Consider the following 115,343-nt stretch of genomic DNA (forward strand, 5'->3'; position numbering starts at 1 on the left):
GGCGGGGGAGAAGGCCGATCGCGGAAGGCAAGATAAAGACACAGCCTCCCAGAGGCGGCGAAATGTTTGTCTGCACATCGTTTTCTCCGGAGGCTGTCTCCTGCGTAAGGAGAGATGATTGCCGCAAGTCACTGATTAAGCTTAAGATTAGCCGGAGGCTATATGCAAGATGATGAATTCCGGCCGAGGCTGGGCAAGATCGGCTCGCGCGGCTCGAAGGCTGGCAAACGCTTCGTCGGCCAGTTGCGCGCCGCAATCAATCGCGCCGGCGGCAGGACTGGCCGTGGCGGCCGCTTCACCGGCAGTCGCGTAGGACGCGGCGGGCCGGCTGCAGCGGTGCTGAGATCGCGCGATCGACATGCCGCGTTCCGCCAGCGTCGGGTGATGGTCAAGGCACGAGTCGTGAAGCTGGCCGGGAAGGGTGCTGACGGCGCGCGCGCCCACCTGCGCTATCTGCAGCGCGATGGTGTTACCCGGGAAGGCGAGCCTGGTGAGCTCTATGGCGCCGACAGCGACCGCGTGAGTGGCAAAGACTTCCTCGATCGTGCCGATGGCGACCGGCATCAGTTCCGCTTTATCGTCGCCCCGGAAGATGGGATCGAGTATGACGAGCTCAAGCCACTGACGCGGCGGCTGATGGACCAGATGGAAGAGGATCTGGGGACGAAACTCGACTGGGTTGCCGTTGACCATTTCAACACCGGCCACCCGCACACGCATATCATCGTCCGCGGCAAGGACGATCGTGGCGAGAATCTCGTCATCGCGCGCGACTACATCTCGTCTGGCCTGCGCGAGCGCGCGGCCGAATTGGTCAACCTCGATCTTGGTCCCCGCACCGACCGCGAGATTGAAGAGCGCCTGCGCCAAGAGATGGAGCAGGAACGCTTCACCAGCATCGACCGGCAGCTGCTGCGCATGCGCGACGGCGATGGACATCTCTCGCCGTATAGTCGCGATGCCTTTCGCCAGACGCTGCATCAGGGCCGCCTGCGCAAGCTGGAGCGGATGGGCCTTGCCGAGGAGGTGAGCTCGGGCCTCTGGCGCCTCGATGCCGAGATTGAGGTGACGTTGCGCCGGGTCGGCGAGCGCGGCGACATCATCAAGACCATGCATCGCGAACTGACCAGCAAGGAATCCGCCCGCAGTGCGGCTGATTACGCTGTGCATGATCGAGCGGAAGCGCCGACCGCAACTATTGTCGGTCGCGTGGTCGCGCGCGGTCTTGCCGACGAAATCCGTGACCGGCATTACCTCGTCGTCGACGGCCTGGACGGGAAAAGTCATTACATCGATATCGGCAGGGGCGGGGCGACGGAGCCGACGCCCGACGGCTGCATCGTGCGTGTCACGCCCAGGAGCGCCGAGCCCAGGCAGATTGATCTTGCGATCGCCGACATCGCCGCTGGCCATGGGGGTCGCTATTCAATCGACATTCACCTCAAGCATGATCCCTCCGCCACCGAACGCTTCGCCGAAACCCATGTCCGGCGGCTCGAAGCGATCCGCCGCGTGACCGGGGGCGTGGAGCGCCAGCCGGACGGCACCTGGATAATCGCGCCGGATCATCTCGACAGTGTCACACAATACGAGCGTCGGCGTGCGAAGGTGGAGCCCGTGTTTGTCGACAAGCTCTCCGCAATCCCATTGGAGCGGCAGGTCGGTTTTGACGGAGCCTCCTGGCTCGACCACGAGCTGGTTTCCGACACGCCGGAGACCTTACGCAATTCCGGGTTCGGCCGAGATGTGCGGGAGGCGCAAGCCCGCCGTCGGCAGTGGCTGATCGCGCAAGGCCTCGCGCATGAAGAGCAGGACCGGATCGTCTATCGCGCCAACATGATTTCGATCTTGCGCCAGCGTGAGATGAACCGAGTTGCCAGCCAGCTGTCTGATGAGCTCGGGCTGGCTTATGCCGAGGCCAAGCCTGGAAGTCAGGTCCAAGGGACACTGCGCCGATCGGTCGAGCTCGCAAGCGGCAAATACGCGGTGATCGAGAAGTCGCGCGAGTTCACGCTCGTTCCATGGCGCCCGGTGCTCGAGCGGCACGTTCGCAAGGAGGTTTCCGGCGTCATGCGTGCGGAGGGGATTTCCTGGACGATTGGAAGGCGAAGAAGTGGGCCCAGTGTTTCGTGATTTGAAGCACAGAACCGCCCCCCGGCGTCGCCTCTAGTTAACCAGTTAACTTATCTGAGCAAAGGTAGGCCTTGAGCGACTAAATGGGCAACATTATCATTCGTTTAACCCCGACAGGCTGTGCGTTTTGGCGCGAAGATGGTGGCGAAAAGCGCACGAGCGCTTACCTGAAAATGATGATACGCCTCGATCCCGCGACCGCCAGTCCAGCCGCGCCGCCTGCCGTACCGGCCTGGGCGCTTGCCGTCGGCGGCGCGTTACATGAGGCCGACCGCCTTCGAGGCCGGCGCCGCTTGGGCGCGCTCGAGAGCCTCGCGCGGGCGCAACCTGCATGGGCCGGGGCCTGGCGGTAGCGGCTGGCGCTTCGCTCTGCCGCCGCGAGCATGCCGCTCGCCGAGCGCTCAGGTACTGCCGCCTTGCGCGATGCCTGGCAGCTTTGCCCGGCCGGCGCCGATCCCGCCGGCGCCATTCTTGCAGCGTTGCTTCATATGCTTTCCCGCGCCATCGTGCAAAATTCAAGTGGTGGCCGAAACCTTTCTCGCCCCAGCAAGACGTTAAACCTTATTGCTTTCCGAGCTGAAGGAGCGCATCCGCACAGCTCGCCTCCGGGCCGCCTCCGTGTCAACCAAGACCATGCTCTATGCATCGGCCGCGACAGATGATCGAGGCAAATGCCCCGTCAGTCGCAATTAGAACACGGGCATCGGCTCAAATGAGCCGCAGGGTTTCCCAAGAACATCTGCGCGATCCTATGGAGGCCTCGCGCCTTATAGCGGAGTTCAGCAATGGCAAGTATTATTCCTTAGGCCTCATCTGTGGACGAGCTGGCTCGGCGGCTTCACTCTCAGCCTCGAGGTATGAGATCAGGGTCTCGAGCTCAGAATGTGCTCGGCGAACTCATGGGGAAGGGGAACGATATACCGTGTCGGCCGCCGGGTTGTCATGGTTGTGGGCGTTCGCGCGCGTCATGCCCTCAGGGTATCGAATTGCCAGCGCGTATGGGGGTCGAACGTAGCGCAACAACTGGGTCTGGAGGACCTCCGTTCCCCGCCGGACTATGTCCCGGAAGACCACTTCCTCGACAACGCGCTCGTGGGTGTTGCTCAATCGGGGCCATACCCGGCCACACCTCATCTCGAATGGAATCGTGAGCATTGGTGGCGGCCTTACGTGCGTCGGCTCATTAGTTGCCGGCAGCCTTCGTTCCGGAAGCCACGCCCTTGAAGACAGAGAGCGAGGACACCTGGTCCAGCATCGAGCACATGTTATTTGGGCTATCGAAATTGAAGCCCATGCATTTCTGGTCCACTGCGCACGCGGTCACGCAACTGGCATAGTTGCTGGGCTCGTTCGAATAGGAATCGCCCACGACAACCGTATTCTTGTAGAAGACGAGGCTGGAATACTGCACCTTGCTCGCGACTGCGGGCTTTGCCGCCATGGCGGCGTCCGGAGCTCTGACTAGGATCGAGGCATCGCCTTTCAGGAAGCACGCGGAATGCTTCTTGTCATAGGTGATGGCTTGGCATTGTTCGTCACCTTCGCATTTGGTTTGGCATTGATCGAATGAGAGACTCATGAGCGGCATCCCCGGCAGATCGAAGCCCATGGCGTCCCAACCATCCTGCGCGATGAGTTTCTTGGCCGCTTCGGCTCGTCCAGATGGGAGCTCGAAGTCTGCCGCGTTGAAAGTTTTGCCATCCAGCCACGCACATTTTGATGCAAGCTCCCTGGCGGAATCATCGTTCAACCCAACTGATGCGAGTGTCGCTGGTGGCGCGATGGGAGCCTGGGGCGCCGCCGTTGGCGTCACCCGGTTTACGAGGTCTGTGTTGACGTCCACACCGTTCACAAGCCGACGGGTATAGCACCACGCCCGATCCCAGCTGGGATCGTTCTCTTCGGTGAAGTAGTGCCCCGATGTAAGCGTCCAGTGAGCACCCCCGAAGTCAACCTCCTTCGTCAGGAACTTGTTGAAATCCTCGGTCACCTTATCAGGCTTGCTGGGCAGCGGTGCTGGTGGAGGGTCGGCCGGCTTCGCTTCCTTAGGTGGATTGGTTCGGTCCGACTTGGGTTGTGTGGTCGTCTCGGACGGATCGATTCTGTCGGTGCGCTTCTCGATCGGCTTATCTGGCGCGACTGCCGGTTTAATCTCTCGCCCGAAGAACAGCGCTGCCCCATATCCAATGCCGACGGCTGCGACCGCCACGGCAGCGCCCGTCATCATCCTACGGAAGGCATTAGCGCGAGCCATCCTGTCATACGCTGCAGCTTCAGCCTCCAGAGTGGGAATGGCCGCTTGCTTGACGACCAAGTCGACCGCCTTTTCGAGGAGTGCAGTGTTATGCCGGACCAGCACGTTTGCGACCGCCCTTTGCTGCTACCTTGACGAGATCCACGACCTCGGCCGGCAAATCCTCGTTCAGTGCTTTGCGCAGCGCGTCTGGATCGTCGGTGAGGACTGGAATATAGAGAATCTCCTTCACCACTTTTTCGACCGGGATCTCGACGCGCTTTTCCACTTCCCTGTCCACCGGCACTTCGACCGGGACTTTGACAGTGCGCACTCGGCGCCAGCGCCATCTTAGAAGCAGCCGCCTGACCAGACGCGACAGCCGGTTCTCGGAACGAGATTCAGCCTGTGCAGCGATGCGCTGCAGGCCGAGAGCCACCATCGCGGTGATCGGTCCGGCAAGCCCGGCGATGACTGCAAGCGAGCCAAACCAGATGGCCGCTATCTTTCCTGCCTCGCCTTCGCTTACCTGTTCAGGCTTTTCGCTGTACCACCGCGCTGCAATTCGCCGGATCTGGTCAGTCCGTGCCAGCGGGATTCGCCTTTTCTCAAGCCCGTTGAGCTGCTTTGCAATCTCGTCACGTCTCGTCTGATTTGCCGCAAGCACCTTTCCTTCGGCCGCTTCGGCGGTCTGCGCCGCGGAGAGATCTTGTCGCGCTTGAGAAATCCGTCGTTCCCAATCGGCCGCAATCTCGTCCAGTGACTTTTCCAGATCCGCACGCCGATTTTGCAGCACCTGCTTCTGTTCATCGGTCATCTTGGGGCTTTGAAGCCTCAGCCGGTCGAACTCAACGCGTGTGGCCGCAATCTGCTGATCAAGGTCTTGGATCTGCGGGTCGTACTTTGCCTCCGTCTTCGTGCGCGGGTTGGCGAGCTTTCCGATCTCGTCTTCCCAGCGCTTTGCCGATGCCGCGTCGCCGCTTTCCCTAGCGTCTTTGATCCGTTCGACGTAACTGTCTCTTTGTCGCTCAAATTCCTCGACTGCTTGCTTGACCCTGGTGTCTCTTTCGGCGACCAGGTCCGTGCGCCTTTGCTCCTGATCCTTGAGCTGCTCTCTAGCCTTTGCCGCCTCGGATGTCAGTGCGGTTGTTGCCTGCAGTTCCGCGTCGACATCGCCGATGCGCCCTTGAATTTCCTTTCGCGCATTGTCGGCAAGCGTACCAACCTCCTCCAGATCGGCCTTTGCTTTACTAACCTGATCCGTCTGTTTTGCCGCTTCGTCCGAGGCGGTCAGCTTCGCGTTTTCCCGGGTGAGAGTGTCGATCTCGTCGGCCATCTCCTCGTATTGCAGTTCACGAAGGGTGCCGGCGCGCTCCAGGCCCAGCAGCACGGTTTCAAAAGTGATGCCGGCAAGCAGGAGCAGGAAGATCAAAAGCACGGGCTTCCAGAACCACGAGGCACTGTACAGAAGCGTTGCGATCGGGATTTTGGTCAGTTCGGCAATCGAGACAATGAAGAACGGAGCGCTCGCCAGAACCAAGTCCATTGCCGTGGCCGATTGGCTGGCTTCGAAGGCTTGGACACCCAAAGCCAAGCCGGTGGCCAATCCGATGATAGATGCTGTAATCTCAAGCGCCCAAGCGCCACGGTATGTCCACTGGCCATAGCTGGCCAGCTTTTGGCTCATGCTTGTATTCACCCGGCGCCCCCGCCTTTTTACTCTCCCATTCTACCCTGCCATTTAATTGCTGGGCTTGCATCAGGAAATTCTCTGAAACGGGACAAAGCGGTCCACAAGATGGAAATATCGTTACTACGATCCCGGCGGGTTGCCTTCCCTTCGAGTAAGCCGACAGACAGAGCCCTCAGACATGACTTCGCCCGCTCCCCTTTTCGTCTGATCGAGAACGCGAATGAACGAACCAAATTCAAGAACCCGGGTCAGCTGCTTTGTTTGCGCGCAGCGACCGAACAGGGTGTCCCAAAAAGTGGTCCCGTCCGAAGAAGTTAGCGCTTTGATCTTCGCCAACCCGCTGCGACAGCCTCGGCTTCCGAACAAAACCACCTTTCCCCCTTGGCTGGGCTGATCAGAGTGGCGCTGTAATATTTTTGTCCGGGCATATGATAAATGCGTTCGCCCCGGGCCGATATGTTGCCCTTGATGTTGCAGGCGGCATTTCCACCGCCGAAAACCGAACGCGGGGCCGTTGTTGGCACGTCTTCATTGTGTTGTGCTCGCCAGTCCACGGTGTTTGAAAAGACCCCCTCCACAAACCGGCCCTCGCAGCCTCGGCTTTCGATTGTTGCGGCGCATATTCCCCGTGGCTGTACTTGGGCCAATCGAGAGCTTGCCCATGCTCGACCATCCACGCCGCCACGTTGGCGCCGTCGGATCGCGCGCAATCTCCGACGAAACGCCCGTAGCGATCCCATGTAACGAATGAGCAATGAACCGTCGTGGAGGCAGCCAGGTACTCGTCCAAAGCTTGGGCGGAACGCCGGCCGCAGGGATATTCGAACCCCTTCGCGTCATCGCAGTACTGGCGGCTCTCCGGCGCGTCGATCCCGTTGAGACGAATTCGTTGACCATGCACCTCAATCGTATCGCCATCGATGACCGAGGCGACCCCCGCAATTGCGACTGGCTTCGGCTTGATCAGGTTTTGCAGATTGATCTCCGGCAGCGAACCGGTGTTGTGCATCACAAATTGCGTCACCAGGGCGGCGGCCGCCGCTACAGTTACCAGGACAAGGCGAAGCGGCACATTTAGCCAAGGGCTGGCGCGAGGGTGTTTGGCGTCGAACTGCTTCATCTGCTTCTAAACAGCCTTTTGAGCAGTCTCCAGAAGCTGACGGTGGTGGTGCGGTTATAAACCCGATTGTAAGCCGCTCGCTTAGGGTCGGTGACCCATCCCATTCCGCGTGGAGCTTTCAGGCCGAGTCTCTGTTTTACCATTCGCTTGACGGATGTCCGGGCCGCAATGCTGCGTTTAATGCCTGGTCTGCGGATTCCGAGTTTCATTTTGTTCCCCTATCTCTCGCAACCCACGCCATCATGATCACCGTCTAGGCGGTTGGGGTCGGACTGGCCGACCGCAACGGGCCCTTGGACAACCGGGTTGTTGCCCCTACCACCGGCGCAGTCCAGATCGGGGCCGTTACTTGGTACGGTAGATGCCAGCTGCGGCGCTCCGCGGTATCTTTGAACGACAGCCGTCATCCGTTGCCCGTCGCCCTCGATCTTCGTGTTGTTACTGCTGGGGTTGAACGGGTCGACCGTCTGCAGAAGTTGGTTCTGGCGTGTGGAGTCGCCTGCCGCCAAGGTCACGGTATCGTAGTTGTTGAGGTAGTCGGCCGTGCAGCCGCTAACACTCAAGGTGACGATCGCGACGCACGCAGAGGTTTGCCTTCGCATTGCGTCGCCCCTATACCGCGGAGGGATTGATGCCGGCTGATTTCAGCTTCGCTCCAAGTTCCGCTCGCGTGGCGCAAGCCGCCTTGTCACCAGCAACGCATTTGTTGTTCGCATCCTTCCAGTCCAACAGCGAGGTGTTGATCCAGCTGCCAGGCGCGCGTGCAATCCCATAGGGCGTAGTTGGTGCCCCGGGCGCGATCGACGCTGCTGCGGCCCCCGCTTGTCGATGCGGCGCACGCTTCCAGCCATTAATGATGAGACAATTCTTCATGAAATTATCCTCGGCAATTGCATTTCCCAGAGCGTTGCCAATCCCGGCGCCGGCGACAAATCCTGGCGACCCGATGGCAATATACCCTTGGTCGACCGACCTTTTTTGCAGTTCGCATTGTGCATGGGCGACGTCGAAGCTCGGCCCATACCCGATCTGAAAATAGTCTGCTTGATTGCTAGTTTGACAGCCGCACAGCGCAGCAGCGGCACAGAGTGCCAGCAATGCTTTTATTTTCATACCCCCAGCCCTCCCACGGCTGAGGCCAGCATCTCTCAAGGCAAATATTAGCGCAAGGCTAATTCTGTTCTGGTAGATGCTCGTGGGTTTCACAACTTTGCTGTAGCCTGGCATTGTCCAGGTTTTGTGGGCGCAGCCAAGCTGGGCAGCCTTTCGCCCTCCCGCCTAGCGGGTCGTTATGCGCCCAATGTTGGCAATCGCCGATTATGCGCGCAACGACCGTTTCGAGGCGCGCCGCCGCAGCGCGCCGACGATGGCCAGGCGATGGGCCTCGGCATGGGGGTCTACGGTCCCAGCAAAAGCTATCTTTCGTTCGGCTCGGGCGTCGTCAGCGGCAGTTGTTCCGGCACGGTCACGCCGATCCGTTCCGCACCCTGGTTTCGCTGACGGGCTCGGGCTTCTGCTGGAAAGGGTGCTGCGCTCGGGGACGCAACTGCGCTATGGGCCGGGTTCCGCATGGGAGCGCTTTCCCACGCTGCAATTCCCAATGGTAGGTTCCTCCGCTGCCCAATTCTGAACAGCGATGCCGGCGCAGCGCTTCTCGATCGTCCGAACGTTTGGTCAATCCAAGATCCCACAACCGGTGGTGGACAGCGACCTGGGGCCTGGCAGAGTGAGGTTGCTGACCAACAACTATGTGCCAATCACGCTTGTTGTTGCGACGCCGGGCGCCGCGGCGGGGCCAGAGGGCGGGGCTCGTCAGCTTCTTGAAAGCTTGCCCGAGTAGTTTTGCGCCTCGGTGATCTACAAACGTGAGGCTAGCGTGGACGTACCTAATTTCAGTCTATTGCATCCGGCATGGCGGGAGACGAACTACGCCATGCAACGGCAGCAGTTGGGACATGCCAAGTGGGAAGGCTTTGAGGAGCACTTGCTGTGCGGGGCGCGCCGCGCCGCGCCGATGCCGACCTTGTTGGAATGATCCATGCGCCTCGAGATCGCTATCGTCACTGCCGAAAGCAATCGGCATTGGCCCCAATAGCGTCGGTAAGCCTTCCCTTCTCAACGTTACTATATATGAGCCATCTATGAAATCTATGCTACTCGCCCTGTCCGGGATACTTTTGGCTACGACTGCAAATGCTGCCAATGGCAGTCATATACTAGCAAGCCTTCCCGAGATTGAGCTTGCGCTGACTACCGGCAAGCAAGTGGATGTTACTGTCGATTTAAGTTTGTGTACTCCAGCGACTGGCGATACGCCGCCCACCAAGACGCGAGGAGGCATTCGCATAGATGCGTATAGGATCACTTCTGACGGCACCCTTGCTTTTGCGGATCAGCACTTTACGATTGATCGTGACGGTAAGCCCATTATTCAATTTCTTCGCTACCGAATTCGGTCTGACGGTGACGCCGAATTCACCATGGTCGTATTCAACATGCCAAGCTATGAGAAAAAAGGTAACAGCTTGGCCTACAAGTGCGCGATCAGTCGCGGGTTGAGTTTCTTCGCTCCACAGTGATCGCCGCGGGCGATGTCGGATTGGCTGAGGAAACGCGTTGACCTGCGGCGGCACTGTAAAGGTAACAGCGGTCGATGCAGGGATAGCTAGCCGGGACGGCTGTAATGCGTGACGATGATGCCGCGGGCCGCCAGCTTGTTCTCAACTATGCCCACGGACGTCTGCCGTAACCGGCGGCAGTCTGCCATTCCAACCTTTGCCGGCCTGTCCACTAGAGGCTCCAAGCCGCCGGCAATTCGGCGAACCGTCTTCCGGTTGCTGCCCAAGGGCAATCGCTGACATCCACTGTCGAAAGGTCGACGAGTAGAGAAGTACGACGTCTCCAAGCTTGACCAGCGCTCCGCTTACTCTTTTCGGGGCAGAGCAGGATTGGGTGGCGATTCGCCGCCGGTTCCAGGGCGCACCCGGCGACCGCGATCCCGAGCAACTGGGGAATATTCAAACGGCACTTCTGAGGAGAATTACTCAGGCGTCAACACTCGTCAGCTTTTCGACAGGTAGGCCTGTTAGAAGCAGAGCGCTTCCATGTTGACGGGCCCGCAGACGGATCTGGTCAACGACATGGCAGGAAGCCTCGCAGAAGTATCGATCCATTTTGCCACAACAGATTCGTGCAAACCGTAGGGCTCGCTTTGGGGTCGGGAGCCGCAGCCACATGCATGCTCTCGAATGTCATGCGCTGCGGAACCACCTGCTTCGCGGCCTTGAGGAGCGGCGGGCGTACTACTTTGTTCCGACGACGGAGAAGGTATTGATGAACACAGGACAGGCACAGCGGAGCGCAAGTTCTTCCTCGGCGCCTTCTGAAGAAGGCGAGCAGGAAAGTTACAGCCGCGGCGTCACCCGAGCCGTGGCGGATTGGGTCGAATTCTTGACGGGATACCGGACGCCCACCTCCGCGCGCACGCAGATCCTGGACAACTGGGTTGTCGAAGAGGGGCAGGGCGATGCCGAGAACCGGCGACAGGCGCGCGCACGAATTAGGGCTTCCGACAACACGGCCTCGCATTCGCTAGATTTGTCCAGCCTCTCCCTGACCGCTTTGCCCGCCGAGCTGCCGCCAAGGTTGCTGGAACTGCGCGCCAGCCACAACGAGCTGATCAACCTGCCCGCTGGGCTTCCACTTGGTCTCCAGCGTCTTTTCATTAGCCACAACCGATTGACTAGTTTGCCGGACGCTCTTCCCGCGACGCTCTCTCAGCTCGAGGTGGCCGATAACAGCTTAACCAGTCTGCCGGCCAACCTTCCAGCTGGGCTCGAGATGCTGAACGCAAACGGCAACAGACTAAGTAGTCTGCCAGACGCTCTCCCCAGCAGGCTCACCTCGCTCGCGGTTAGTGGCAATCAGCTGACCAACCTGCCCGAGTCTCTCCCATCGGGGCTCATTGAACTCGATGTCAGCAGCAATCAACTGGCCAACCTCCATGACCGTCTTCCGAGCACGCTCCAATCGCTCAATCTTAGCGGCAATCGGCTGACCAGCCTGCCTGAGGATCTTCTTGAGGGTCTCGTGCCGCATCTTAGTCTCAGCTACCCGCATTTAGAGAACCTCGAATTCTCGGATAACCCGCTGCCGGACGACGTCCTCGCTAATCTGGTGGCGGCTGAAGCGCCGCTGCAGCCTGCGCAGCAATCGCTATATGAGGCTGCCGCGCATTGGCTCGCGGAGGACACGTCGGCGCTGGGCGAATGGCAGCACTTTGCGGATGAGCCAGGCGCCCAGGACTACGCACAGTTCCTGGATCGGTTACGAGGCACTGTGAACTACGGTAATGACGAGTTTCGGCAGGCAGTGGCTCACGATTTGCGGCAGGCGGCGGCCAATCCGAGATTGCGTGAGCAGTTTTTTGCACAAGCTTCCGAGGCCAACGCGACCTGCGAGGATCGTGTTACCTTGCACTGGAACGGCATGCAGACCGCGCGCCTCAATTCTGACGTCGAGGACGGGATGTATGATGATCGGCTTGGCGAACTGATCCAGCGCGGCCGTGTCGCGTTCCGCTTGGACGCGCTAGACGAGATCGCACGCGACAGGATCAACGTACTCGTCAGCGACGACCCGAACGTGGACGACATCGAAATCTACTTGGCCTATCAACATCGGCTGCGCGACCCGCTAGAGCTCAGTCACGTCGCCCCTGACATGCGTTTCCTGGCGGTCTCTCACGTAAGCGAGGATGATGCGGCGCGGGCGCTGGACCTGGTCCGTGAGAGGGAAGCGAACCAGTTCACCGACTACATGGCAACCCGCTGGCAACCCTGGGAGACGGTGCTGAGGCGCATCGCTCCGGAAGAACATGAAGCGATGCAAGATCGGCTGGTCGAAGCCATGGGCGAAGAGTTTCAAAGCCGCTTGGATCAGCGAATGGCCGAGCATAGTATGCTGGGCGACCCGGATGCCGAGCGGGTGCTCGGAGCCCAAGTTCGAAACGAAATCGCTGGCGAGATCAAACGCGAGGTCATGCACCGGGTGCTCGCAGACCGTGGTCTCGAACAATGAGAGTTCCCAGCCCCGCGGGGGAAAGCGTTGAGGCCATTGCTACATAGAAGACGGGTTGCAACGAGTGCTGGCGCCCGCATCGCCGAAAACATGCTCGGCCGCCGGAAAGCTGCGGTCGCGCACTTCCTGCGCGTGAGCCGCGATCGCCGCGATTTTCGGCCCAGATTCGTCAAGCGCTATGCCGATCTGGGTAAGACTGCCGAGGCGCCCATACAGCCTAAGACGGCTAATGCTTCGGCCACCGAATAGAAAATCGCAAGATGTGTGGCGCGACCATTTTCCATTGCGCTCGAGGCGGTAGGCGTCGCTATGCGCTTGCGGTTCGTCCACTCATGAATCGCTCCCCAAGGAAGCGCGCGTTAGCGGCCAATTCATGACAGTTCCGTGGGAATCGAGCAACGACGTCCGTCAAACTCGTGATCGCCGATCGCAAAGCCGGCGGCTGCGTTGGCAGCACTTGGAAAGAGCCATTCCTTGGCGTCCGCGATCGTTGCCTGTAACGGCAGTTCACAGTATGAACGCTTCGTGGCCGGGAGGACCCGCGCCACGGCCCCATGGGTGTTGCGCAACAACTGTTTCACCTCGATTTGACCTCTTCCAACCATTCGCAGACCACAGGCGGTCATGTCGCTTCGCTCTCGAAGCCTAATAGCCCCCACGTTCACAGCCGGAAGAAAAATCGCGCCGATTGATCCCGCTTGCGGGTTGCCCCGGTCGGTCGTTCAATCGAAAGCTTGGTGCGAGGCGCAATTCCCATGTTCAAATCAAGCAGATGTTGGTCCAATGCCTTGTCCGTGGTCGTCAGGCGATGATTCAGGCGCAGATAGTCCATCCAGGTCGGCGTGCGGAAGGTTTCTGTCCAAAGCGAAGGATCCTGGAGATCGCGCTGGAGGTTCCAGTGCCGAGCACCGACGCGCCTTTGCACTCGCCGCCGTTCCTGCATCCGGTCCAGGAAAGCTTCGACGTTCGTCTCCGGTATTGCGTACTCGATCTTGACGACGATCGGGCCGCTTCTCGGCTTCAGGTCGATGGCGAGCTGCGGCGTTTCGAAGCCAAAAGGATCCTGATCAGAATCTTGCCATTGACGGATAGGCATCAGGAAGCCGGTGGCCGCCACGATAACGAGCGCACCAGCGGAAGATTCCAGGGCTGTGGTAAGCGAATAGCTCTCAGCCACTGAGCCCCACAGCCAACTGCCGGCAGCGATACCGCCCGACAACAGGGCATAATGGATTGACAGCGTGCGACCAACAACCCACCTTGGGCTTGCCAATTGGATACTCACGTCAAGCCCCGTCCAGGTGACGACCCAGCCCGCGCCGCCGAGCGCCAGCGCAATAGCCGCCACCACCACTGAGGAAGTGAAAGCAAGGGATAGACAACACGCCGCACAGGCAATGCATGCCAGTGTTGTCAGGCGCTCCTGGGACAGAGACCGCCTCAAGACATTGTTGCAAATGCCGACGCATAACGCACCCGTCCCGAAGCCAGCCATCAGGACACCATAAACGATTGGTCCTCCCCCTAGTTGATCGCGGGCGACGAGAGGCAGGAGCGCGAGTATGGAGATGCTGGTCAGGCCAAAAAGCGCTCCTCGCGCGATGGCCGCCATGATCTCCGCAGACAGGGCCGTGAAGCGCGCTCCGTCATGAATGGCAGTGGTCAATGGCTCGCGCGGGAGAGGAGAAGCGCGAACACCCCATGTGCGTCGCCCTATGGTCCACAGCAGCGCTACATAGGTCAGTGTCGCCACAGCGAAAGCTGTCAGAGGTCCAAACGAGGCAACGACGATGCCACCAAGCGCCGGGCCGACGCTTCGAATGGCGTTGTATCCAACCGAGATGAGCGTGACCGCGGCTGGGACTTCGCGTTTTCGCAAAATATCGCCGACCGAGGCGTGCCAAGCAGGATCGGTGAAGGCGGCGCCTACTCCGGCTAAACAGCTGAATGCGAGAACCATCCATGGATTGAAAATCCCCATCGCCGCAAGAACAGTCAGCATCGCCGAGGACAACGCTATCGCGCACCAGCCGGCGAACATGAGATTGCGGCGGCTGTAATTGTCCGCAAGGGCCCCGGCGATGATCGACAGGACGAACACCGGCAGCGTGGTCGAAGCTTGAACCAGGGCAACCATCACGTCCGAGGTCGAGATGGTTGCCATCAGCCAACTGATGGCGACAGTTTGAATTAGCCAGCCGAGGCTGGCGACCTGGGTGGCAAGCCAGATCGAACGAAAGGTTGCATTCTCGAGCGGCGCAAATGTCGCTGACGAAGCCGAACTCGCATCTTCGTGCGCCACCCTGCTCATTGGGTTGAGGCCTCCCTCGGTCTACCGGGCGTGTTAGAGGGGCCCCCCTGCGCACGTGGCCATGGGGGAATGGCTCCATGAGCGCATTTTGTCGGCGCAGCGCAAGATATTTCTTTACCGCTGGCACTCTGGCGCAAACGATTGCTTCATCTGGAATTGCCACTAACGCGCTTTCATGATTGCTGGGTCCTTGTCACGTCCTCGCCTAGTGCCAGGAAAGAATTTCCCGGGAAAAGCCCACTTAGGCAAATATACACATCCGGTTCGCAATCCCCTTGGGTCACAGTTATCAAAGCGAGGCAGTGAACGTTGTTGCCGTCGAGGATCGCTCAACTCAGATTGTTCCGATGTGGAACCGACGTTTTCAACCACGGCTATTCTGGGAAGCTCATGAGGCTTGGGAGCCTCTATGGCGTGCTGCGAAATAAAGCACCCAGCATCGCCTGCTGTTCAAGGGATTGATGTGTTGGCAGCGGCCGGGGTGAAGATCCGCGAGGGAAAACAGGTTGCTACCGCGCGCCAGTGCGGCAAGAGCTGCAACGCTTTTTTCTTCGGTGGCGGAGATAACACCTGGTCGCGAACTTCCTCAATGGATGGCCGGAAGACCGCAGGGACCCGATTCACGAAGCTGTGCTAAGGGCCTGTTATAATGCACATGACGGGTGAAAACCCGTAAGCGCGGCACACATTCGGCGCGAAGCTGAGCGCGAGGCGAGAACGCGACGGCGAGTCCGGAGCCGACGGACATCGTGAAGCGACTATGGTTCACATCTTCGAAATCGCCTGCACAAGCCCATGCGAATTGTATGCAGATGCTTCAGATGCCGCCCATGCAGAGGTATTTCATTTCAAGGTAGTCTTCGAGCCCGTGGCGCGAACCCTCTCGCCCAATCCCGGATTGCTTCACCCCGCCGAAGGGCGCCGCTTCCGACGACATGCGTCCGGTGTTGATGCCCACCATGCCATATTCCAACGCCTCGGCCACACGCCACACACGCTGCAGGTTCGAGGCATAGAAATAGGCGGCCAGGCCATAGATCGTGTCATTTGCCTCGTGCACGACCTGATCCGCATCGTCGAAGCGAATGATCGGGGCCAGCGGCCCGAATGTCTCCTCTTGCGCAATCGTCATCTCGCTGGAGACTTCAGTGAGGACCGTCGGTTGGAAGAATGTACCCTCCTTGCCAATGCGTGCGCCCCCGCAGCGAATTGCACCGCCTTTTGCGACGGCATCGGCGATATGCGATTCTATCTTGGTCAGCGCATGCCTATCTATCAGCGGGCCGACGGCGACACCTGGATCGAAACCGTCACCAACCCGAAGCTGGCGAACCCGCTCCACGAATTTGTCGACAAATTTATCGTGAACGCCCGATTGGACGTAAAGGCGGTTCGCGGAAACGCAGGTCTGGCCGGCGTTGCGGAACTTGGCCTGGATCGCACCGTCGACCGCCGCATCGAGGTCGGCATCGTCGAAGACGATGAAAGGCGCGTTGCCACCGAGTTCGAGGCTGACCTTCTTGATCTGGTCCGAGCACTGGCGCATGAGCAGCCGTCCAACCTCGGTCGAGCCGGTGAAGCTGATCTTGCGCACCCTGGGGTTTGTGCACAGTTCGCGTCCTACGGCGTCGCCCTCAGACGCGTAGATCAGGTTGACCACGCCTTCGGGAAAGCCAGCCTGATGCGCTAGGGCGAACATTGCACCCGCCACGAGCGGGGTCTGTTCTGCGGGTTTCAGTACGATCGTGCAGCCTGCCGCCAAGGCGGGCGAGATCTTGCGCGCCACCATGGACGCCGGGAAATTCCATGGCGTGATCGTGCCGACCACGCCGATCGGCTGCTTGATCACCAGCAAGCGACGATCCGTCGATGGCGCCGAGATCGTCTCGCCATAGACTCGGTTGGCCTCTTCGGCGTACCACTGAAGGTAGGCCGCCGCATGCGCCACTTCTGATTTCGCCTCAGTTAGGGGCTTGCCCATCTCCGCCGTCAATATCGCGGCAAGGTCATCGGCGTGGTCGATAATCAATTGATGCCAGCGCCACAGAACGTCGCTCCGTTCACGGGCCGTCAATGCCGCCCATCCGGGTTGCGCGCTATAGGCTTTGGCGACAGCAACACTCGTCTCTTGGGCGCCCATATCGGGTAGCTCTGCCAGCAGTTTGCCCGTCGACGGGTTGAGGACCACAAATGTGCGCTCACTGACTGGTCTGGCCAGCGCCGGCAGGTGATCAAGGCGGGCAAACAGGTCAGGCGATTTGAGGTGGCGGATCAAAGTCGTTAACAGCGGCAATATCGATTCCCCAGAGGCTCTTGGCCTTTGCGGCCGAATGGACATCTACTGCGCACATATGGTTTTTGCATAGGACCACCTCTCGCGAAAAGTCGGGCATCCCTTGGGTCGGGTGGACCTGTCGCGGGAAAGGCGGACGGGCAGCTTCCGTCTGAACCGGCGAGGCCCCAACGGCCGATAACGTCGTCGTCCACAGTCCCAATTTGCCCCAAGCGATCACCTTCTCCTTGCGTGCCCGGTAGCTCTTGCCTTCTTGCTCCGCCTGTCTCGGGTATCGCATCGGGCCGTAAAGCGTGTCGTCACCTTAGCCCCTTACGAGCGGACCGTGGACGGCGCATGAGTCGTTGAAGCCGCCGGTCTGCGCCTTCCAGATTTCTCTTGTTTGCTAAGCCTAGCGCAGAAGTTTCGGCTATCAATCGGGACTAGCCTGACGACCTGCCCACATTGCAATGGTTACAAAGGAGACGCATATGGGAGCGGCGAAGTGGTTCTACAGCACCAAGGTATTTGGGTTTATCCAGCCCGGCAATGGCGGTCAGGATGTTTTTGTCCACATTTCCGCCGTTGAAAGAGCGGGGCTTTCCACCCTCGCTGATGGCCAGAACATCAACTATGAAATCGAACAGGACCGCGGCACCGGCAAGTCCTCAGCTGGCAGTCAGCAAAGCCGGCTGAATTTTCCCCTGGCTGGCAAGAGCCGATGAACGCGATAGAATGACGGTGGTCTGACGCCGCACGAGAAGAGCAGACGAGAACAGAGCTCGACCGGACGGCTTGATCAGCAGACTGCTGCAAGCCCGCGTGAAGCCAAGCGGTTGAAGGGAAGGCGTGATAATAAGCCCCGCCTCAGCTGCGCGCCGCAGAACAATGCTCGATTGCTGAATCAAGCCGCGACCTCCTTGCGGGTCCGCTTCGCCGTATCAGGCTTTTCCGGCACTGCCGGCTTTGCGGCCGAGACCCATCGTCTTGGCCAATGCCGAGCGGGCAGCGGCGTAGCTCGGCGCGACCATGGGATAATCCGCCGGCAGAGCCCATTTGGCGCGATATTCGTCCGGCGTCAGTCCATAGCGAGTCGACAGATGGCGCTTGAGCGATTTGAACTTCTTGCCGTCCTCAAGGCAGATGATGTACTCCGGCGTCACCGATTTCCTGATCGATACGGCAGGCTTGAGAACCTCCGGTTCTTCCGCCGAAACACCGCCGCCAGCCGTCCCTTTGAGTGCCGCGTGCACCTGACTGATTAAGGCAGGGAGCTCACCGACCGGGACCGGATTGTTGGAAACATAGGCTGAGACGACATCTGCGGTGAGTCCGATGAGGACGTCGAAGGTGTTGTCGGCTTCTTCTGTCATGAAACTCTCCGGGTGGTTTGAAAGACAGTCGCGGACGTGTCGTTGCATAGGGCTGGTTGTCGCTGAAAGCAATAAAGGCTCGGCAAGACTATTGCGATAGCGGTCCTGTCACTGCGGTCAATAGCGGCCAATTAGGCCGTCTTGCGCGTATTCATCCTGCCGCGGCTAGCGCATCCCAGGCTCGACATAGCATAGCAGCGATCCCGAAACGCCGCCAAGTCTGGTCTCGCTATTCTGGAGATCGGAATCGATCATTCGGAAAATTCCACAATGGCTGCCTCGGCCAGCAGAGCTGGCCGCCTGGGAAGCAGCAGAATCGAACGCAGGGCCGATCTGGTCGAGACCGGCAACCATTGCACCGATCACCCCGGGTGCCAGTATGAGCAGATTGCGGGCCACTCGGCCGGCCGCTCAACGAACGAAGTGGAGGATGGGCGGCTTCGTCACCGACAAGCCGATGGGCCGAAAGGTGCTAAAGAAGACGAAACGAAGCGGCTGTTCCAGCCCCGTTACAGCAGCCGCCCGCAGCGGCGAGCGCATTATCGCCTAAAGCCTCCACTTGATCGGTAATCAGAGGGGCAGTTGCGAAAACAGGCACCCCTGACTTAGACTGAATATCAGCATCAGCTCGCAGGGAACACGTCATTTCAACAACGACGTGCGGAAGTGCTCCATGTTCTCTTCAACGCTTTCGCGGCTGAGGTCACCCGTCTTCCTGTCGCGAATCATTTCGTACATGCGCTCATGAAGTCCGACCGCGCGCCACTTGCCGCTGACCTCAAGCGACTTCTGGACCCACGGCGCGACCATTTTCAGAACGAAGTCGGCGATCACCACGATCAGTGGGTTACCAGCTGCCTTGTAGATAGCGCGATGGAAATCGAGGTCGGCCTTGAGGAGTTCCTCGATTGGCGAGTTCGCGTCATCCGACAGTCTCTTCAAGCGGTCGATGCACTCTCTCATGACAGTAAGGTCCTCGTCCGTGCGCCTCATCGAAGCGAGTTCCGAGCAGTTGCGGTCGAAGATGTATCGCAGTTCCATCAGCATTTCGGGGGTCGAACTCTGGAGGTAGAGCTTGAACATGGCCAGTGGCATTGCCGGAAGGCCTTCGTCCTTGCGGATGTAATTGCCGAATCCGTGCCTGGTATCTACGATCCCCGATACTGCGAGCGTCTTGATCGCCTCCCTGATTGGTGTCCGGCTTATTCCCAGCTTCTGGGCCAGCTCCTTTTCGTTCGGAAGTTTGTCGCCGGGAGCGAGGTTTCCATTAGCGATCTCGCCTGTGATGTAGTCGAGTGCAATATCCAACCTGCTTGGGATTTTCTTTGCATCAACAGACAGCATTCCTAGTCACGCTCCGGTCATAAATGAGGAAGGTACGAGGTCATACCGCGTTTTGCCTTTTGCGACAAACACCCGACTACGGACGGCCAGCGGGTATCGGAATTTTTTCGCTGATTTGTCCCAGCCGCTTGGAGACCTTCGGATCGAACGGGAACATCAACCCCGCAGCAAGGAAGCCGCCGTCGACATTGAGCGTGTGCCCGGTGACGTAGGCTGCCTCATCGCTCGCCAAGAACACTGCCGCGTCCGCGATTTCTGACGGTTCGCCATAGCGGCGCTGCGGGACGAGCCGATGATACGCCTCCCGGGTTTCGACCGTGTGCATGACCTTGGATACCTCTGTGAGGATGGGGCCGGGCGCGATGTTGTTGACGGTGATCCCCGATTCGGCAAGCTCGACCGCCATTACCTTGGTGAGGAGCTCGACGCCGGCTTTCGACGCGCCATATGCGGAGCGCCCGACGCCTCCCTTCTGACCGGACAGAGAGGCGATATTGATGATTTTCCCATATCCCTTGGCCGCCATGATCCGTGCAAACGCCTGCGCTACGAGGAATGTCCCAGTCAAGTTGATCCGAACGACGCGTTCGAATTCTTCTCTCGTGCTCTCGAGGAACAACGTGGTTGCACCTACGCCCGCGTTGTTGACCAAGATGTCGACGGTGCCGAACCGTTCGATTGTTTTCTCCACCATAGCGGCGACGTCCTCGTCGACAGAAATGTCGGCGCGAACCGCCAACGCTTTTTCGCCTAGGCGCGCCGCGGCCTCATCTGCCACGTTCGAATCACGATCGACGATGACCACGTTCGCACCTTCGCGAACGTAAGCTTCCGCTACCGCGAGCCCGATCCCCCGTCCTGCGCCAGTCACCACGGCGGTGCGGTCCGACAGTCTCATTGCAATCCTCCTTGGCAGATGTGACGTATAAGGTATGAGGTATGACCTTGACAGCGTTATGGGCTCCTTCTATGAGTCTTGTCAAGAGTAGAGCTCCGGTTGGGGTGAGGAGGTAGGTTTCCTCGACCGGGAGTGTGGGAGATTAGCGTGCCTTCAACTGCGAAGTTAAAAGCCGTGTTTTACGGCGATGATTTCACAGGTTCGTCAGAGAACCTGGCGCAGTTCCATCGGAACGGCGTCAACGGTAAGTTGTACTTGGCGCGTCCCGCTACGGAGAAGGTTGCCGCCGATTCCCAACATTACGATGTACTCGGTTTCGCGGGCACCGCCCGGGCGCTGTCGGGAGCCGAGCTCGACGCCGAACTTGATAGCGCCTTCTCGATCATAGCCAGACTGAACAGCGCCTTCATTCAATACAAAATCTGTTCGACCTTCGACTCGTCGCCGACGGTCGGAAGTTATGGTGCCGTGCTCGACCGCGCCGCGAACCACTTTGGAAAACGTGACGTCCCCGTGCTCGCGGCCACCCCCGACTTCGGACGCTACACCTGCTTCGGAAATCATTTTGCGCGCTTCGCAGGCAGGATTGAGCGGCTAGACCGTCATCCAAGTATGTGCCGCCATCCTAAAACGCCGATGCGCGAGGCCGATCTTCGCATGCATCTGGCCGGGCAGACGGACAAGGAGTTCGTCAATGTCACACTTCCCATGATCCACAACCGCACCAAGATGGACGAATCTGTCTTCAAGTCTTTCCGGGACGGAGCGGGAGTCATTTTCGACGGCGTCGAAAATGACGACCTGGCCGCGGTCGCGGATTTGTTGTGGGCGAGGGCTTCGACGCAGCCGATTTTCGCGCTTGCTGCTCAAGGTCTGGCGCAGCAGCTTGGCGCGCTCTGGGCTCGGTTGGGACTCCTGTCCAGGTCCAGGCCCGTCAAGACCGAGATACCCGGAGTCGAGAAACTGCTCGTATTGTCCGGCAGCTGCGCCCTTCAGACTGGACGCCAGATCGCTGCTGTGGAAGCTGCTGATTGGAAGACCATTCATCTCGACGTCTCAAAGATCGCTTCAGGCGAGCAAGCTGCCGCGGCTGCGCGCGAAGCAGCTTTGAAAGCGGTTGAAGGTCTCGACCGAGGTCGCCCCACCGTGATCTACACCGCCCGTGGAGAGTCTGGCCGGGTGGTCGACGGCGAGGTTCCAGCGGAGCGCCTTGGAGCGATCTATTGCGACATTGCCCGTACGGTGAGGCGCGCCGTGTCCCTGCCGCGGATCGTCTTTTCCGGCGGGGACAGCTCCAGCTACGCCGTCAGAACGGTCGGTGCGGAAGCTCTTGAGATCGCGGTTTTCGACGAAGTGCAGAACTGCCACGTTTGCCGTCTTGACGCGCCAGGCGACGCCGAAATCGACGGCCTCGAAGTCATGCTCAAGGGAGGGCAGATCGGTGCCGACGACTTCTTCATGCGCGCCCTGAAGGGCACCGTCGGTTCGGTCGCGGCGTAGGAATCAGAAATGCATAAGAAGATCATATTCGAAGCGCGGGTCAACGAGTACGCGTCGCGTACATCCAACCCCAACATCCCGTACACCGCCGACGAGATCGCGGAAGCCGCGGTCGCGGCCCGCAAGGCAGGTGCGGCGATCCTACATTATCATGCGAGAACTCCGGATGGGGGGGCGACGAACACAGTCGAAGCCAACGCCGAAATCATCCGCAAAGTCAGATCGGCGACCGATCTGCTCATCCTCCCAACCCTTGGCTTCATCTCCAATGATTCGGACGCCAAGAAGCGTATTGATACGGTGGCCACTCTGGCGCTGGATCCGGCGACGAAGCCCGACATTGCTCCGATCGATACAGGATCGGCGAACCTCGAGCTTTGGGACCCTGAGCGGGCCGCGTTCGAAAACCCGGAGCGGCTCTATCTCAACACGACCGAAAGTCTGATGCATTATGCCCGGAGGTTGGCAGAAACCGGCGTCAAGCCAAAGCTAGTCACGTGGTCGGTCGGATTCACGCGGCGGGCGATCGCCTTGATGAATGCAGGTCTGGTCGCGGGGCCGGCCTACTTCCTGCTCCATCTGACGGGAGGGCGCTACATCACCGGGCATCCGCCGACGGAGGCCGGATTGATGGCGCACCTTGCGTTTCTGCCCGAGGACAGGCCTATCGAATGGACGGTGAACTGCCTGGGGGGAAACCTGCTGGACATAGCGCCAGCGATTTGCCGACTGGGTGGCCATATGGCCATCGGCATCGGCGACTACCCGTATCGCGAGCTTGGAACGCCCACGAACGCAGATGTCATATCCCATGCGGTCGAGATCGCCCAAAGAGTCGGACGCGAGCCCGCCACGCCCGCGGAGGCGCGGACGATCCTGGGATTGGACAGTAAGTAAAACGATCCGACATGGCGCCGCTCAGCCAGTGGCGTATTTGTAGTCTTTCAAAGGTATGACGTCATATCATGGTTGAGGCGAGCGCACAGCAGGAGCTCTTTGAAGGCGGGCAGATGCCAGCGGCTCGCATTCTTCTCCAGGCCGAAGGAGTCCAGAAGTCGTTCAACGGCGTCCCCGCGCTGGTCGACGGAAGGCTGACTCTCAAAGCTGGCACGGTACACGCCCTCTGCGGCGGCAACGGTGCGGGGAAGAGTACGTTTCTGAACATAACAATGGGTCTGCTGCGCCGCGACGGCGGTACGGTGCAAATCGACGGCGAACCGGTCGACTTCAAGAGCGCCGCGGACGCGCTACGCCATGGCATTGCGATCATCACGCAGGAGCTTTCTCCGGTTCCGGAGATGACGGTCGCCGAGAACCTTTATCTTGGTCGTGAACCTAAGCGACTTGGGGCCTTCGTGAACTTCGGTCAAATGCGTCGGGACGCCCAGGCATTTCTCGACGAGCTCGGTTTCGAAGTCAACGCGCGCGCAAAGATGGGGGAACTGAGCCTCGCGCAGATTCAGCTCGTCGAGATCGCGAAGGCCCTGAGCTACCGCGCTCACATCGTCATCATGGACGAGCCTACCTCGGCAATCGGCGAACATGAAGTCCATGTCCTGTTCAACGCGCTCCGCAAGATTACCGCGCGCGGTTCCGCAATCATCTACGTCTCCCACAAGCTCACCGAAATCTTCGAGATCGCGGACGAATACACCGTTTTCCGCGACGGCCGGTTCATCGAGACGGGAAACATCAAGGACATCGATCGTCGCCACCTCGTGACACAGATCGTTGGTCGCGAAGTGAAGCTGGTGGAGAAGGGTAAACCTCTAGAAGACGCTCCGATCCTCCTTTCTGTGTCGAACTTGGCACGCGGATCACACTTCCGCGACATCTCCCTGGAAGTCGCGTCGGGGGAGGTGGTGGGCATCTATGGGTTGCTTGGCTCCGGACGGACCGAGTTCTTAGAAACGATTTTCGGACTTCACTCTCCCACGAGCGGAGAGGTCATGTTCAACGGCGACAAGGTGAGACCCGGCCGCCCCAAGGAAGCGATCAGGCGCGGTATGGCCATGGTGACGGAGGACCGCAAAGACAGCGGCCTCGTCCTCTCGGCGTCGATCGCCCACAATATCACGCTCTCGTCGCTCGCCCTCATGGCAGTCAGCGGCTTCATCCGCGGCGACAAGGAACGAAGCGCCGTGCGCGACATGATCGACTCACAGCGCATCAAGTCGGCCTCGCCCGACGTCACCGTCGAGACCTTGTCTGGTGGAAATCAACAGAAAGTCGTTCTGGCGCGCTGCCTGCTAACCGACCCGCGGCTCTTGATCTGCGATGAGCCTACGCGCGGCATCGACGAAGGCTCGAAGCAGGAGATCTACGCGTTCCTGCGGGATTTCGCCGCAAAGGGCAATGGCGTTCTCGTGGTCTCCTCGGAGGCCCCCGAGATCATCCAGCTCAGCGACCGGATCGCAATCTTCAAACAGGGGCAGCTCGTCAACATCATCGACGGTGCCGACGCAACACAACGGACGCTCATGGACCTGGCGAGCTGATCGATGGCTGCTGGTTCCTCAAAGGGAGGATTTGAGCAATGAATACAATCGCTGCGGCAAAGCCCGGAAGCATGCGGGCAGGAGAACTGATCAGGCAGTTCAGCATCGTCCTGGTGTTCTTCCTGATCGTGGCGTTCTTCTCATTCGCCAGCCAATATTTCCTGACGTGGCCGAACTGGCTCAATCTTGTCCGGCAGTCGTCCATTAATGGCATTCTGGCTATTGGCGTCACCTTCGTGATCCTCACCAAGGGCATAGACCTGTCGGTGGGATCCGTCATGGCGCTGGCCGGAATGATCGCCGCCAGCCTGGTCACCGACACGAACGAGCACTTCGTGCTTTGGGGCATCCTGGCGGGGCTTGCCGTCGGCGCCGTCCTTGGGCTGGTCAACGGAGTGCTCGTCGCTGCGATCAAGGTTCCGCCGTTCGTTGTAACCCTCGGCATGCTTAGTGCCGCCCGCGGATTAACCCTGATCTTCTCGGATGGCCGACCGATTCCGAATCTATCGGACGCCTTCACATGGATCGGCGGCGGCCAAATCATGTACGTGCCGGTTCCGATCCTGGTCCTGCTGCTCGTCTTTCTGATTGGATGGACCGTCCTGAACTACACGACCTTCGGACGTTATGTCTATGCAGTCGGTGGCAACGAGAAGGCGGCACGCACGAGCGGCGTCTCGACGAAGATCGTGGTCGGCTCGACCTACGTCATCTCCGGGCTTCTGGCGGGCCTGGCTGGGATCGTTCTCTCAGCCAGGACAACCGCAGCCCTGCCGCAGGCCGGCATGGGCTACGAGCTCGACGCGATCGCCGCCGTCGTCATTGGAGGGACCAGCCTTGCCGGCGGTCGCGGTTCGCTGCTCGGCACGCTCATTGGAGCGCTGATTATTGGCACCATCAACAACGGCATGGACCTGATGGGAGTGTCTTCCTACTACCAGCAAGTGCTCAAGGGCACCATCATCGTGGTCGCGGTCATCGCCGATCAAATCCGCAAATGACGCAATTTCAGGAATTGCCGCCGACAGGTCGGCGACAATGCCCGATCGCACAAGCATGCGCTCGGGCGGCTTCAACCAGAGGAGAGTTTGAAATGCAGATGTCTCGGAGGAACCTGCTCAAGGCAGGCGTGGGAATAGCAATCGGCGTGGCCATGCTGGCCGGAACACGAATGGCATTGGCGGAGGACAAAATTCGGATCGCTGCGTTATCGTTCGGCGAGTCCGGGGAATACATGAAGGCCTGGTCGACGGAAATCCAGAACCATCCGGCCGTGAAGTCCGGCATGGTCGAGATCACGGTTTTCGACGGCAAATATGACCCGCTGAACCAGGCTAACCAGATCGATACCGCGATCACCCAGCAGTTCAACGCCATCATCATGGCACCGTTCGACCTCCAGGCGTCGGCTCCCCCGATCGACAAGGCGGCGCAGGCCAAAATCCCGCTGATTGTCTCGGCGCTCAAGACGAAGTCAACGAATTACACCGCGTCCATCATCGTCAACGACACCGAGGGCGGCCGCATCATCGCCGAGGAACTCGGCAAACGGCTGCCGAAGGGCGGCAACGTCGTTCTCATGGAAGGCCCGATCGGCCAGTCCGCTCAGATCGAGCGCCGCGCTGGCGTCGACGCCGGGCTCGCGAAGTTCCCGAATTTGAAGCTCATCGAGGCCAAGACGGGCAACTGGAGCCGTGCCGAAGGCCAGGCCCTTATGGAGAACTGGCTGCTGGCTCATCCCGGCCAGATCAACGGCGTGCTTGCCGAAAACGACGAGATGGCGCTGGGTGCGATCGTGGCGATGAAGAGCGCCGGCATCGATCTCAAGACCGTTCCCGTTTTGTCGATCGACGGCATCCCCGACGCCAAGCGCGCGGTGAAGAAGGGCGAACTGGCGGTCTCGCTCTACAAGTATGCGCGTGCGGAGGGCCAGGGTGCCGTCGATCTCGCTCTGCATGCGATCAAGGGCGACAGCTACAAGCCGCAGGCAGAAATCTGGGGCTCTCTGATGGATTGGAAGGACGGCAAAGAGAAGGATTACGTCGTTCCGTGGCTGATCCTCGATTCCAGCAATGTCGAGAAGTACATGTAATCACAATGCTTGACTGCGGACGGCCCCTGGGCCGTCCGCATGATCTACTCCGAAATAAGGATTGAGCACCATGCAACAAAGAAAACTCGGGAAGACCGAGGTGACGCTGACCTCCCTTGGGCTGGGGACTTCACCGCTCGGTGGCTGCAACGTCGACGTGACCTTTGAGACTTTCGAAGCAGTCGTCCTCAAGGCCTATGAACTCGGAGTCCGCTACTTCGACACAGCGCCGCTCTACGGTCTCGGTAAGTCCGAGCACTCGCTCGGACATGTGCTCCGGAACAACGATCTTGTCGGTAAGGTGGTGGTCAGCACCAAGGCGGGGCGTATCCTCAAGCCTCAGAGCCGAGCCAAGCGCGCCGAAAGTCTTTATGGCATCGATTGGGTGAAGTCGCTGCCGTTTGTCGACGAGTACGACTATTCGTACGACGGCATCATGCGCGCCTTTGAAGACAGCCAGCAACGCCTGGGCATGGACCACATCGACATCCTGTATCTCCATGACGTGAGCGGTGAATGGCATCGCGAGTCATATGACACGCATCTCTCTGCCTTGAGGGCCAGCGGCTACAAGGCTTGCGACGAGCTGCGCCGCACGGGGTCTGTCAAAGCCGTCGGCCTCGGCGTCAACGAAACGGCGTCGGTCCTGCAGGTAGCCGAGGAGTTCGATCTGGACTGCTCGATGGTCGCTGGACGGTACACCCTCCTGAACCATGGCGCCCTCGACCATTTCTACCCGGAAATGCAGCGCCGAGGTATCGGCATCATCGCCGCCGGCATTTACAATTCAGGCATCCTGGCCGAGGGCAGCAAGTCAAGGACGACGACCCGGACCTACGACTGCCAGCCCGCACCCGAGGCGATTGTTCGCAAGGTCGAGGCACTTGAGGCCGTGTGCGAACGCCACGGCGTATCCCTTCCGACCGCGGCGACGCAATTCGTCTACGCGCATCCCTCGGTGACCGCGGTCGTCCAGGGCGCTTTGACGCCGGAACATGTGGCGGCGAACGTCGCCGCGATTTCCACGCCGATCCCAACGGCATTTTGGGATGACCTCAAATCGTCGGGTCTCATTCCCGCGGCCGCCCCAGTGCCTGCGGCGTAAAGGCGATGACGGTGGAGTTGGCTCGGCCAAGACCCTCGGATGTCCTTGTCACCTACCGTGTCGAAACGGCTGGAAGTCCCGAGACGTTGGCGGCCAAGATCGCAAGCGATCAATCCACCGGAACGTTCGTGCACCTGCCGGGAGAGACGGCTGAACTCAAAGCCCGCGCGGCCGCGCGGATTGTCGCTTTCGAGCAGCTGGACACCACCGAAATCCCTTCTCTTCCCGCGAGGGGAGCGGCTTTCAATCGGGCGCAGGTGACGATTGCTTATCCGCTCGAAGCTGTCGGCACCGACCTGTCGGCCCTGGCGACGGTGGCGCTCGGCGGTGTCTGGTCGATCAAGGAGTTCACGGGCCTTAGGGTCATAGGCCTTCAGTTGCCGTCCGAGTTCGACGGGATTTATCCCGGACCCCAATTCGGGATCGAAGGCTCGCGGCGGCTTACAGGGGTTTACGACAGACCGATTATAGGAACCATCATCAAGCCTGCGCTGGGTCTTACCCCTGATGAAACGGCGAAAGTCGTCGGCGAGTTGATCACATCCGGCGTTGATTTCATCAAGGACGACGAGAAGCTGATGTCGCCGCCTTACTCCCCATTGGAAGCGCGAGTGAAGGCCATCATGCCGCTCATTCGGGACCACGAGCAACGAACCGGGAAGAAGGTCATGTACGCCTTCGGCATTTCCGACGTCGATCCCGACGAGATGGTGCGGAAGCACGATATGGTGGTTCGCGAAGGCGGTAACGCCGCGGTCATCAACATCAACTCAATCGGCATGGGCGCATTCCTGTTCCTGCGCCGGCGTTCATCGCTCGTGCTGCACGCCCACCGTAACGGTTGGGACCTCATCACCCGGCATCCGGGCCTCGGTTTCGACTTCTCGGTCTATCAGCAGCTTTGGCGCCTGTTGGGCGTCGACCAGTTCCAGATCAACGGCATCGCGGCGAAGTACTGGGAGCCGGACGACTCTTTCGTTCAGTCTTTCCACGACCTACAGAAGCCGATCTTCCATGACGCCGACCGCCCGTTGCCTGTCGTTTGCTCGGGCCAATGGGGCGGCCAGGCACCCGAGACCTATCGGCGGACAGGACAGACAGTCGACCACCTCTATCTGTGTGGTGGTGGTGTGGTTAGTCATCCTGGCGGACCTGCAGCCGGGGTGAAGGCTGTTCGCGCGGCATGGGACGCTGCCGTCGCTGGAATCGAGCTCCAGGAACACGCGAAGTCTCATCCGGAGCTGGCGCAGGCGCTCGCCAAGTTTGGCTCGAAATCACCGATATCAGAAGGGAAATGACGCCATGGAGTACCGTCAACTTGGTCGGTCTGGCCTGAAAATTTCGCAATTGGTCCTGGGCTGCATGAGCTTCGGCGTCGCGGAACGCGGCAACCATGCGTGGACGTTGTCTGAAGAGGATAGCAGGCCTTTCATCAGGCAAGCCCTCGAACTTGGCATCAACTGCTTCGATACCGCCAACGTCTATTCTGACGGTACCAGCGAGGAGATTGTCGGAAGACTTCTCAAAGAGATGGCGCCGCGCGACGAGGTCGTCATCGCTAGCAAGGTCTACGGCAAGATGCGGAATGGTGCCAATGCCGTCGGCCTGTCACGCAAAGCGATCATTGCCGAGGCAGAGGCTAGCCTGAGGCGACTTGGGACCGACTACATTGACCTCTACCAGATCCATTTCTGGGACAACTCGACTCCGATCGAGGAGACGTTGGAGGCGCTGACCGACCTCGTGCGAAGCGGCAAGGTACGATACATTGGCGCAAGCAACTGCTACGCTTGGCAGTTCGCGCGCGCGCTCTACAAATCGGACGCCTCCGGATGGTCGCGCTTCATTTCGATGCAGGCGCAAATGAACCTCCTTTACCGTGAGGAGGAACGCGAGATGCTGCCGCTCTGCAGGAGCGAAGGCGTCGGCATAATAGCCTTCAGCCCCTTGGCGCGCGGACGTCTTAGCCGACCGTGGGAAGAAAGCAGCTTGAGGTCTGAGACCGACAACGTGACAGCACGATTCTATGGACATGCCGACGAGGCGGATCGGCGCGTGGTGGATGTCGTCGCCAAGATCGCCGCCGCAAAGAGCGTCTCTCGGTCGCTTGTCGCTATGGCGTGGCTCAACTCGAAGGCGGGCGTCACTGCTCCGATTGTCGGCGCGACCAAACTATCGCACTTGAAGGATGCGGCCGCGTCCCTTGACGTGAAGCTGACTGCAGATGAAATAAAGGAACTCGAAGCCCCCTATGTGCCCCATCAGGTCGTGGGCCTGAATTAATGCGGATTACCCGCCGTTTCAGCAACGAAGACCACGACATAGAAACAGCGGCCGAAATGCTCCGCAACGGTGAAGTTGTGGCCTTTCCAACGGAGACAGTTTACGGGCTTGGAGCCGACGCCAGCAATTCCGCCGGAATTGAAAACATCTATGAGGCGAAGGGACGCCCACGGCACAATCCGCTGATTGTCCATGTTGCCGACATGGATATGGCCCGCAGGATCGCCCAGTTCAACCAGAATGCCGAGTTAGTCGCTGCCCGGTTTTGGCCAGGCCCCCTGACGATACTGCTGCCGAAGAAGGATGATTGCGGACTGGCCCCTGCGGTGACTGCGGGCCTGGAGAACGTAGCGATCCGGTTTCCGTCTTCACAGGTTGCCCAACGCCTTATCCGAGCAGTTGGATTCCCGGTGGCGGCGCCGTCGGCCAACCTTTCGGGGAAGATATCCACGACGCGTTTCGCGCAAGTGGTTCACCAACTCGACAGCCGCATAGCAGGAATTATTGAAGATGACACCTGCGACCACGGGCTAGAGTCCACAATCCTGTCCTTGGTCGGAGCGCCTACAATCCTTCGTCAGGGTTCGGTTCCGCAAGAGCTGCTCGAAGAGCTTCTTGGCTCGATGGGGGAGGACAGCGACCCGCGCGAAATATCAGCGCCGGGGCAATTGAGAAGCCACTACGCGCCTCACGCTGCGGTCTGGATGCAAGTCGACCAGCCGAGGGCGAACATGATTTGGGTCGGTTTCGGACCGACATGCGAGGGTTGCCACTTGACGCTGTCCGCTTGCGGCGACCTGCAAGAGGCTGCTCGAAACCTATACGCAGTCATGACCGAGGCTGACGCTCTTGCAAAAGCGGGCGAGGTGATCGGATTCGCGCCGCTACCGATGGTCGACCTTGGCCGCGCCATAAACGACCGATTGAGACGCGCCGCCGCGCCGCGCTTAACCTGACTAGACTCATGTGCAGTAGCTTTAAATGCCGGAGTCGGCCCAAAAATCACTTGCATATAAAGGTATGACCTTATACCTTATACGTCGCCGACTTGGAGGAGCCGTGCTGGGAGGTATCGTGGAAGCAATTCACGACATCAATCTTCACGGGTGGCGCCGTATGGCGGTGCTCGCTCGCCACGGCCTCCAGGCGGCCCACCGGTAGCGCGCCTTCCAACGACATACGCAATGGGATGACCAATGACCGACCTCGAACTCAGGCCACTCGGAAAGACCAAAGTGCAGGTGACTTCGCTGGGGCTCGGCACGGTGCCCCTCTCGGGCTTCAACGCCGACGTCTCATATGACGAGTTCGAAGCCACGATCCTTGCAGGGTATTCGTCCGGAATCCGCTACTTCGATTGCGCGCCGATGTACGGCTTTGGGAAGTCCGAACACTACCTTGGGCATGCGCTCCGGGCGAACAAGCTGCGCCAAGACGTCGTGGTCAGCACCAAGGTTGGGCGCGTCCTCAAGCCCGCCAGCAGGACGAAGAAACTCGAGACCGTGTACGGCATCGACTGGATCGATCCATTGCCGTTCCTCGACACTTACGACTACACGTATGACGGTGTCATGCGTGCGTTCGAGGACAGCCAGCAGCGACTCGGTCTCGACTACATCGATGTCCTTCTTGTCCATGACGTCGGTCGCGCCTGGCACGGTGACCAAAGCGAATTCTACTGGGACCAGCTGCGCGCTTCCGGTTACAAGGCGCTCGACGAGCTCCGGTCGAGCGGCGCCGTCTCGGCCATAGGTCTGGGCGTCAACGAAACGGACTCGGTCGTCGGTGTCGCGCGCGAGTTTCAGATAGACTGCTCCCTGATCGCAGGGCGCTATACGCTGTTGAACCACGGGCCCCTCGAAGCCGCCTTTGACGAGTTACTCGAGCGAAACGTATCGGTGATCGCCGGGGGCATCTTCAATTCCGGAATCCTTGCGACCGGCGTTGGCGCAGCCACAGCCACGTATGACTACGGCAAGGTCCCGGCCGCCGTCGTGGAGAAGGTGAAGGCCATCGAGAGCGTTTGCGTGGAATATTCAGTGAGTCTGCCGGCGGCGGCAACGCAATTCGTTTACGCGCATCCGGCTGTGGCGACCATGGTCATGGGAGCGAAGAGCGCCGCCGAAGTGGACCAGAACATCAAGGCGATCAACGAGAAGATACCATCGGCGTTCTGGGACGCCTTGAAGGCTGCGAACCTCCTTCCGTCGAAGGCTCCGCTGCCGAAGGCCGGACCATGAATTGCGCCACCATCGGCCGTACTTTCCAATGTGACGCGGTGGTCGAGCCGGTTGCGTCAGCGGAAGCGCGCAAGGGCGTCGAAGCGCTCGTCAGAACTTATGGAGAGCTTCTTGCGATTTACTCGTTCATGCATCTCGCATTGAAGGAGAAGGGTATGCGCTTTTTGGTCGGCGAACTCGCCGACCGTGCAGCCGAGATCAAAGGGTCGGTCGCGGCAGCACGCTCTGCCTTGCCGGGGGTCGCTGGCCAACAGCACGCGTTCGCCCATCTGGGAAAGGCAGACCGTCTGCTCGCTGACGCGGACACGCTGCTGCAGCGCGGCGTCCTCGTCCAAGACGCGCCGCTCTTGGGGTTGCTTTCAAACGCCGTAACCGAGCTCGAGCGTTCGGCCGCAATACTCGACACAACGACTTTCGACACAAGCAGCTGCTGTGCAGGGTCTCTATCTGGTCATGGGGAGGAATACCATGGGAGCACATTCAATCTGGGTGCTTGAATACTCGCGCAGCCCGGTGCACCCGGTCAGCGGGGTCTATTACGGCGAGCACAATCGGGGAACGATGAACCTGCCGTTCGCCTACATACTTATCAAGACCAGCAACGCCGTCGTCCTGGTCGACGTCGGACACGACGCCGGCGACTTCGGAGGGCAGATCGCCAACTCGATTGGCGTCACCGGATGGACAGGTCCCGACATCGTCCTTGGCGAGTGCGGCGTGGGGCCACAGGACGTCACCCATGTGATCCTGACGCATGCACATTTCGATCACATCGGAGGCCTAAAATTCTTCCCCAACGCCAAGATCTACATCCAGAAGAAAGAGCTGGACTCCTGGATGTGGATCCTCGCCAAGGGCCGCCGCTTCCGCTCTCTGCAGGCGGGATTGAACCCTGCCGACATCCTCTACCTGACCCAGGCAAACATTGAGGGCCGTCTCGAATTGGTGGAAGGCGAGAGGGAAAATCTGCTGCCGGGAATTCACCTCTATCCCGCATTCGACACGCACACTGCGGGCTCGCAATATGTGGTGGTGCAGAACGGCGAGGGAGACGACAAGATCGTCCTGTCCGGCGACGTGGTCTATACCTATAGAAACCTCAACGGGGGCGACGCGAATGATCCGTGTTTCGTTCCGCCGGGCCTCGCCAACGGCAGTCAAACGCGGCTGATCGAGACCGCCGACGAGATGCTTGGGATCGTCGGCAACGACGAGCGCCGCATCATTCCCATGCACGAGGAACGGCTGTCAAAGATCTATCCGTCGCGCGCGACAGATCGCGAGCTCATGCTCGTCGAGATATGTCTGGCTGACGGAGAACCTTCAAGAGTGTGATGAAAGTTGCGTAGTTCACAATCGTCCTCCCAAGACGATGCGCAGGGAAAGGCCGGGTGAGTGTCGACGACCCCGGCCTTTTCCATTTCGCTTCCTTCACATCTACCTGAGCAAGGGGATCAATTGGGTGACCGAGTTCTTCGCGTCGCCATAGAACATGCGGGTGTTCTCCCTGAAGAAGAGCGGATTCTCAATCCCGGAATAGCCCGTCCCTGACCACGCTTCGATACGAAGACCTGCCGGGACTTCCAGACTTCGAGGACTGGCATTCCGGCGATCGGTGAATTCGGGTCTTCCTGGGCCGCCGGATTCACGATGTCGTTCGAACCGATGACTATAACGACGTCGCGGGTCGACTGCCCGGCCACATGAACGTGCTCCTCGCCGAAGCCAGAACCCCTTACGACATCGTCTTGGAAATGGACGAGATCAACGAGGACTTTCCCGACACCGACGTTCGAGCAGCTCCTTGTTTGCGGCCGGGTAGAAAAAGAAATCAGCGTCTTTCCGGGCGAGAGCAAATTCAGCTCATCGTCGGACGGCGGACGAACCTTCACGACGACGTCGGCGGCCGCGACAAGCGCCCGCGCGCTCTCGACAACCGTGACGCCTGCCACGATAGGCGTCATCGGAGATGACGGCCGCCACCCCGGCTCCGGTTTCAACCACGGCATCGTGTCCAGGCTTCTTGAGCTGCGATGCGGAGTCCGGCGTCAATGCGACGCGCGATTCTCCGACAAGCCGCTCGCGCAGCGCTCCGATCTTCACTCAATCCCTCCCATTTTCTGTTTCGCGACGGAAAGGCTGCTCGTACCACCATGTGACAAATGTTACAAGGAAATTCACAAAATAACATCAAATAAACCGGTTTTGCGATTGCATTATGTGATATTGCCCATTCGGCATATCTCCGCCGATCATTGTAGGTTGGCCGGCGACGGCGGGGGTTGGGCCTGTCCGATGTGATAATGTTAGATTTATAACAACAAAGCATGTTGAATTGGGATAAAATATGTTATATTGGGAGATCTCTCGCATGTCGACAGAGGAGTGCCGAATGATCCCAGCCAAGGTATCGATTTCTGATCTCGCAAACGCGATCCGCGTTCTTTCCATCGATGCCGTGGAGGCAGCCAATTCGGGTCATCCGGGGATGCCGATGGGCATGGCTGACGCCGCGGCCGTGTTGTTTGCAAGGCATTTGAAATTCGACGCCAGCCAGCCTCGCTGGGCCGATCGCGATCGCTTCGTTCTGTCGAATGGGCATGGGTCCATGCTGCTCTACAGCGCGCTTTATCTCAGCGGTGTGGAGGACGTCTCGATCGAGGAGATCCGCAATTTCCGCCAATGGGGTTCCAAGACCCCCGGCCATCCTGAATACGGTCATACTGCTGGCGTGGAGATCACCACCGGGCCGCTCGGGCAGGGCATAGCGGGAGCGGTGGGCATGGCCATAGCCGAAAGACGCCTTTCGGATGATTTTGGTGCGGACCTGGTCGATCACCACACTTACGTGTTCTGTGGCGACGGCTGCCTCATGGAAGGCGTCGGACAGGAGGCGGCCTCGCTGGCCGGTCACCTGAAGCTCGGCAAGCTGATCGTGCTGTATGACGACAATGCAATTACGATTGACGGCTCCACCGCCGTTTCGTTCACCGAGGACGTTCCTGCCCGCTTCGCGGCCTATGGCTGGGATGTCGAAAGCATCGACGGCCATGATCCGGCCGCCATCGATGCAGCAATCACTCGCGCGAAGGCAGAAACCGGCAGGCCGTCGCTGATCGCGATGAAGACTGTCATCGGCTATGGTTCACCAACCAAGGCCGGCAAAAGCTCGGCTCATGGCGCGCCACTGGGGGCAGCCGAGGCGGCTGCGGCCAAGGTTGCCTATGCCTGGCAGGCCGCGCCATTTCAGATACCGACGGAGATCCTCGAAGGCTGGCGCGCCATTGGCGCAAAGGGGGCTGGCGCACGTGCCGATTGGCAAGGGCGGCTCGATTCCATTGACGCCGGCAAGAAAGCGGAATTCCTGCGCCGAGTCTCCGGCGTGCTTCCCGATCACTATGGTGCGCAGGTTGAGGCCGCCCGGACCAAGCTCCTCGACCATCCCCAGCCAGTCGCAACCCGAAAAGCAAGCCAGATCGCTCTGGAAACCCTCGCCGCCGCCCTGCCTGAGATGATCGGCGGCTCAGCTGACCTTACCCATTCCAATCTTACCCGCGTTGCTGCCGTCGACAGCGACTTCACGCCGACCAGCTCGGGGCGCTATGTCAGCTATGGGGTGCGTGAATTCGCCATGGCCGCGGCCATGAACGGCATCGCCGTGCACGGCGGACTTATTCCTTATGGTGGCACGTTCCTGGTCTTTTCAGACTATTGTCGCAACGCAATCCGGCTGTCGGCGCTGATGGGGGTGCGCTCGATATACGTATTGACGCATGACTCGATCGGGCTTGGCGAAGACGGTCCAACCCATCAGCCGGTCGAGCACGTGGCAAGCCTGCGGGCGGTTCCGAACCTGCACGTATTCCGACCCTGCGATGCCGTTGAGACGCTGGAGTGTTGGGACATCGCTCTGCGCGACCGCAACACTCCATCGGTTCTGGCGCTTTCGCGTCAAAATGTTCCTCAACTCCGCTTGGAGCGGGACGCCGTCAACCGGGCGCAAAAGGGTGCCTATGTCATAAAGGAGTCCGGTCCGGCGCGTGACCTGACCATTCTCGGCACCGGGACCGAGGTTTCGCTCGCCGTTGCCGCGGCAGACCAACTGAAGGACAGGGGCATTCATGCAGCGGTCGTCTCGATGCCCGCCTGGGATCTCTTCGATAAGCAACCGAAAGCCTACAAGGAGGCCGTGCTCGGCAACGCGCCGCGCATCGCGGTCGAGGCGTTGTCGAAATTCGGGTGGACCCGCTATGTGGACAGCGAGGACGACGTCATCGGCATGACCGGCTTCGGCGCCTCGGCGCCCGCCGATGTGCTTTACGAGAAATTCGGCATCACCAGCAAGGCGATCGTCGCGCTCGCTCTCGAGAAGCTCGGAGCAACGCCATGAACGTGCTCAGGCTTGCCAATGATCAACCGGCTCGCGCACTGCGAGCCGTGGAGGATTTTCTGGAGGATTGGGCGGGCAAGGACGCGCTCCGCCTTGCGATCACAAAGCAAATCGACGCCGTGATGATGGGCGCGCGGGCCTTGTCGGCCAGGATCGCCCTCGGTGAAATTCCTGGCGATCCCGCCGAGATCGTCGGCGTCAATTCCGACAGCGACAAACAGAAGGCGATCGACGTTGCCTCACATCGTTTGTTCCTGGCCCTGCTGCGGGATGCCGGCGCGGCGCAAGTGCTGTCCGAGGAGGCGGAGGTGCCGGCTGTCTTTGGTTCGTCAGGCCTCGCCGTCGCAATAGATCCGCTTGACGGATCGGGCAATGTCGGACTTGGGGCCTCTCTTGGCACGCTCTTTTCGATCGTTCCATTCGAGGTCGGCGAGGATCCGTTCCTCAAGCCGGGAAGGCAGTTGGTCGCTGCCGGCTACGTGTCGTATGGCAACACCGTCGATCTTGGCTTTTCGGTCGGGGAAGGGGTCGTCCTGGCTACGCTCAACCCCAACGATGGAAGTTTCTACGTCATCCGGGAGAGTGTCCGGATAAAGCCCGACACGGCGGATCTCGCCTACAATGCGTCCTTGCATCGCCATCTCGTGCCGTCGACCCGTTCCTATGTGGACGACTGCCTGAAGGGCAGTTCGGGTCCCCGGGGCCGCGACTTCAACATGCGCTGGCTGGGCGCCGCCGTCGGAGAGCTCCATCGCATTGTTTTGCGCGGTGGCGTCTTCCTCTACGGCGCCGATGGTCGTCCAGGCTACGAGCAGGGCCGCTTGCGCCACGTCTATGAGGCCAATCCGATCGCATTTTTGATGCGGGCCGCCGGAGGCCTCGCTACGGACGGCAGCATCGACATACTCGACAAGCCGCCGGCGTCCCACCATTGCCGCACGCCGCTGGTCTTCGGCTCTGTCAACGAAGTCGAACTGATCTCAGGTCTGGTCCGGAAAGTATAAGGGGGGAAAGCCATGGCGCGAATTACCTTACGTCAATTGCTGGATCACGCGGCCGAACATGGCTACGGCGTACCAGCATTCAACATCAACAATATGGAACAGGCGCTTGCGATCATGGAGGCGGCCAACCTGACAGACTCGCCCGTTATTATGCAGGCCAGCCGCGGTGCGCGCGCCTATGTCAATGACGTCATGCTCAGGCACATGATGGACGCCGTGACCGAGATCTACCCCAACATCCCGGTCTGTGTTCATCTCGATCACGGCAATGAGCCAACCAGCTGCATGACAGCGATCCAGGCCGGCTTCACCTCGGTCATGATCGACGGATCGCTGCGAGCGGACGGCAAGACGCCGGCCGACTGGGACTATAATGTTAGTATGACGAAGAGTGTCGTGGATTTCGCTCACTGGGGTGGTGTGTCGGTAGAGGGTGAGCTTGGCGTGCTCGGTTCGTTGGAAACCGGCATGGGCGAGGCCGAGGACGGGCATGGCGCGGAAGGCCAACTGTCGCACGACCAGCTCCTGACCGATCCGGATGAGGCTGCGGCCTTCGTGAAGGAGACCAAGGTCGACGCTTTGGCGATCGCAATGGGCACCAGCCATGGCGCCTACAAATTCACCCGCAAGCCCGATAGCGACGTGCTTGCAATGCACGTGATCGAGGCCATCCATGCCAGGCTGCCCCATACCCATCTTGTGATGCACGGTTCCTCGTCCGTGCCGGACGAACTGCAGGAGATCATCAACAGGTTCGGCGGGGAGCTCAAACCTACCTGGGGGGTGCCACTCGAGGAAATCCGGCGCGGCATCCGGCATGGGGTTCGCAAGATCAACATCGACACAGATTGCCGCATGGCGATGACCGGGCAGGTCCGACGCGTGCTGAGCGAGGATCCTTCCGAATTTGATCTGCGGAAATACATGAAGCCCGCCATGGCAGCACTTTCCAAGCTATGCCGCGAGCGCTTCGAGGCTTTCGGATCGGCGGGCCACGCTCATGGCATCGTCCCCTTGACGCTGTCCGAAATGGCTGAGCGCTATCGCCACGGGACTGTCCAATGAGAGCGACATGTTGGACATTGGCGCAAGCGCTTATACACGCCAGCGAAGCGCTTAACCCCACGTGTCGGAGCTCGTCCGCCAGCCGGCGACGCAGCGATGGAGATGACCTTGAAACGAGAAGAGCGCAGGCAGGAAATCATCGATCTTCTAGTTGCCAGCCGCGCGGTTGATCTTGATGATCTCGCCACTCGGTTCGCGGTCTCGAAGATGACCATACACCGCGACCTTGACGACCTCGAGCGAGCCGGTGTGCTGCGCAAAGTGCGCGGTGGCGCGACCATCGAACCAGGGACCCAGTTCGAGAGCGATTTCCGCTTCCGTGAGCTGCAGGAAGCCGATGTGAAGCGGTCGATTGCGACCGCAGCGGCCGAGCTCGTCGAGCCAGGCATGACCGTCATGATCAACGACGGGTCAATGGCGGCGATGCTCGGCGACGTGCTGGCAAGAAAAAGAGCAATTACGATCATCACCAACAATGCAGCGATCATTGACCGCAACAAGGGCGAGAGCGGCGCCACGCTGATCGCTGTAGGCGGGGTCTATTCCTCGAAGTTCAACGCCTATTTTGGGATTGTCACTGAGGAGGCGCTTTCGCGCCTCCGTGCCGACATTGCCTTTGTCTCGGCGCCTGCCGCGTCGGGCCGCCTCGCCTATCACATGGACGAGACCGTCGTGCGCAGCAAGCGCGCCATGATCGCCTCGAGCAGACAAAGCTGCCTCCTGGTCAATAGCCGACGCTTCGGCCACACGGCGTTGCATGTACTCGCCGATCTCAATGATTTCAGCACGATCATCTCCGACAAACCGTTGCCACACCAAACGGCTGTCGAGCTCGAAGGTGGACAAACGGTCGTCAGGATCGCTACCGCAGAGGCAACACAATGACCGGGAACAAGCAGTTTTGGGTCGGCACCAGCTGGAAAATGAACAAGACCCTTGAGGAAGCCCGCGAGTTCGCCGATGGCTTGTGCCGCGCCGAGTCCGGCCGGCATGACCGCCTCCAGCGTTTCGTCATCCCGCCATTCACCGCCGTCCGTGAAGTCAAGAGGATGCTCAAAGGAACTTCGGTCAAGGTCGGTGCACAGAACATGCATTGGGATGATGACGGCGCCTGGACCGGAGAAGTGTCGCCGGTGATGCTGAAGGACTGCGATCTCGATATCGTTGAGCTCGGCCATTCGGAGCGCCGCGAGCATTTTAGGGAAACCGATGAAACCGTTGGCCTCAAGACCGAGGCCGCCGTCCGCCACGGCCTCTTGCCACTGATCTGTATCGGCGAGACGCTTGCGGACCGCGAAAGCGGCAGGGCGAGCCAAGTCCTGGCAACGCAGGTGCGCGGCGCGCTCGGGAAGCTGGCCGCCGGCCAGCGAGGGGCTCCGATCCTGCTCGCCTACGAGCCTGTCTGGGCGATCGGTGAACGTGGCATCCCTGCGACGGCTGAGTATGCGAACGCCCGTCATGCCGAAATCGCGAGGTTCGCCCACGAGACCCTTGGGCGTCGCATCCCCTGCCTCTATGGCGGCTCGGTCAATCCCGGCAATTGCGAAGAACTGATCACCTGCCCTGACATCGACGGGCTTTTCATTGGCCGATCGGCCTGGAAGGTCGAGGGCTACCTCGACATCCTGGCGCGCTGCGCCGCCAAAATCTGAAAAGGAGACGAACATGAAAATCGCGGTTGCAGGAGACAGTGCGGGCGAGGGGCTCGCCAAGGTTCTCGCCGAGCACCTGAAGGATCGCCACGATGTGAAGGAGGTCTCTCGCACCGATGCCGGCCCCGACGCCTTTTATGCCAGTCTTTCGGACCGCGTCGGCTCAGCCGTGCTCAAGGGCGAATATGACCGTGCCATCCTTGTTTGTGGCACCGGCATCGGCGTGTGCATCGCGGCCAACAAGGTGCCAGGCATTCGCGCCGCCCTGGCGCACGACACCTATTCGGCAGAGCGCGCCGCGCTTTCGAACAACGCGCAAATCATCACCATGGGATCGCGTGTCATTGGCGCAGAGCTCGCTAAATCGATTGCCGACGCCTTCCTCGCGCACAGCTTCGACGAGAACGGCCGTTCGGCAGGTAACGTCAAGGCGATCAACGAGGTTGATGCCAAGTACAATACAGTGCCCCGCCAAGCCTGACGGCCTTCCTTGCGAGGGCAACACCAGGCAGAGATCGCAACAATTTTTGTCGGGCACGGCATCCTTTTTTAGGGCGCCTCAGTTGCCGCCCGACAACTCGTTTCGCTGCTCGGGAGTAAGCGGGCGTAAATCGCGCCCGTGGAGCATGAGGAACAGCTTGGCGGTCTCCTCAAGTTCTTCGGTAGCATATTGCGCCTCCTCGAGCGACTTTGCCGCGATTACGGGGCCGTGGTTCGCCATCAGGACCGCGTTGCTGTCCTTCGCGGCCTCTTGCACCGCCTCTGCCAGTTGCTGATCGCCCGGGCGAAAATAGGGGACAAGCGGCAGGCGGCCGACCCGCATGACATAGTAGGCGGTGAGCGGTGGCAACACGTCTCTCTCATCAACACCCTTAAGGATGCTGACGGCTACCGAGTAGGTCGAGTGAAGATGCACAACGGCGCGGCCGTGCGGCCGCGCGCAGTACATACATTGATGCAGGAAGGCTTCCTTGGTCGGCTTGTCGCCTCCAATATGCACACCCTCGGCCGAAAACAACGAAAGCCGCTCGGGGTCGAGATTTCCAAGCGACGCATTGGTCGGCGTCATCAGCATTCGCCCATCCGACAGTTTCACGCTCATGTTTCCGGTTGATCCGAATGTGAGGCCCCGGTCGAAAATTGACTTGCCGATCCGCGCGATTTGATCCCGTGTTTTCGTCTCTTCTGAAAGGGTCGCCGTCATCAGATTTTGCTCCAGGCATCGATGAAGAAATCTTTGCCGCCAAAATTCCCCGACTTCAGCGCCAGGGAAATCGGCCCCGCGCTGGACGGTGCGCTGACCCATGGAACGCCCGGCGTGATCTCGTTGCCGATGTCGAGCTGGTTGATGCCAAGCGACTTCACGACCGCACCGGAGGTTTCACCGCCTGCCACGATCATTTGCGAGACGCCTCTGTCAACGACCTCCTTTGCGATCCGCGCCAGCGCCGCCTCCACCATGCCGCCGGCTTGCATCGCGCCGTATTTCGCCTGGTTGGCTTTCACTTCCTCAGGAGCAGCGGTTGCATAGAAGAGCACTGGCTTGTGTCCCACGCGGTCCTTGGCCCAACTGAGCGCATCGGCCACCACGTCCTGGCCATTCGCCAGCCTGCCGATGTCTATCCGGTAGCCCTCATGGTCCTGAAGCATCCGTTCGACTTGGCCGTTGGTCGCCGTCGAGCAACTCCCCGAGATCACGGCGCGAGATCCTGTGCGAGCGCGGTTACCTACGCGAGGGTGAATTGACGTTGGCCTCTCCGTGGACATCGACCGCGCCAGCCCATAGGCAAGGCCTGAGGCGCCAGTCAGAAGCGGAGCCTCGGCGAATGCCCGGGCGATACCCTCCAGGTCGATATCGTCGATCGCATCGATGATGCCTATCCCGGCACCCTCCGCGCGTACCTGCGCGGACCAGGTCCGCATCGCGTCAACGCCACCTTTTACCGTCTCGTGGTAGCACGCGACTATCTTGCGCTTGGTCTGCGGAGCAAGGAGCCGGACGAGATTGGAATCCGTCATCGGCGTAAGCGGATGGTTGCGCATCCCCGTTTCGCTCAAGGGCAGATCACCGACGAAGAGGTTGCTCTTGTAAACGGTGCGAGCGTTCGCGGGAAAGGCGGGACAGGCGATGGTGAAATTACTGCCCACCTCCTCCAAGAAGGCGTCAAGCACCGGTCCGATATTGCCCACGTCAGTGGAATCGAAGGTCGAGCAGTACTTGAAAAAGAACTTCGACGCTCCGCGGCGCCGAAGCCAGCGAAGCGCCTGCAGCGACTGGGTTACGGCCTCCGCCGGTTCGATGGTCCTCGTCTTGAGCGCCACGACAATAGCGTCCGCGCCGACCTCCTGCCGGTCGGGCGGGGTGCCAATCATGACGGTGGTCTTCATGCCACTTTTGGCAAAGATGCCAGCGACGTCTGTTGCTCCGGTGAAATCGTCGGCGACGCAGCCGACGGCGAGTTTCGGCGCCGCGGCCATTACGTCACCTCATGATGAAGGGATTGGCGACACTGCTGGCCGTGGAGATCATGACGCTCTTGGTCTGCAGGTAGTTCTGGATCGAGGCCAGCCCATTCTCGCGGCCGATGCCGGAGTGCTTGTAGCCGCCCAGCGGCGACATGTAGCTGATCGTTCGATAGGTGTTGACCCAGACCGTACCCGCCTGGATGGCCGCCGAGACGCGCAGAATGCGTCGCATGTCCTGCGTCCAGAACCCGGCGGCGAGCCCGTAACGGCTGTCATTGGCGATCTGGATGGCTTCCTCGTCGGTGTCGAATGGAATGACCGCCAGCACGGGACCGAAGACCTCTTCCTGGGCAATGCGCATGTCGTTTCGCACCGACGAGAAAATGGTAGGCTCGACGAACCAGCCCTTGGAAAACTCTGGGTTGGTCGGCCGTGCGCCGCCCAGGACGCATTCCGCGCCTTCTTGTCTGGCGACGTCGATATAGCCGAGGATCTTCTCGAGTTGCGGCGGCGTCGTCACTGGACCAACCTGCGTGGAAGTCGAGAGGGGATCACCCATGCGCGCGGTTTTTGCCAGGGCGATCACCTTTTCAAGGAACTGGTCGTGGATCTTGCGCTCGATGAGCAGACGCGAACCTGCGATGCAGGTTTGGCCCGTGGCTGCAAATATACCGGAAATGACGCCGTTGACCGCGTTGTCGATCTCGGCGTCGGCAAAGACGATGTGCGGGCTCTTGCCGCCAAGTTCCAGGGTGACCTTCTTAAAACTGCGTGCGGCCGCCTCGCCAATCTTGCGGCCGGTGGCCTCGCTGCCGGTGAAGGCGATTTTGGCGACATGCTCGTGGGTTGTCAGTGTCTCGCCGACATCGGCACCGAAGCCTGTGACGACGTTGAAAACACCGGGTGGGAAGCCGGCTTGTTCGACGAGCTTGGCGAGTTCGAGGGTCGAGGCTGAGGTGAATTCCGAGGGCTTGGCGACGAATGTATTGCCTGTCGCCAGGGCGGGGGCCAGCTTGTAGGACAAAAGAAGAAGCGGGGAGTTCCAGGCCGTGATGCCGACGCAGACGCCCAGTGGCTCGTGCCTCGTGTAGTTGAAGGTCTCGGGCTTATCGATCGGGATCACCGCACCTTCGATCTTGTCCGCGAGGCCGCCGAAATAGTGATACCATTGCGGGATGTACTTTAGCTGGAACAGCATCTCGTTGATAAGTTTGCCGTTATCGATCACCTCGATCTTCGACAGCCTCTCGGCGTTTTCGGCGATCAGATCGCCGAGCCGCCGCAAAAGGTGCCCGCGCTCGCTCGCCGTCAGCTTTGGCCATGGGCCGCTTGTGAACGCCTTGTGGGCAGCATCGATCGCCCGCTCCGCATCCTGCTTTTTTCCCTTTGGAATGGCCGCCCAGGCTTCGGCTGTGAAAGGATTGTAGGAAGCGAAAGTCTCGCCGTCGGCCGCGTCCTCCCATTTGCCGTCAATGAACATCTTGTAGGTTTGCATCGTTATCACCTTTGCTAGCATCCCAGTTGATGCGCCAGATGCTCGAGATCGTTGGCGACGAAATCCCAGTCCTGCTCGGCTTCCAGATCAGTGACTTGGCCAGGCCCATGCTCGGTCGGCCGCAGGATGAACGCAGTCTTGAGGCCAACGTTGCGGGCGGCGGCGAGGTCGTAATTGTGAGCCGCGCACATCATCACGGCGGCGGGCTCAAGATAGAGCATTCTACACACACCCTCATACGTCTCGGGGTCGGGCTTGTAGTGCCGGAAAAGCTCGCAGGAGAAGATCGCGTCCCAAGGCAGATCGGCACCCTTGGCCATGTTGACCAAGATGGCGACATTGGCGTTCGACAGCGGGCCGATGATGAATTTCCGCTTCAGGCGATGAAGCCCGCCCGACGCGTCGGGCCAGCCCTTGAGCCTGTGCCAGACGTTGTTGATGTGCATCATCTTCGACTCGTCCAGGATGGGCAACGCCAACTCTTCAAATACCGAGTTCAGGGCCTCGAAGTGCAACTCGTCGAGGTTCGTCCACGGCAGTTCACCGCGCCGCACGCGCGCCTTTTGCGGGTCGTAGCGGCCTCTCCAGCGATCAACGACTTCGGCCCAGTCGACAGTCAAACCTTCTTTACGACTCCATGCAGACAGGTCGGCGATGATCGAGCCGCGCCAGTCGACCACGGTGCCGAAGGTGTCGAAGACAATAGCCTTGATGTCGTTGGCCATCGCTATTGTCCTTGCCATACCGGGAAAATACGGTTGAACGTCTCAACCCTCTTCTCCAGCACCCAGGGTGTGGTGGCCTCATTGAAGCGCGCAAAGTGCCCTGACCGGAGGTGGATGTCGAAGTCGGTCTGGCTGCGGTAGAATTCGTAAAGGTAGAAGCGACCTGGCCGTTTCGGATCCTGGCATACGTCGAAGACGATGCAGCCTGGCTCTTCGCCGAGCGATGCTGCCGCGTTTTCAATCATCGCCGCCTGGAAGTCATCGATGTGCTCCTCGCCGACCACCAACTCCACCGCAACCACCAACCCTCCCGCGCTCTCACCGCTCATGCCACCTCCTTGCGGACTGCCGTGAGTGAATCAATTACCGAGCGGGTCATGTCAGCGCAGTTGGCGCTTCCACCATATTCCATCGGAACCGCAAGATTGCTCGAAAGTGTATGCTCAACGGCTTCCTCGATCAGGCGTGCGGCGTTGGCGAGCCTTTGTTCGCCGTGCCGAACCGCGAGCCAATCCAGCATCATCGCCGCCGAGAGGAACATGGCGCTGGGATTGGCGAAACCCTTGCCCGCGATGTCGGGCGCGGTTCCATGCGCAGGCTGGAAAAGCCCGTGATTTTCGCCAATGTCAGCTGATGGCGCCATACCCATGCCGCCGATCAGGCCTGCGGCTAAATCCGAGAGGATATCTCCGAACATGTTCTCGGTTACCAGCACATCGAAGGTCCAAGGCTTTTTGACCATGTTGAGCGCAAGAGCATCGACATAGGCGTGGTCCCTCGTCATGTCCGGATGGCGCGTCGCAACTTCGTTGAAGACCTTGCGGAAGAAGGCCATCGATTGAAACACATTCGCTTTGTCGACGCAGGTCACGTTTCCTGGCTTGCCGCGACGCTTGCGTTGTGAGGCGATCTGGAAGGCAAACTCCACCACGCGCTCTGTACCAGCCCGGGTGATCTGCATGGTGTCATAGGCTTCCTCATCATCGCGGATTTCACCGCGGCCCCGGGCATAAAACAAACCTTCCGTCTGCTCGCGCACGAGGACAAAATCGATGTTTTCGGCGCGAGGGTCGGTCAGCACCCGCGGCAAGCCGGGGAACCACCGAATCGGCCGCACGCCGGCGAACAGGCCGAGCTCCATACGAAGATCGAGCTGCGGGATGATTTCGGTGCCGTCGGGAAAACGAATGTCGGGCCAGCCCATCGCTCCAAACAGGATTGCCTCGGCCTTGCGACACGCCTCGAGCGTGGCACTCGGCAACGCCTCGCCACTCTCCGCATAGTACTGCGCCCCCGCCGGATGCGTTTGGAACGTTAGCGCCGGGGCGCCGACGACGTCGAGGGCGGCCTCGACGAGTTCAAGGCAGGCGGGCATGACCTCCCGGCCGATTCCGTCGCCTGGAAGAACGGCGATAGTGAGCGTCTGGTTCTTCATCATTTTCGATCCAGTCAGAGATGGTTCAGTCCAAAGCGATCAAGCAGATCGAGGAGTTCCCGCCCCGCCCGCTGCCTGTGTTCCCGGTGGATGCGTCCGGCTTTCGCAACATCACCGGCCCGGATGGCCTTCACGAGCTCGGCGTGATCGCGGGTCGAGTTCACTGGCTTCGGCCGCATTTTCAGTGTCAGCATGCGCACGCGGTGAGCCCGGTCGATGAAATTCATGACCACCGACTTCAGCATTTGGTTGCCGCCGAGATCCAGCAGCAGTTCGTGGAACCGCGCGTCGGCCTGCGCCCAGCGGTCGAGGTCGTCGGCGGCGAGCGCCTTGTCCATGTCGGCGGTTGCCCGTTCCAGCCCCTTGAGTTGCTCGTCTGTTAACGCACGGCCAGCCGCGAGCTCGGCGGCGGTGCTTTCGAGCGACGTGAGGATTTCATAGATTTCCTTCATGTCCGACGTCGACACCGGCAAGACGCGCATGCCGTGACGTGGGACAACGGAGACCAGTCCCTCCTGCTGAAGACGCATCAGCGCTTCGCGAACAGGTGTCCTGCTCATCCCCAGACTTGTTGCGACCTCCTGCTCGGTGGCCTGGAAACCGGGCGACCATTTGTTCTCCAGAATCAACCGGCGGATTTTCAGATATGCCGTGGTCGTCATGGTCTTGGCGAACGTCTCATCCTTGATCAGGTGAGCGGCTTCCGGTTTCGTGGCAGTGGCCATTTCTTCCCCTATTCGTTCGCTTCACGATCCAGCGTAGCGGCGCCAGCTGTGTTCGGGGTTGTACCCGAGCACCGATTTTGCCTTTTCGATTGACAGCAATGTCTCGTTATCCCCGACCTGCCGCTTGAACGGTACGCCTGGGTAAAAGCGCTCGACCAGCTCATCATTGGGCGTCATCATGACACCGTCCTGGTTGGCGATAATGAAGACCTCGGCTCCCTTACCGCTCCATTCCAGAGATTTGCGGATTGCCTGTGCGCCATCGCGGGCGTCGATATAGGTCCACAGGTTGAACCGGCGCCCGCCCGGATTTTTTTCGAACGCCGGGAAGTCGGCGTATTCGCTTTCCTCCATCACGTTGGAAAAGCGCAGGCACACGATTTTCAGGTCCTTGTCCCAGCGGCAGAACTGTTTGGCCATCTCCTCGCCCAGATGCTTGGACAGCGAGTACGAGGTTTCGGGACGCGGAGCATAGTTCTCGTCGGCGGGGAAATAGTCCGGCTTGATCGTGTAGGGAATGCCCAGCAACGTTTCGCTGGACGCCCACACTACGTTCTTGATGCCAAGAAGGCGGCAGGCCTCGAAGACATTGAAGGTCGAGACCGTGTTGACCCTGAAGACCTCGGCCGGCGCGACCTTACCCGGCATCGGGATAGCGGCAAGGTGCACTACCGCTTCGGTTTTGCGGTTATGGTCCCAGTCAAAGCCGGTAATGGCTTCAAGGGTTGCCCGCATGTCCACAAAGTCGACCTTGATGAAGGGGCAGAGGTTTTCCCGCGGCTCGATCGTATCGGCATTGATGACGTCATGCCCATTATCAAGCAGATGCTTCAACGTCGCGCGTCCAAGCTTCCCGCTGCCGCCTGTTACCAAAACTCTCATTAGAAGACCCTCGTCTGATGTTGCGACACTCGCTTACCGGCCGCGCCCGATGGCGACCGCGAGGATGATCAGGACCCCGCGGGCGATGAGCTGTTGGCTGTATTCCAGTCCGGCAAGGATCAAGCCGTTGTTGATAACGCCGATCAGCAGCGCTCCAACGATCGATCCGATCACGGTCCCGCGTCCGCCGAAAAGGCTAGTGCCGCCAAGGACGACCGCGGCAATGACCGAGAGCTCGTCACCTTCTCCAAGCTGAAACCTGCCGGACTGCAGACGGCCGGCATAGAGCATGCCGGCGATCGCGGCGGCCAGGCCGGTCAGCAGCAGCACCTGGAACTTGACCTTCCTGACGTTGACGCCGCTATAGCGCGCCGCGATCGGATTGCCGCCAGCCGCCATGACCTGACGTCCGAACGGCGTCTTGCGAAGCGCTACGTGAGCGAGCGCGCCGAGGACGGCGACCCATACGACCAGCACAGGTAACGGGCCGATGTTGCCGGACCCGAAGGCGAAGATGAAGGCGTCGTCGACGACCGGCACCGGAGAGGTGCCGCTGACCCACATGCCGACGCCTCTGGCAATGCCCATCATGCCGAGCGTCACCAGAAACGAGGGAATGTTGAGATAGGCGGTCAGCCCGCCATTCACCGCGCCGACGAGAAGCCCGAGCGCCAAGCCGGAGGCAACGCCGGCTACGATGCCGTACTGCATGAGCGCCATACCGGCCACAACGGAAGTCAGGCCGGCGATCGCGCCAACGGAAAGATCGATTTCACCGGCGGAAAGCACGAATGACATCGCCATCGCCATAATTGCAACGATCGCCGTCTGGCGCAGGATGTTGAGCAGGTTGTTGGCCGACAGGAACCCTCGCTCCTGCAGCAACAAGGCGAACACCACAAAAATTGCAACGAACCCTATATAGACGACATAGTCGCGCCAATTGCCGTACCACGGCTGGGTTTGCGCCGCCGGGAGCTCCTTTTTGAGGGCTTTGGTGTCAATGGACATTTTGGCTCGCCTTCTGTATAGAGACCTGCAATCCCAGTTCTGTCCGGATCAGCGCCGACTGCGCTTCGTCACCGACGGCAGTGGCCCAGCCGTCGATCTCCTCACGATCGATTTCTCGCGCCAACCGGCCGTTGCTCAGCACCAGTATCCGGTCGCTTGTCGCCAGCAGTTCCGCCGGCTCCGATGAGATGACGATGACCGACTTACCCTCGGCTGCGATGCCACGGATCAATTCGACGATCTCAGCCTTCGACCCGATGTCCACACCCGCGGTCGGCTCATCGAGGATCACCACGGACGGGTCGGTGGCAAGCCATTTCGCGATGACGATCTTCTGTTGATTGCCACCCGACAGGTTCCGAACCCGGTTCTCAGCTGATGGCGTCTTGATCCTCAGTCTCGCAATGAGGTCCGAGGTCAGCACGCTTTCCTTCCTTCTGTCGATGAGCGGCCCCTTGACCAGGCTTTCGATTTGCGGAAGCCCCAGATTGTGACCGACGCTGTGTTCGACGACCAAGCCTTCGTCATGCCGGCTCTCCGGGATCAGCACGATCCCGGCATCGATTGCGTCAGAAGGAGACCTCAACTCAAGGGACTTACCGCCCAGCTCGATCGTGCCTGCCGTCTTGGCGTCCACGCCGAACAACACGCGCGCCATCTCGCTGCGGCCCGCGCCCATGAGCCCCGCGATTCCCAAGACCTCGCCCTTGTGGACGTCGAAGCTGATGCGATCAGGTTTTCCGTGCGGTCCCGAAAGGTTCCGGACTGCGAGCGCCGGTGGACCCGTCCTGTCGACGGGATGGGGGCGGTATTCGAAGCCGGTGACGCGCTTGCCGACCATATGCTGGACGATAAGGTCAAGCGTGAAGTCCGCCATCTTGCCGCTAGTGACGTTCTGCCCGTCCCTGAGGATCGTGATCTCGTCGGCAATCGTCATGATTTCAGTCATGCGGTGCGACACGTAGATGATTGCCGTGCCGACGGTCGTCAATTTGCGCAGCATGCCAAAGAGCGTGTCCACTTCCTGCGCGCTCAGCGATGATGTCGGCTCGTCGAGTATCAGGACGCGTGCTTTCTGGGAGATTGCCTTGGCGATTTCGGTGAGCTGGGCCTGGCCTGGGCTGAGGTCTGAAACAGGCGTATGCGGATCGACCGTCAGATTGAGCTCGCCGATGATCGCGGCTGCAAGTTCGTTCTCGCGGCGCTGGTCAACCAACATGCCGAATCGCCTTGGCTCTCGCTTCAGGAAGATGTTCTGCGCAATCGAAAGCGTGGGGATCAGGCTGAGCTCCTGGAAGATCATCTCGATTCCGAGGCGACGCGAATTTTCCGGCGAAATGGTCATCATCGGCTCGCCAAAGATTTTGATCGAGCCATCGGTGGGGGTGACGACGCCTTGCAGTATCTTGAGCAAGGTGCTCTTGCCGGCGCCGTTCTCGCCTACCAGCGCATGGATGGTGCCCGGCCGAATCGTCAGGCTCACACCTCGCAGCGCCCGCACACCACCGTAGGACTTGGTGATGTCGGTCATGGTGACGGCCGCGACATCTTCACGCGCCTTCTTCGGGTCGGTCATAGCGCTTTCCATCGCTGTACTAACTTTCCATCGCTGTACTAAAATGGGGAGCGGCGAACGCCGCTCCCCAGGTCCTCATTTCATCGCCTTCACGAGAATCTCGGGAGCCTGATCGCCATTGGAAAGAGGCCATGCCTTGAGCAGATTCTCACGCGAAACGGCGAGCGCTGGAAGCACGACGTAGGGGGGAGCTTCCTTGCCAAGCAGTGCGTAACCGGCCAGGACGCCTTCCGCGTATCCGGCGCCGAACGGACGTTGCGAGCCGGTTCCCTTGACGTAGCCCTTCTTGGCCATGTCGAGCGCTATGTTGACGCCAAGGTCGCACGTGGTGATCACAAGATTTGTGGAAGCCCCGACAGACCGCGCAGCGGACAAAACGCCTTCCGTCGGAACGTCCCATACCGCCCAGATTCCGTTCAGGTTGGGGTGCGCGGTCAGCATCGCGGAAGCTATGCGCTCGGACTCACCGGAGAAGTCGGGGCCACCGACGCCTTGTTCCTCGACTACCTTGATATCGGGGAATGCCTTAATCGCTTCCTTGAACCCGACTACGCGCTCGACCGTCGCGAAGAGATCGGAGGCGTGCGGAATAAGCGCAATTTCGCCCTTGCCGTCCAACGCCTTCGCCATCAGCAGGGCCGCGACCTTACCCATGCCGCGATTATCGGAGGACACCAGACTGACATAGTCCTTGCCGGGCTTCATGCCGGCGCCCGCCTGGTCGAGAAAGACGATCTTGATCCCGGCTGCGGCAGCCTTCATGTAGGCTGCGGCCGTTGCCGACTGCTCCGCAGGTACGGTTATCATAATATCAGGCTTGAGGGCCATGACGCTCTCGATGTCGGCTACCTGTTGCTCGGCACGGTAGCCGGCGTCGGTGACGGCGACGATCTTGACGCCGAGTTCATCGAGCGCCTTCTTCTGGCCAGCCATCTGAGCCTTGGCCCAATCCGAGGCCGTGTAGTGCATGACGATGGCAGCCGTGGCCTTCTTCGCCTTTATCTTATCGATCTCCTCAGCGGTCAGCTTCAGGTCGCTGGCGAGGGTGGCCTTTTCGCCGTTCGGTCCGGGGGCGGGATTGCTTTCGATTTCCTTGACTTGCTGCGTAATGTCGATGGCGTAAGCACTGGGCGTGTAGGCCGCGCTAAGCGCGAGCGCAACGATCATCGCCAAGCTGCGGATTGGTTTGCGAATCTCCTGGTTCATTCCGTTCCTCCCATGGACAAAGTTTTCAATGAGTACGACGTTGAATTCGGTAATGTATGCATTAAATGATCCCTGATGCAAGTCAATTCCGTCATGTCGCTTCTCGCGTGACGGGTGCAGGCAACGGCGGGCAACGCTGTTCGCACGCCTTCGTTGACAGGCAGAGCCGTTTAAAACTCGAAGGAAGAAAGAAATGACCGAGCGAACAGATCAGATCATCGCCCCCGGCAGAGTCGCGGTCGTCACCGGCTCAGCCAAGGGACTTGGAGCAGCGTTAGCGCGAAGGTTGGCCGCTGAGGGCATGCGGCTTGCCCTGTTCGACAAAGATGCTGGAGCCCTGGACGACTTTGCGTCTTCGCTCGAAGGGGAGCACATCACGATGGTGGGCGACGTGGCGGACCGGTCTGCCCTGAAGCAGCTATGCAATGATGTGTATCACCGCTTCGCAGACGTCGCGTTGCTCATTAACAACGCAGCTATCGCTGAGCGAGCTGGCCCGTGGGATGACGGCAAGCTTTGGCGGCGGCAGATGGACGTGAACTTCTTCGCCGTTGTCGAAGCCCAGCATCTTTTCGTTCCCAGGATGGTCGATGCCGATCTCCCTGCCGCGATTGTCAACCTTGGATCGAAGGAAGGGATCACGACGCCGCCAGGGAACGCTGCCTATTCCGTAGCCAAGGCAGGTATCAAGGTTCTGACTGAGCAACTATCTCACGAATTGCTGAAGGCGGCGGATGGGAGGGTGACCGCTCATCTGCTGGTGCCCGGATACACATGGACACCGATGAACTTCCCGGGTCTGAACGCGCTGTCCGACCAGAAGCCCGAGGAACCATGGACAGCCGAGCAGGTCGTGGAGTTGTTCCTCGAACGGTTCCACAACGAAGACTTCTACATCATCTGCCCAGACAATGCGGTGACGCCGGCGCTGGACGCCAAGCGCATTCGCTGGGCAGCCGAAGATATGATTCAGAACCGCCCGGCACTGTCGAGGTGGCATCCCAACTGGAAAGCCGAGTTCGCGCGCTGGCTCAAGCAGACATGAGGTGGTGCGCACACCAAGCAGCGGCAGCGGTCGGCCCCGCGACGACACCTAGCCGTTAGGTGAATTTTTCTCACCTATTTCGACAAATAATGCGTTTGAAATGTCGAACGAGACAGATGATGTTGCAGTTGCAAAGGCACCCTTAGCGGTTCGTCTGAGCTGAGACGGAGGAATTGCAGCCATCATAGCGTTGTCTGCCGCCGAACATACTTCGGCGAACGCAGAGATATTGCCTGATATTCACATTGGAGGATAAGCAGATGAACGTATCTGCTGGGATAGTCGAGCGCTCGAAAAACAATTCAGTTCTGTCGGGTTTGGAGCCAGCGATATTCTTCGGGTTCTTCGAGGAAATCAGCGCGATACCGCGCGGGTCCTTCAACGAAAAGCAGGTCAGCGATCATATCGCGGCCTTTGCCCGGGCAAGAGGTCTCGAGGTATATCAAGATGACGTCTGGAACCTCGTTATCAAAAAGCCGGGCACACCAGGCTATGAGAACGCTCCCACGCTCATTCTGCATGGCCACACCGACATCGTGTGTGAGAGCGATGAGGGGGTCGACCATGACTTCCAGAACGAAGGCATCAAGCTGAGGGTTGTCGGGGATTTTATCCATGGCACCGGGACGACACTGGGTGCGGACAATACGGTCGGTGTCGCATTTGCCATGTCGTTGCTTGCTTCGGACGATATCGCGCACCCACCTCTCGAAGTGGTCCTGACCGTTCAGGAGGAAGTCGGGAAAGGAGGCGCCCAGTATCTTGATGGCGCCAAGCTGTCTGGCAAGCGTCTGCTGGACATGAACTGGCATGATCCGAAGTCCTTGTTCGCCGGCTGCGCGGGCGACATCTCGGCTCGCTTTCAGATCCCGCTCAAACTAACGGAGCGCCTTGCCGGCCAGAAGGCGGCTGTGCTTCGTGTTTCTGGCCTCAGCAGCGGGCATTCCGAGTTCGACATTCATCTGGAGCGCGCGAACGCCATCGTCCTGCTTGGACGGCTGCTGCGGTTGGCTATGAAGCAATCCGGACTTGGCGTCATTCAGGTGAACGGCGGCGTCAATCGCTATGTCATTCCTGGCGAGGCAGAGGCCGTTATCTCCGCCGATCCGGCTCAGTTTGCGGCGCTGCAGGGCGCGATCGCGGCGGAGGGCAAGACACTGGCCGCAGAGTACTCCGTTAGCGACCCCACCCTCAAGGTGAGCCTGATCGAGACTGACAGTGACGCCATCTCGGTGTTTGCACCCGATGTGGCAAGGGCAATGGTCAGCGCAATGAACCTGCTGCCGAACGGCGTCCAGAGCCGCAGCCTGGTGGTGGATAATCTGGTGGAGAGCTCCAACACGGTGGCTCTGCTGTCCAGCGACAAGGAGCGGATCGAGATTGTGTCCACCATTCCGAGCGCGGTCAGCTCTCGTCGCTACAACATCGTCGACCGCATCCGTGAACTGTCCGAGGTCATCGGGCTCGGATCATCAGTCGAAACATTCGCTGATTGCCCGGAGTGGCCGTACAATCCGAACTCGCGCATGCTGGCCGCCGGCCGCGCTGCCTACGCCAGGGAATTCGGCGAACTGCCCCATATCGAGGTTTCGCATTCGAGCCTCGAACTCGGTCTTTTCAGGAAGAAGGTGCCGGACATCGACATGCTCTCGATCGGGCCGGAGGCCTTCGATGTTCATACAACGCGCGAACGTCTGAACCATACGACGGTGCCGGCCACCTGGCGCCTCCTCAAGGCGTTACTCTCCGAACTGCGAATCTGAGGCGACCAATGGCGAAACTGCCGAGCTATTTTGGGAATTTTCCCCACCCACCGAGCGAGAAGCGGCCGTTCCATCTGACGACGGATCGCTTCAAGACGTTTATTTATACGGGCAACAAGCCCTATTCGAGCGACCTCAACTATTTGCTCGCCAGCACCGACAAGATGACCACGGGGATCTATCAGCTGGCCCCGGGCAGCAACTTTGACCCTGCGGACATCCATGCAGGAGACGAAGTCTACTACGTCCTCGAGGGCGTGGTTCATCTTCTCAATCCGGAGACCGGGCAGACCGAACGCCTGGCGCCCGGGGATTCCATCCTGATCCCCAAGGGGGTTCCACACCGCGGCTACAATTTCGCCGACCAGGCGGCCGTGATCCTGTTCTGCATTGCCCCACGCATCTGGGACGAGAGCGGTCCGCCGACCGGTTATGCTGGAGCGACACGACTGTTCAAGTCCCAGAGGAGGGCTTCCTGATGAGCCTCGACAAGATCGGCAACTGGCCAGTCGATGGCGCCGAGGCCCGCCTCAAGGGCCATTTGGTCAAGGTTGCCAAGGAAAATCGCCTCAATCTCGTTTGGGGCCAGGATCATCCTGTACTGATGGAGCTATGCGTCAGCAACGATTACATGCACGCCGGTGAAATCGTCATCCCCGTGGGCGGAATAGGCCCCAGGGCAAGCGAACCGGTTAGCCACGAGGGCGATGCCGTATTCTACGTGCTGAACGGTCCTGCGACCTTCTATGTCGCCGCGACTGACGACACGTTCCACATCCGCGAGAGGGAGGGTTTTTTCCTGCCTGCCGGCGTCAGCTACCAATGCCTTAACTACGGCTCCAACCCGATCCGCATGGTCTTCACCATAGCGCCAGGTCTCTGAGCCTCAGACCACGTCGATTTTGGAATGTCATCCGCGGAGTGATCCCGCGGGCAAGGACTTGTCTTGTCACAACCAGGGAGGATCTCGTGACCATAGTGAAACGTACATTGTTCGGTGCCGTCGCCATCGCGGCAGCCATCGCACTACAGCCCGCCTTCGCCGGGCAAGTAGACTACAGCGCCGTGTTCCCCGGCATTCTGATGGACAAGGACATCAAGCCGACCGGCCAGGAAATGAAGCCCGTCAAGAAGGACAATCGACCGCTCAAGGTCGGCTTCCTGCCCACCGCGATGGATACCTATTACCAGCGGGTCCTGGCCGGCGTGAAGGAGGAGATCGACAAGCGCGGCGGACCCGATCAGATCGAGCTTCTCGTTCAGGCTCCGAGCAGCCAGTCCGCAACCGATGACCAGATCAGAGCCATGGAAGCCTGGATCAACGACGGCGTCGACGCGATCGCCGTGGCCCTCTACAATGAGGGGGCCTTGCTGCCGTCCATCCGTCGGGCGACCGAAGCTGGCATCCCGATCTTCCTGTTCAACTCCCCGGTAGCCGACAATCCCTATTATGTCAGCGATGTCGGCTACGATCAGAGCGATGGTGGCCGTGCTCAGGCGCAGTGGCTCGTCGACACCTACGGTGACAAGGAGGTCAAGATCGGCATCCTCGAAGGCCTGCCTGGCCCGCACACCAGCCAGCGCATGAAGGGGTTCAACGAGATCATCTCCAAGCACCCGAACTTCAAGATCGTCGCCGAGCAGCCCGCCGGCTGGGTCCGCGCCCAGGGCCTAAGCGTGACTGAGAATATGTTCACCGCACATCCCGAAATAGAGGTCCTCGTCGCGCTCTATGACGAGATGGCGCTCGGCGGCCTGCAGGCTCTCAAGGCCAAGGGTCTCAACGGCAAGGTCGCGATCGTCGGCTACGAAAACATGAAGGAAGCAAATGATGCCATCCTGACCGGCGACTTTGCGGCGACTGTCGATACGGGTGCGAAGGAAGAGGGGCGCAACATCATCCGCGCGGTCGACGAGTTCCTGATGAAGGGCAATCCACTGCCCAAGAAAATCTTCGTCGCGCCAAAGACCTATGACGCCAAGAACATCAAGACCTTCGACCAGAACGACTACGTCTACGTACAGCAGCCGAAAACGTGACGCCGTCACGGCCTCGCTCAGTCGCGGCCCTTTTCTAAAGGGCCGCGAACGCCAAGGAGATCGAAATGATCCAGAGTCCGCTGCTTGAAATGAAGGGGATCGGCAAGCGCTTCGGCAACACGGTCGCGCTTCGTGACATCGACCTTGTGCTCAACGCGGGCGAGGTGCTCGGTCTGGTTGGCGAAAACGGCGCGGGCAAATCCAGCCTCATGAAAATTCTGGCGGGCGCTTATTCGCGCGATTCAGGTGCCATCTCGGTTCGCGGCAGGGAGGTCGAACTCGACAATCCCAAGGCGGGAGCAGACGCGGGCATTGCCATCATCTACCAGGAACTCAGCCTGTTCCCAGACTTCGACGCCGCCCAGAACATCTTCGCCGGCCGTGAGCTGCGCAACCGGGACTTCGCGCTCGCCCCGCTGGATCATGGGCGTATGCGCAGCGAGGCGCGTCGTATTCTCCATGACGATCTCGGCGCAGACGTTCCCATCGATCGCCCAGTCCGCGAACTGACCCTTTCCGACCGACAGATGATCGAGATCGCGAAAGCCATCAGCAGCAATGCCGACATCATCATCATGGACGAGCCGACCGAGGCGCTCGAGGAAGTCGAGCGGAAAAAGCTCATCGCCACGATCAAGCGGCTGCAGGGCTCGGGCAAGGCGATCATCTATGTTTCCCACCGCATCAAGGAGCTTCTTGGGATCTGCAGTCGCGTCATGGTCCTGCGCGACGGCCGAACCGTCGCCGACCTTCCGGTCGCCGATCTCGACGTCGACAAAGTGGTCAACGCCATGATCGGCGGCGCTCTCTCAAAGCAGTTTCCTCCCCGCGTCCCTGCGAGGTCCGACCCCTCGCTGGAAGTGCGCGGCCTGTCGAAGAGAGGCGCCTTCGAGGACATCTCGTTCGCGCTCTCCAAGGGTGAGATTTTCGGTATCGCGGGACTGGAAGGATCGGGCAAGAGCGCGTTGCTGCGCGCCCTTTTTGGCCAGCGGCCATGCGATAGCGGCGCCATCAAAATCGACGGCAGGGACGTCCGGATAGCGGACACAACGGACGCAATCCGGGAACGTTTTGCCTTCCTGCCGGCTGAGAGGAAGGCCGAAGGGATCTTTACCCAACACTCGGTGGGCTGGAACCTCTCGATCGCCAACCTTGGCGCCCTGGGCAAGGTCACCTTGCTTCCGTCCAGGGAGAAGGATGTCGCTGGACACTACATCGCGAAGCTTGGCGTTAAATGCGACGGCGCGCATGCCGACATTGAGTCACTGAGCGGCGGAAACCAGCAGAAAGTTATGCTGGCCAGATGGCTCCTTACTGAGCCCAGGCTCCTGTTGCTCGAGGAGCCGACCAGGGGCGTTGATGTGAGGGCCAAATCCGAGGTCTACACGCTTATCCAGGCAGCCGCCAACGACGGATGCAGTGTCATCATCGTGTCCGCCGACAACGCTGAACTGCTCGGGCTCTGCCACCGCGTGGCAGTCATGTTCGAAGGGGCCATCACCGCCGTGCTGGACGCGGCCACGTCGAGGGAAGAAACGCTGGCGCTTCATTCCGTGCGGCCGCCGGAAGCTCGTCATCCAGTGGGAGTTATCAATGGCTGAAGTTGCACTCATGCGGCGACGGTTCACTCTGAAGCTTGGGCGTGCCAATGGCAACGCGGGCGTCTACATCGCTTTCGTTTTCCTGCTGATCGCACTTGGTTTCGCCGCCCCGCGATTTTTCACTTTCGGAAACCTGACGGACGTGCTGCGTCAGGCCGTTCCGATCGCCGTTATAGCCTTCGGTGCGACCTTCGTCATTGGCATGCGAGGCATCGATCTTTCGGTCGGCTCCACTCTGGCCTTGACGGGACTTGCGACCGCCAACCTCGTCGTGCTCGCATATCCAATCTCGGTTGCTTGTCTTGCCGGTCTTGGCGTGGGAGCGTTAATCGGGCTGGTCAATGGGCTTTTGATTACCAAGGTCGGCGTCACCGACTTCATCGCGACGATGGCGATCATGGTCATCAGCCGCGGCGTGGTGATGGTCTACACCCAGGGTATCCCCATCACGGGGGCTTCAGATCCGGCGTTTCGATCGATCGGTCAGGGCTATCTCGGTCGTATCCCGGTCCCGGTGATCCTGACCGTCGTCGTGTTCGCGGCTGCTTACTATCTGCTCTACTACACCCGTTTCGGCCGCTTCGTGCTGTCCATCGGCAGCAACCCGGACGCCGCTCGTCTGGTCGGGATTCCGACCGACACCATCAAGATCATGGTCTATGTGCTGGTTGGCGTCCTGTCGTCCTGCGCCGGCATAATGCTCACCTCGCGGCTCGAGGCAGCGATGCCGGAGGCGGGACAGGGCTATGAGCTCGACGTCATCGCAGCCGTCGTGATCGGTGGTACCGGGCTCTCCGGCGGCCGCGCGACGCTGGTCGGCACCGCAGTCGGGGCGGTCCTGATGGCGGTCGTGCGAAACGCGCTCAACCTGCTGAACGTCAACACGTTCTGGCACCAGGTGGTCATCGGCACCATCATCTTGATGGCGGTCGCTGCCGACCGGTTCAACCGCAGTCGCAAGGCCTGAGGTGGGTAACGTGAAATATTCTGAACTGCGTAAATCCGTTTTCGACGCCAATTTCGAACTCTACGAGAGCGGTCTTGTAATCTCCACTTTCGGCAATGTCAGCGCCATTGATCGACTCGAAGGGGTGGTTGCGATTAAGCCCAGCGGCGTCTCTTACAAGGCGATGAGCGTCGGCGACATTGTGGTTGCCGACCTCGATGGCAACATAGTCGACGGCGACCTGCGGCCCTCGTCCGACATCGACACTCATCTCGAACTCTATAGGCACTTCAGATCCATTGGCGCCGTTGTCCATACACATTCCTTCTTCGCCACGGCATGGGCTCAGTCTGGCCAGCCGATCCCGCCCATGGGGACCACCCATGCAGACTATTTCAAGGGCACGATCCCCGTCACGCGCCAGCTGACCGATGGCGAAATATGCCATGACTACGTCCGCAACACCGGTCGCGTCATCGTCGAGGCCTTAGGCAACAACGATCCGATGTCGATTCCGGCCGCGCTCGTCAACGATCACGGTCCTTTCTGTTGGGGCATCGATGCCGCGGATGCCGTCCACCACGCCGCAATGCTCGAGGCAGTAGCCCGCATAGCGTTCCATTCGCGCCAGATCAGCGACGAGAACGCGGAGATGTCGGGCGCACTCCTTGATCGGCATTTCCGGCGCAAGCATGGACATGGCGCGACATATGGCCAGCCTGGACGAAACAGACGGATATGACGATGTCGATTGTAGCTGGCGTTGACTTTGGCACTTTGAGCGTTCGGGTAACACTCGCCGACACTGAGCAAGGCTCGCTGGGGACGGCGTTCGCGGAATATCCGCTCGGGCGGCTGCGCTCCGATCCTGACCTGGCCACACAGTCGCATCGCGACCATATGGACGCTTTGGCCCGCGCGATGCGCCTTGCGCTCGCCGACTGCGCGATCGACGGAAGCGAAGTCCGCGCGATCGCCATGGACACGACAGGATCTTCGGTCATCCCTGTCGACAGGAACCTCAACCCCTTGAGCGACTACTATCTGTGGTGCGACCACCGTGCGAAGGCCGAAGCCGAGGAAATCACGGCCACGGCGCATGAAACGCATCTCGAGGCCATCGAATGGTGTGGAGGCACCTATTCGCATGAATGGGGTTTCGCCAAGCTCCTTCACTGGTTGCGTCACAATCCAGACCTGCGAGAACGTTTTGGAACGGCGCTTGAACATTGCGACATGGCCGCCGCCGTGCTGACGGGCGTGACCGACAGCTCGGCCATAGTGCGCAGCGTTTGCGCCATGGGCCACAAATGGATGTGGAATCCGAAATGGGGCGGGCTCCCTTCGCAAGCCTTTCTTTCCCGGGTCGACCCACTTTTCGACGGGATTCGCGAGAAAATCAGCGGCTCGTATCAGACGTCGGCAAATGTGGCAGGTCGGTTAAGCCCTCTATGGGCCGATAGGCTGGGGTTGACCGCGGGTATTCCGGTTCCGGTTGGAGCCTTCGACGCCCATTGGGACGCGATCGGCGCCGGCTGCAGGCTGGGTGACGTAGTCAACGTGATAGGCACGTCGACATGCATCATCGCCGTCAGCGAACGCGTTAAATTGATACCTGGCGTATGCGGTGTCGTTCCCGGCAGCGCCCACCCGGATCTGGTCGGCGTCGAGGCGGGGCTTTCGGCGACCGGTGACATCTTCGACGCCATCGCCAAGCGCGCTTCAACCTCTGTTTCGAAATTGTCAGAGGGGCTGGAGGGGATGGAAGGCGGCAAAACAGGACTGATGCGGTTTGCATGGGACAATGGCGACCGAACCGTCCTGGTGAGGTCCGACCTAGGCGGTATGACCATCGGGTGGCATCTGGGGCACACGGCCCAGGATGAACTCTATGCCGCCATCGAGGGGACCGCGTTCCACACCCGCATCATCCTGGAGCGGATGGAAGAACATGGCGTTCCCGTCCACCGTGTCATCAACGGCGGCGGCGTGCCCCAGAAGAACCCTTTGCTCAACCAGATCTACGCGAATGTGCTGGGCAAGCCGATATTGGTTCCTGACGGCCTTCCGACAGGCCTGGGCTCAAGCATTTTCGCCAGCCTTGCATCAAGGGATCACAGCAGCATCGAGGCCGCGCAGGCGCAGATGTGCGTTGGCTTCAGGAGGTACGAACCCGATCCCTCGACGCGCGAACGCTATGAGATGCTCTACCAGCTCTACAAGCAGGTCTACATGGGCTTTGGCACGTCGAGCCGCAGTAACTTCTCCCAGGTGCTCGGCGACATCAAACGGATCGCCGCTGGAGAGGAGGTCAGATCGGACATAGGTCAGCGTCCCCTGCGAAAGGTGGCCGCGATATGACCGCACGGCTGGCCAATAGCGCATCTGGGCGGGTGCCATGCACGGAGCGGCCATGACGTCGGTCCCATCGATGCGAGCGATCCAGTCTTTCGTTCTGGCCGGCAGGATGGGTTCGTTCCTTGAGGCGGCGCTAAGCCTGCAACTCACGCCTTCCGCCGTCAGTCACCAGATCAGGCTGATGGAAGAGGATCTGGGCGAGAAACTGTTCCATCGGATTGGAAGATCCGTTTCACTGACCGAAGTGGGTGAGCGCTACCACCGGGATCTGGCGGAAGCGCTCTCCATGATTGAGCACGCCACCAGCGAAGTGTCGCGGCGCAACAGTGTCGACGTTCTGAGCGTCGGCTGCGCGCCGAGCCTGGCTTCGCTGTGGCTGATGCCTCGTCTGCCGATCTTTGAGGAGCTTCACCCCTCGATCGAAATACGGCTGCTTTCCTCGTCGGACCTGTCGAAACTGACGGATGGCTCTGTGGACGTGGACATTTGCTACGGCAGCGCGCCTCGTCTGGGCTCGATCGCGTCAGAGGATTTTCCGCTGGAGACCATCGTCGTTGCCTGCTCGCCCGAGATCGCATCCTCGAACAATTCTATCGTCAAGCCCTCGGACCTGATCGGCCACACACTGATCAGGTCGGAGCAGACGCCCTACAGCTGGCATCAATGGGCCAAGGACCACAATCTCCAGATCGATCTGACGCGTGGTCCTCGGTTTCGCGACGCTTTCATGTCGATTGCCGCCGCCGTAGAGGGCAGGGGGGTGTGCCTGGAAAGCTACCGACTGCTTGAGAGGGAGATCGAGAAAGGAAATCTCCTTCTGCCCTTCGGCATGACAGGACCGAATCTGCGCTGTCACAGCCTGACCTATGTGCGATCGAGACTGCGCTCATACAAGATCAGCGCCTTCAGAAGTTGGCTTGAACGCCTGTGGTTGGACGAAAGCGAGGCGGTCGAGATCGAGGCGCGTCGTCGCGCAGGCTAAGCTCAAGCCAATCACAACAATCGCGACAGGCCAGGTTGGCCGAGCGAAGATGTCAAGCATGAGGCGATTCATTCCTGAAAATCGCCTCCCTTCGTCGCGCTAACACGTCCACTTGCGGAAGGTCGAACTTGGCTGGCATTGTGGTCTGGCGGATCATCGATTTGCGCGCACAGAAAACGGCATTGGGAGGACGAGAGCGTGCCGACGCGTGAATTGCCCTCACTGCGGTCCTTGAAGGTTCTAGAGGCCGTGGCCAGGCTCGGCTCTTTTGGCAAGGCCGCTGTCGAATTGAGTATAAGCCCTTCCGCCGTCAGTCATCAGATGGCGGCGCTCGAGACGGAGCTCGGGATCGCTATTTTCCACCGCTCCGGACGATCAACAATGCTGACGGATGCTGGGCGTGCCTATGCTGAAGAGATTGGGGCATCGTTCCAACGGATGGAAAGCGCAACACGCAACTTTACCGCCAAAGGTAAGAGCGATGTCCTGAACATCCATTCGGTGGTCAGCCTCGCCTCCCAATGGCTGATGCCGAGACTGGCTCGCTTCAGCGCCAGATATCCAGAAATCGACTTGCGGCTGCATGCCTCGAGTGAGCCTGCTGAACTGCGCACGGGTACGGTCGACATTGACATCCGCTATGGCTCACAGCCGAATGAGGTCGGCATCGCCGTCGAACCATTCCCGCCCGAACTTATCGTCGTGCTCTGCTCACCGGCACTTACTCTCAGAGAGAGCGGATTCCGCTCCCCCCAGGACCTAACCAAGTTCCCCCTGATCCATTCAGAGGTGAATCTCTATCGTTGGCAGGATTGGGCAAACGACCATGGGATAAAACTCGATACGGATCGCGGCCTGCGCTTCGACCGGTCCTTCATGTCCATCAATGCCGCTGCTGACGGGTTGGGAGTGTGTCTGGAAAGTCTGATGCTGGTGCATCAAGATCTGAAGAGCGGGCGACTTGTCGCTCCTCTCGGGATCCAGGGACCCTGGATGACCTGTCATAGTCTCGTCTACCTTAGATCGAGGCTGCGAACTCCGAAGATTGCGCTGTTTCGCCAGTGGATTGAAGAGGCTCTCCAGGACGATAAAGATCTTGTGCTTTCGGTCCGATGCTGATGAGTGTTTGGTCCCTGCGTCAGGTCTGGAGGGGACCACTCGCCCCATCAAAGCGTGGGGATCAAACACCTAGGGTCCATATACACACTATGGACACCGATTGCTGAAGAAGCGCTTTAACCTGTCGCGTTGCTGAGCTGTTATTCGCTCACTGACATCGATTGCAGCGGACAGCAGGCAGATGACTCAAGCAGTCTTCATCGCATTGCAGATTTCTTCGACCAGCATGGCGGCCGAAATCGAGCCGGGGTCCGGGTGCCCCAAGGAACGCTCGCCGAGACGTGCGGCGCGGCCGACGGTTGCGACCATGTTGCGTGTCGCTTCCGCACCCTCTCGGGCCGCCGCGATTATGGCATCGGCATTCTGACCATCGAGTGCGGCATCGGCGGCCGGGCCCCAGGCATCGAGCATCGTCTTCTGGCCGGGCTCCGCCTTGCCACGCTGGACGATGCCGTCGCGCATCGCCGCAATGATGGTCCGCAGTTCGCCCTTCGGCATTGATGTGCGCGGACCTGCGGCCTTGCCGGCGCGTAGAAGGGCGGTCGCGTAGAGTGGTCCCGACGAGGCGCCGACCGCGTTGAGAAAGCCTTTGGCGGCGGCATTGAAGACTTCCTGCAGCGTGCCCTCGGCGGCCTGGGCGGCATCGGCCGCGGCTTTCATGCCTTGTTCCATGGCAATACCGTGGTCGGCATCCCCAATGACCCCATCAAGGGCGCAGAGCCTGTCGCGCTCAGTTGCCATCCGTGCAGAGATGGTGCCGAAAAGGGTTTTCAAATCCGCGGTCGTAAACTCCATCTCGCTCAACTCCGGAACATGGCGCAGTCGCAGGGATGGTCGATCATACGCTGCAATTCGTCATCGAGATGCATGATGGTGATCGATGCGCCGGCCATGTCGAGCGACGTGCAGTAGGGGCCGACAAGCGTCTTGTGAACGGCCAGCCCGGCTGCCTTCAAGCGCTCGGCGATCCGCGCGTTCAGGATGTAAAGTTCCATCAGCGGCGTTGCACCGAGCGAGTTGACCAGAACAGCGACACGAGCGCCGGCCGGCGCCGCCATTTCCGCCAGGATCGCGTCCATGATTTCGTCGGCGACCTCATTGGCCGAACGCAATGGTCCGCGCCGCACCCCGGGTTCGCCATGGATGCCCATGCCGATTTCCATTTCACCAACAGGAAGATCGAAGCTCGGCTTGCGCGTCTGCGGCAGGGAACAGGACGAGAGAGCCACGCCCATGGTGAAGGTGCGGTCGTTGGCGTGCCTGGCGATCCGCTCCACCTCGTCCAGCGGCATCATCATGTCGGCGGCCGCGCCCGCGCACTTGAAGATGAACACATTGCCAGCCACGCCACGGCGCTTTTGCCTTTGATCGCGCGGCGCCGACGCGATGTCGTCGGTGGTCAGCACCGTGCGCGCCTCGATGCCTTCCATCTCCAGCAGTTCTGCGGCCATGTCGAAATTCATCACGTCGCCGGCATAGTTGCCATACATGAACAGGACGCCTGCGCCGCCACTCGCGGCTATCGCCGCGTCGACCGCCGGCTGCGGAGGGGGCGAAGCGAAGACGTTGCCGATCGCCGCGGCATCCGCCAGTCCCTTGCCGACATAGCCCAGGAAGGTCGGCTCATGGCCTGAGCCGCCGCCGATGACCAGCGCCACCTTTCCGGTTCGCGGACCGTGCTTGGCGACGACTGCGCGCGGCGCATTGTCCGGGCGCCACAGATGCTCGGGATGCGCGGCCATGATGCCAGCCAACATTTCGTCCACGGCCGCATTGCCGTCATTAATCAGCTTCTGCGTCAGGCTCATGTATCCTCCTGCATCATTCCTCGGGCGTGAGATTAATGCGTTTGGCTTCTGCGTGGAAACGCTCTTCTGACCCAGCCGGAGGTACCAGCCCTCGAGCACCTCAGCGCGATGTTGTACTTTGCGTTTGCATGATCAGCGTGGCGACTTTGCCGGCCGACGCCAAGTCGCATCCTGAGATGGCACGACAGCGAAACGACTTAAGTGATGCGCTGGATACTGGCCGCGATCTCCTCCGGCTCGAACACGCGCTTCCAGTCGTCGCGCATCAGCACCGGCTTGCCGAATTCGATCGCCTTGTTGCAGGCGTCCGAGAACACGCCCTGGGTTTCGCCGAAGATGACCGCACCGAGCACATTCATATGGCCGAGCAGGAAGTCGAGCGCCGCCTGCCGGTCGACGCCGCGCGCCACGACCTCGTCGAGCGCTTCCTTCATCACGACGAGCAACGAAGCGCACACCGTCTCCGAAAGGCCGGGCTCGAGCAGCGCCATCTGATCGACCGTCACGCGATGCGAGCGCATCACCGGCGCCCAGATGATGCGGGCGATCTTTTCGCCCTTGGCGTAATCTTCCTCCGGCCCCTGCATTAGCGCGCTGACGATATGCTGCTTGGCCTTGACGCCGCCGAAGAAGTCTTTTTTGGCAGCCATGTCGGTCTCATCGTTGAAGATCGGCGGATGGCAGGGATGGGTGACGAAATAGGTCAGGTCCGAACGCTTCGGCAAATGGCCGGCAAAGGGGGCTGCCGCATCGAGCACCATCACCATTGTTCCCGGTGCCAGCTTGCTCTCGATGCCGGCGGCGACCTTGCCGATATGGGTGTCGGGAACCGCCAGGATCACCACTTCGGCGCCCTTGAGCGCCTCGTCGACGCTCACTGTCTCGATGCCGAGGCCGCTCTTCAGCCGCTCCTTGCCCGCTTCGCTGATCTCGACGTGGCGGATCACGTAGTGTGAGCCGCGAAAATTGGTCGACAGGCGGTAGCCCATTTTCCCGCCCGCACCGAGTAGCGCTATAGTTGTCATTGGCCGTCTTCCTCAGAACGCATGCAGGTTTCTGCTGTGATCACACTGCCGCAATATTGACAAGGAGAATCGCACATCGATTTTATCATTGCCTCTGCTCATTATTCGGCGTCGACCGCATCACCGGGCGCCCAGTGCGAGCTTTTTGGCCAACCTGAAAGAGCCGGCGTCTTGCGGAAGGACGCGCCGACCGAACAGCGCTGATTGGCTGAGTTCGATGATTTCGCCCCACGACACAATTATCAAGGGTCAGCCTTTCCTTATTCATGTCGGTGGCCCTAAAAGCTATAGCCAGCGAGGTAGGCTGGACCGCACCCGATCGGGCTGCGCGACCCCAACCAGCTGCCGCACGATGGGCGCTCATGTCAGCGCCAACAAAGCCGTTTCAGCGTCGATGCGACATTTCTACTTTGCAGAGATCGTGCCTGGCCGGCCAATGTCTCATTTCTCACTGACGGATAGCGCGGCATCTCTAAACGGGTTTGCCAACCCCTGACACAGCTAAGCTAAGAATTCCCAGATCGGGCAACGTAACTGTTGCTCCTGCCTTGCCAATCTCCCCGGGTTCGAGAGCGAGAGAGGGCTGCAGATTGGGGTACGATCTTGGTGGCGAGCGTGACCTGGGACGCACAGAGATATCTGAACGACGATCCTGGACTGTGCCGGCCGCAGCCCCCAAACGGCAAGCCGCGCATTGCCCGCCGTGTGGCATATAATGGCAGCCTGGAACTGTTGGGCGGAAGTGTCACTGCATAGCAGGTCATTGATAGCCCTCGATCGTATGTAGGGTGCATTCCAGTTTGCCGCGTGCCGCGCAAAGTTGATCCGCATTCACCCGCGGACCGAGCCCATGACAGCCACGAAGCTACTGGTTGGCCAGATCGCAGTGGTCTTCGCGATCGTCATTCTTGGCGTGTGGGCTGCAACGCAATGGTGCGCCCAAATGCTCGGCTATCAGCCGCAGCTTGGCGACCCATGGTTCATCGTGGCCGGCTGGCCCATTTATGAGCCGTGGAAGCTGTTCGAATGGTGGTTCCATTTCGACGCCTACGCGCCTGAGGTCTTCGACAAGGCGGGCGCACTTGCCGGCGCCAGCGGATTCCTGGGCTGTGCCGCGGCGATCGCGGGCTCTCTTTGGCGCGCGCGGCAGCGCGGCCTAGTCACAACCTACGGATCATCGCGCTGGGCCATTAAGCAGGAAATCGACAAGGCAGGGCTGTTTCAGCCGGCTGGTGTTTTCCTTGGCAAGCTGGAGGATCACTATCTGCGACATGACGGACCCGAGCACGTCATGGCTTTTGCCCCGACACGCTCGGGCAAAGGCGTTGGACTGGTTGTTCCGACGCTTCTTTCCTGGACAGGATCGGCCGTCATTCACGATATCAAGGGCGAAAACTGGCAGCTCACCTCAGCTTGGCGGTCGAAGTTCTCGCACTGCCTTTTGTTCAATCCAACCGATCCACGGTCGGCGCGCTATAACCCGCTGCTGGAAGTGCGCAAGGGTCCAAACGAGGTCCGCGACGTCCAGAACATTGCCGACATTCTCGTCGATCCGGAAGGCGCGCTGGAGCGGCGCAATCATTGGGAAAAGACGAGCCATTCTCTCCTGGTCGGCGCCATTTTGCACGTGCTCTACGCCGAGGAGGAAAAGACGCTTGCCCGCGTCGCCACTTTCCTGTCGGACCCGCAACGCTCATTTGCCGCGACGTTGCAGCGAATGATGACCACCAATCACCTTGGTGGGGCGGATAAGCCACAGGTCCATCCAGTCGTCGCCTCAGCCGCGCGCGAGGTGCTGAACAAGTCCGAGAACGAGCGTTCAGGCGTGCTCTCCACCGCCATGTCGTTTCTCGGGCTCTATCGCGATCCGACCGTGGCTGCAGCAACATCGGCATGCGACTGGCGCATCGCGGATCTGATGGATGCCCAACGGCCGATGTCGCTCTATCTGGTGGTGCCGCCATCGGACATCTCACGCACCAAGCCGTTGGTGCGGCTGGTGCTAAACCAGATCGGCCGCCGTTTGACCGAGCGCCTCGATGGCGATCCAAAGAAGAGCCGAAAGCATCAGCTTCTGATGATGCTCGACGAATTCCCGGCACTCGGGCGTCTCGACTTCTTCGAGACCGCGCTTGCCTTCATGGCAGGCTACGGGATCCGCGCCTACTTGATCGCGCAGTCCTTGAATCAGATCTCGAAAGCCTATGGCGAGAACAACGCCATCCTCGACAATTGCCATGTGCGCATTGCCTTTTCGTCCAATGACGAGCGCACCGCCAAACGCATCTCGGACGCGCTTGGAACAGCGACGGAACTGAGGTCTATGCGCAACTATGCCGGCCATCGGCTGGCGCCCTGGCTTTCGCATGTCATGGTCAGCCGCCAGGAGACTGCCCGGCCGCTGCTGACGCCGGGCGAGGTGATGCAGCTGCCGCCATCCGACGAGCTTGTGCTGGTTTCGGGATTGCCGCCGATCCGCGCCAAGAAGCTGCGTTACTACGAGGATCGGAATTTCACGGAGCGGGTACTGCCTGCGCCGGTATTGCGCGACGGTCCTTACGCCGACTGTCCTGCACCACGCCCGGACGATTGGAGTGGACAGGTTCGCAGCGTTGACCGCCGTCTAGCCGCCGACGACGAAGGCGCCGGCGCGATGATCGAAGACGAAGGTGGCGTCCAGCAGCAACGCCATCCCGGTTTGCCCGAAGAACAGACCGTCGTCCCCCAGGAGCCACACCAGGACGACCTGTTCAAGCCTGCCGACGATGACGGCGAGGCGCCCGCCGACAAGCGCGTCATGGACCGGATTTCCACAGCGGCGCGCGCCTATGGCCTCAACGAGGGACGGGGCGACGACAAGGACATCGTGCCCGGCTTCTGAGCCATTTCGCGGCTTGGGCGTATCTCGGCGTAGATAACGTCCATAAGCGATTTTGCGGATCTCGACGATGCTCGTTCCCGCCGCCGGCGCATCAGCGCCGGTCAGTCGGAATAAGCCGCATGAAGTCCCACCGCATCCGCCACCAGTTTCTGCTCGAGCCCGAATTGAGCAAAAAGCTGGAGACCCTCAGCCGCAATCCTTCGACCACCAAATCGGCGATCGTGGCCAAGGCGGTCGAGGCCTTCATCGAGCGGCGCGGTGAGAACGAGCTCGACCAGCGCTATGGCAAGCGGCTCGACCGTCTTTCCCGCGACCTCGGCCATGTCAGGCGCGATGCCGAGATGATCCTGGAGAGCCTGGCGCTCTTCATCCGTTTTTCGATCACGCTTCATGCCCACACGCCGGTTCCGGATAAGGCAACGCAGGCGATTGCCCAGGAGCGTTTCGACAAATTCGTCGAGCAGGTCGGCCGTCAGATTGCATCCGGCAAGCGATCGCTTGGCAATGACGACAGCACGGGAGGCGAACGATGAGTTCCCATCCTGAGGCCGACCACCGCCGCCGCGCCATGCTGCGCACCGCCATGGGGCCGGCGATCACCGAGGCGCTCGCCGATCCCACCGTCATCGAGGTGATGGTCAATCCCGATGGCGCGCTGCGGCTCGACCGGCTGGGCGAAGGTCGGGTCGAAACCGGCGTGCACATGCACCCTTCCGAGGCCGAGCGCATCATCCGCCTGGTCGCCTCTCACGTTCGCGCCGAAGCGCATGTCGACAGCCCAATCGTCAGTGCCGAACTGCCGTCGGGCGAGCGCTTCGAGGGCTTGCTGCCGCCTGTCGTTCTGGCCCCGTGTTTCGCTATCCGCAAGCCAGCAGCAAAACTCTACACGCTGGCCAACTATGTCGCCGACCTCATCATGCTGCCGCTGCAGGCCGACGCACTGAAGAAAGCGGTCCGCGAGCGGCGCAACATTCTCGTCGCCGGCGGCACGTCGTCGGGCAAGACCACGCTTGCCAATGCGCTCTTGGCAGAGGTCGCCGAATGCGACGAGCGGGTGATCCTGATCGAGGACACACGCGAACTGCAATGTGCCGCCAAGGACTGCGTTGCCATGAGAACGAGGCGGGGTGCGGTGACACTTGCCGATCTCGTGCGCTCGACGCTGCGGTTCAGACCCGACCGCATCATCGTTGGCGAGGTTCGCGGCGCTGAAGCCCTCGACATGCTGAAGGCATGGAACACCGGGCATCCCGGCGGCATCGCCACCGTTCACGCCAATTCGGCGCGCTCGGCGCTCTACCGTATCGAGCAACTCGCCCAGGAGGCTGTCGTCACCGTCCCCCGCCGCCTCATCGCCGACGCCATCGATCTGATCGTCTTCATCGCTGGGCGCGGATCCTCGCGCCGCATCGAGGCAATCGCCGAGGTCACCGGGCTCGACGGCAGTGGCGACTACGCCGTCACCCAACTCACGCTTCCGCAACTCCAACAGATTTGAGAGGTCACTTCATGCGCAAGAAGCTTCGCTTTCTTTCGTCCGCCGCCATGGCGTTTATCCTCACGGCACCGGCTTATGCGGCCGGCTCCGGCATGCCGTGGGAACAGCCGTTGCAGCAGATCCTGGAGTCGGTGCAGGGACCAGTCGCCAAGATCGTCGCGGTGATCATCATCATTACCACGGGCCTGACGCTTGCATTCGGCGACACGGCCGGTGGGTTCCGCCGGCTGATCCAGATCGTCTTCGGCCTGTCGATTGCCTTCGCCGCTTCAAGCTTCTTCCTGTCCTTCTTCTCCTTCGGCGGCGGAGCACTCGTCGGATGAGCACCGGAGAGCAGCAAATCGAGGGCTTCGAGGTTCCCGTTCATCGCGCGTTGACCGAGCCAATCCTGCTCGGCGGTGCGCCGCGGGCGGTGGCGATCCTCAACGGCACGGTGGCCGCCGCAATCGGGCTTGGCTTGCAGCAGTGGATTGCCGGTCTGGTGATCTGGATGGCGGGACACACGCTTGCTGTCTTTGCGGCAAGGCGGGATCCGGACTTTGCCAGCGTGCTTGTGCGCCATCTCCAGCAGAAGGGCTGGCTTGCATGCTGAATCTTTCCGAATACCGCGGCAAAGCCGACCGGCTTGCCGATCATCTGCCCTGGGCAGCACTCGTCGCGCCCGGCATCGTGCTCAACAAGGACGGCGGCTTTCAACGGACGTTGCGGTTCCGCGGGCCCGATCTTGAAAGCGCGACGGAAGCTGAGCTCATCGGCATTTGCGCACGGGCAAACAATGCGCTGAGACGCCTTGGCTCCGGTTGGGCATTGTTCTTCGAGGCCGAGCGCGTCGAAGCGCTGGGCTATCCGAGCTCGCGTTTTCCTGATGCAGCTTCATGGCTCGTCGATGAGGAACGGCGCGCGGCTTTCGAGGGCAAGGTTGCGCATTTCGAGAGCGTCTATCATCTGACCTTGGTCTTCATGCCGCCACCGGATGGCCAGGCCCGAGCGCAAAGCGCTCTCGTCGATCGGCATCACTCTGGCAGCGCCAGAGACTGGCGCCAGGAGCTGGTGCGGTTTCGCGACGAGACCGATCGGGTTCTCGATCTTCTCTCGGGTTTCATGCCCGAGGTGCGCGCGCTCGATGACGCCGAGACGCTGACTTACCTGCACGGCACAGTTTCGACCCGCCGCCATCTGGTCGCCCTGCCGGAAACGCCGATGTATCTCGACGGGCTGCTGGTCGACGCCCCGCTTACCGGTGGCTTGGAGCCGATGCTGGGCCAACAGCATCTGCGCACGCTCACAATCCTCGGTTTTCCGAATGTCACCCGGCCGGGGATTCTCGATGCGCTCAACCACCAGGAGTTCGCCTATCGCTGGGTGACGCGTTTCATCCCGCTCGACAAGACGGAGGCCACCAAGACGCTGACGCGGCTCAGGCGGCAGTGGTTTGCCAAGCGCAAGTCGATCGCCGCCATCCTGCGCGAGGTCGTGACCAACGAACCGGTCCCGCTCGTCGACAGCGATGCCGACAACAAGGCGCTCGATGCCGATGCCGCCCTGCAGGCGCTTGGAGGCGATCACGTCGGCTTCGGCTATCTCACCACGACGGTGACCGTGTGGGACAAGGACCGTGAAGCCGCCGCGGAAAAACTTCGCGCCGTCGAGCGCATCGTCAACGGGCTCGGCTTCACCACGATCCGCGAAAGCATCAATGCTGTCGAGGCGTGGCTTGGTTCATTACCGGGTCATGTCTACGCCAATGTTCGCCAGCCGCTCGTTCACACGCTGAACCTTGCCCATCTCATGCCGCTGTCGTCGGTGTGGGCAGGTCCAGCGGACAACGAACATCTTGCCGAGGTCACCGGATCAGTTTCGCCGCCGCTTCTTTTTGCCGAGACCAGCGGATCGACACCGTTTCGGCTTTCCACCCATATCGGCGATGTCGGCCATATGCTGATTGTCGGACCGACCGGCGCCGGCAAGTCGGTGCTGCTGGCGCTCATCGCTTTGCAGTTCCGGCGTTACGCCGGTGCCCAGGTCTATGTCTTCGACAAGGGCAATTCAGCCCGCGCGGCAACGCTTGCCATGGGCGGAGAACATCATGCCCTTGGTGCCGGTGGTGCGCTTGCTTTCCAGCCTCTGCGCAACATCAGCGACCCCGCTTCCCGAAGCTGGGCGGCGGAATGGATCACCGGCCTGATTGCCCATGAAAACGTCCCCGTCACGCCGGAGGTGAAGGAAGCGATCTGGTCGGCGCTTACCAGCCTTGCCACCGCGCCGGCGCAGGAACGAACGCTCACCGGCCTGTCGGTGCTGCTTCAGTCCAACGCGCTGAAATCGGCGCTTATGCCCTACACGCTCGACGGCCCCTTCGGCCGGCTGCTCGATGCCGATGATGACCGGTTGGCGATCTCGGATGTGCAGTGCTTCGAGACCGAGGAGCTGATGCATGAGGAAAGCGCCGTTCTGCCGGTGCTGACCTATCTGTTCCATCGGCTGGAAGAACGGTTCGACGGCCGGCCGACACTGCTGATGCTCGACGAGGCCTGGGTCTATCTCGACAATCCGCTCTTTGCCGCCCGCATCCGTGAATGGCTGAAGGTGCTGCGCAAGAAGAACGTTTCTGTGATCTTCGCGACGCAGTCGCTCGCCGACATCGCAGGCTCATCGATCGCGCCGGCTATCATCGAGAGCTGCCCACAACGCGTCTTTCTCCCCAACGATCGTGCCGTCGAGCCGCAGGCAAGAGCGGCATACGAGCGCTTCGGCCTGAATGAGCGCCAGATCGAACTGATCGCCCGCGCCACGCCGAAGCGTCACTATTATCTGCAGTCTCGCCGCGGCAACCGGCTGTTCGAGCTGGGCTTGGGGCCCATCGCTCTTGCGCTCTGCGGCGCCTCCGATCCGGCCACGCAGACCCTGACCGACAACCTCCTGGCTGAAGAAGGGCAGGGCAGCTTTGCCGCCCGCTTCCTCAGCGCGCGCGGCCTCGATTGGGCCGCCGAGCTTCTCCCGCAATTCCCTCAACCTAACAAGGAGCAATCGTCATGATGGGACGCCGCCTTCTCACCAGCCTGGTCACCGTTTCGCTGATCGCCAAACCGTTGGCCGACTACGTCCAGCCGGCCTATGCGCTCATCGTGTTCGATCCATCTAACTATACGCAAAACGTGCTGTCGGCAGCTCGCGCCTTGGAGCAGATCAACAATCAGATCCAGTCTCTGCAGAACCAGGCGACGATGCTACAGAACATGGCGCGCAACCTTCAGCGCCTGGATTTTTCGTCCGTGGGCCAGCTTACCGGGTCACTGCAACGGATCGATGGCCTGATGACCCAAGCGAGCGGCCTAAGCTTCGATCTCGACAAGCTCCAGGACCAGTGGCGCCAGCAATATCCGGAAAGCTACGATGCCACGATCAAGGTGAGCGACGTGGCGAGCGCCGCGCGCGAGCGCTGGCAGAACGCCATGCAGGCGTTCCGCCAGACCATGAGCGCGCAGTCGCAGATCGTCGAGAATGTCCGGACCGATGGAGACCTGCTCACTGACCTTGTCACCCGCAGCCAGGGCGCTGCCGGTGCGCTTGAGGCAAGTCAGGCGACCAATCAGTTGATCGCGCTCTCGACCAAGCAGCAGATGCAGATCCAGACGCTGCTCGCGACCCAGTTCCGGGCCGAGGCCGAGGATGCGGCACGCAAGGCGCAATCCGAGGAAGCCGCCCGCCAGACGACGAAGCGTTTCCTGGGCACCGGTACGGCTTATCCCGGCAACTGATCAGCAGTTCTTCAAGACAACGAGGAAGGCGGCGACATGAACGACCTCGGCGTCATCGATCGCTTCATGGAGACTTTTACCCGCTACATCGACAGCGGGTTCGGTCTGCTTTCGGGCGACGTCGCCTCCCTCACCACCATCCTGATCGGCATCGACATCACACTGGCCGGCCTGGTCTGGGCGTTCGGCGGCGAGCCCAACATTCTCGGCCGGCTTGTGCGCAAGGTGCTCTATGTCGGCGCCTTCGCCTTCATCCTGAACAATTTCAAAAACCTCGCCGACATCATCTACCGTTCCTTTGCCGGGCTGGGCATCAACGCATCGGCCGGCAATCTGTCGGCCGACAATCTCCTGCGCCCAGGCCGCATTGCCGCGGCCGGCTTCGAGGGCGCCTGGCCGCTGCTCAATCAAGCGAGCCAGCTCGTCGGTTTCCCCGAGATCTTCGGCAACGCGCTCACCATCTTCGTGCTGCTCCTGGCCTGGTTCCTGGTGCTGATCGCCTTCTTCATTCTTTCCATCCAGCTGTTCATCACCATCCTGGAGTTCAAGCTGACCACATTGGCCGGCTTCGTCCTGGTGCCCTTCGCGCTCTGGAACCGTTCGGCGTTTCTGGCCGAGCGCGTGCTTGGCAATGTGATCTCGTCGGGCATCAAGGTGATGGTGCTTGCCGTCATTGTTGGTATCGGCTCGACGCTGTTCGGTGAGTTCGCCTCCGCGCTGCAGGGCAAGGAGCCGGACCTGGCCGCGGCCATGTCGCAGGTGCTGGGTGCGCTGGCGCTGCTGGGCTTAGGTGTTTTCGGGCCTGGAATTGCCTCGGGCCTTGTTTCCGGTGCGCCGCAGCTTGGCGCGGGCGCGGCCCTTGGAACCACCGCGGCGGCGGCCGGGTCAGCACTGGTCGCTGGAGGCGCTGCCTTCGCCGGTGCGCGCATGGCGACCGGCGGCGGCCTCGCTGCCGTCCGTGTCGGTACGGCGATGGGATCGGCTGCTTCGACGGCATGGAAGATGGGACGAGCAACGTCGCCCGGGTCCGGCCTCCCCGGCGTAGCTGCCGGCCTGCAGGGCGTTGCGAGTGCCGCTGGCGACGCGGCGATGCGGGGCATGCGATCCGCAACAGAATCATTCCAGCGCAGCGCCGATGCCGGTCGCGAGGCTGCCTGGACAGCGACCGGCGGCACGCCGACCAGCACGATGACAGGAAGTTCCCCCGCCGCCGATCCGGCCGCCGTGCCGGCATGGGCGAAGCGTCTGCGTGCCGAACAGGCCGCCCGTGCCCATCGCCATGCCGCCACTCAGGCGCTGCGCGATGGCGATCACGGCGGAAGCGGCGCCAATCCCTCTCTCAACGACAAGGAAGACTAGATGCTCTTCAAGCGACCCGTTCAGCGTTACGGAAAGACGCCCGAGCCCGTGTCACCTTACCAGAAGGCCGGCCAAGTCTGGGACGAGCGCATCGGCACGGCTCGCGCCCAGGCCAGGAACTGGCGTCTGATGGCTTTTGGCAGCCTGGCGCTATCAACGGGGCTTTCCGGTGGGCTTCTGTGGCAGTCGATGCAGGGCCGCGTCGTGCCTTACGTCGTCGAGGTCGACCATTTCGGCGAAACCCGCGCCGTCGCACCGGCCGTCCAAAACTACCAACCGGATGATGCCCAGATAGCCTGGCATCTCGGCCGTTTCATCCAGAATGTCCGCTCCGTTTCCACCGACGCGGTTCTGGTGCGGCAGAACTGGCTGTCGGCCTACGACTTTGCCACCGACCGCGCAGCACTCTTCCTCAATGAATTTGCCAAGGCCAATGACCCTTTCGGTCAGATCGGTACGCGCAGCGTGTCGGTGCAGGTGACCAGCGTGGTCCGGGCGTCTGACGCCTCGTTCCAGGTCAAATGGACCGAGCAGGTTTTTGAGCGCGGCAGCCTCGCCACCACGACGCGCTGGACCGCGATCCTCACCATCGTGATCCGCCCGCCGAGGAACACCGATCAGCTGCGCAAGAACCCGCTCGGCGTCTTCATCAACGCCATCGACTGGTCGCGCGAGCTCGACAGTGCAGCACCGACATCCGTTTCCCCGAAGGAGCCCGCTGATGACAAATAAAGCCCCATCCGTCCGCGCCGTGTTGATCTTGTCGACGTCGGCTGCGGTTCTTTCGGCCTGTGCCTCGAAGCCGGCGCCGCCGCCTGAGATTTCCTATGACGCGGCCGACTTCAAACCGGCGGCAATCGAGAAGGCGCCGCAAACGCCGGTCAAGGTCGTCGAGGTGCCAAAGCCCTTGCCGCTGCCCGGTCAGCTACAGCCTGAGCCCCGCAAGGTCGCCGACGACAAGCGCTCGCCTGAAGAACGGGTCGCCGACGCCAACAAGGCGGCGACGCAGCAACCCACCAAGTTTGGCTATGTCAACGCGGTGCAGGTCTATTCCTTCGCCGATGGCGCGCTCTACCAACTTTACGCCGCGCCGGAGCGCGTCACCGATATCGCCCTGCAGCCAGGCGAGAAGCTGACCTCGGTCTCCGCCGGCGACACGGTCCGCTGGGTGATCGGTGACACAACGAGCGGCGCCGGTAACGACCAGCGCACCCATGTTCTGGTCAAACCCTTCGCACCAGGGCTTGCCACCAATCTGGTCATCACGACGGATCGGCGATCCTATCACCTCCAGCTGCAAAGCACGGACAAGACCGCCATGGCGGCGATCTCCTGGACCTATAGCGAAGACCAGATCATCGCGCTGCGCCGGCGCAACGCTCAGGCCGAGGCGGCCATGCCCGTGGCGTCGAGCGTCGCCCTCGAGAATATTCGCTTCCGTTATGCGATCAGCGGCGACACGCCGCCCTGGCGCCCGAAGCGCGCCTTCGACGATGGCAGCAAGGTCTATATCGAATTCCCGGGACGCATCGACCAAGGCGAGGCGCCGCCGCTCTTCATCGTCGGTGCCGATGGCGACAACCAGCTCGTCAACTACCGCATGCGCGGCAACTACTACATCGTCGATCGCCTCTTCGCTGCGGCCGAGCTCCGTCTCGGTACCAAGCAACAGCAGGTGGTGCGCATCACGAGAACCGACGGCCGGCAACTGCCCCGGCGGACATCGTTGTTTTCCCGTTTCGGCAGATGAGGGGAGCGCTCATGACCGACACCACTCGCCCCAATATCCCGCCGAAGCTCGATCCCGAACAGCTTCAGTTGCGCGCCTCGCCGCGCCGAGCCGTGCGGTTCAGGCGCGGCATAATCGTCGCGATCGCAGCTGTTGGTTCCGGCGCCATCGTTAGCGTCACCATGATGGCGCTGCAACGACCGGCACTGCGCCTGGAGCAACAGGCCGAAGAGCTTTACAACACCGACCGCAAGCCGACCGCCGAGGGTCTCGAAGGGCTGCCCAAGGACTATTCCGGGATCAAACCAAAACCCCCTTTGCTTGGACCGCCGCTGCCTGGCGACCTCGGCCGTCCGATCCTCGAGCATCAGCGCCAACTTGGCATCGCACCGGGCCAGGAGGTTTCCGCGGAGGAGCAGCGGCTTGCCCAGCAGGCGATTTCGGCGCGCGAATCGCAAGTTCTCTTCCGCATCGAAAGCCGGCCCCGGCAAGCTGATGCCGCCGGCAATGGGCAGGGCGGGCGTTCCCCCTTTGAGGCGACGTCTCCGCAGCCCGATGCCGAAGGTGCGCGAGCTTCGGTCGCGCCGGCCGAAGGCGACCAGAACAACCAGCAGCGCAAGCTCGATTTTATCAGCCAGCGGGGCATAGGCGGGATCTACAATCCGCATGCGTTGCAGACGCCGGCCTCGCCCTATCAGTTGATGGCCGGCAGCGTGATCGCCGCAAGTCTGATCACCGGCATCAATTCCGATTTGCCGGGCTTGGTCGTCGCACAGGTCACCGAGAACGTGCACGACAGCGTCACCGGTACCATCCTTCTGATCCCTCAAGGTTCTCGTATGATCGGCACCTATGACAGCGTTGTCGCCTTTGGCCAGAAACGTGCGCTGCTGGTCTGGCAACGCATCGTTATGCCCGACGGCTCATCGATCGAAATCGACAATCTGCCGGCGACCGACACTGCCGGTTATGCTGGACTGGAGGACATGGTGGATTTCCACACTTGGCAGCTGATCAAGGGGGTTGCGCTCGCCACATTGCTGGGCGTTGGCACCGAGTTGAGCTTTGGGGAAAACGAAAGCGACTTGGTCAAGGCAATTCGTGAATCCACCCAGCAGAACGTCAGTCAAGCCGGCCAGCGCATCACTGAAAAGAACCTCAACATTCAGCCCACCATTACCGTCCGCCCCGGTTGGCCGTTGCGCATCATCGTGCATAAGGACCTCGTGTTGCGGCCATACACGGGGTGAACAGGAGGCGTTCATGGCGAACCTGAAACTCGGCAAGCTTCCGGACCGCACACCGTCCAAGATCACCATCACCGTCAGCGCCGATCTAAGCCAGGCGCTGAACGATTATGCCGCACTTTACCGTGAGACGTATGGAGAGTCCGAAACCGTGGCTGAACTGATCCCCTTTATGCTGGTCGGGTTCCTGGAGGGCGACCGGGCGTTTGCCAAGGCGAGGAAGGAAGGTCTGCCGGGCGGAGCCGGCGTGTCGGAGAAACCACGAAGGCAATCAGCTTCAACATAGACAATGCGTAGCAGGGGCGGCTCGGCTTGTCTGAGTAGAAATACAGCTGATAACGGCAGCACCGGGAAGTTTCCTGAGCGCAATGCTGCTGTCGTTTGACCCGCACCCTGATAGTGGACCGCTCTAATGACCTTTCTTGAGCTGACTAGCCAGAGACGCGTCTTTCAGCTGCGAGAAAACCGCGAGCCAAAAGCGAGAATCGCGCTCGCGCCCGTCAAAATGCGCCGTGAATGCGCAATGAGCCGTGGCGGTCGACGCGTCCGACCCATAGATATCGAGGGCGGCTTTGGCCGCCTCATGTGGGGTTGCAAAATCCCAAAGCGTCAGACCGGCACGGTCCGGTGCACCAGTGCCGATATGGTCACGGTGATTCCCTGGCACGCCAACGATCTCCGGTTCCCCTATTTGCTCTTAGGCTTTGGCCTTGCGTTTCGGAGTGGAATTCTTGGCCGGGGCAGCCTTCCTTCCCAACCCCAACGATTTTGCCAGCGCCGATCGGGTAGCCGAATAGTTTGGAGCGACCATGGGATAGTCCTTCGGCAGGCCCCACTTCGCCCTGTATTCATCGGGCGTCATGCCATGCCGGGTTGCCAGATGGCGTTTAAGCGACTTGTATTTCTGACCATCCTCAAGGCTGATGATGTAGTCCGGGAACACGGACTTCTTGGGATTCACTGCCGGCTTTGGGGTGGTTGGTTCCTCCGAACTTGGCTTGTCAATATTAGACAATGCCGAATTCACACTGGCAATCAGATCGGGCAACCCAGACACTGGAACAGCGTTTTTCTGGACATAGGCGGAAACGATATCCGCAGTAAGCTCGATCAGATTATTAGCTTCTTCAGACATAGTCGTGCTCCTAGCTTGAAACCATTAGCTCATATCGCTCATTCCGCAAATGCGCAACCAACCCGTCCAGGCGATAACCGTTGTCTGACACTACTGCTGCCCCCTTTTTTGGTCTGTTTCTTTTCACATCGGGGTACGATTTCGACGTCACGGTGCTGACACGATGCGTGCGACGGAAAATCACTGCGATCATTCGGCGGGGGTGAAGATCTGGAGTAGACTGGCAGCTTCGCGCCTGCTCTCAGTCGTTCCGAGTGCCCTCGACTGTTCCCGAAAGCTGACACACAAAGCCGCTTAGAACGCGGTAAGCAATCTGCGATACTCACTGTAACCTACCTTCGGTGATCGAGCAGTTCGCTATTTACGGCAAATCTATCTCGTTATATACGAGTCTCTACAACGGGCCGAGTGGATTTGTGCTGGAGTCGCGAGGGCGATAGGGCGTTGACCGCGCCGCCGCCCAGGGTCCTCACCCGATTAGAATATCTGTTGGACCTTATCGGTTCTAATTATTCGCGCGCGATCGGCATTTTTTTACCACTATTGAACTGTTGGGCTCAATGCTCAATCAATAGAATCAGAAATACTGACACGCGCTGGGGGAGGCTCTGAGTGGATGAGATCAAAGCGAGGGAATGGGAGGTCAAATTTCGCGGCCAGGCGATCGAGGGTTGGACTGTCGATTCCCTGATCGACCACGGGAAATCGGCTGCCGTATTCAGGGCAGTAAGCGATTGTCCTGGAAAACTGGCCGCCCTCAAGATCTTCGACGATGAACTGATCCAGCGCTACGGGGATGAAACGCAGCTAAAGCGGATCGGCCGTGAACTTGGCCTGATCGGGAAACAGCACCCAAACATGGTCGAAATTCTCGGCGGCGGCTTCCATGCCGAGAGCAATAACCATTACATCATCATGGAGTATCTCGACGGTCCGAGCCTCAACAAATGCCTTTCCAAGGTGCCGGACGGGAATATTCCAGGCCTGATCGATCAGCTCGTTTCCGCCTGCGAATTTCTTGAGGCAAATGGTCTCGCGCACCGCGACATCAAACCGGCAAATATCGTTCTTCTGGAGGATATGAGTCGTGTTGTGCTGCTAGATTTCGGTGTGCTGAAGCCGATCGGAGAATCTGGCCTTACCGACGTCGACGGCCAACGGCTCTTCGTAGGGACTTTGCAGTACAGCTCCCCAGAATTCTTACTCCGCGATGAAGAGGACAATCAGGAAGGATGGCACGCGCTTGCAATATATCAGGTCGGCGCTGTGCTGCACGACCTGATAATGCGCCGTCCGATATTTGATGAATTCGTCAATCCATATGCCGCACTCGTCAATGCGGTCCAGCATGAGCAACCAAATGTGGCAAGCGAGGCTCTCCCGTCCTACCTTGTCGATGCCTGCCGCATGGCGCTGGTCAAGGATCCTGAAAGGCGCCTGGCGCTCGTCGATTGGGACGCGTTTCGCCCCCCCGTCGTAACGTCGGTTGCAGATGATGCGCGACAGCGGATTGGTAAAAGGCTGCTTCTCGCGGACGCGCAGACGGAACTCACCGTTGGCGAGGGGCCGGCTTCGGCGGAGTTGCTTGAAACCGTCGTCGAAGGGCTGAAAATCGAGTTGCGTCGCATTCGGCAGGCCAATGCCAGTATTATGCCGCCGTTGATTGTAACGAGAGGACCGAAACGCGCGCCGATCCTTAACATCAAAATGAGTGCATCAGCCGAATTCGGCTTGGCGAACGATCTGTATATGGAAATCGTGGTCGTGGTGATCGACGTGGAATCCCAAGCTGTGCATCTGCAAGCAAAAGCCTTCGCGGGCGCCGCGACAGCGGCCGAGCCCCCGGAACTCCGGAGCATATTCAAGGGACCCTACAACTCTGCCACGATAAGCGGCAAAATTGAAGCGGCGATGATCGTGGCATTGGATCAGGCCCAGGGCGGGGCGGTCGGCCAGCTCGACCTCGCCGGCGTGGGAGTCGAATGATGGAAGCGTCATGGTGGAAAAGCGTTAGCGAACTCGACGACGATCAGAAAAAGGTGATCGCGCTCGACGAGGATGAGGATCATTTGATTGTTGGCCCCCCCGGGTGCGGAAAGACCAATTTGCTGCTCCTCCGGGCCAGTTACCTCCACGCCAAGGGTGTTACCAACATCAAAGTTCTGGCGTTTGGACGGGTGTTGAGAGAGTTCATTTCGGCGGGGACCGAGCACTATCCCTTCGCTGCCGACAAGATACAGACCTTTGTGCGCTGGGCGTATGAGGTATTGGCCGCGAATGGCATCAAGGTCGAGGACAGCGACGACTTTGATCAGATTCGGGCCCGGCTGTTCGCCGGCCTGGCGAATGTCGCTGCCAAAGGCGCCGCGGAAAATGTCTTCGACGTTATCCTTTTGGATGAGGCGCAGGACTACTCCGCGGAAGAAGCCGAGCTTATCCGTTCCTTTGGCGCGAGAGTGTTTGCGGTCGGTGATAATAACCAGCGCATCACCGATCAGTCCGGCGCGCTTCAGAGACTGGAGGAACTCGGGGCGACCCGCATTGACCTGCAGCATCACTATCGCAACGGCATTAAGATTTGCCGGGTTGCCGATGGGATCAAGAATCTGCTTGACGACGCGTCAGGGATGGAGGCCACATCAAACTATGACGAAGCCAGTTTCCCATCCACCGTCGATGTCCTTGGGGGAATAGATCTCCCCACGCAGCTTGCCGAAGCAATCCCTCGCATCAAGGTTCAAATGCAAGCCTATCCAGGCGAGATGATTGGGATCCTTTGCCCGCGAGCTGCCGAATTAAGCGAGGTCGTGGAACTACTGAGCAAGAGCGAGATCGCTGGAGATATCCAAATTCAGCGTGCGGGCGCGTACGACGCCATATTGGCCGATCGGCCGGTCATCGTGACCACAGTGCAGGGAGCAAAGGGACTAGAATTTCGCGCCGTGCACATGGTCGCCGGCGAGATGCTCAAACGCTATCAGACGCAGAGAAATTTGACCTACACTGCCGTGACGCGCGCTAAGACCACGCTAGTCGTTTATCACAATGCTGGCCTCGCGGGTTATTTCGAAAAAGGCTTGAATGCTTGTGCGATCACGAAGCCCGTTGAACCGAATTTGAAGGACCTTTTTCTATGACATCGATCGAAAGGGTCCGCCTAAACCGTGAAGACTTTGTCAGTTGGCTGGGCAAAGCCGTTTCCGGCGCTGCAACGATGCCGCGAGCTTCGAACGCCGGGACGGATAAGCCGACCGACGTCACGCTCGTCGCGCCACAGGGAGGGGCAAAGGCTTCGCCGGTCGTCTGTATCCCGCAAGCGCAGATGCACGACTTATTTGCCTTCTTGTCCACCTACACGAAGGTGCGACCGTTTTCTGCTTTTTTCCGTGTCCTACCGCTGGAGATGATTTCGGTGCTGGAGCGCGGCGATGCAATCGTTGAAAACGAAATTAGTGTCGCGAAATGCGTGGCCGGTGCCGCAATGGCCGAGGCGTGGATTGTGTCGGCGCGCGAATCTGACCGTCCCAAGAACGTCTTTCCGCTGCTGCTTGCATCGTTGTCCTCGGCGCTCGGGCAAGCGGTGCTCGCGGGCTACGACCAGGATGCCAGAGACTGGATTGTGAGCGAATGGATCGAGCTGCGAAAGCAACCGAGCCATCCATTTCGCACCCAGGATATCGATGGAACTAGCCTTGCCTGGAAAACGATGGGCTCGGCGGTCAATTCATCGGAGGCGCCCAAAGGAAGAGATGCTGATCTGATAGTCCATTTCCTCTCGGACGCCGTCGCTGCAGGCACAATCCAACCAGCGATGTTGCGTGTCGTAGCGCCGCTGTCCAGCGGCGTCGACTTTGAGACCTTGATCGCCGCGCCGCGCGAGGTGCGGATCAATCGCTTCAACGAAATCGTTTCCGATCTGAAGCGCCGTAGTGATCGAGGTCTTCGATCCGAATTCTTGGCAGGTCTCATGCTGGCAATTGCCGGCAATGGATCTTTCGACCTCCTCCGCTCCGCGCGCGATTTCGATGGCTGGCTGGACGGAGCCACAACCTGGTTTGGGATTTGCGCGGCCCTTTTCGACGAAGGCAATCTTCTGACCTATGGCAATTCCGCCGGCCGACGGATGGTCCGTGATATCATGGCCCGCGAACACCCGTTCGAAACGCCGCGCGCCGACATTAACTCGAGCGAGTATCGGTTTTTGTCATTTGGAGAGGCGCTCCAGTCGACAACGAACGCACCGAACTCACTTGACGTCGAGCTACTTCCGAGTGTGGTCAGCCGTGTCAGTGCCGTGACACCACAAGACAGTGAGCGGAGGCGGGACGAGGCAGAAATGCTGCTCAAGAGCCTGGACGAGGCGGGTTACCTGATCGATCGAGCTCGTCATGTGGCACTCGGCCTCGCAAATGGCAACCGGCATACGGCGCTATATAAGCCCTCGCGCCGTGGACGGCCGCGATAGGGAAGTAAGCCAAACTGCAGTTCCGATGAGGCCCTTTTCAGGCAAAGTTTGTCTTGTCAGCAATGCGCTCACCGCGGTCAATCAACAATCCGCCCACAGGTTCTGGAAGCTGCCGTTCGCTAGGGTCGTCATTGTGAAAGTGCGTTCTTCTTAAGCGGCGGCTACTTCGACCGACACCTTGGACACGTTGTAGAGCGCCACCGTCCCGCCGACCGCCTGAGCGGGATCGAATAGCGCGAGATTGATGCCATCGCTGACCGAGCTACGATAAACCACGCCGTCGAAGCCGCTCTTCTTAATAAATTCACATAGGTATTGGCTCGGAATATAGTCGATCGCCGCCCCCGCTGGCTGAACCGGTCGAGTCAATTCCTCGCCTAAGCGTTCGAGGAACGGCAAGTCGGCGCGCAGCTGGCCGATCTCGCTTGCGTCGGTCAGGATGAAGGGTGAGACGAGCTTGCGCGGGTTGCGCAAGTCCACAGCCTTAATTTCGGGGATCGTAAAATCAGCAACGCAAGCAACCTCGCCTGTATGGGGCCTAATCTCGGCCGCAGCCGTATCGGGAAGCGACCCCAGATAGAGATAGGGAATGCCCGCCGGATTGGCCCTGCCATGTGACGAGCGTCGCTTCGGCGGTGCCCCCATCTTCTCGATCGGGAAGACCTCATCCTCGGCGCGGATTCGCGCGCGATACCATTGCCGGGGTAATGGCGGCGCCAGTAGCATGTCGAGCAGTTGGCGGAGACGGTCTAGGTCGATGGCGACGTCGAGAAACCAGCGATTGGCATACATCATCTCGTCGCGCAGCTTGTCCCACTGCGCGAGGCCTTCGCTGATATAGCTTGCCGACGGGGCGAAACTGCTTCGGACGATCTCACCGTCATCGAGAATCTCGCCGAGAAGCTCTTTAGCGTGGGCAATGTCCATGCGCTGATGGCTGAAGAGTTGCCAGTCGTCCTTCATCCATTCGACCAGCGACTTCCCGTCCTCACTCGGCTCATAGACATTGACTAGCAGCTCGAAATAATTGACGAGCTTGCCCGGCTCAACGAGCTGGGTGTCAGCCGTCCTGCAGAAATCGCATGTCCCATGGCCGGGATCGAGCGACGGGAAGAGCTGATCGCGCAGGCCGCGATCGTCGAAGCACTCTGGGCAGCAGAAACGCTGTGCCATGGGGCTCAGCCAAGATAGTCCGCAAGCGTCTCGATGTGATGCTTCATCGAAAGCTTTTTGACGTAGCCAAGGCCAGGGAAATGGCCCTTATCATGGAAGTCGCGAAACTCCTTGATCGCTTCGGTCTCGAGAATGTTGGAGGTGCCGCTGTTCAGTTTCGTGATCAGCTTCGCCAGCGCCTGGGCGAACTTGCCGGCGGGGTCGGTCGGCGTGTCCTTCGTGTCCGAGACGAAGTGATAAATGTACATGATATCGTCCTTGTCAGGATCGATGAAAGTCAGGTGGATCGCAACGGCATAGGCCGGGCCTCCCCCCTCGCTGTAGACGTCGCCGACGATCAGAAAATCGCCGAAACCCGCCATGCCTAGATCGTCATAGGTGACATGGAGATCGGAAAACTCCTCCATGGCTGGATAGTCGGCATTGCGCTGGCGCTTGAACCCGTCGCGTACCAGGACGCGCGTGCTTTGGTCAAAATGCTTCCGGTAGAGCAGCTTTGCATGGTCTTCGACGAAGACGTTCACGAGGCCGGGCATGCCATCCTCCAGCTCGGCCGCCAACGCCTTGGGCGCGGTGAAGCCGGCGTGGACCAGCACGGGATGATGATCGGCATGATGGTTGTAGCAGGCCATCACTTCGTCGACGGTCATGTCGCTGCGGAGTAGGATGCCGGCGGCGATATTGTCGGTCCCGATAAAGCCTTCTTGAAGGAGGTCGGTGATGCTCTTCCCGTCCTCCTGATGGTCGCCATGATATGGGTTCACAATCACGATCGCTCGCCCGCCGGCGGCACACACCGCGCTCAAGGTCTTCTTGAGGCCGCCGAGCGCCTCGCGCACCGGCTCGATCACGGGCACGAAGTTCTTCTCGGCGAGCAGCGGCGCCATCTCGCGGACCGTGATGAGCTCGAACTGTTTTCCGCGGAAATAGGGATAGTACATGCGCCGATCAGCTCCAGGCCATAGCCGCGTGCAGCGGGGTCGCGATGGCGTTGATCAGTCGCGGATGGTCGGCACGGCGCACCGATACCGACAGCGCCGCAGCTTGCAGAGACTCCGGCAGGCGATCGACGAGGTCGCCGAGCGGTGCGAGATCCCGCGTCCGCTTGAGCGTCCGCACCATCTCGACATGGAGCACAGCCGGGTCGAGCGCGGCGAAAAGGTCGCGCATCGCGGCGTGCCGGAGCGTATTGGGAACCTGCGGCACCGTCACACCCACCGCGCGCAGGATCGCGGCGGCTTCGGCCGTGCGCAGCGATTCAAAGACGGTCACCGGGCAGATGCGCGCCGGGCAGTTGATCGCTTCGCGCACTGTCGTAATGCGGTAGCGCTTGGAGAGGCACATCACACCAACATCGTTCGGGACCGTTGCCAGCACACCCTTGATATGGCCTTCGCTCGCGATCACGTTCACCTTAGCGAAGACACGCTTGTAGTTCTCGACCTGGTTGGCGAGCCGCGCGAGCGAATCCCGCTCCGACTTAATTTCATAGACCGTCGCAGTGCCGTTCAGGATGACGAGATCCGCCTTGCAGCCGCCGGCACGGAACTCATTGATCATCGAGGCTGTGCGGAGCGAGTGCGTTCCCATCAGCACTTTGTGGCTGATCGCCGCGCGATAGATGTATTCGTCGCGGTGCCCCGCAACTTTCAGAAACTCAAACGCCTTGTTGAAGGTGTCACCGACAGTCGCGTGCGGGTCGGTGTGCTTGATCAGATCGGTCTGCTCCATCAGCCGGCGGAACAAACCAGATCGACCTTTCTTCGCCATTTCACGGAAAACCGTGGCGGAGAACAGCCGAGTCAAAACGGACAGTTGCGCTGCGCTGTAGATCTTCATTCCCCCACTGGAACCGCACATCGCGTCGTGCAGACGCGAGGCCCTTTTAGCGCAAAATGCTCCGACATGGAATCGGGGCTTTGCCAGATCGATGTGAACGGCTGGCGAGAGCGTTAGTGGGGCGCTGTTGATTGGTCTAGGTCGCTAACCCTCACTCCCGCTTTGGTGAATCGGCCACCCGAAGCCGACAGTCTTCTACCGCCCCGCTCACGCCATTCGCGATTATCAGGCTTTAAGCTTTTCCGCCATGTCCGGCAAACGAAGACATTCCGGGGGGAGTCGTTTGAAACGATGTAGTCAAAAATGTACACTCGGCAACCGCGGCCACATTGTTCAAGCCGTTTCAACTGCTTGGCAATATGACGGTATTTCAGACGGTATGAAGCTCTAAGTTAGCATAAAGATTGCAATAAAATCAATCGGATGACGCGCTAGTTGATCATCGAGTGGGAATGATTCAGGGCCATCCGAACACCGCCGAAATCACGCCAAGGTTCGACTTAAGCCACTGAAATCAAAAATAGTTTTTGCCAGCGCGTTCGACTACGATCGGTGTGCATGGTTTGGCTTTGCCGACCCGCTTGCCGGCCCTTGCTCGTATTGCCAACCTGAGTTTTCGACAGTACCGTCACGATCCATAGGGCTGATGACGGTACTTTTTTCAGTTTAACACGCTGAAAAGAAAGACAAATTCACACCGGTAGCTCTCAAAAACCATGTGACCGTACTTTTTGAAAGGCAGTCGGGATGCTGACGGACGCCGCCCTCAAGGCATTGAAACCAAAACAGAAAATGTACAAGGTCGCGGACCGCGACGGCATGTATGTCCGGGTGATGCCGAGCGGCGCGATCTCGTTTCACCGTGCACGATCTTCGTCGCACAGGCTCCACGCTTCTCAACGAATTTGGGTTCAACAGCGACTGGATCGAGAAATGCCTGGCCCACGAGGATGGCCGGTCGTCCCGCGGCGTCTACAACAAGGCCGAATACGAAATCCAGCGCCGCCACATGATGCAGGAATGGTCCGACCTAGTCGAAGCGTGGGTTGAAGGGAGGAAGCGGCCGGTGGCGCTTGTTCCTCCGACAATTGCGATCTTTGAACCAGATCCTTCAATTTGATGGGGGAGGTCCTGTCCTCGATCATCGAATCGAAACTGCTGGCAGGGGCCACGACAACAGATTAGGCGCTTGGCAGCGCGGGCTATCGACAAGGCCGTCGCGTTTCACCGTCCCTTGGTACTCTATAGGACTTAGTCGCGCTCACTGTGTGCGTCCGTCACAAAGGCCTGCGCTGCGCGGTAGGTCTCTGACCGGGCGTGGAAGGTGCGCATCCAGCTGACCTGGTGAGCGCCGATACCTCCGGACGCGCTGGCCATCCGTTTCGGACCGTCGCGTCGGCCGATGGCTCGCGCACCAGTAAAGCAGAGGCGCCTATAAGCGCGGCCTCAGAGCCGCCGTTCCGTTGCTTTCGAGAAGATCGACGCCGTCGCCATATTGAAACGCAGGCCGACTTCCTTCCGCATCGATCGCGCCGCCTCGATGCCGAGCCGGACGCTGAAGCGCTTGCCGAGACAATCGAACCAGCCTAGCGCATCCGCACCCAGCAGTTCCGTGAAGGCCAGTGTTGCCGGGATGCTCCGCGGCGCGCCGCAATCCACGACCGATATGTCCTCGGACCGGACGCCGAGCACGGCGTCGCCTGAAGCCCACGGCTCCTCGAACGCGTAGTCGCCGGTGTCGACGGAGATATCGCCGGTCACGAAGCGCCCCGATCCGTCGAGCCTGCCTTCGATGAAGTTCATCGCGGGCGACCCCACGAAACCGGCCACGAAAAGACTGGCCGGCTTCTCATAGATCGATTGCGGATGGGCAAATTGCTCGACCTTGCCCTTGTGCATGACGGCGACGCGGTCGGCCATGGTCATGGCTTCGATCTGGTCATGGGTGACGTAGATCATCGTCGACCCCAGGGTTTCATGCAGTTGCTTGAGTTCGACGCGGGTCTCGGCACGCAGCTTGGCATCGAGGTTCGACAGCGGCTCGTCGAACAGACAGATGCTCGAGGAGCGCACCAGAGCGCGGCCGATGGCCACGCGCTGGCGCTGGCCGCCGGAAAGCTGGGCCGGCTTGCGGTCGAGCAGGGCCTCGATCTGCAGGAGCTTGGCCACCCAGGCGACCTTCTCGGCCACCGTTGCCTTTGGCGTTCCGGCAATCTCCATGCCGAAGGAAAGGTTGCGGCGCGCCGTCATGGCCGGAAACAGCGCGTAGGACTGGAACACCATCGCCAGGCCCCGTTCGCTCGGCTCCAGCCCGCTGACGTCCTTCCCCTCGATGACGATCTGGCCTTCGCACTCATCGAGGCCGGCAATCACGTTGAGAAGGGTAGATTTACCGCAACCCGACGGGCCCAGGATGACGACGAACTCTCCCTTCTCGATCTCCATGTCAATGGAACGGAGGATGGTGAGGCCGCCAAAGGATTTCTTGATTTGGCGCAGAGAAATGCTGGACATGTTTCAACCCTTCACGGCGCCGGCGGCGATGCCGCGCACGAAATACCGGCCCGACAGGAAATAGACGACGAGCGTCGGGATCGCGGTTATCAGCGCCGCAGCCATGTTGACGTTGGGATTTGCGGCGCCGCGTGAATTGCCGACGATGTTGGTCAGTTGCACCGTCATCGGCAAATTGTCGTTGCCGGCGAAGATCAGGCCGAGCAGGTAGTCGTTCCAGATGCCTGTGAATTGCAGGATGGCGACCACCACCAGGATGTTGGTCGAGATCGGCAGGATGATCGACCAGAAGGTTCTGAGGAAGCGCGCTCCTTCCATCCGCGCCGCGCGGCTGATCTCGTCGGGTATGCCGACATAGAAATTGCGGAAGAGCAGCGTCGTATACGGCAGACCATAGATGACATGCACGAAGACGATGCCCGGATAGGTGCGGAAGAGCCCGACATTGCTGAGGATCTTCACGGTCGGATAGAGCATCGCCTGGTAGGGGATAAACAGGCCGACCGTGACCAGCAGCATGATCATATTGGCATGGCGCGATTTCCACTGCGCCAGCGCATAGCCGTTGAGGGCTCCTGCCAGGGTGGAAATGACCACGCTCGGTATGGTGATCTTGATGGAGTTCCACAAGCCGGGTCGGACGCCGGCGCATTCGAGGCCCGTGCACGCGCTCTGCCAGGCGCTCACCCATGCATCGAAATTCGGATTGACCGGCAGCGCGAGCAGGTTGCCCTGGCGAATCTCCTCCATCGGCTTCAGCGAGTTCATGATGACCAGCAGAAGCGGCAGGAGGAAGAAGATGGCGGACACGGCGAGGAAGGCATAGAGGCCGATGCGGGCGGCGCGCGGCCCGAATACCGGTCGCCGGCGGGCGATGGCGACTGTCATGTCCGCCTCCGGAATTCGCTATAGAAATAGGGGGTGAGCATGATGAGCGACAACACCAGCATCATGATCGACGCCGCCGAAGCCAGCCCGAGGTTGACGCGGGCAAAATAGAAATCCACCGCGAACTTCGCCGGCATCTCGGTGGCGATGCCGGGACCGCCCTTGGTCATGGCGATGATCAAGTCGTAGCCCCGGATCACTTCGGACATGAGCAACACCACGCAGGAGGCGATGACAGGCCGCATGCCGGGAAAGATCACCTGGCAATATGCACGCCACGGCGGAATGCCCTCCATCCTGATTGCTTTCCAAAGATCGTTGTCGATGCCGCGTAGTCCGGCCAGCACGATCACCATCACCAGGCCGGCGGAGTGCCAGATGCTGGCGATGACCAGCGTGTAGATGGCGCGGTCGGGGCGCGTCAGCCAGTCGAAGGTGAAGCTGTCCCAGCCGGCGTCGCGCATCAGTGCCTGCAGACCGGTCGTCGGATCGAGGATCCAGCGCCAGGAAAGGCCGGTGATGATCAGCGATACCGCAAGAGGATAGAGGAAGGTCGTGCGGAACAACGACTCGGCTTTGATGCCGCGGTCGGCAAGTACCGCCAGCAGGGTTCCGAACGCTAGCGTGCCAACCATGTAGAACACGCCGAAAATCACCATGTTCAGGCAGGAGACGAGCCAGCGCTGGTTGGTGAACAGGTCGAAATACTGATCGATACCGACGATCTCGTATTTGGGGATCAGGGTCGAGCGTGTCAGGGACATGTAGAAGGTCCACAGGATCGAGCCATAGAAGAAGACCGCCACGATCGCGAAGAAGACCGCCACCGTGATGTCCGGCTTGAAACCCTGCCGCTTGAGCCAGGTCGACATTCCAATCCTCCCGCGGGCAAGCCGCGTCCGCGTCCCTCACTGGGGCCGGCGACACCTGTATCTTCCTCCAGACAGGTGCCGCCGGAACAGCGTTTTACCCGTTCCTGTCCCCAGGCTCACTTGCTCTGGAGGATGTCCCCCAAGCTCTTGACACCAGTATCTACCGTCATCGAGGGATCGGTCCAAAACTGCGTCGCAAGATCCGTCATCCGGCCGTTGAGGTCGCCCGGAAGAGCGTCGTAGGTGGAAGAGACCGTCACGCCGGGTGTGCCGAGCGATTTGACGCCCCTGACCGCGCACAGGTCCAGCGTGCTGGTGTCGACGTCCAGGCGCGACGGGACGGAGCCTTTCACGGCTGCGATCTTTGCCTCTACCGCCGGGTCCATGACGGTTTCGGCAAGCATGGTCTGGCCCTTGATACGATCCTCGTCCTTGTTGAGGGGGAATGCGAAGATGTCGACGACGATGGCGTAGGCGGGCTTGTCGGTCGGCATCAGGAAACAGCCGAAATTCTTGCCGGCGACCTGGCCTGCGGCAAGGAATTCGCCGCGCGCCCAGTCTCCCATGAACTGCATTCCCGCCTTGCCCGTCACCACCATGTTCGTGGTCTCGTTCCAGGAGCGGCCGGGGCTGGCCGGATCGGCGTAGGTCGAAACCTTGCGGAACAATTCGAAAGCCTTGGGCAGGATCGGCGACTTCAACGCCTCGGGATCGCGCTTGATGAAAAGCTCGTTCCAGTAATCGGGACCTCCGAGCGCGATGATCATGGAGGTGAGGATGGTCACCTCCTGCCAGGGCTCGCCGCCGACGGCGAATGCGGTGTATCCAGCCGCCTTCAGCTTGTCGGCGGCGGCGAACATTTCGTCGAGCGTCTTCGGCTCCTCGATTTTCGCCGCCTCGAAGGCCGCTTTGGAGTACCAGACCCAGTTGTCGGCATGAATGCCCACCGGCAGGCCGACGAGATGGCCGTCGACGTTCAGCTTGTCCCAGACGACGGGTGGCATTGCCTTCTGCCAGCCATTCGCCGCGGCGAGATCATCGAAGTTGCGAAGCTGCCCGGAGGAGGCGAGGTCCCGCATAGCCGCGCTTGGCGTCATCAGCACCGCCGAGGGCGGTTCGCCGCCGGCGATGCGGCTGGTCGCCGCCGCGATGGTGGAGTCGAAATCGGCCGAAGGGCTGTCTATCCATTTGCCGCCGCGGGCCTTGTAGGCATCGGCGATCGTATTCATGGCCTTCGATTCGCTGGCGCTCGTCCAGTACTGCTGCACGTCGACGGTCTGGGCGAAGGCAGGCGTGGATGCGGCAATCAGCCCGACAAGGGCTATCGTGGAGGAGTGGCGTTTCAGGTTCATCCTGGTTCCCTTTCTGAAGTCATTCTTGTTGATTTTGAGCGATCTTTCGCTGGCCGGGCGGCAAGGCGGTTGCCGAACCCGTCAGGCCGCCTTGCCGATGGCTCTGCCCATTTCCCTGTTGAGGCTGTCCAGGAACGCGGCCATGGCGTCCTTGGAGATCTTGTCTCCGGCTACCCAGGCGACGGTGTTGTAGATACCCAGGAAGGAACCGCCGCAATATTCCAGCAGCTTGACGGTTTCCTCGTCGTCGAGATCGAGTTGTTCCTTGAGAAAGGCGCCGAAGCGCTTGCGCGCGAATTCCTGCTCCAGCACGGTGGCAGGCTGGCTTTCGACGGTGAGGATGCTCGACGGCAGCGCCGGCGCTTCGACGTCGATCGTCCTTTCCAGCCGGATGTCGCGCGAGGATGCCGCCACTTCGATCGTCAGCTTGCCGGCGTCGAGCAGCCATCTGCGATGGTCGCAGTCATAGTAGCGCAGATCGCGCGCCTCGATCGTAACCTCGACGCGCTTAGTTTCTCCCGGCTGCAACTCGAATTTGGCGAAGCCCTTGAGTTCGCGGAGCGGACGAATGAGGCGCGGGTTGTGCGGCCGGGAATAGATCTGTGCGATCTCTTTGCCGGCGCGCTTGCCTGTGTTGGTGACATCGAAGGACACGGTGAAGGTGTCCGCTTCGTCGATGCTGTCCAAATCGATTTCGATGTTGGAATAGTCGAACGTTGTGTAGCTCAGGCCGAACCCGAACGGGAACTGCGGAGCGAGTTTGCGCTTGTCGTAGGAACGGTATCCGACGTGGATGCCTTCGCTGTAGATGTGCCTGTTGTTCTCTCCTGGATAGGTGAGGAAGCCAGGTGTGTCCTCGAGTTTCACCGGGAAAGTGACGGTGAGTTTTCCGCACGGATTATGGACCCCAAACAGCACTTCCGCCACGGCGCGGCCCGCGCCCTGTCCGCCGAAGAACATCGCCATGACAGCCGCGGTCTGGTTTACCCAGGGCATGGCGACGGCGTCTGGCGTGGCGAGGATTACGGCGAACCTGCCGTTCCGCCTGGAAAGCCGGTCGATCAGTTCGTCCTGGCCGTCATGCAGGTTGAGGTCCGTACGGTCGGAGCCTTCGCCGTCGTAACCTACCTCGGTATTGCCGAAGAACAGCGCCACGTCGGCGGCGTCGATGTTGGTAAGCGCCGCCTGTTCGCCGGCGCTGTCGGGCGCAAAGTCGGAAACCACGTTGAAGGTAACGGTGGCGCCCGGCGCCAGGCGACGAATCTCGTCGAGTGGAATATCGACCTCGGTCGGGCGCGTCGTGGCGCAGCCCGACCCCTGGATAACCGGCTCGCGCGCTGCGGCACCCACCACGGCAATCCTTTGCAGTTTCGTTCCGTCGAGCGGCAGGAGGCCTGCCTGGTTCCTCAGCAGCACGATCGATTCGACCGCCATGCGCTGCGACAGGGCGTGATGCTTCCTGAAGTCGGCGGTAATGTTCGTGCGAAGGCCGTTGCGCGCCGTCCGGATCAGCTTGAGGATGCGCAGGCACGACCGGTCCAGCGCCTTCGCCGAAACGCGGCCGTCCTTCACGGCCTCGAGCAACTCCTGCCGGCGCGCCGCGCTTTCCGGCATATCGAGATCGTTGCCGGCGTTCATCGAGGCCGCGCGATCCTTGATGCCGTGCCAGTCGGACACGACAACGCCGTCATAACCCCATTCGTCGCGTAGCACGTCCGTCAAGAGCCAGCGGTTCTCGGCCGCCTGCACATCGTTCAGGCGGTTGTAGGAACTCATGACGGTCCAGGGGTTGCTCTTGCGGATCGCCCTCTCGAACCCGGCCAGATAGATTTCGCGCAGGGCGCGCTCCTCGACGACTGAGCTCATCGTGGTCCGCTGCACTTCGGAATTGTTGCATGCGAAGTGCTTGAGCGAAGCGCCGACGCCGTTCTTCTGCATGCCGTTGATGACCGCTGCCGCGATCTCGCCGGACAGGATCGGGTCTTCCGAATAATATTCATAGCTGCGCCCGGCGAGCGGAGTACGACGAATATTGATGCCGGGACCGAGCAGGATGTTGACGCCGAAGGCTTGGCATTCGTCGGCGAGCGCCTCGCCGAGCTCGTGGGCGAGACCCACGTCCCAGGAGCAGGCGAAGGACGATCCGTTGGGGAAGCAGGTTGCCGGACGGGTGGACCCGAATGCGCCTTCCACGCCACGCGAAAGGTCGGCGTTGACGACGCTGAGGAACGACGCGAGCTGGCTGTCGCTATCCTGCGGGCCATCGATCTGTTCGATCGAATAACGTACGCCGTAGGTTCCGTCGGTCATCAGGATCTCGGGAATGTTGAGCCTGTAATTGGCGGAAGTGCGCCAAAGGCCATGACCCGTCACCAGCGTCGTCTTTTCCTCAAGGGTCATCTGATCCAGGAGGGCGCCGAGTTCCTTGTCGGAAACATTCCACGTCATCGGGCTGTCCACTTCATTGTCGCGGCCATCGGCATGCCGATGGCCGCAGGCTTCCGCGCTTGCGCGGATCGACCATCCGCCGGAGAACGAAGAAACGATGACATAGCGTCAGCTCGTCATCTAGCCGCGAAACTTGCGCTGGAATTACGACAGTTTTTGATATCTAGTAAGCAAATCCACGGAGGTCACGGATGAATGTCGCCTACCTGAGGCCCGAGCCTGGGCGCGAGAAGGCCGGTTGCGGTTTCGAGGATCACGGCCCTACGGGCGAAGGGCACTGCCGCGCCTTCGTGCACGGCTATGCCGACGTGCCCTATCACTGGCACCGGGAGATGGAGATTCTTTTCGTGCTGCGCGGGCGGTTTCGCCTCGTGGTGGATGGGCAGGTCTGCGAGATGGAGCAGGACGACGCCATCATCATCAATGCCGACGTACCGCACAATTCGACGTCCATTTCGCGCGATACGTTGATCTGCGGCGTACATCTCGACGCTGCCCATTTCGAGCGGCTGGGCCTGCCCGGCTTCGCTTCGCGGCAGTATCTTTGCCGCACCTTCCTGCACAGCCAGTCCTTCATGCATCGGGTTGCGCCGATCAAGGCGCTGATGGCGCGGCTGGCGCTGGATCTGAGCAACCATCCCGAAGAGATCATGGTACGCCAGACCATCGCCAGCCTGCTTGCCTGCTACGTCTACCGCTGGATCCCGCATGAAGTGGCCGATGCGGCGGGCGCGCAGTTGCGGTCCGACAGCCGCGACCGGATCCTGCGGATCATGGACACGTTGAGTGATCAGGACGAAGGGCAGAATCTCGGCGAGATCGCTGAAGAGGAGGGGCTGACGCTCAGCCACCTTTCCCGCCTGTTCAAGCGACATCTGGGAATCGGCTATCGCGATTATTCGCAGAACCTGCGGCTCGACAGCGCCGCCGAAGCGCTGCGCACCACCAATGACACGATCGGGATCATCATGGAGCGCGGCGGCTTCGGCAATCCAGCCGTCTTCTACAATAAGTTCCGGGCCCGGTTCGGCTGCAGCCCGGCCGAGTTCCGCCGCGGCCATCGGTCATCGAAACCCCAGAGTGTGCTGACGACGGAGGATGCCGCTGAGGTTCAAAGGCTTCTGGTCGCGCATGCAGCCGGCGTCGGCAAGGCGGCTGAACTGGCGGTCGGGCTCGCGCCTGGCGGCAAGCGACAGATTGTTCTCAGTGCGCCGCACAGCGCTGCCTCGACGGCGAAGCTGTTCGGGTCCACGGGGAAAGGATAGGGCCTCGAATAAGTAAACCGGGCTCGGAAATCGCTTCGCGGGAGGTGCGCCTGAGATGGCGCGGCCCGCGATGCGGCGCTGCTGATGGACATCATCTCGGGCGACGACCCGCAGTATGCCTTGCATTGCCGGCTGCCCGAGCACCAGGCGATCTCGGTTTCCACAAATCCGAGGCTAGAAACTTGGCGGGCTGATTGCCCAGATCACGACGGCCTCTCGCCCACCCGCATTCTTGTACCTGTGCGGCTCGCCTGACGAATAGGAGCAACTGTCTCCTTCGTAGAGGTGGAAATGTCGCTCGCCGACCCAGATGTCGAGTTCGCCCGAGACGACGAAGCCGACGCCGTCGCCCTCGTGGGTGTAGCTTTCGGCGCTTTCGGTTCCTGGCGGCAGGCGCGTATAGATCATCTCCACCTGCAGGCTCATCTTCGGCGTGACAAGCTCGTCGATGATACCGCCCTCATACTGTATCTTCAGGCGGTTGCCGCTCCTGACGACATAGCCATGCTCTTCCTGCGGTACGGGCGAGGCGCCGGCGAAAAACCACTGCACGGTCACGCCCAGGCTTCGGGCGATATTCACCAGGGCCGGAATCGATGGGTAGGCAAGGTTACGCTCGATCTGGCTGATATAGCCGATGGAAAGGTTGGCGCTTTCCGACAACTGCGAAAGCGTCATCTTGCGCCGTTTGCGCAAGCCGCGAATGCGATCCCCAAGAACCGGATCGCCGCCAACAGATACCAGCCCGGTTTCAGGGCCGCCTTCAGACGACATGCTCACTCCGGATACAATGCCCGATGAAAACGGGCCACCCAACTCGGCCAAAGATCTCCGTTCTTGTCGATCAAAAGCGCTGTCCGCAAGGTGGGCATTTGGAATTCCAGCCTTTCCGCACGAACCCTTCAACGTCGCCAGTCTTTTCAGGCCCAGGGAGAACCATTTCACCGCCGGCGATAATTCGCAATGAATTTTGCCATTGGTAAAAAAATATCTAGATTTTTTACTTATGGCAAAATATGAGGGGCGTAGTTTGCCAGCGACGGAGGAAATCGATGGCCGGCGCCGCGCATATCAAACAACCCTCGACGCCATTCCCGCGCCTTTTCCAACCTTTGCGGATCCGTGGCGTGCGGCTCAAGAATCGTATCATGTCCACCGGGCACGATACGACATTGCCGACCGACGGCCTGGTCAACGATGCGCTGATCGCCTACCACGAGGCGCGGGCGCGGGGCGGAGCCGGGCTTATTGTCAGCCAGGTCGCGGGCGTCCACGAGACGGCGCGCTACACCTCGCACATGCTCATGGCGACGCAAGACGAATGCATCGCCGGTTACCGGAAGCTGGCCGAGGTCTGCCATGCGCATGACTGCAAGATCTTTTCCCAGCTCTTCCATCCAGGCCGGGAGATCATGGAAGGCGGCGATGGGCTGCTGACGGTGGCCTACGCGCCATCCGTGTCGCCGAACGAGCGCTTCCGTGTCATGCCGCGCGAGCTCGACAAACGCCTGATCGACGAGATCGTTCGCGGCTACGCCGAGGCGGCGCGGCGGATGCACAAGGCGGGGCTGGACGGCGTCGAGTTCGTCGCCAGCCACGGCTACCTGCCGGCGCAGTTCTTCAATCCGCGCGTCAACCGCCGTGTAGATAACTATGGCGGATCGCTGGAGAACCGCCTGCGCTTCGCGACCGAAGCGCTCGCCGCGATGCGCGCGGCGACATCCGAGGACTTCGTCATCGGCTTGCGCATCAGCGGCAGCGAACGTGACGAGCACGGCCTGACCATGGACGAGGCGCTGGAGACCTGCCTTGGACTCGAGCCATTGCTCGACTACGTCAATGTCACTGCCGGCACCTCCGCTTCCGCCGGCGGCGCGGTGCATATCGTGCCGCCCATGGCTTATCGCAACGCCTATCTGGCAAGCGACGCTGCACGGTTCAGGCAGGCACTCGACATACCGATCATGGTGGCCGGGCGCATCAACCAGCCGCATGAAGCCGAGGCGGTGCTGACGGAGGGTTCTGCGGATGTCTGCGGCATGACGCGGGCGCTCATCTGCGATCCCGACATGCCCGCGAAAGCCGAAGAAGGCCGCACGGACGACATCCGCGCCTGCATCGCCTGCAACCAGGCCTGCATTGGGCATTTCCACCGGGGATTTCCCATCTCCTGCATCCAACATCCCGAGACGGGGCGCGAGCTCAGATTTGGCAAGCTCACACCGGCCCCGCGTCCGAAGAAAGTGATGGTCGTCGGTGGCGGTCCGGCGGGAATGAAGGCCGCCGCCGTCGCGGCCGCCCGGGGGCATCAGGTCACCCTCTATGAGGCGTCCTCTCATCTGGGAGGACAGGCGCTGCTGGCCCAGCTACTGCCGCGCCGCGCCGAATTCGGGGGCATCGTCACCAATCTTTCGCGCGAACTCGAACTGACGCAAGTGCGCGTGGTCAAGGGCGCGCGCGTCGACCAATCCTTGGTCGAAGCGGAAAGGCCGGACGCGGTGGTCATCGCGACCGGTGCCAGACCTTATCTTCCGGAAATGCCCGATGACGGAAGCGTTCAGGTCGTCGATGCCTGGCAGGTGCTGAGGAAGCAGGTCAAGACGGGGAGCCGCACTGTGGTGGCGGACTGGCGTTGCGACTGGATCGGACCAGGCATCGCCGAGATGCTGGTCAATGACGGCTGCAGCGTCGAACTTGCCGTCAACGGCACCCATCCAGGCGAGTTGCTGCCGCTCTACGTGCGCGACAACATTGCCGCCGAACTGCACAGGCTTGGCGTGGTCGTAACCCCGTATGCCCGCCTCTTCGGCTGCGACGGCGGCACCGTCTACATGCAGCATACCGCCAGCGAACAGCCGATCATGTTCGAGAATGTCGACACCCTGGTGCTTTGCCTGGGACATGAGCCGGTAAGCGAATTGAGCGACATACTGGCGGGCAAGGTGCCGGAACTGCACATCATCGGGGACAGCATGGCCCCGCGCACCGCGGAGGAGGCCGTTTACGAAGGATTGAAGGTCGGCGCCGCGCTGTAGGCGGCATCGGACAGACGTGCCGGTCGCTTTCAGGCGCCGGATGGGGACGACAAAGGAATGAATGGGTGGACGGAGATGCCCGCGGAAAGCCGACAGTCCGTCCTTGAGCAAACTGGAGGAGAATTCATGGCATTCGAAGGAAATGGTATCAGCCGCCGCGGCGCAATGAAACTAGCGCTCGGCGCCGCGATCGGAATGCCCGTGATCCTTGGCCGCGCAAACGTCGCCTCGGCCGCGACGGCCTTTGCCGGCGAAGGGCTGATCGTGGTGTCCTGGTCGGGAAACCATGAGCTCAGCTTTCGCGAGGCGGTGGTCAAGCCGTTCAACGAGAAATACGGCACGAAGGTCGAAACCGTCGGCGGCTGGGACCAGATGATCGCCCAGATCGTCGCGGCGCCCGCCGACAATCCGCCTTTCGACCTGACGATCGCCGACGAGTACACGACCACGACCGGCATGGCGCAGAACGTGTTCACCAAGGTCGACCGCTCGAAGATTCCTGGCAATGCCGATGTCTATCCCTGGTTCGACGAGAATCGCGGCCCGGCGAAGGACTATGGCGTGCCCTTCGGCACCGGCTCGCTGTGGATGCTGACGTCCAAGTCGAGCGGTCTGAAGCCCGAGAGTTGGAAGGGCTTCTGGGACGAGAAGGCGATGGGCAAATCGACCCTCGACGCTTCCGCCTTCTACTGGGATCTCTGCATCCCGGCGCTGCTCTCCTCCGCCAAACCCGGCATCGACGAAGTGTTCGGCTCGCCCGACGACGTCGAGCTCCTGTTCAAGGAACTTGACAAGCTCAAGGTCGCCAAATGGTACAAGGATGGCGCCGAGCTGACCAATCTCATGACCCAGGAAGAGGCGGCGGTGGCGATGATGTATTCCGCCGACGCCTACGGATTCATCAAGCAGTATGGCGACGATTTCGAGGCCGCCATCCCCAAGGAAGGCACGGCCTCCTACAGCAACTGGTTCATGAAGGTGCGCGGCACCAGGCATTCGGAGCTCAGCGATCTCTTCCTGAGCTACCTGCTCGAAAAGGAGACGCAGCAGAACTTCCTCAATGCCTCGACGGACTTCATGTCGCTGCAGGGTCTCGAGCCCCCGCCGCACTGGCCGAGCTATCCGCGCAGCGAGGAAGCGCTGCGCGGCACCTACAAGCTGTTCGGCATCGATGGCTGGGACAAGTTCGGCCCGCATTGGGATGCCTACAGCGCCCGCATGAAGGAAACCATCGCCAAGACGACACAGGGCTGACCCCAAGCCCGCGCGAAGCGCCCCCGCCGGGCGGTGCTTCGCGCGCTTCGACGCGGAGTTGACGGTTTTGGCTGACATGAATGCACTGGAACTCGACAGTGTGCGGCGCACCTACGGTGGCGTCGTGGCAGTCGACAATGTTTCCATCGATGTGAGACGTGGCGAATTCGTCACGCTGCTCGGCCCGTCGGGCTCGGGCAAGACCTCGACGTTGCGGCTGATCGGCGGCTTCGAACGGCCGGATGCCGGCGCGATCCGCATCAACGGCATCCGCATCGATCACCTGCCCGCCTACCAGCGCGACACGACGACCATCTTCCAGAGCGGCGCGCTTTTCCCGCACAAGACCGTGGCCGAGAATGTGGCCTATGGCCTTCGCATGCGCGGCGTCGCCAAGGCCGACATCGCGCCGCGTGTGAAGCAGGCTCTCGAGGTCGTGCGGCTTTCCGGCTACGAACAGCGATATCCAGCGCAATTGTCGGGCGGGCAGAAGCAACGCGTGGCATTGGCCAGGGCGATGGTGGTCCGCCCCGCGATCTTGTTATTCGACGAGCCGCTGTCGGCGCTCGACCTGTCGCTGCGGTTGCAGCTGCGCGCCGAGATCAAGCGCCTTCACGAGGAGATCGGCTTTAGTGCCATCTACGTTACCCACGATCAGGGGGAAGCGATGGCTATGTCGAGCCGCATCGCGGTGATGCGAGGTGGCCGGATCGAGCAGATCGACCGTCCCGAAAAGGTGTTTGGCGAGCCGGCCAACGAATTCGTCTACACCTTCATCGGCGAGAGCTGTTGCCTGAAGGCCCGGATAGTCGCCGGCGGCGCCGCCGACAGCGACGGCGAGCCTATCGACCTGCGTCTTTCCAATCCTCCAGGCGACGGTGCCTGGCGCCTCTACATTCGGCCGAGCCGGATGCATCTCGGCCGCGCCGACATGCCGAACGGCCTGAAGGCCCGTCTCGATTTCACCGAGTTCCTTGGCGACGTTCACCGCTACCATTTCAAGGCCGCGAAGCTGGAGTTGTTCGTCGATCATCCGGGAGCTGTCGCGCACAGGCCGGGCGACCTCGTCGACATCGGCTGGCAGACCGCAGACATGATCGCCTATCAATGAGCATCGGAACCTCGGAAATGAGCGCTCCGGACGCCGCCAGACGAAAGGCCGGGCTGCGCGCGCGGCTTGCGCCTTGGCTGCTGATGGCGCCGGCACTTCTGATCGCGGTCGCCTTTTTCGGCCTGCCGATCGCCTTCATGGCGCGCATGAGCTTCAATGAGCACATCGACCAGCGCTTCTACGTTCCGGGCTTCACGTTCGATAATTACGCGGCCATGCTGACTGACCAGACCTTCCGCGGCGCGCTGTTCACGACGATGCGGCTGGCCCTCATCTCTTCCGTCGTCACGGTCGTCATCGGCTACGCCTTCGCGATGCTGGTGTGGCTGAAGCCGAAGCGCTGGCGGCTGGCGTTCATCGCGCTGGCGCTTTGCCCGCTGCTGATTTCGGAGATATCGATCATCTTCGGCTGGTGGATGTTCTTTCCGAAGAACGGCCTGCTCAGCTACGCGCTCGTCTCGTCCGGGCTCATCACCGACAAGATCAGCCTGATGTACACCGAATTCGCGGCCTTCGTCGGTCTGACCTACGTGACCTTGCCGTTCTGCTTCTTCATCCTGCTGTCGATCTTCGATGGCATCGACAAGAAGGTGCTGGAGGCCAGCGCTGATCTCGGCTCCGCGCCGCTGCGGACCTTTTATGAAGTGCTCCTGCCGCTTACAAAAGGCGGAATCGCCGCGGCCTTCGCACAGTCCTTCATCTGGGCGATCGGCACCTATGCGACGCCTTCCGCACTCGGCCCGGACACGCTGTGGACCATCGGTTACCTGATCCAGGAGCAGATGCTGGGCAAGCACAACTGGCCCCGCGCCGCCGCCTTCTCGATCGTGCTGACAATCGGAGTCGCGCTGGTGATGGTGATTATCCGCACGCTGACGTCGAAACGGACTGCGCTCAATGGCTGAAACTTCGATCCTTCCGACCCGCAATGCCGCGGCCATACCCGCGCTACGGGCGCGCAAGGACACCATTTTTCTGCGCATTCTGACGTTTGCCTTCACCGTCTCCATCATCGCCTATATCGCGATCCCAGTGCTGGTCACACTCGCCATGTCCTTCAACGATGCATCGGCGATCCGCTTCCCTATCAAGGTCTGGTCGCTGAAATGGTATGGCGATTTCTTCGCCAGCCCGCAGTGGGTCGATGCCTTGACGAGCAGCATCATCATCGCGCTCGGAACGACGGTCATCTCGACGGTATCGGGGGTCCTCGCAGCCTGGGCGTTCGAGCGTTTCACCTTTGTCTTCAAGCCTCTCGTCTATCTCCTGATCATGCTGCCGCTCTTCATGCCCGGCGTCGTGCTGGGGCTGGGCGTCGCGATGGCCTTCGGCAACGTCTCGCTGCTGGGCATCAACGTTTACGGCTCGCGTGCGCTTGTCATGCTCGCGCATTCGCTGTGGGCGATGCCGCTGGTCTTCATGCTGATGGAAGCGACCTTCCGCACCGTGGACCATCGCATTGTCGAAGCCTCCTACGATCTCGGGGGCAGGCCGCTGCGGACCTTCCTGGAGATCGTCTTGCCGTCGGTTTCGACCGGCATCATCTCATCCGCCCTGTTCGCCTTCGTAATATCGCTCAACGAATTCGTCATGGCGCTGTTCCTCACGACACGCGACACCCAGACCCTACCGGTGTTGATGTGGCTCAGCCTCCGCTCGGCCGGCACGCCACGGCTCGCCGTCGCCTCGGTCATCCTCGCCGCCGCCGTCTTCGTCAGCCTGTCGCTAATCATGGTTTGGTACATCAGGCAGCTTCGCAAGAATTAGGGAAATATATCTGATCGCCGCCAGTCGCCTGGCCCAAACCGCACGAGGCTGAGGCCTACGGCAAAAGGGGCCGAGCACCAGCGGTGTCCCAAGCGCCATGATGATGACGGATCAAAACGCCGCTTGATACTGTCCACCCTCAGGGGGCACTCCAGAGAGCGCCCCTTTATTACTCCCTGTCGATATCCCGGCGCAGCACGATCAGCGTCGTCAGGTCCTGCACCGCCGGCCCGCTGGCGATGTTGTCGCGCAGATTGTTCAGTCGGTCGATCGACGGCACCTCGACCTCGACGACGAGGTCGAGCTGGCCGCTGATCGAGGACACGCGCCGCACCTCGGCGTAACCGGCCAGCTTGTCGAGGATGCTCATCGAGGGCGTGCGGGCTAGCGTCACCAGAAGGAAGGCCCGGATGACGTCCCGGTCCATCTGGCCGATATCGGCGCGATAGCCTCGGATCACGCCGGCGCGCTCGAGCTGCGCCACCCGCTCGCTGGCGGCGCTGCGCGAAAGGCCGACGCGCGCAGCCAGCGCCTTCAGCGGGATGCGCGCCTCCTTGGAAAGGATGGCGAGGATCTCGTGGTCTTTTGCGTCCGGCTGCTTCACCGCGGGGCTCCATGGGCGCGCCGGCAATATGCCGGCTGATCACGTCAGACTGCCGGCAGGGCCGGCGCTTTGCCGGATGTCTGATTTGCACGGCCATGCAAAACTATCCACCAATTTCAGCGACATGCCGGCAGACCCGATGACCGATCTCCACCATCCTGCACCCGCTTTCCCGATAGACCAGGCCGCCCTTCTGGCGAGCGAGCACTTCGGCATCGAAGGCGAGCTTAGCCCTCTCGACAGTGAGCGCGACCAGAACTTCCGGCTGGCTTCCAGTGCCGGAACCTGGACCTTCAAGATCATCAACGCCAGCGAACCCGGCCTGGAGAGCGCTTTCCAGGTGGCCTTGCTCGCTCATCTGGCGGCTGTCGCGCCCGACCTTTCGCTGCCGCGCCTGAGAAAGGCGGCATCGGGCACCGCGCTGGCGACCACCCTGGCGGCGTCTGGCGAGCGTCATTCGCTGCGCATGGTGTCATGGCTTCCGGGCAGGCCGCTCGCCGAAAGCACACGCAGCCCCGCCGTTCTCAATTCTCTCGGCCAGATGCTGGGCCGCATGGATCGCGCCCTGCAGGGCTTCATCCACTCCGGCGCCCTGCGCGCGCTGGACTGGGATGTCCGGCGCGTCGGCGAAGCCCGCGCCCGGCTCGCTCATGTTGCCGATGCCGGCGACCGCGCCTTGCTGGAGCGCTTCCTCGATCGCTTCGACAAGCAGGTGGCGCCCCGTCTCGCAATGTTGCGGACGCAGGTCATCCACAACGACGCCAATGACTGGAACGTCCTGGTCGATCCGCACCGGCCGGACAGCGTCGCCGGCATGATCGATTTCGGCGACGCACTGCACACGGTGCTGATCGCCGAGGTGGCGGTGGCCAGCGCCTATGCCATACTCGACCAGGAGGACCCGATCGGCGCCGTGGCCGAACTGGCGGCCGGCTTCCACGCCCTTTATCCGTTGCGTGAGGAAGAACTCGACGTCTTGTTCGACCTCATCATGGCGCGACTGGTCATCAGCGTGACGCTTTCGGCGGCGCGCGCCAGCCGTGTCGGCGACAATCCCTACCTGGCGATCAGCGAGGCACCGGCCTGGCGCATGCTGCGGCGCCTCGATGCGATGAACCCGCGCTTTGCCACGGCGATCCTGCGTCATGCCTGCGGCTTCGATGCGGTGCCCGGCGCAACTGCTATCGCGACCTGGATCGATCGCAATGCCAAGAACATGGCGCCGGTCGTGCGCCCGCACCCGGCCACGCTGGCCAAGGCGCTGGTGCCCTATGGCGACGCCGCCAATCCGATGACGGTGGCCTCCGCTGCCGCCGACCCTGAAAAGGCCTCCGCCTGGTGGGAAGCCCATGCGAGCGAAACGGGCGTCGCCCTCGGCATCGGGCCATGGGGCGAGGCGCGCAACGTCTACTCGGGCGACATGTTCAAGTCGCGCTTCATCGACGGCGGCCGGCGCGACCGCCATCTCGGCCTCGACCTCTTCATGCCGGCCGGCACCAAGGTCCACACACCGCTCGCCGCGACAGTCCAGAGCGCCGAGATCGAGGAGGAGCCGCTCGGCTATGGCGGCCTCGTGGCACTGCTGCACGAGCCCGAGGGCTGCCCTGCCTTCGTCACGCTCTGGGGGCATCTTGCCCATGAAGTCGTGGCGCGGCTGAAGCCCGGCCAGAAGCTCGCCGCCGGCGCGCTTGTCGGCGAGATGGGCGCGCACGCGCAAAACGGCGGCTGGGCGCCGCATCTGCATCTCCAGATTTCGGCCGATACCGGCCTCTCGGCACGCGCGATTCTGGGTGTCGGCGAGGCGAGCTATCTGGGCGTATGGCGCGAATTGTTCCCCGACGCGGCGGCGCTGGTGGGCATTCCCCCCGAGACTTTCACGCAGACCGGCCGCAGCCGGGCCGAGATCGTCGCGGCCCGTAAGGCGACGATGCTACCCAACCTGTCGATCTCCTATTCCGAGCCGATCAAGTTCGTGCGCGGCGACGGCGTCTGGCTGATCGACGATCGCGGTCGCGCCTATCTCGACTGCTTCAACAATGTCTGCCATCTCGGCCACGCGCATCCGCATGTCGTGGAGGCCATCGCCCGACAGGCCGCGAAGCTCAACACCAACACACGCTACCTGCACGACAACATCGTCGCCTATGCCGAGCGGCTGACGGCAACACTGCCTCCGGAGCTCGGCGTCGCCTCCTTCGCCTGCTCGGGCAGCGAGGCCAACAGCCTGATGCTGCGCATGGCGCGTACCCACACCGGCCGCGAGGAAGCCATCGTGCTCGACTGGGCCTATCATGGCACGACCCAGGAACTGATCGACCTCAGCCCTTACAAATACAAGCGCAAGGGCGGCAAGGGGCGCAAGCCCCACGTCTTCGAGGCGGTGATCCCCGACAGCTATCGCGCGCCGGCGGACTGGCCAGCGGAGGAGCATGCGAAGCGCTTCGCCGCCAGCGTCGCCGAACAGATAGACGCTATGCGCCGAGAGGGCCGCGCCCCGGCGCTTTTCATGGCAGAATCGATCCCCAGCGTCGCCGGGCAGGTCTTCCTGCCGGATGGGTACCTCAGCGAGGTCTACGCCATGGTGCGCGCGGCCGGCGGGCTGTGCGTCGCCGACGAGGTTCAGGTCGGCTTCGGCCGCGTCGGCAGCCATTGGTGGGCATTCGAGACGCAGGGTGTCGTGCCCGACATCGTCACCATGGGCAAGCCGATCGGCAATGCCCATCCGATGGCGGCGCTGGTGACGACGCGCGAGGTCGCGGCGTCCTTCAACAACGGCATGGAGTATTTCAACACGTTCGGCGGCAATCCGGTGTCCTGCGCGGCGGGACTGGCGGTGCTGGACGTGATCGAACAGGGCGACCTGCGCCGCAACGCCTTGGAGATCGGCAACTACCTGATCGAGCGTTTCCGCGGCATGCAGGAACGTCACGAGGCTATCGGCGACGTGCGCGGCATGGGGCTGTTCCTCGGCATCGAGCTGGTCGCCGACCGCCGGACGAAGGAGCCGGCGACGGTGTTGGCCAAGAAGATATGCGACGGCGCCCGCGCGCGGGGCGTGCTGATGGGTACGGAAGGGCCGGGCGACAACGTGCTCAAGATGCGCCCGCCGATGATCTTCACCCGGGCCAACGCCGATCATCTGTTGTCGGTTCTCGAGGGCACCTTCGAGGCAGTGCTGGCCGGCAAGGAGTAGCAGGGGGCCCGCTCCGACTCAGCTTCCTTGCATCTTATAATAAAAACGTTTTTATTTTTCTTGAAAACGTTTTTATTTGCCGGTAATGCCATTCCTGAGAGGAGAGCAGGCGCACATGGCAGAGGGCAGCATCGCGGCAAGCCGGCTTTCGCCGACCATCAAGACGCTGGCGGCGCACACCGGCTATTCCATCGGCACGATCTCGAAAGCGCTGCGCGGTTCGCCGGTGGTCACCGAGCAGACCCGTGAGGCAATCCTCGCCGCCGCCAAGGAACTCGGCTACCAGGCCAATGCGCGCGGCATGGCACTGCGCACCGGCAAGACCTATCAGGCCGCCGTACTGATGCCGCTCACCGCAGCCGCCGGCTACGAATGGGATGGCGTCGAATATACGCAGATCCTGAACGGCATCAGTCAGGCGCTCGACGGCAGCGATTACCAGCTTTCGGTCCACGGCTATCGTTCCTACGAGGACGCCTGCGCCGTTGCCCGCCGCGTCGCCGACCAGAAGCTCTCCGACGGGCTGATCTTCTCCGGCGTGCTGGCCGACGACGCGCGCATTGCCATGCTGGCGCAATCGGGCTTCCCCTTCGTCTCGCTCGGCCGCTGCCGCAAGCCGCTCACCTATGCCCATGTCGACGTCGACAACGAATGGGCAGCCCATGCCGCCACCGCGCGGCTGATCGCCGGCGGACACCGCCGTATCGCGCTGATCAATGCCGAGCAACGTTTCTCCTACGCCCTGGACCGGATCGACGGCTTTGTCCGGGCTTTCCGCGAGGCAGGGCTGGAGCCGTCGCTCGATCTGGTCGCCGGCGGTGACCTCTCCACCCGTTTCGGCCGCGACAGCACGCTGGCGCTGCGCGGCTTGCCGCAGCCGCCAACCGCCCTGGTCTGCGTCAACGAATCCACCACGCTCGGCGCGCTGTCGGCGCTTGGCTCGCTTGGCCTGCGGGTCGGCGAAGATGTCGACGTGATCGCCTATGACGACATCAACGTCAGCGCCTATTTCAGTCCGCCCGTCACCACGCTCTACCAGCCCATCGAGGTGCTCGGCCGCCGGCTGGGCGAATTCCTGCTGCGGCTGATGGCTGGCGAGGATGCCGCGCGTCTCACCGAGGTCTTCCGCCCGCAGTTGATCGCGCGGCAGGCTGACAATCTCGGCGGCCGCCTCGGCCGCCACAATCCTTGAAAAATGGAGGAAACAGCATGAAGAAAGTCCTGTTTGGCCTGACGCTGGCTCTGCTGGCGTCCGGCGCCGCGCATGCCGCCGATCTTGGCGGCAAGCTCATGAAGGTGGGTTCCGACACCACCTCGCCGCCGATGGAGAGCGTCGACACCGCGACTGGGCAGATCGTCGGCTTCGATGTCGATGTGGTCAACGCCGTCTGCGCCAAGATCAACTGCAAGGCCGAGTTCGTCACCACCGGCTGGGACGGCATCTTCGCCGCGCTCGACCAGGGCAATTTCGACTTCGTCGCCTCCGGCGTCTCGATCACCGACGAACGCAAGAAGGCCATGGATTTCTCCGAGCCCTACATCGTCAACAGCCAGGCCGTGCTGATGCGTGTCGCGGACGAAGGCTTGAGCGTCGACGACTTCAAGTCGAAGGGCAAGAAGCTCTCGGCCCAGGCCAACACGACCGACGCCCAGGTCGCCGAAGGCATCGTCGGCAAGGACAATGTCGTGGCCTATGACAGCTTCAGCGCATCCGTGATCGCGCTCAAGAACAAGGATGTCGACGGCGTCGTCATCAACGGCGCCAACGCCGCCGCCTACGAGAAGGAGTTCGCGGGCGAGCTGGTCGTGCCGATCCGCAACCTGCAGTCGGATCCGCTCGGCCTCGTCTTCCGCAAGGGCGACGCGAACGCCGCCGCCTTCAACGAAGGCATCGAGGCCATCAAGAAGGATGGCACGCTGGACGCGCTGATCAGCAAGTACTGGGGCGTCAAGTAATCGTGGTCGACGGTCCCGGCGCTCCGCCGCGCCGGGACCTTTTTGTTGGAGGGCGGTCATCGATGCAGCTCCTGATGCGCCTTCGGCCCAGCAATCTCATCATTGCCGCCGCCCTGCCGTTCATCGTCTACCTCTTTGCCTCGTCGGCCGATTACCAGCGTTCGCTGCGCGCTATCCTCGGCGTCGAGCACGGCTCGTCACCGTTCGTGCCCGGCTTTGTGCTGCTGGCTGTCGCCTTCGCCGCCGGCATCGGCGTCATCGTCTTCAGTCGCGCCAAGGCACTGAAACCGCGCCTTGCGCTGTCATGCGCCGCCATCAACCTCGTGGCGGCGCTCGCCGCAACGACGACCGGCCTGGTCTATCCCTACGCATCGTCGGTCGTTGCCAACGCCGTCGATCCTTTCACGTCCAAGCTGGTCGTCCAGGGCGTGACGCCGCGCCAATTGACGGGCGAGGCCGAGGCGATGGTGCACGGCCACGTCTCGATCCTCTTGTGGATCTATCTCGCTGTGACCGTCGTCGCCCTCGCTCTTTTTCTCGTCGGCGGCCGGCGGGATAATGGCGACGTCACGCGGCGCGCCGGACGCGCGACCCTCGGCCTGGTCAACGGCGCCGGGCTGGTCTTCATACTGTTCCTGGCGCCGATGGCCTTCGCGGCCGGCGTGGCCACCACCATCCGCGCTGCGATCGCGGCCTATATTCTGGCGGCGCTGCTCGGCCTCGTCTGGGTCGGCCTGCTCAAGCTCGAATACAGCAGGCGAGCCGATTTCTCCTTCATCGTCATCACGGCGTTGCTGGCCTGCGCGGCCGCATGGTTCCTGATGCAGCCGCGCCAGGCCTACACGCTGGCGGGCAGCCTTGAAGGCAAGGTCGCCGTGATATCGGGCACGCCCGCCGGCATGATCGGCGCCGTGCGCTTCGGCCAGTTTCCATCCGGCCCCGAAAACGAAGTGCCGCTGCGCACCTTCAAGGGTGCGCCGGAAGCGCTCGCCGCGCTGGCCAAGAAGGACGTCAGCGCCGCGCTGCTTCCCTCCGCCTCGGCGCCCGCCGACCTGCCGGTGCTCTGGCAGACGCAGACGCTGAGCGACCGCGACAAGGCATCCGGCATCACGCTCGCTGTGCTTGCCATCGTGCTTGGCCTGCTGACCTTCGGCGGCCATATCCACCGCCGCCATCCGCTCTCGATCGGCTCGGAATTCATCGTCGACACCATTCGCGGCATCCCGATGCTGGTCATCGTGCTCTATGTCGGCCTGCCGCTGGCGGGCGCGCTCAAGGACGCCACCCAGGGCGTCTTCGATCCGCCGAACCTTGCGCGCGGCATCGCCGCCATGGCGCTGGCCTACTCCGCCTATCTGGCCGAGATCTTTCGCTCCGGCATCAATGCCATCCCGCGCGGCCAGCTCGAAGCGGCGCGCAGCCTCGGCCTCAATGGCTGGCAGACGGCGCGACTGGTGATCCTGCCCCAGGCCTTCCGCATCATCATCCCGCCGCTCGGCAACGAGCTGATCGCCATCCTGAAGGACACCTCGCTGCTGTCGATCCTGTCGATCCGCGATATCACCCAGCGCATGCGGGAATTCCAGTCGGCAAGCTTCCTGCCCTTCGCCCCATACAACTCCGCCGCCATCTTCTACATCCTGCTGACGCTGGCGGCGGCCAGCCTGGTCAGTACCGTCGAGAGAAAATATGACATCAAGCATCGATAAATCGCGCCGGGATCTCGAAGCGCGGGCCGCTTCCCTCGTCATGCCGAAAGGCTTCGTCTTCGGCGCCGCCACCGCGTCCTATCAGATCGAGGGCGCGCCGGCCGCCGACGGCAAGGGCGAGAGTATCTGGGACCGCTTCTGCAAGGTTCCGGGCGCGATCATCGACGGCTCCAGCGGCGACGTTGCCTGTGACAGCTACCATCGCTGGGGCGACGACATTGCCGTGCTCAAGACGCTTGGTCTCGGCGCTTATCGCTTTTCGCTCGCCTGGACCCGGCTTCTCCCCGAGGGCCGCGGTATTCCCAACGCCAAGGGCATCGCCTTCTACGACAGGCTGATCGACGGCCTGCTGGAAGCCGGCATCGAGCCTTATCTCACGCTCTACCACTGGGATCTGCCGCAGGCGCTGCAGGAGCGCGGCGGCTGGTACAGCCGCGATACTTCCGACGCGCTTGCCGAATACGCTGCACTTGCCGCGCGCAGCTTCGGCGACCGAGTCAAGAAATGGACGACGCTCAACGAACCCTGGACCTTCTGCTGGTCGGGCCACGCCTCGGGCGAGGACGCCCCGGGCTTGCGCGACGGGACGAAAGGCGGCGTCGCCGCCAGCCATCACGCGCTGCTAGGCCACGGCAAGGCCGTGCCGGCCATCCGCGCCGAGGTGCCCGACGCGTCGGTCGGCATCGTCTTCGACCTCAACGTCGCCGAGCCGGCAAGCGGCGACCCGCGCGATGTCGCCGCGGCGCGGCGCTTCGACGGCGCGCAGAACCGCTGGTTCCTCGACGCCGTCTTCAAGGGCGCCTATCCGCAGGACATGCTCGACCTCTATGGCGACCTGCTTCCGGAGATCCACGCAGACGACAACAGGCTGATCGCAACGCCCGTCGACTATCTCGGGGTCAACATCTATCGCCGTTCGGTGATAGCGGCGGGCACGGAACTTAGCCCCCTCGACTATCGCCGCGTGCAGCCGGAAGGGCTCTATTCGGCGGTGGGCTACGAGATCTGGCCGCGCTCGATGTACGACATCCTGCGCTACGTCAACGACCGCTATGCGCCGCAAGCGATCTACATTTCCGAGAACGGCGTCGCGACGCGGCCCGAGCGGGTCGGCGCCGACGGACATGTCTGGGACGATCTGCGCGCCGCCTACTATGTCGACCATCTCGAGCAGGTGGCGAAGGCCGCGGCCGAGGGCGTGCCGATGAAGGGCTATTTCGCCTGGACGCTGATGGACAATTTCGAATGGGCCTACGGCTATACGACGCCCTTCGGCATCACTCATGTCGACTACGAAACGCAGGAACGGCGCGTCAAATATTCCGGCGAGATCTATGCCACGATCGCAAGGCAGGAAAGTCTCGTGCCGGCGCGGAGAGCCGGGCGTGGCCGCTGAGCCAGGACAGCCGGGCACCGTCCTGATCACCGGCGCGGGGCGTGGCCTCGGCCGCGAACTGGCCCGCCAGTATGCGCGGGCCGGCTGGCGGGTCATCGCCTGCGGCCGCGCCTTCCCCGCGGATGGTTTTGAGGAACGCGTCGAATTCCAGCCGCTGGACGTGACCGATCCGGCATCGATCCGCTCCCTTGCGGCGCAGCTGGCGGACCGGCCTCTCGACGTGCTGGTCAACAATGCCGCCGTCCGCAGCCGGGCGCCCGGATTGGTGGCCCTGGAGCCGGAGGCGTTCCTCGACGTCATCAGCGCCAATACGCTGGCGCCGATCCTCATGGCCAAGGCCCTGCTCCCGAACCTTCGGCTAGCCGCCGGCCCCGTCATCGCCAATATCGGCAGCCGCGCCGGCTCGATGGCGGAAGGCCTGCTCGACGATGATGACGACGACTATGCCTATCGCTGCTCCAAGGCCGCGCTCAACATGGCGACGGTGCAGCTCGCGCGCGACCTGAAGCCCGCCGGCATCACTGTGCTCGCGCTTCACCCGGGCTGGGTGAAAACCGATATGGGTGGCCCCGAAGCGGCCTTGCCAGCGGAGGACAGCGCCCGCGGCCTTTGCGAAATAATCCACTGCGCATCGGTCGAGGACAGCGGTTCGTTCCTTACTTTCGACGGCAAGCGGGTCGGCTGGTAGGTCAACAACTGCGGGGTGAAAGGATTGTCGTCCACCCACTTTTATCAGCCGTCGCGCGGTCAGTGATCGCTGCGTCACTCGGAATTCCCGGCTACGGGGCGCTCCGGCGCAGGGGGAGGGGTCAATTTTGCACGCCGATTCACGGTCAGCTCGCGGCCTCCCGCACGGCCTTGGGCAGGCTGGCACACATAGCAGCACGCTCGGCTCCGATCAGGACTTTCACTTACCCGAGATGTTCCGATGGGACGCGCATACGGCTAAAGCGCGTCGCGTCGGAACGGCCTCATGCGGCGCGCTTTAGGTTGTTGTTTTTATGCATGTCGTTGTCCCAAAACCGCTGCGCACTTTTGGGCGACATGCATTAAGGTCAACGCGCCGACCAGCGCATTAATCTGGCGTTGCTCTGAGGAAGCCGTGCTCGAAACCGGATCCCTGTTGCAAGAGGCCTGATGGGTACAAGCGGGCCGACATTTGGCAGACTTTAGTCCGCAGCTGGTGAACACCATGTCCAGAACTGAGGCAGCAACATTGCAGACGGATAAGGTCACGTCAGCGGTATTCAGGCTGTCGATATCAGCCCGCCCATAAGGGCAGGGCCGCAGCGAGCGCCTCAACTTGACACCAGGACACTGTCCCGGGTTGCCCAGTAGTTTCGCGGCGAATGCCCGAACACGCGCTTGAAGGTGTTGCCAAACGAGCTTTCGGAGGCGAAGCCGAGTTCGTGGGCCAGATCGGCGAGCGAAGTGTTTGCGTTGCGCAGCGCGTCCCGCGCCTTCTCCATCCGCCAACGCCGCAGGTACTCCATCGGTGGCATGCCGACCGCCTCCTTGAAATGGGCGACGTAGGAAGACCGCGACATGCCGGCCTCGGCGGCGAGTTCTCTCAGTGTCCACTGCCGCTCGGGCGTCCGGTGCATCAGGTTGATAGAGGCGCCGAGGCGCGGGTCCTTCAGAGCGGCAAGCCATCCCCCGACACCTCCGCCACCTTGATCCACGAAAGCCCGCAGCGCCTGCACGAGAAGAATGTCGGCGAGGCGGTGCGTCAACAGCGTCGTGCCCATTCGCGCCGCTCGCACCTCTTCGTCCAGAAGCTTCAGCGAACCATGCAGAACGGCGGCCGAGGGACCGGCGGCGGACAGGATCATCACATCGGGAAGGACATCCAGCAGCAGCCCGGCATTGTTGCCTTCGAGGGCGAAGCCGCCGCCGAGCAAGACGGTATCGTCACCCTGATACCGCGCGATGTCGGAGCGATCCCAATCGAAGGCAGCCATGCCGTCTTCGGGGCGTTTGCCGGGATCGCTTGCGACGACATAGTCCGAAGCGTTGGCGAGCAGAAATGTGTCGCCTGTTTCAAGGCGGTACCGCTCCTCACCGTTGAGGATGAGCCAGCATCCGCCCTTCAGCACCGCTACGAATTTGAGGATTGGTTTCGCCGGGAAGCGCCATGCCCATTCGCCGGCCGCTTCCAGCCGCGTGCAGCGTATGCTGCGCATCTCTATCAACGCCAGGATATCGGACAGCGCGTCATGCAATTTGGACTCCTGATGTAGACTCTTGGCCGTTCAAGCATGGATAGTCCAGGGCATCTTCGTTTATCACGGAACGAAGGGTTGGGAAACCGACCTGGATACACCGATCTGAAAATGAGGATGAGATATGGCACAGGTACTGAACGGCAAAGTGGCGGTGATCACCGGCGGCGCGCGTGGCGT

97 protein-coding genes and 8 pseudogenes (1 of these 105 running past the window's edge) are annotated in these 115,343 nt (G+C 61.0%); 62 read left to right on the top strand and 43 right to left on the bottom strand.

Features of this window, described 5'->3' with window-relative positions:
- The first annotated feature begins 162 nt into the window (after positions 1-162).
- The gene (rlxS, locus tag AC0YKC_RS26150) at positions 163-2,133 is read left to right on the top strand and encodes a relaxase/mobilization nuclease RlxS (protein WP_488513164.1); all 1,971 of its coding nucleotides are present in this window, start codon (positions 163-165) and stop codon (positions 2,131-2,133) included.
- Positions 2,134-3,316: 1,183 nt separating this feature from the next.
- On the opposite strand, the gene AC0YKC_RS26155 is transcribed toward rlxS, so the two are convergent.
- The 5 genes and pseudogenes from AC0YKC_RS26155 to AC0YKC_RS26175 form a co-directional block, all read right to left on the bottom strand.
- On the bottom strand, positions 3,317-4,447 hold the full coding sequence (locus tag AC0YKC_RS26155) for a PAN domain-containing protein (RefSeq protein WP_488513165.1): 1,131 nt from the start codon (positions 4,445-4,447) through the stop codon (positions 3,317-3,319).
- Positions 4,448-4,475: 28 nt separating this feature from the next.
- Positions 4,476-6,053, bottom strand: a complete 1,578-nt coding sequence (locus AC0YKC_RS26160) for a hypothetical protein (RefSeq protein WP_488513166.1) — start codon at positions 6,051-6,053, stop codon at positions 4,476-4,478.
- 320 nt (positions 6,054-6,373) lie between these two features.
- Positions 6,374-6,583 (bottom strand): sunset domain-containing protein, encoded by a 210-nt coding sequence (locus tag AC0YKC_RS26165; RefSeq protein WP_488513167.1) that lies wholly within the window; start codon positions 6,581-6,583, stop codon positions 6,374-6,376.
- A gap of 107 nt (positions 6,584-6,690) precedes the next feature.
- Positions 6,691-7,179 (bottom strand): annotated as a pseudogene (locus AC0YKC_RS26170) (thermonuclease family protein); the annotation flags it as partial.
- Between the two features lie 612 nt (positions 7,180-7,791).
- Positions 7,792-8,292 (bottom strand): hypothetical protein, encoded by a 501-nt coding sequence (locus AC0YKC_RS26175; RefSeq protein ID WP_488513168.1) that lies wholly within the window; start codon positions 8,290-8,292, stop codon positions 7,792-7,794.
- A 1,028-nt stretch (positions 8,293-9,320) separates the two neighbouring features.
- Here AC0YKC_RS26175 and AC0YKC_RS26180 point away from each other — a divergent pair.
- Both AC0YKC_RS26180 and nopM read left to right on the top strand, forming a co-directional pair.
- On the top strand, positions 9,321-9,758 hold the full coding sequence (locus AC0YKC_RS26180) for a VirK family protein (protein ID WP_488513169.1): 438 nt from the start codon (positions 9,321-9,323) through the stop codon (positions 9,756-9,758).
- 754 nt (positions 9,759-10,512) lie between these two features.
- Positions 10,513-12,258 carry a T3SS effector NEL-type E3 ubiquitin ligase NopM gene (nopM, locus tag AC0YKC_RS26185; RefSeq protein WP_488513264.1) on the top strand — a complete coding sequence of 582 codons (1,746 nt, stop codon included), beginning with the start codon at positions 10,513-10,515 and terminating at the stop codon, positions 12,256-12,258.
- Positions 12,259-12,297: 39 nt separating this feature from the next.
- Here the strand turns inward: nopM and AC0YKC_RS26190 are convergent, their stop codons facing one another.
- The 3 genes from AC0YKC_RS26190 to AC0YKC_RS26200 form a co-directional block, all read right to left on the bottom strand.
- Positions 12,298-12,588, bottom strand: a complete 291-nt coding sequence (locus AC0YKC_RS26190) for a hypothetical protein (protein ID WP_488513170.1) — start codon at positions 12,586-12,588, stop codon at positions 12,298-12,300.
- Between the two features lie 331 nt (positions 12,589-12,919).
- Entirely contained in the window at positions 12,920-14,569 is a 1,650-nt protein-coding gene (locus AC0YKC_RS26195) for an MFS transporter (RefSeq protein ID WP_488513171.1), read from the bottom strand.
- Positions 14,570-15,386: 817 nt separating this feature from the next.
- Entirely contained in the window at positions 15,387-16,907 is a 1,521-nt protein-coding gene (locus tag AC0YKC_RS26200) for an NAD-dependent succinate-semialdehyde dehydrogenase (RefSeq protein ID WP_488513172.1), read from the bottom strand.
- Positions 16,908-17,332: 425 nt separating this feature from the next.
- Between AC0YKC_RS26200 and AC0YKC_RS26205 the strand changes: the two genes are divergently transcribed.
- Positions 17,333-17,566: a cold-shock protein gene (locus tag AC0YKC_RS26205; protein ID WP_488513173.1), complete on the top strand. Its 234-nt coding sequence runs from the start codon at positions 17,333-17,335 to the stop codon at positions 17,564-17,566.
- Between the two features lie 179 nt (positions 17,567-17,745).
- Here the strand turns inward: AC0YKC_RS26205 and AC0YKC_RS26210 are convergent.
- The 3 genes and pseudogenes from AC0YKC_RS26210 to AC0YKC_RS26220 form a co-directional block, all read right to left on the bottom strand.
- A pseudogene (locus AC0YKC_RS26210) lies at positions 17,746-18,214 on the bottom strand (Ros/MucR family transcriptional regulator).
- A gap of 642 nt (positions 18,215-18,856) precedes the next feature.
- Positions 18,857-19,558: a FadR/GntR family transcriptional regulator gene (locus tag AC0YKC_RS26215; protein WP_488513174.1), complete on the bottom strand. Its 702-nt coding sequence runs from the start codon at positions 19,556-19,558 to the stop codon at positions 18,857-18,859.
- Positions 19,559-19,634: 76 nt separating this feature from the next.
- Entirely contained in the window at positions 19,635-20,456 is an 822-nt protein-coding gene (locus AC0YKC_RS26220; protein ID WP_488513175.1) for an SDR family NAD(P)-dependent oxidoreductase, read from the bottom strand.
- Positions 20,457-20,603: 147 nt separating this feature from the next.
- On the opposite strand from AC0YKC_RS26220, the gene AC0YKC_RS26225 reads away from it, so the two are divergent.
- The 10 genes from AC0YKC_RS26225 to AC0YKC_RS26270 all read left to right on the top strand — a co-directional run bounded on the left by AC0YKC_RS26225 (position 20,604) and on the right by AC0YKC_RS26270 (position 32,174).
- Positions 20,604-21,956, top strand: coding sequence for a four-carbon acid sugar kinase family protein (locus AC0YKC_RS26225; protein WP_488513176.1), 1,353 nt, complete (start codon positions 20,604-20,606; stop codon positions 21,954-21,956).
- Between the two features lie 9 nt (positions 21,957-21,965).
- A complete protein-coding gene (locus AC0YKC_RS26230; protein ID WP_488513177.1) occupies positions 21,966-22,853 on the top strand; it encodes a beta-keto acid cleavage family enzyme in 888 nt (295 codons plus the stop codon).
- 68 nt (positions 22,854-22,921) lie between these two features.
- Positions 22,922-24,454: a sugar ABC transporter ATP-binding protein gene (locus tag AC0YKC_RS26235; protein WP_488513178.1), complete on the top strand. Its 1,533-nt coding sequence runs from the start codon at positions 22,922-22,924 to the stop codon at positions 24,452-24,454.
- Positions 24,455-24,492: 38 nt separating this feature from the next.
- Positions 24,493-25,455, top strand: coding sequence for an ABC transporter permease (locus AC0YKC_RS26240; RefSeq protein WP_488480671.1), 963 nt, complete (start codon positions 24,493-24,495; stop codon positions 25,453-25,455).
- Positions 25,456-25,688: 233 nt separating this feature from the next.
- Positions 25,689-26,546, top strand: coding sequence for a substrate-binding domain-containing protein (locus AC0YKC_RS26245; protein WP_488513179.1), 858 nt, complete (start codon positions 25,689-25,691; stop codon positions 26,544-26,546).
- Positions 26,547-26,616: 70 nt separating this feature from the next.
- A complete protein-coding gene (locus tag AC0YKC_RS26250) occupies positions 26,617-27,651 on the top strand; it encodes an aldo/keto reductase (protein WP_488513180.1) in 1,035 nt (344 codons plus the stop codon).
- A 5-nt stretch (positions 27,652-27,656) separates the two neighbouring features.
- Positions 27,657-28,949 (top strand): 3-oxo-isoapionate-4-phosphate decarboxylase OiaX, encoded by a 1,293-nt coding sequence (gene oiaX / locus AC0YKC_RS26255; RefSeq protein ID WP_488513181.1) that lies wholly within the window; start codon positions 27,657-27,659, stop codon positions 28,947-28,949.
- A 4-nt stretch (positions 28,950-28,953) separates the two neighbouring features.
- Complete coding sequence (locus tag AC0YKC_RS26260) at positions 28,954-29,934, top strand: aldo/keto reductase (protein ID WP_488513182.1); 981 nt, start codon at positions 28,954-28,956, stop codon at positions 29,932-29,934.
- On the top strand, positions 29,934-30,890 hold the full coding sequence (locus AC0YKC_RS26265; protein ID WP_488513183.1) for an L-threonylcarbamoyladenylate synthase: 957 nt from the start codon (positions 29,934-29,936) through the stop codon (positions 30,888-30,890). The genes AC0YKC_RS26260 and AC0YKC_RS26265 overlap by 1 nt, the downstream gene beginning before the upstream one ends.
- A 240-nt stretch (positions 30,891-31,130) precedes the next feature.
- Positions 31,131-32,174, top strand: coding sequence for an aldo/keto reductase (locus tag AC0YKC_RS26270; protein WP_488513184.1), 1,044 nt, complete (start codon positions 31,131-31,133; stop codon positions 32,172-32,174).
- A gap of 56 nt (positions 32,175-32,230) precedes the next feature.
- On the opposite strand, the gene AC0YKC_RS26275 is transcribed toward AC0YKC_RS26270, so the two are convergent.
- Positions 32,231-32,509, bottom strand: coding sequence for a hypothetical protein (locus tag AC0YKC_RS26275; protein ID WP_488513185.1), 279 nt, complete (start codon positions 32,507-32,509; stop codon positions 32,231-32,233).
- 97 nt (positions 32,510-32,606) lie between these two features.
- Here AC0YKC_RS26275 and AC0YKC_RS26280 point away from each other — a divergent pair, with 97 nt between their 5' ends.
- The gene (locus AC0YKC_RS26280; protein ID WP_488513186.1) at positions 32,607-33,509 is read left to right on the top strand and encodes an N-acyl homoserine lactonase family protein; all 903 of its coding nucleotides are present in this window, start codon (positions 32,607-32,609) and stop codon (positions 33,507-33,509) included.
- 102 nt (positions 33,510-33,611) lie between these two features.
- On the opposite strand, the pseudogene AC0YKC_RS26285 reads toward AC0YKC_RS26280, so the two are convergent.
- A pseudogene (locus tag AC0YKC_RS26285) lies at positions 33,612-33,856 on the bottom strand (NAD(P)(+) transhydrogenase (Re/Si-specific) subunit beta); the annotation flags it as partial.
- Between AC0YKC_RS26285 and AC0YKC_RS26290 the strand changes: the two are divergent.
- Positions 33,854-33,967 (top strand): annotated as a pseudogene (locus AC0YKC_RS26290) (NAD(P)(+) transhydrogenase (Re/Si-specific) subunit beta); the annotation flags it as partial. The pseudogenes AC0YKC_RS26285 and AC0YKC_RS26290 overlap by 3 nt on opposite strands.
- Before the next feature lie 84 nt (positions 33,968-34,051).
- On the opposite strand, the pseudogene AC0YKC_RS26295 reads toward AC0YKC_RS26290, so the two are convergent.
- Together AC0YKC_RS26295 and AC0YKC_RS26300 are read right to left on the bottom strand one after the other, a co-directional pair.
- Positions 34,052-34,183 (bottom strand): annotated as a pseudogene (locus AC0YKC_RS26295) (hypothetical protein); the annotation flags it as partial.
- A 1-nt stretch (position 34,184) separates the two neighbouring features.
- Positions 34,185-34,277, bottom strand: a pseudogene (locus tag AC0YKC_RS26300) (hypothetical protein); the annotation flags it as partial.
- A gap of 289 nt (positions 34,278-34,566) precedes the next feature.
- On the opposite strand from AC0YKC_RS26300, the gene tkt reads away from it, so the two are divergent.
- The 6 genes from tkt (at position 34,567) to derI (ending at position 40,766) form a co-directional block, all read left to right on the top strand.
- On the top strand, positions 34,567-36,564 hold the full coding sequence (tkt, locus tag AC0YKC_RS26305) for a transketolase (RefSeq protein WP_488513187.1): 1,998 nt from the start codon (positions 34,567-34,569) through the stop codon (positions 36,562-36,564).
- Positions 36,561-37,568, top strand: coding sequence for a class 1 fructose-bisphosphatase (locus AC0YKC_RS26310; RefSeq protein WP_488513188.1), 1,008 nt, complete (start codon positions 36,561-36,563; stop codon positions 37,566-37,568). Before tkt ends, AC0YKC_RS26310 begins: the two co-directional genes overlap by 4 nt.
- Positions 37,569-37,580: 12 nt before the next feature.
- Entirely contained in the window at positions 37,581-38,633 is a 1,053-nt protein-coding gene (gene fba, locus AC0YKC_RS26315) for a class II fructose-bisphosphate aldolase (protein WP_488513189.1), read from the top strand.
- 108 nt (positions 38,634-38,741) lie between these two features.
- The gene (locus AC0YKC_RS26320) at positions 38,742-39,518 is read left to right on the top strand and encodes a DeoR/GlpR family DNA-binding transcription regulator (RefSeq protein WP_488480738.1); all 777 of its coding nucleotides are present in this window, start codon (positions 38,742-38,744) and stop codon (positions 39,516-39,518) included.
- Positions 39,515-40,285, top strand: coding sequence for a triose-phosphate isomerase (locus AC0YKC_RS26325; RefSeq protein ID WP_488513190.1), 771 nt, complete (start codon positions 39,515-39,517; stop codon positions 40,283-40,285). Before AC0YKC_RS26320 ends, AC0YKC_RS26325 begins: the two co-directional genes overlap by 4 nt.
- Positions 40,286-40,298: 13 nt before the next feature.
- Positions 40,299-40,766 (top strand): D-erythrulose-4-phosphate isomerase, encoded by a 468-nt coding sequence (gene derI, locus AC0YKC_RS26330; protein ID WP_488513191.1) that lies wholly within the window; start codon positions 40,299-40,301, stop codon positions 40,764-40,766.
- Positions 40,767-40,844: 78 nt separating this feature from the next.
- Here derI and otnC read toward each other — a convergent pair whose 3' ends face one another.
- From otnC to AC0YKC_RS26385, 11 genes are all read right to left on the bottom strand, one after another.
- Positions 40,845-41,489, bottom strand: coding sequence for a 3-oxo-tetronate 4-phosphate decarboxylase (otnC, locus tag AC0YKC_RS26335; RefSeq protein ID WP_488513192.1), 645 nt, complete (start codon positions 41,487-41,489; stop codon positions 40,845-40,847).
- Positions 41,489-42,763, bottom strand: a complete 1,275-nt coding sequence (otnK, locus tag AC0YKC_RS26340) for a 3-oxo-tetronate kinase (RefSeq protein ID WP_488513193.1) — start codon at positions 42,761-42,763, stop codon at positions 41,489-41,491. The genes otnC and otnK overlap by 1 nt, the downstream gene beginning before the upstream one ends.
- Before the next feature lie 4 nt (positions 42,764-42,767).
- Positions 42,768-44,246: an aldehyde dehydrogenase gene (locus AC0YKC_RS26345; RefSeq protein WP_488513194.1), complete on the bottom strand. Its 1,479-nt coding sequence runs from the start codon at positions 44,244-44,246 to the stop codon at positions 42,768-42,770.
- 14 nt (positions 44,247-44,260) lie between these two features.
- Positions 44,261-44,971: a haloacid dehalogenase type II gene (locus AC0YKC_RS26350; protein ID WP_488513195.1), complete on the bottom strand. Its 711-nt coding sequence runs from the start codon at positions 44,969-44,971 to the stop codon at positions 44,261-44,263.
- Between the two features lie 2 nt (positions 44,972-44,973).
- Positions 44,974-45,300: a putative quinol monooxygenase gene (locus AC0YKC_RS26355; RefSeq protein ID WP_488513196.1), complete on the bottom strand. Its 327-nt coding sequence runs from the start codon at positions 45,298-45,300 to the stop codon at positions 44,974-44,976.
- Positions 45,297-46,409 carry an isocitrate/isopropylmalate dehydrogenase family protein gene (locus AC0YKC_RS26360; protein ID WP_488513197.1) on the bottom strand — a complete coding sequence of 371 codons (1,113 nt, stop codon included), beginning with the start codon at positions 46,407-46,409 and terminating at the stop codon, positions 45,297-45,299. Before AC0YKC_RS26360 ends, AC0YKC_RS26355 begins: the two co-directional genes overlap by 4 nt.
- Before the next feature lie 11 nt (positions 46,410-46,420).
- Complete coding sequence (locus AC0YKC_RS26365) at positions 46,421-47,131, bottom strand: GntR family transcriptional regulator (RefSeq protein WP_488513198.1); 711 nt, start codon at positions 47,129-47,131, stop codon at positions 46,421-46,423.
- 21 nt (positions 47,132-47,152) lie between these two features.
- Positions 47,153-48,013 carry an NAD-dependent epimerase/dehydratase family protein gene (locus AC0YKC_RS26370; protein ID WP_488513199.1) on the bottom strand — a complete coding sequence of 287 codons (861 nt, stop codon included), beginning with the start codon at positions 48,011-48,013 and terminating at the stop codon, positions 47,153-47,155.
- A gap of 33 nt (positions 48,014-48,046) precedes the next feature.
- Positions 48,047-49,024 (bottom strand): ABC transporter permease, encoded by a 978-nt coding sequence (locus tag AC0YKC_RS26375; protein WP_488513200.1) that lies wholly within the window; start codon positions 49,022-49,024, stop codon positions 48,047-48,049.
- The gene (locus tag AC0YKC_RS26380) at positions 49,014-50,600 is read right to left on the bottom strand and encodes a sugar ABC transporter ATP-binding protein (protein WP_488513201.1); all 1,587 of its coding nucleotides are present in this window, start codon (positions 50,598-50,600) and stop codon (positions 49,014-49,016) included. Before AC0YKC_RS26380 ends, AC0YKC_RS26375 begins: the two co-directional genes overlap by 11 nt.
- A gap of 75 nt (positions 50,601-50,675) precedes the next feature.
- Positions 50,676-51,806, bottom strand: coding sequence for a substrate-binding domain-containing protein (locus AC0YKC_RS26385; RefSeq protein ID WP_488513202.1), 1,131 nt, complete (start codon positions 51,804-51,806; stop codon positions 50,676-50,678).
- Between the two features lie 193 nt (positions 51,807-51,999).
- On the opposite strand from AC0YKC_RS26385, the gene AC0YKC_RS26390 reads away from it, so the two are divergent.
- The 11 genes from AC0YKC_RS26390 (at position 52,000) to AC0YKC_RS26440 (ending at position 63,660) form a co-directional block, all read left to right on the top strand.
- Positions 52,000-52,851: an SDR family NAD(P)-dependent oxidoreductase gene (locus AC0YKC_RS26390; RefSeq protein WP_488513203.1), complete on the top strand. Its 852-nt coding sequence runs from the start codon at positions 52,000-52,002 to the stop codon at positions 52,849-52,851.
- 260 nt (positions 52,852-53,111) lie between these two features.
- The gene (locus tag AC0YKC_RS26395; RefSeq protein WP_488513204.1) at positions 53,112-54,614 is read left to right on the top strand and encodes an aminoacyl-histidine dipeptidase; all 1,503 of its coding nucleotides are present in this window, start codon (positions 53,112-53,114) and stop codon (positions 54,612-54,614) included.
- An 8-nt stretch (positions 54,615-54,622) separates the two neighbouring features.
- Complete coding sequence (locus AC0YKC_RS26400) at positions 54,623-55,093, top strand: cupin domain-containing protein (protein WP_488513205.1); 471 nt, start codon at positions 54,623-54,625, stop codon at positions 55,091-55,093.
- Positions 55,093-55,497, top strand: coding sequence for a cupin domain-containing protein (locus AC0YKC_RS26405; RefSeq protein WP_488513206.1), 405 nt, complete (start codon positions 55,093-55,095; stop codon positions 55,495-55,497). The genes AC0YKC_RS26400 and AC0YKC_RS26405 overlap by 1 nt, the downstream gene beginning before the upstream one ends.
- A gap of 86 nt (positions 55,498-55,583) precedes the next feature.
- On the top strand, positions 55,584-56,654 hold the full coding sequence (locus AC0YKC_RS26410; protein ID WP_488513207.1) for a sugar ABC transporter substrate-binding protein: 1,071 nt from the start codon (positions 55,584-55,586) through the stop codon (positions 56,652-56,654).
- A 65-nt stretch (positions 56,655-56,719) separates the two neighbouring features.
- Positions 56,720-58,255 carry a sugar ABC transporter ATP-binding protein gene (locus AC0YKC_RS26415; RefSeq protein WP_488513208.1) on the top strand — a complete coding sequence of 512 codons (1,536 nt, stop codon included), beginning with the start codon at positions 56,720-56,722 and terminating at the stop codon, positions 58,253-58,255.
- Positions 58,248-59,222, top strand: coding sequence for an ABC transporter permease (locus AC0YKC_RS26420; protein WP_488513209.1), 975 nt, complete (start codon positions 58,248-58,250; stop codon positions 59,220-59,222). Before AC0YKC_RS26415 ends, AC0YKC_RS26420 begins: the two co-directional genes overlap by 8 nt.
- Positions 59,223-59,232: 10 nt before the next feature.
- A complete protein-coding gene (araD, locus tag AC0YKC_RS26425; RefSeq protein ID WP_488513210.1) occupies positions 59,233-59,943 on the top strand; it encodes an L-ribulose-5-phosphate 4-epimerase AraD in 711 nt (236 codons plus the stop codon).
- 2 nt (positions 59,944-59,945) lie between these two features.
- Positions 59,946-61,562, top strand: a complete 1,617-nt coding sequence (locus tag AC0YKC_RS26430; RefSeq protein ID WP_488513211.1) for a ribulokinase — start codon at positions 59,946-59,948, stop codon at positions 61,560-61,562.
- A 37-nt stretch (positions 61,563-61,599) separates the two neighbouring features.
- Entirely contained in the window at positions 61,600-62,541 is a 942-nt protein-coding gene (locus AC0YKC_RS26435) for a LysR substrate-binding domain-containing protein (RefSeq protein ID WP_488513212.1), read from the top strand.
- A 198-nt stretch (positions 62,542-62,739) separates the two neighbouring features.
- Positions 62,740-63,660: a LysR substrate-binding domain-containing protein gene (locus tag AC0YKC_RS26440; RefSeq protein WP_488513213.1), complete on the top strand. Its 921-nt coding sequence runs from the start codon at positions 62,740-62,742 to the stop codon at positions 63,658-63,660.
- Between the two features lie 186 nt (positions 63,661-63,846).
- On the opposite strand, the gene dhaL is transcribed toward AC0YKC_RS26440, so the two are convergent.
- The 3 genes from dhaL to AC0YKC_RS26455 all read right to left on the bottom strand — a co-directional run bounded on the left by dhaL (position 63,847) and on the right by AC0YKC_RS26455 (position 66,493).
- Entirely contained in the window at positions 63,847-64,455 is a 609-nt protein-coding gene (gene dhaL, locus AC0YKC_RS26445; RefSeq protein ID WP_488513265.1) for a dihydroxyacetone kinase subunit DhaL, read from the bottom strand.
- Positions 64,456-64,460: 5 nt separating this feature from the next.
- On the bottom strand, positions 64,461-65,468 hold the full coding sequence (locus AC0YKC_RS26450; RefSeq protein ID WP_488513214.1) for a dihydroxyacetone kinase subunit DhaK: 1,008 nt from the start codon (positions 65,466-65,468) through the stop codon (positions 64,461-64,463).
- 197 nt (positions 65,469-65,665) lie between these two features.
- Positions 65,666-66,493, bottom strand: coding sequence for a phosphogluconate dehydrogenase C-terminal domain-containing protein (locus AC0YKC_RS26455; protein WP_488513215.1), 828 nt, complete (start codon positions 66,491-66,493; stop codon positions 65,666-65,668).
- A gap of 850 nt (positions 66,494-67,343) precedes the next feature.
- Here AC0YKC_RS26455 and AC0YKC_RS26460 point away from each other — a divergent pair.
- The 12 genes from AC0YKC_RS26460 (at position 67,344) to AC0YKC_RS26515 (ending at position 79,251) form a co-directional block, all read left to right on the top strand.
- A complete protein-coding gene (locus AC0YKC_RS26460) occupies positions 67,344-69,374 on the top strand; it encodes a conjugal transfer protein TraG (RefSeq protein ID WP_488513216.1) in 2,031 nt (676 codons plus the stop codon).
- 119 nt (positions 69,375-69,493) lie between these two features.
- The gene (locus AC0YKC_RS26465; protein ID WP_488513217.1) at positions 69,494-69,907 is read left to right on the top strand and encodes a CopG family transcriptional regulator; all 414 of its coding nucleotides are present in this window, start codon (positions 69,494-69,496) and stop codon (positions 69,905-69,907) included.
- On the top strand, positions 69,904-70,872 hold the full coding sequence (gene trbB, locus AC0YKC_RS26470) for a P-type conjugative transfer ATPase TrbB (RefSeq protein WP_488513218.1): 969 nt from the start codon (positions 69,904-69,906) through the stop codon (positions 70,870-70,872). Before AC0YKC_RS26465 ends, trbB begins: the two co-directional genes overlap by 4 nt.
- A gap of 11 nt (positions 70,873-70,883) precedes the next feature.
- Positions 70,884-71,195: a TrbC/VirB2 family type IV secretion system protein gene (locus AC0YKC_RS26475; RefSeq protein ID WP_488513219.1), complete on the top strand. Its 312-nt coding sequence runs from the start codon at positions 70,884-70,886 to the stop codon at positions 71,193-71,195.
- Positions 71,192-71,464, top strand: coding sequence for a VirB3 family type IV secretion system protein (locus AC0YKC_RS26480; RefSeq protein WP_488513220.1), 273 nt, complete (start codon positions 71,192-71,194; stop codon positions 71,462-71,464). The genes AC0YKC_RS26475 and AC0YKC_RS26480 overlap by 4 nt, the downstream gene beginning before the upstream one ends.
- Positions 71,458-73,908, top strand: a complete 2,451-nt coding sequence (gene trbE, locus AC0YKC_RS26485; protein ID WP_488513221.1) for a conjugal transfer protein TrbE — start codon at positions 71,458-71,460, stop codon at positions 73,906-73,908. Before AC0YKC_RS26480 ends, trbE begins: the two co-directional genes overlap by 7 nt.
- Positions 73,905-74,630: a P-type conjugative transfer protein TrbJ gene (gene trbJ / locus AC0YKC_RS26490; protein ID WP_488513222.1), complete on the top strand. Its 726-nt coding sequence runs from the start codon at positions 73,905-73,907 to the stop codon at positions 74,628-74,630. Before trbE ends, trbJ begins: the two co-directional genes overlap by 4 nt.
- A 36-nt stretch (positions 74,631-74,666) precedes the next feature.
- Entirely contained in the window at positions 74,667-75,989 is a 1,323-nt protein-coding gene (gene trbL, locus AC0YKC_RS26495) for a P-type conjugative transfer protein TrbL (protein WP_488513223.1), read from the top strand.
- A complete protein-coding gene (trbF, locus tag AC0YKC_RS26500; RefSeq protein ID WP_488513224.1) occupies positions 75,990-76,721 on the top strand; it encodes a conjugal transfer protein TrbF in 732 nt (243 codons plus the stop codon). It begins immediately after the preceding gene.
- The gene (gene trbG, locus AC0YKC_RS26505; protein WP_488513225.1) at positions 76,711-77,739 is read left to right on the top strand and encodes a P-type conjugative transfer protein TrbG; all 1,029 of its coding nucleotides are present in this window, start codon (positions 76,711-76,713) and stop codon (positions 77,737-77,739) included. Before trbF ends, trbG begins: the two co-directional genes overlap by 11 nt.
- Before the next feature lie 11 nt (positions 77,740-77,750).
- Positions 77,751-78,968: a TraB/TrbI/VirB10 family type IV secretion system protein gene (locus tag AC0YKC_RS26510; protein WP_488513226.1), complete on the top strand. Its 1,218-nt coding sequence runs from the start codon at positions 77,751-77,753 to the stop codon at positions 78,966-78,968.
- A gap of 13 nt (positions 78,969-78,981) precedes the next feature.
- Complete coding sequence (locus AC0YKC_RS26515; protein ID WP_488513227.1) at positions 78,982-79,251, top strand: DUF2274 domain-containing protein; 270 nt, start codon at positions 78,982-78,984, stop codon at positions 79,249-79,251.
- Between the two features lie 123 nt (positions 79,252-79,374).
- Here AC0YKC_RS26515 and AC0YKC_RS26520 read toward each other — a convergent pair whose 3' ends face one another.
- Complete coding sequence (locus AC0YKC_RS26520; protein WP_488513228.1) at positions 79,375-79,632, bottom strand: hypothetical protein; 258 nt, start codon at positions 79,630-79,632, stop codon at positions 79,375-79,377.
- Positions 79,633-79,662: 30 nt separating this feature from the next.
- Positions 79,663-80,100: a Ros/MucR family transcriptional regulator gene (locus AC0YKC_RS26525; RefSeq protein WP_488513229.1), complete on the bottom strand. Its 438-nt coding sequence runs from the start codon at positions 80,098-80,100 to the stop codon at positions 79,663-79,665.
- A 612-nt stretch (positions 80,101-80,712) separates the two neighbouring features.
- Here AC0YKC_RS26525 and AC0YKC_RS26530 point away from each other — a divergent pair.
- From AC0YKC_RS26530 to AC0YKC_RS26540, 3 genes are read left to right on the top strand one after another with little or no spacing between them, the layout of a single operon-like run.
- The gene (locus AC0YKC_RS26530) at positions 80,713-82,086 is read left to right on the top strand and encodes a protein kinase domain-containing protein (protein WP_488513230.1); all 1,374 of its coding nucleotides are present in this window, start codon (positions 80,713-80,715) and stop codon (positions 82,084-82,086) included.
- Positions 82,083-83,237 (top strand): ATP-binding domain-containing protein, encoded by a 1,155-nt coding sequence (locus AC0YKC_RS26535; RefSeq protein WP_488513231.1) that lies wholly within the window; start codon positions 82,083-82,085, stop codon positions 83,235-83,237. The genes AC0YKC_RS26530 and AC0YKC_RS26535 overlap by 4 nt, the downstream gene beginning before the upstream one ends.
- A complete protein-coding gene (locus tag AC0YKC_RS26540) occupies positions 83,234-84,565 on the top strand; it encodes a hypothetical protein (RefSeq protein WP_488513232.1) in 1,332 nt (443 codons plus the stop codon). The genes AC0YKC_RS26535 and AC0YKC_RS26540 overlap by 4 nt, the downstream gene beginning before the upstream one ends.
- A gap of 150 nt (positions 84,566-84,715) precedes the next feature.
- Here AC0YKC_RS26540 and AC0YKC_RS26545 read toward each other — a convergent pair whose 3' ends face one another.
- Genes AC0YKC_RS26545 through AC0YKC_RS26555 form a run of 3 tightly spaced genes read right to left on the bottom strand, consistent with a single transcriptional unit; the run spans position 84,716 to position 87,577 of the window.
- Entirely contained in the window at positions 84,716-85,738 is a 1,023-nt protein-coding gene (locus AC0YKC_RS26545; RefSeq protein ID WP_488513233.1) for an RES family NAD+ phosphorylase, read from the bottom strand.
- Between the two features lie 5 nt (positions 85,739-85,743).
- Positions 85,744-86,679: a sce7725 family protein gene (locus AC0YKC_RS26550; protein ID WP_488513234.1), complete on the bottom strand. Its 936-nt coding sequence runs from the start codon at positions 86,677-86,679 to the stop codon at positions 85,744-85,746.
- 7 nt (positions 86,680-86,686) lie between these two features.
- Positions 86,687-87,577, bottom strand: coding sequence for a sce7726 family protein (locus tag AC0YKC_RS26555; protein ID WP_488513235.1), 891 nt, complete (start codon positions 87,575-87,577; stop codon positions 86,687-86,689).
- An 856-nt stretch (positions 87,578-88,433) separates the two neighbouring features.
- Here AC0YKC_RS26555 and AC0YKC_RS26560 point away from each other — a divergent pair.
- Positions 88,434-88,697 (top strand): annotated as a pseudogene (locus AC0YKC_RS26560) (tyrosine-type recombinase/integrase); the annotation flags it as partial.
- Positions 88,698-88,840: 143 nt separating this feature from the next.
- Here AC0YKC_RS26560 and AC0YKC_RS26565 read toward each other — a convergent pair.
- The 6 genes and pseudogenes from AC0YKC_RS26565 to AC0YKC_RS26590 all read right to left on the bottom strand — a co-directional run.
- A pseudogene (locus AC0YKC_RS26565) lies at positions 88,841-88,978 on the bottom strand (Tn3 family transposase); the annotation flags it as partial.
- Between the two features lie 45 nt (positions 88,979-89,023).
- Positions 89,024-90,091: an ABC transporter ATP-binding protein gene (locus AC0YKC_RS26570; RefSeq protein WP_434721465.1), complete on the bottom strand. Its 1,068-nt coding sequence runs from the start codon at positions 90,089-90,091 to the stop codon at positions 89,024-89,026.
- Positions 90,092-90,094: 3 nt separating this feature from the next.
- Positions 90,095-90,967: a carbohydrate ABC transporter permease gene (locus tag AC0YKC_RS26575; RefSeq protein WP_430699306.1), complete on the bottom strand. Its 873-nt coding sequence runs from the start codon at positions 90,965-90,967 to the stop codon at positions 90,095-90,097.
- A gap of 8 nt (positions 90,968-90,975) precedes the next feature.
- On the bottom strand, positions 90,976-91,851 hold the full coding sequence (locus AC0YKC_RS26580; protein WP_488513236.1) for a carbohydrate ABC transporter permease: 876 nt from the start codon (positions 91,849-91,851) through the stop codon (positions 90,976-90,978).
- Positions 91,852-91,967: 116 nt separating this feature from the next.
- A complete protein-coding gene (locus AC0YKC_RS26585; RefSeq protein ID WP_488513237.1) occupies positions 91,968-93,203 on the bottom strand; it encodes an ABC transporter substrate-binding protein in 1,236 nt (411 codons plus the stop codon).
- 81 nt (positions 93,204-93,284) lie between these two features.
- A complete protein-coding gene (locus AC0YKC_RS26590) occupies positions 93,285-95,651 on the bottom strand; it encodes a beta-glucosidase family protein (RefSeq protein WP_488513239.1) in 2,367 nt (788 codons plus the stop codon).
- Between the two features lie 191 nt (positions 95,652-95,842).
- Between AC0YKC_RS26590 and AC0YKC_RS26595 the strand changes: the two genes are divergently transcribed.
- Positions 95,843-96,916, top strand: a complete 1,074-nt coding sequence (locus AC0YKC_RS26595) for a helix-turn-helix domain-containing protein (protein WP_488513240.1) — start codon at positions 95,843-95,845, stop codon at positions 96,914-96,916.
- A gap of 174 nt (positions 96,917-97,090) precedes the next feature.
- On the opposite strand, the gene AC0YKC_RS26600 is transcribed toward AC0YKC_RS26595, so the two are convergent.
- The gene (locus AC0YKC_RS26600) at positions 97,091-97,741 is read right to left on the bottom strand and encodes a helix-turn-helix domain-containing protein (protein ID WP_488513241.1); all 651 of its coding nucleotides are present in this window, start codon (positions 97,739-97,741) and stop codon (positions 97,091-97,093) included.
- A gap of 227 nt (positions 97,742-97,968) precedes the next feature.
- Between AC0YKC_RS26600 and AC0YKC_RS26605 the strand changes: the two genes are divergently transcribed.
- The 5 genes from AC0YKC_RS26605 (at position 97,969) to AC0YKC_RS26625 (ending at position 104,083) form a co-directional block, all read left to right on the top strand.
- A complete protein-coding gene (locus tag AC0YKC_RS26605) occupies positions 97,969-99,951 on the top strand; it encodes an oxidoreductase (RefSeq protein ID WP_488513243.1) in 1,983 nt (660 codons plus the stop codon).
- A gap of 126 nt (positions 99,952-100,077) precedes the next feature.
- Positions 100,078-101,205 carry an ABC transporter substrate-binding protein gene (locus AC0YKC_RS26610; RefSeq protein WP_488513244.1) on the top strand — a complete coding sequence of 376 codons (1,128 nt, stop codon included), beginning with the start codon at positions 100,078-100,080 and terminating at the stop codon, positions 101,203-101,205.
- A 76-nt stretch (positions 101,206-101,281) separates the two neighbouring features.
- Entirely contained in the window at positions 101,282-102,316 is a 1,035-nt protein-coding gene (locus AC0YKC_RS26615; protein ID WP_434725669.1) for an ABC transporter ATP-binding protein, read from the top strand.
- A 17-nt stretch (positions 102,317-102,333) separates the two neighbouring features.
- The gene (locus AC0YKC_RS26620) at positions 102,334-103,221 is read left to right on the top strand and encodes an ABC transporter permease (protein ID WP_488513245.1); all 888 of its coding nucleotides are present in this window, start codon (positions 102,334-102,336) and stop codon (positions 103,219-103,221) included.
- Positions 103,214-104,083: an ABC transporter permease gene (locus AC0YKC_RS26625; protein WP_434721473.1), complete on the top strand. Its 870-nt coding sequence runs from the start codon at positions 103,214-103,216 to the stop codon at positions 104,081-104,083. The genes AC0YKC_RS26620 and AC0YKC_RS26625 overlap by 8 nt, the downstream gene beginning before the upstream one ends.
- Positions 104,084-104,252: 169 nt before the next feature.
- Here AC0YKC_RS26625 and AC0YKC_RS26630 read toward each other — a convergent pair whose 3' ends face one another.
- Positions 104,253-104,687 carry an Lrp/AsnC family transcriptional regulator gene (locus AC0YKC_RS26630; protein ID WP_320298538.1) on the bottom strand — a complete coding sequence of 145 codons (435 nt, stop codon included), beginning with the start codon at positions 104,685-104,687 and terminating at the stop codon, positions 104,253-104,255.
- Between the two features lie 139 nt (positions 104,688-104,826).
- Between AC0YKC_RS26630 and AC0YKC_RS26635 the strand changes: the two genes are divergently transcribed.
- The 6 genes from AC0YKC_RS26635 (at position 104,827) to AC0YKC_RS26660 (ending at position 113,629) form a co-directional block, all read left to right on the top strand.
- Entirely contained in the window at positions 104,827-107,880 is a 3,054-nt protein-coding gene (locus tag AC0YKC_RS26635) for an aminotransferase class III-fold pyridoxal phosphate-dependent enzyme (protein WP_488513266.1), read from the top strand.
- A gap of 115 nt (positions 107,881-107,995) precedes the next feature.
- On the top strand, positions 107,996-109,072 hold the full coding sequence (locus tag AC0YKC_RS26640) for a LacI family DNA-binding transcriptional regulator (RefSeq protein ID WP_488513246.1): 1,077 nt from the start codon (positions 107,996-107,998) through the stop codon (positions 109,070-109,072).
- 17 nt (positions 109,073-109,089) lie between these two features.
- Positions 109,090-109,836 (top strand): transporter substrate-binding domain-containing protein, encoded by a 747-nt coding sequence (locus tag AC0YKC_RS26645; RefSeq protein ID WP_488513247.1) that lies wholly within the window; start codon positions 109,090-109,092, stop codon positions 109,834-109,836.
- Positions 109,837-109,898: 62 nt separating this feature from the next.
- Positions 109,899-111,545, top strand: a complete 1,647-nt coding sequence (locus tag AC0YKC_RS26650; RefSeq protein ID WP_488513248.1) for an amino acid ABC transporter permease — start codon at positions 109,899-109,901, stop codon at positions 111,543-111,545.
- Entirely contained in the window at positions 111,526-112,941 is a 1,416-nt protein-coding gene (locus AC0YKC_RS26655) for a GH1 family beta-glucosidase (RefSeq protein ID WP_488513249.1), read from the top strand. Before AC0YKC_RS26650 ends, AC0YKC_RS26655 begins: the two co-directional genes overlap by 20 nt.
- Positions 112,931-113,629, top strand: coding sequence for an SDR family oxidoreductase (locus AC0YKC_RS26660; protein ID WP_488513250.1), 699 nt, complete (start codon positions 112,931-112,933; stop codon positions 113,627-113,629). Before AC0YKC_RS26655 ends, AC0YKC_RS26660 begins: the two co-directional genes overlap by 11 nt.
- Before the next feature lie 610 nt (positions 113,630-114,239).
- Here AC0YKC_RS26660 and AC0YKC_RS26665 read toward each other — a convergent pair.
- The gene (locus AC0YKC_RS26665) at positions 114,240-115,163 is read right to left on the bottom strand and encodes an AraC family transcriptional regulator (protein WP_488513251.1); all 924 of its coding nucleotides are present in this window, start codon (positions 115,161-115,163) and stop codon (positions 114,240-114,242) included.
- A gap of 124 nt (positions 115,164-115,287) precedes the next feature.
- Between AC0YKC_RS26665 and AC0YKC_RS26670 the strand changes: the two genes are divergently transcribed.
- A protein-coding gene (locus AC0YKC_RS26670; RefSeq protein ID WP_320298545.1) for an SDR family NAD(P)-dependent oxidoreductase crosses the window boundary here: on the top strand, positions 115,288-115,343 show its 5' end (the start). 706 nt of this gene lie beyond the right edge of the window; only the first 56 of its 762 coding nucleotides appear in the window; the start codon lies at positions 115,288-115,290; its stop codon lies beyond the right edge, outside the window.

Source organism: Mesorhizobium sp. CNPSo 4661, from assembly GCF_057784215.1.

Bases quoted from the DNA above. Each gene is read 5' to 3' on its own strand.
- AC0YKC_RS26240 (WP_488480671.1), top strand. From the start codon at position 24,493: ATGAATACAATCGCTGCGGCAAAGCCCGGAAGCATGCGGGCAGGAGAA.
- AC0YKC_RS26245 (WP_488513179.1), top strand. From the start codon at position 25,689: ATGAAGGCCTGGTCGACGGAAATCCAGAACCATCCGGCCGTGAAGTCC.
- AC0YKC_RS26555 (WP_488513235.1), bottom strand. From the start codon at position 87,577: ATGAAGATCTACAGCGCAGCGCAACTGTCCGTTTTGACTCGGCTGTTC.
- AC0YKC_RS26370 (WP_488513199.1), bottom strand. From the start codon at position 48,013: ATGAGAGTTTTGGTAACAGGCGGCAGCGGGAAGCTTGGACGCGCGACG.
- AC0YKC_RS26405 (WP_488513206.1), top strand. From the start codon at position 55,093: ATGAGCCTCGACAAGATCGGCAACTGGCCAGTCGATGGCGCCGAGGCC.
- AC0YKC_RS26385 (WP_488513202.1), bottom strand. From the start codon at position 51,806: ATGAACCAGGAGATTCGCAAACCAATCCGCAGCTTGGCGATGATCGTT.
- AC0YKC_RS26260 (WP_488513182.1), top strand. From the start codon at position 28,954: ATGGAGTACCGTCAACTTGGTCGGTCTGGCCTGAAAATTTCGCAATTG.
- AC0YKC_RS26430 (WP_488513211.1), top strand. From the start codon at position 59,946: ATGTCGATTGTAGCTGGCGTTGACTTTGGCACTTTGAGCGTTCGGGTA.
- AC0YKC_RS26465 (WP_488513217.1), top strand. From the start codon at position 69,494: ATGAAGTCCCACCGCATCCGCCACCAGTTTCTGCTCGAGCCCGAATTG.
- otnC (WP_488513192.1), bottom strand. From the start codon at position 41,489: ATGACGGCGACCCTTTCAGAAGAGACGAAAACACGGGATCAAATCGCG.
- nopM (WP_488513264.1), top strand. From the start codon at position 10,513: ATGAACACAGGACAGGCACAGCGGAGCGCAAGTTCTTCCTCGGCGCCT.
- AC0YKC_RS26365 (WP_488513198.1), bottom strand. From the start codon at position 47,131: ATGGCCACTGCCACGAAACCGGAAGCCGCTCACCTGATCAAGGATGAG.
- tkt (WP_488513187.1), top strand. From the start codon at position 34,567: ATGATCCCAGCCAAGGTATCGATTTCTGATCTCGCAAACGCGATCCGC.
- AC0YKC_RS26390 (WP_488513203.1), top strand. From the start codon at position 52,000: ATGACCGAGCGAACAGATCAGATCATCGCCCCCGGCAGAGTCGCGGTC.
- AC0YKC_RS26220 (WP_488513175.1), bottom strand. From the start codon at position 20,456: ATGAGACTGTCGGACCGCACCGCCGTGGTGACTGGCGCAGGACGGGGG.
- trbF (WP_488513224.1), top strand. From the start codon at position 75,990: ATGCTCTTCAAGCGACCCGTTCAGCGTTACGGAAAGACGCCCGAGCCC.
- AC0YKC_RS26195 (WP_488513171.1), bottom strand. From the start codon at position 14,569: ATGAGCAGGGTGGCGCACGAAGATGCGAGTTCGGCTTCGTCAGCGACA.
- AC0YKC_RS26510 (WP_488513226.1), top strand. From the start codon at position 77,751: ATGACCGACACCACTCGCCCCAATATCCCGCCGAAGCTCGATCCCGAA.
- AC0YKC_RS26455 (WP_488513215.1), bottom strand. From the start codon at position 66,493: ATGACAACTATAGCGCTACTCGGTGCGGGCGGGAAAATGGGCTACCGC.
- AC0YKC_RS26420 (WP_488513209.1), top strand. From the start codon at position 58,248: ATGGCTGAAGTTGCACTCATGCGGCGACGGTTCACTCTGAAGCTTGGG.
- AC0YKC_RS26605 (WP_488513243.1), top strand. From the start codon at position 97,969: ATGGCCGGCGCCGCGCATATCAAACAACCCTCGACGCCATTCCCGCGC.
- rlxS (WP_488513164.1), top strand. From the start codon at position 163: ATGCAAGATGATGAATTCCGGCCGAGGCTGGGCAAGATCGGCTCGCGC.
- AC0YKC_RS26175 (WP_488513168.1), bottom strand. From the start codon at position 8,292: ATGAAAATAAAAGCATTGCTGGCACTCTGTGCCGCTGCTGCGCTGTGC.
- AC0YKC_RS26380 (WP_488513201.1), bottom strand. From the start codon at position 50,600: ATGACCGACCCGAAGAAGGCGCGTGAAGATGTCGCGGCCGTCACCATG.
- AC0YKC_RS26360 (WP_488513197.1), bottom strand. From the start codon at position 46,409: ATGATGAAGAACCAGACGCTCACTATCGCCGTTCTTCCAGGCGACGGA.
- otnK (WP_488513193.1), bottom strand. From the start codon at position 42,763: ATGGCCGCGGCGCCGAAACTCGCCGTCGGCTGCGTCGCCGACGATTTC.
- AC0YKC_RS26205 (WP_488513173.1), top strand. From the start codon at position 17,333: ATGGGAGCGGCGAAGTGGTTCTACAGCACCAAGGTATTTGGGTTTATC.
- trbB (WP_488513218.1), top strand. From the start codon at position 69,904: ATGAGTTCCCATCCTGAGGCCGACCACCGCCGCCGCGCCATGCTGCGC.
- trbL (WP_488513223.1), top strand. From the start codon at position 74,667: ATGAACGACCTCGGCGTCATCGATCGCTTCATGGAGACTTTTACCCGC.
- AC0YKC_RS26460 (WP_488513216.1), top strand. From the start codon at position 67,344: ATGACAGCCACGAAGCTACTGGTTGGCCAGATCGCAGTGGTCTTCGCG.
- AC0YKC_RS26540 (WP_488513232.1), top strand. From the start codon at position 83,234: ATGACATCGATCGAAAGGGTCCGCCTAAACCGTGAAGACTTTGTCAGT.
- AC0YKC_RS26250 (WP_488513180.1), top strand. From the start codon at position 26,617: ATGCAACAAAGAAAACTCGGGAAGACCGAGGTGACGCTGACCTCCCTT.
- fba (WP_488513189.1), top strand. From the start codon at position 37,581: ATGGCGCGAATTACCTTACGTCAATTGCTGGATCACGCGGCCGAACAT.
- AC0YKC_RS26345 (WP_488513194.1), bottom strand. From the start codon at position 44,246: ATGCAAACCTACAAGATGTTCATTGACGGCAAATGGGAGGACGCGGCC.
- AC0YKC_RS26595 (WP_488513240.1), top strand. From the start codon at position 95,843: ATGAATGTCGCCTACCTGAGGCCCGAGCCTGGGCGCGAGAAGGCCGGT.
- AC0YKC_RS26585 (WP_488513237.1), bottom strand. From the start codon at position 93,203: ATGAACCTGAAACGCCACTCCTCCACGATAGCCCTTGTCGGGCTGATT.
- AC0YKC_RS26215 (WP_488513174.1), bottom strand. From the start codon at position 19,558: ATGCTGTCTGTTGATGCAAAGAAAATCCCAAGCAGGTTGGATATTGCA.
- derI (WP_488513191.1), top strand. From the start codon at position 40,299: ATGAAAATCGCGGTTGCAGGAGACAGTGCGGGCGAGGGGCTCGCCAAG.
- AC0YKC_RS26580 (WP_488513236.1), bottom strand. From the start codon at position 91,851: ATGTCGACCTGGCTCAAGCGGCAGGGTTTCAAGCCGGACATCACGGTG.
- AC0YKC_RS26525 (WP_488513229.1), bottom strand. From the start codon at position 80,100: ATGTCTGAAGAAGCTAATAATCTGATCGAGCTTACTGCGGATATCGTT.
- AC0YKC_RS26620 (WP_488513245.1), top strand. From the start codon at position 102,334: ATGAGCGCTCCGGACGCCGCCAGACGAAAGGCCGGGCTGCGCGCGCGG.
- AC0YKC_RS26375 (WP_488513200.1), bottom strand. From the start codon at position 49,024: ATGTCCATTGACACCAAAGCCCTCAAAAAGGAGCTCCCGGCGGCGCAA.
- AC0YKC_RS26535 (WP_488513231.1), top strand. From the start codon at position 82,083: ATGATGGAAGCGTCATGGTGGAAAAGCGTTAGCGAACTCGACGACGAT.
- AC0YKC_RS26180 (WP_488513169.1), top strand. From the start codon at position 9,321: ATGAAATCTATGCTACTCGCCCTGTCCGGGATACTTTTGGCTACGACT.
- AC0YKC_RS26645 (WP_488513247.1), top strand. From the start codon at position 109,090: ATGAAGAAAGTCCTGTTTGGCCTGACGCTGGCTCTGCTGGCGTCCGGC.
- AC0YKC_RS26235 (WP_488513178.1), top strand. From the start codon at position 22,922: ATGGTTGAGGCGAGCGCACAGCAGGAGCTCTTTGAAGGCGGGCAGATG.
- AC0YKC_RS26480 (WP_488513220.1), top strand. From the start codon at position 71,192: ATGAGCACCGGAGAGCAGCAAATCGAGGGCTTCGAGGTTCCCGTTCAT.
- AC0YKC_RS26590 (WP_488513239.1), bottom strand. From the start codon at position 95,651: ATGACGTGGAATGTTTCCGACAAGGAACTCGGCGCCCTCCTGGATCAG.
- dhaL (WP_488513265.1), bottom strand. From the start codon at position 64,455: ATGGAGTTTACGACCGCGGATTTGAAAACCCTTTTCGGCACCATCTCT.
- AC0YKC_RS26650 (WP_488513248.1), top strand. From the start codon at position 109,899: ATGCAGCTCCTGATGCGCCTTCGGCCCAGCAATCTCATCATTGCCGCC.
- AC0YKC_RS26160 (WP_488513166.1), bottom strand. From the start codon at position 6,053: ATGAGCCAAAAGCTGGCCAGCTATGGCCAGTGGACATACCGTGGCGCT.
- AC0YKC_RS26475 (WP_488513219.1), top strand. From the start codon at position 70,884: ATGCGCAAGAAGCTTCGCTTTCTTTCGTCCGCCGCCATGGCGTTTATC.
- trbE (WP_488513221.1), top strand. From the start codon at position 71,458: ATGCTGAATCTTTCCGAATACCGCGGCAAAGCCGACCGGCTTGCCGAT.
- AC0YKC_RS26515 (WP_488513227.1), top strand. From the start codon at position 78,982: ATGGCGAACCTGAAACTCGGCAAGCTTCCGGACCGCACACCGTCCAAG.
- AC0YKC_RS26655 (WP_488513249.1), top strand. From the start codon at position 111,526: ATGACATCAAGCATCGATAAATCGCGCCGGGATCTCGAAGCGCGGGCC.
- AC0YKC_RS26545 (WP_488513233.1), bottom strand. From the start codon at position 85,738: ATGGCACAGCGTTTCTGCTGCCCAGAGTGCTTCGACGATCGCGGCCTG.
- trbG (WP_488513225.1), top strand. From the start codon at position 76,711: ATGACAAATAAAGCCCCATCCGTCCGCGCCGTGTTGATCTTGTCGACG.
- AC0YKC_RS26615 (WP_434725669.1), top strand. From the start codon at position 101,282: ATGAATGCACTGGAACTCGACAGTGTGCGGCGCACCTACGGTGGCGTC.
- AC0YKC_RS26550 (WP_488513234.1), bottom strand. From the start codon at position 86,679: ATGTACTATCCCTATTTCCGCGGAAAACAGTTCGAGCTCATCACGGTC.
- AC0YKC_RS26270 (WP_488513184.1), top strand. From the start codon at position 31,131: ATGACCGACCTCGAACTCAGGCCACTCGGAAAGACCAAAGTGCAGGTG.
- AC0YKC_RS26200 (WP_488513172.1), bottom strand. From the start codon at position 16,907: ATGTCCATTCGGCCGCAAAGGCCAAGAGCCTCTGGGGAATCGATATTG.
- AC0YKC_RS26610 (WP_488513244.1), top strand. From the start codon at position 100,078: ATGGCATTCGAAGGAAATGGTATCAGCCGCCGCGGCGCAATGAAACTA.
- AC0YKC_RS26640 (WP_488513246.1), top strand. From the start codon at position 107,996: ATGGCAGAGGGCAGCATCGCGGCAAGCCGGCTTTCGCCGACCATCAAG.
- AC0YKC_RS26450 (WP_488513214.1), bottom strand. From the start codon at position 65,468: ATGAGCCTGACGCAGAAGCTGATTAATGACGGCAATGCGGCCGTGGAC.
- AC0YKC_RS26635 (WP_488513266.1), top strand. From the start codon at position 104,827: ATGACCGATCTCCACCATCCTGCACCCGCTTTCCCGATAGACCAGGCC.
- AC0YKC_RS26325 (WP_488513190.1), top strand. From the start codon at position 39,515: ATGACCGGGAACAAGCAGTTTTGGGTCGGCACCAGCTGGAAAATGAAC.
- AC0YKC_RS26230 (WP_488513177.1), top strand. From the start codon at position 21,966: ATGCATAAGAAGATCATATTCGAAGCGCGGGTCAACGAGTACGCGTCG.
- oiaX (WP_488513181.1), top strand. From the start codon at position 27,657: ATGACGGTGGAGTTGGCTCGGCCAAGACCCTCGGATGTCCTTGTCACC.
- AC0YKC_RS26350 (WP_488513195.1), bottom strand. From the start codon at position 44,971: ATGGCCAACGACATCAAGGCTATTGTCTTCGACACCTTCGGCACCGTG.
- AC0YKC_RS26625 (WP_434721473.1), top strand. From the start codon at position 103,214: ATGGCTGAAACTTCGATCCTTCCGACCCGCAATGCCGCGGCCATACCC.
- AC0YKC_RS26570 (WP_434721465.1), bottom strand. From the start codon at position 90,091: ATGTCCAGCATTTCTCTGCGCCAAATCAAGAAATCCTTTGGCGGCCTC.
- AC0YKC_RS26415 (WP_488513208.1), top strand. From the start codon at position 56,720: ATGATCCAGAGTCCGCTGCTTGAAATGAAGGGGATCGGCAAGCGCTTC.
- AC0YKC_RS26435 (WP_488513212.1), top strand. From the start codon at position 61,600: ATGCACGGAGCGGCCATGACGTCGGTCCCATCGATGCGAGCGATCCAG.
- AC0YKC_RS26395 (WP_488513204.1), top strand. From the start codon at position 53,112: ATGAACGTATCTGCTGGGATAGTCGAGCGCTCGAAAAACAATTCAGTT.
- trbJ (WP_488513222.1), top strand. From the start codon at position 73,905: ATGATGGGACGCCGCCTTCTCACCAGCCTGGTCACCGTTTCGCTGATC.
- AC0YKC_RS26355 (WP_488513196.1), bottom strand. From the start codon at position 45,300: ATGAGCGGTGAGAGCGCGGGAGGGTTGGTGGTTGCGGTGGAGTTGGTG.
- AC0YKC_RS26400 (WP_488513205.1), top strand. From the start codon at position 54,623: ATGGCGAAACTGCCGAGCTATTTTGGGAATTTTCCCCACCCACCGAGC.
- AC0YKC_RS26265 (WP_488513183.1), top strand. From the start codon at position 29,934: ATGCGGATTACCCGCCGTTTCAGCAACGAAGACCACGACATAGAAACA.
- AC0YKC_RS26310 (WP_488513188.1), top strand. From the start codon at position 36,561: ATGAACGTGCTCAGGCTTGCCAATGATCAACCGGCTCGCGCACTGCGA.